Origin of the sequence: Streptomyces sp. NPDC091682 (assembly GCF_044756625.1) — a bacterium.
Classification (GTDB): domain Bacteria; phylum Actinomycetota; class Actinomycetes; order Streptomycetales; family Streptomycetaceae; genus Streptomyces.
The window spans coordinates 115,343-230,685 of record NZ_JBIVTH010000011.1; the positions used below are offsets into that span (position 1 = coordinate 115,343).

The 115,343-nt window shown below is 71.6% G+C and carries 88 protein-coding genes, 2 tRNA genes, 5 pseudogenes and 2 CRISPR repeat arrays (1 of these 97 cut by a window edge); of the genes and pseudogenes, 46 read left to right on the forward strand and 49 right to left on the reverse strand.

What is annotated here, in order from left to right:
• Positions 1-55: 55 nt before the first annotated feature.
• Complete coding sequence (locus ACIQK6_RS25105; RefSeq protein WP_402695501.1) at positions 56-1,195, reverse strand: PucR family transcriptional regulator; 1,140 nt, start codon at positions 1,193-1,195, stop codon at positions 56-58.
• Between the two features lie 778 nt (positions 1,196-1,973).
• On the opposite strand from ACIQK6_RS25105, the gene ACIQK6_RS25110 reads away from it, so the two are divergent.
• The 5 genes from ACIQK6_RS25110 to ACIQK6_RS25130 all read left to right on the forward strand — a co-directional run bounded on the left by ACIQK6_RS25110 (position 1,974) and on the right by ACIQK6_RS25130 (position 7,846).
• On the forward strand, positions 1,974-2,825 hold the full coding sequence (locus ACIQK6_RS25110) for a hypothetical protein (RefSeq protein ID WP_329097154.1): 852 nt from the start codon (positions 1,974-1,976) through the stop codon (positions 2,823-2,825).
• Between the two features lie 29 nt (positions 2,826-2,854).
• Positions 2,855-4,273, forward strand: a complete 1,419-nt coding sequence (locus ACIQK6_RS25115; protein ID WP_329097156.1) for an NADH-ubiquinone oxidoreductase-F iron-sulfur binding region domain-containing protein — start codon at positions 2,855-2,857, stop codon at positions 4,271-4,273.
• A gap of 127 nt (positions 4,274-4,400) precedes the next feature.
• A complete protein-coding gene (locus ACIQK6_RS25120) occupies positions 4,401-5,405 on the forward strand; it encodes an SCO0930 family lipoprotein (RefSeq protein WP_329097158.1) in 1,005 nt (334 codons plus the stop codon).
• A gap of 102 nt (positions 5,406-5,507) precedes the next feature.
• Positions 5,508-6,077: a hypothetical protein gene (locus ACIQK6_RS25125; RefSeq protein ID WP_329097160.1), complete on the forward strand. Its 570-nt coding sequence runs from the start codon at positions 5,508-5,510 to the stop codon at positions 6,075-6,077.
• Positions 6,078-6,271: 194 nt separating this feature from the next.
• Complete coding sequence (locus tag ACIQK6_RS25130; protein WP_329097162.1) at positions 6,272-7,846, forward strand: alpha/beta hydrolase; 1,575 nt, start codon at positions 6,272-6,274, stop codon at positions 7,844-7,846.
• A 121-nt stretch (positions 7,847-7,967) separates the two neighbouring features.
• Here ACIQK6_RS25130 and ACIQK6_RS25135 read toward each other — a convergent pair whose 3' ends face one another.
• The gene (locus ACIQK6_RS25135) at positions 7,968-8,456 is read right to left on the reverse strand and encodes a MarR family transcriptional regulator (protein WP_329097165.1); all 489 of its coding nucleotides are present in this window, start codon (positions 8,454-8,456) and stop codon (positions 7,968-7,970) included.
• Positions 8,457-8,529: 73 nt separating this feature from the next.
• Here ACIQK6_RS25135 and ACIQK6_RS25140 point away from each other — a divergent pair, with 73 nt between their 5' ends.
• The 3 genes from ACIQK6_RS25140 to ACIQK6_RS25150 all read left to right on the forward strand — a co-directional run bounded on the left by ACIQK6_RS25140 (position 8,530) and on the right by ACIQK6_RS25150 (position 11,629).
• Positions 8,530-10,656, forward strand: a complete 2,127-nt coding sequence (locus ACIQK6_RS25140; protein ID WP_329097167.1) for an MMPL family transporter — start codon at positions 8,530-8,532, stop codon at positions 10,654-10,656.
• Between the two features lie 92 nt (positions 10,657-10,748).
• The gene (locus ACIQK6_RS25145; RefSeq protein WP_329107481.1) at positions 10,749-11,027 is read left to right on the forward strand and encodes a UBP-type zinc finger domain-containing protein; all 279 of its coding nucleotides are present in this window, start codon (positions 10,749-10,751) and stop codon (positions 11,025-11,027) included.
• Between the two features lie 122 nt (positions 11,028-11,149).
• Positions 11,150-11,629, forward strand: a complete 480-nt coding sequence (locus ACIQK6_RS25150; RefSeq protein ID WP_329097169.1) for a DUF427 domain-containing protein — start codon at positions 11,150-11,152, stop codon at positions 11,627-11,629.
• A gap of 29 nt (positions 11,630-11,658) precedes the next feature.
• On the opposite strand, the gene ACIQK6_RS25155 is transcribed toward ACIQK6_RS25150, so the two are convergent.
• From ACIQK6_RS25155 to ACIQK6_RS25175, 5 genes are all read right to left on the reverse strand, one after another.
• On the reverse strand, positions 11,659-12,912 hold the full coding sequence (locus ACIQK6_RS25155; RefSeq protein ID WP_329097171.1) for an NAD(P)/FAD-dependent oxidoreductase: 1,254 nt from the start codon (positions 12,910-12,912) through the stop codon (positions 11,659-11,661).
• Positions 12,913-13,131: 219 nt separating this feature from the next.
• Positions 13,132-13,584, reverse strand: coding sequence for an SRPBCC family protein (locus ACIQK6_RS25160; protein ID WP_329097172.1), 453 nt, complete (start codon positions 13,582-13,584; stop codon positions 13,132-13,134).
• Between the two features lie 50 nt (positions 13,585-13,634).
• Positions 13,635-15,065 carry an MFS transporter gene (locus ACIQK6_RS25165; RefSeq protein WP_329097174.1) on the reverse strand — a complete coding sequence of 477 codons (1,431 nt, stop codon included), beginning with the start codon at positions 15,063-15,065 and terminating at the stop codon, positions 13,635-13,637.
• A 34-nt stretch (positions 15,066-15,099) separates the two neighbouring features.
• On the reverse strand, positions 15,100-15,513 hold the full coding sequence (locus tag ACIQK6_RS25170) for a PaaI family thioesterase (protein WP_402695502.1): 414 nt from the start codon (positions 15,511-15,513) through the stop codon (positions 15,100-15,102).
• Positions 15,514-15,559: 46 nt separating this feature from the next.
• Complete coding sequence (locus tag ACIQK6_RS25175; RefSeq protein ID WP_329097177.1) at positions 15,560-17,584, reverse strand: NADPH-dependent 2,4-dienoyl-CoA reductase; 2,025 nt, start codon at positions 17,582-17,584, stop codon at positions 15,560-15,562.
• Between the two features lie 208 nt (positions 17,585-17,792).
• Here ACIQK6_RS25175 and ACIQK6_RS25180 point away from each other — a divergent pair, with 208 nt between their 5' ends.
• Positions 17,793-19,154 (forward strand): alpha/beta hydrolase, encoded by a 1,362-nt coding sequence (locus tag ACIQK6_RS25180; RefSeq protein WP_329097178.1) that lies wholly within the window; start codon positions 17,793-17,795, stop codon positions 19,152-19,154.
• Between the two features lie 30 nt (positions 19,155-19,184).
• Here ACIQK6_RS25180 and ACIQK6_RS25185 read toward each other — a convergent pair whose 3' ends face one another.
• From ACIQK6_RS25185 to ACIQK6_RS25200, 4 genes are all read right to left on the reverse strand, one after another.
• Positions 19,185-22,208, reverse strand: a complete 3,024-nt coding sequence (locus ACIQK6_RS25185; RefSeq protein WP_402695503.1) for an alpha-mannosidase — start codon at positions 22,206-22,208, stop codon at positions 19,185-19,187.
• A 75-nt stretch (positions 22,209-22,283) separates the two neighbouring features.
• Positions 22,284-23,162 carry a carbohydrate ABC transporter permease gene (locus ACIQK6_RS25190; protein WP_329097182.1) on the reverse strand — a complete coding sequence of 293 codons (879 nt, stop codon included), beginning with the start codon at positions 23,160-23,162 and terminating at the stop codon, positions 22,284-22,286.
• A complete protein-coding gene (locus ACIQK6_RS25195; RefSeq protein WP_329097184.1) occupies positions 23,159-24,052 on the reverse strand; it encodes a sugar ABC transporter permease in 894 nt (297 codons plus the stop codon). Before ACIQK6_RS25195 ends, ACIQK6_RS25190 begins: the two co-directional genes overlap by 4 nt.
• Before the next feature lie 89 nt (positions 24,053-24,141).
• On the reverse strand, positions 24,142-25,476 hold the full coding sequence (locus ACIQK6_RS25200; RefSeq protein ID WP_329097186.1) for a sugar ABC transporter substrate-binding protein: 1,335 nt from the start codon (positions 25,474-25,476) through the stop codon (positions 24,142-24,144).
• 373 nt (positions 25,477-25,849) lie between these two features.
• Here ACIQK6_RS25200 and ACIQK6_RS25205 point away from each other — a divergent pair.
• Positions 25,850-25,925 (forward strand) — tRNA-Cys (locus ACIQK6_RS25205).
• On the forward strand, positions 25,925-27,796 hold the full coding sequence (locus tag ACIQK6_RS25210; protein ID WP_402695504.1) for a hypothetical protein: 1,872 nt from the start codon (positions 25,925-25,927) through the stop codon (positions 27,794-27,796). The genes ACIQK6_RS25205 and ACIQK6_RS25210 overlap by 1 nt, the downstream gene beginning before the upstream one ends.
• A gap of 46 nt (positions 27,797-27,842) precedes the next feature.
• On the opposite strand, the gene ACIQK6_RS25215 is transcribed toward ACIQK6_RS25210, so the two are convergent.
• Complete coding sequence (locus tag ACIQK6_RS25215) at positions 27,843-28,631, reverse strand: VOC family protein (RefSeq protein WP_402695505.1); 789 nt, start codon at positions 28,629-28,631, stop codon at positions 27,843-27,845.
• 220 nt (positions 28,632-28,851) lie between these two features.
• Here ACIQK6_RS25215 and ACIQK6_RS25220 point away from each other — a divergent pair, with 220 nt between their 5' ends.
• Positions 28,852-29,142, forward strand: a complete 291-nt coding sequence (locus ACIQK6_RS25220) for a hypothetical protein (protein ID WP_329097191.1) — start codon at positions 28,852-28,854, stop codon at positions 29,140-29,142.
• Between the two features lie 72 nt (positions 29,143-29,214).
• Here the strand turns inward: ACIQK6_RS25220 and ACIQK6_RS25225 are convergent, their stop codons facing one another.
• Positions 29,215-30,600: a serine hydrolase domain-containing protein gene (locus ACIQK6_RS25225; RefSeq protein ID WP_329097192.1), complete on the reverse strand. Its 1,386-nt coding sequence runs from the start codon at positions 30,598-30,600 to the stop codon at positions 29,215-29,217.
• Positions 30,601-30,856: 256 nt separating this feature from the next.
• Between ACIQK6_RS25225 and ACIQK6_RS25230 the strand changes: the two genes are divergently transcribed.
• Positions 30,857-31,921, forward strand: coding sequence for an AraC family transcriptional regulator ligand-binding domain-containing protein (locus ACIQK6_RS25230; protein WP_329097193.1), 1,065 nt, complete (start codon positions 30,857-30,859; stop codon positions 31,919-31,921).
• Positions 31,922-32,181: 260 nt separating this feature from the next.
• On the forward strand, positions 32,182-32,838 hold the full coding sequence (locus ACIQK6_RS25235; protein ID WP_329097194.1) for a peptidoglycan recognition family protein: 657 nt from the start codon (positions 32,182-32,184) through the stop codon (positions 32,836-32,838).
• 102 nt (positions 32,839-32,940) lie between these two features.
• Here ACIQK6_RS25235 and ACIQK6_RS25240 read toward each other — a convergent pair whose 3' ends face one another.
• Positions 32,941-33,306, reverse strand: a complete 366-nt coding sequence (locus ACIQK6_RS25240; protein ID WP_329097195.1) for a hypothetical protein — start codon at positions 33,304-33,306, stop codon at positions 32,941-32,943.
• A gap of 190 nt (positions 33,307-33,496) precedes the next feature.
• On the opposite strand from ACIQK6_RS25240, the gene ACIQK6_RS25245 reads away from it, so the two are divergent.
• Positions 33,497-33,967, forward strand: coding sequence for a universal stress protein (locus ACIQK6_RS25245; protein ID WP_329097196.1), 471 nt, complete (start codon positions 33,497-33,499; stop codon positions 33,965-33,967).
• 49 nt (positions 33,968-34,016) lie between these two features.
• Here ACIQK6_RS25245 and ACIQK6_RS25250 read toward each other — a convergent pair whose 3' ends face one another.
• Both ACIQK6_RS25250 and ACIQK6_RS25255 read right to left on the reverse strand, forming a co-directional pair.
• Entirely contained in the window at positions 34,017-34,967 is a 951-nt protein-coding gene (locus tag ACIQK6_RS25250) for a serine/threonine dehydratase (RefSeq protein WP_329097198.1), read from the reverse strand.
• A gap of 14 nt (positions 34,968-34,981) precedes the next feature.
• Complete coding sequence (locus tag ACIQK6_RS25255) at positions 34,982-35,647, reverse strand: TetR/AcrR family transcriptional regulator C-terminal domain-containing protein (protein WP_329097200.1); 666 nt, start codon at positions 35,645-35,647, stop codon at positions 34,982-34,984.
• Between the two features lie 168 nt (positions 35,648-35,815).
• Here ACIQK6_RS25255 and ACIQK6_RS25260 point away from each other — a divergent pair, with 168 nt between their 5' ends.
• Positions 35,816-37,498 (forward strand): ricin-type beta-trefoil lectin domain protein, encoded by a 1,683-nt coding sequence (locus ACIQK6_RS25260; protein ID WP_329097202.1) that lies wholly within the window; start codon positions 35,816-35,818, stop codon positions 37,496-37,498.
• A 15-nt stretch (positions 37,499-37,513) separates the two neighbouring features.
• Positions 37,514-39,835: an alpha-N-acetylglucosaminidase gene (locus ACIQK6_RS25265; RefSeq protein WP_329097204.1), complete on the forward strand. Its 2,322-nt coding sequence runs from the start codon at positions 37,514-37,516 to the stop codon at positions 39,833-39,835.
• Positions 39,836-39,881: 46 nt separating this feature from the next.
• Here ACIQK6_RS25265 and ACIQK6_RS25270 read toward each other — a convergent pair whose 3' ends face one another.
• The gene (locus tag ACIQK6_RS25270) at positions 39,882-41,120 is read right to left on the reverse strand and encodes an MFS transporter (RefSeq protein ID WP_329097206.1); all 1,239 of its coding nucleotides are present in this window, start codon (positions 41,118-41,120) and stop codon (positions 39,882-39,884) included.
• A gap of 273 nt (positions 41,121-41,393) precedes the next feature.
• Between ACIQK6_RS25270 and ACIQK6_RS25275 the strand changes: the two genes are divergently transcribed.
• Complete coding sequence (locus tag ACIQK6_RS25275; RefSeq protein WP_402695506.1) at positions 41,394-42,980, forward strand: molybdopterin-dependent oxidoreductase; 1,587 nt, start codon at positions 41,394-41,396, stop codon at positions 42,978-42,980.
• Here the strand turns inward: ACIQK6_RS25275 and ACIQK6_RS25280 are convergent.
• Positions 42,936-44,219, reverse strand: coding sequence for a cytochrome P450 (locus ACIQK6_RS25280; RefSeq protein ID WP_402695507.1), 1,284 nt, complete (start codon positions 44,217-44,219; stop codon positions 42,936-42,938). The two genes, ACIQK6_RS25275 and ACIQK6_RS25280, sit on opposite strands and share 45 nt — an antisense overlap.
• A 205-nt stretch (positions 44,220-44,424) precedes the next feature.
• Here ACIQK6_RS25280 and ACIQK6_RS25285 point away from each other — a divergent pair, with 205 nt between their 5' ends.
• On the forward strand, positions 44,425-45,348 hold the full coding sequence (locus ACIQK6_RS25285) for an SDR family oxidoreductase (RefSeq protein ID WP_329097212.1): 924 nt from the start codon (positions 44,425-44,427) through the stop codon (positions 45,346-45,348).
• Positions 45,349-45,408: 60 nt separating this feature from the next.
• Here the strand turns inward: ACIQK6_RS25285 and ACIQK6_RS25290 are convergent, their stop codons facing one another.
• Positions 45,409-46,173, reverse strand: a complete 765-nt coding sequence (locus tag ACIQK6_RS25290) for a TetR/AcrR family transcriptional regulator (protein WP_329097214.1) — start codon at positions 46,171-46,173, stop codon at positions 45,409-45,411.
• Positions 46,174-46,269: 96 nt separating this feature from the next.
• On the opposite strand from ACIQK6_RS25290, the gene ACIQK6_RS25295 reads away from it, so the two are divergent.
• Complete coding sequence (locus tag ACIQK6_RS25295) at positions 46,270-48,531, forward strand: ATP-binding cassette domain-containing protein (RefSeq protein WP_402695508.1); 2,262 nt, start codon at positions 46,270-46,272, stop codon at positions 48,529-48,531.
• 175 nt (positions 48,532-48,706) lie between these two features.
• Here the strand turns inward: ACIQK6_RS25295 and ACIQK6_RS25300 are convergent, their stop codons facing one another.
• Entirely contained in the window at positions 48,707-49,897 is a 1,191-nt protein-coding gene (locus ACIQK6_RS25300) for an enoyl-CoA hydratase/isomerase family protein (protein ID WP_402695509.1), read from the reverse strand.
• Here ACIQK6_RS25300 and ACIQK6_RS25305 point away from each other — a divergent pair.
• On the forward strand, positions 49,896-50,459 hold the full coding sequence (locus tag ACIQK6_RS25305) for a dihydrofolate reductase family protein (RefSeq protein WP_329097220.1): 564 nt from the start codon (positions 49,896-49,898) through the stop codon (positions 50,457-50,459). The two genes, ACIQK6_RS25300 and ACIQK6_RS25305, sit on opposite strands and share 2 nt — an antisense overlap.
• Positions 50,460-50,616: 157 nt before the next feature.
• On the opposite strand, the gene ACIQK6_RS25310 is transcribed toward ACIQK6_RS25305, so the two are convergent.
• Positions 50,617-51,192: a DUF6434 domain-containing protein gene (locus tag ACIQK6_RS25310; protein WP_329097222.1), complete on the reverse strand. Its 576-nt coding sequence runs from the start codon at positions 51,190-51,192 to the stop codon at positions 50,617-50,619.
• Positions 51,193-51,312: 120 nt separating this feature from the next.
• Between ACIQK6_RS25310 and ACIQK6_RS25315 the strand changes: the two genes are divergently transcribed.
• Together ACIQK6_RS25315 and ACIQK6_RS25320 are read left to right on the forward strand one after the other, a co-directional pair.
• Positions 51,313-51,894, forward strand: a complete 582-nt coding sequence (locus tag ACIQK6_RS25315) for a hydrolase (protein ID WP_329097225.1) — start codon at positions 51,313-51,315, stop codon at positions 51,892-51,894.
• 108 nt (positions 51,895-52,002) lie between these two features.
• Entirely contained in the window at positions 52,003-54,012 is a 2,010-nt protein-coding gene (locus ACIQK6_RS25320) for an NAD-binding lipoprotein (protein WP_402695510.1), read from the forward strand.
• A gap of 118 nt (positions 54,013-54,130) precedes the next feature.
• On the opposite strand, the gene ACIQK6_RS25325 is transcribed toward ACIQK6_RS25320, so the two are convergent.
• From ACIQK6_RS25325 to ACIQK6_RS25340, 4 genes are all read right to left on the reverse strand, one after another.
• Complete coding sequence (locus ACIQK6_RS25325; protein ID WP_329097228.1) at positions 54,131-56,089, reverse strand: FAD-dependent oxidoreductase; 1,959 nt, start codon at positions 56,087-56,089, stop codon at positions 54,131-54,133.
• A 224-nt stretch (positions 56,090-56,313) separates the two neighbouring features.
• Positions 56,314-57,051 (reverse strand): carbonic anhydrase, encoded by a 738-nt coding sequence (locus ACIQK6_RS25330; RefSeq protein ID WP_329097230.1) that lies wholly within the window; start codon positions 57,049-57,051, stop codon positions 56,314-56,316.
• A 61-nt stretch (positions 57,052-57,112) separates the two neighbouring features.
• Positions 57,113-57,649, reverse strand: a complete 537-nt coding sequence (locus tag ACIQK6_RS25335; protein ID WP_329097233.1) for an NADPH-dependent FMN reductase — start codon at positions 57,647-57,649, stop codon at positions 57,113-57,115.
• Between the two features lie 4 nt (positions 57,650-57,653).
• Entirely contained in the window at positions 57,654-58,442 is a 789-nt protein-coding gene (locus tag ACIQK6_RS25340; RefSeq protein ID WP_402695511.1) for a helix-turn-helix transcriptional regulator, read from the reverse strand.
• Between the two features lie 196 nt (positions 58,443-58,638).
• Between ACIQK6_RS25340 and ACIQK6_RS25345 the strand changes: the two genes are divergently transcribed.
• Positions 58,639-59,502 (forward strand): alpha/beta fold hydrolase, encoded by an 864-nt coding sequence (locus tag ACIQK6_RS25345; RefSeq protein ID WP_402695512.1) that lies wholly within the window; start codon positions 58,639-58,641, stop codon positions 59,500-59,502.
• 65 nt (positions 59,503-59,567) lie between these two features.
• Here ACIQK6_RS25345 and ACIQK6_RS25350 read toward each other — a convergent pair whose 3' ends face one another.
• Both ACIQK6_RS25350 and ACIQK6_RS25355 read right to left on the reverse strand, forming a co-directional pair.
• Positions 59,568-61,385, reverse strand: a complete 1,818-nt coding sequence (locus tag ACIQK6_RS25350) for an ABC transporter ATP-binding protein (protein ID WP_402695513.1) — start codon at positions 61,383-61,385, stop codon at positions 59,568-59,570.
• A gap of 280 nt (positions 61,386-61,665) precedes the next feature.
• A CRISPR array of direct repeats spans positions 61,666-62,304; the repeat unit is 28 nt; unit sequence GGTTCATCCCCGCAGGCGCGGGGAGCAG.
• 266 nt (positions 62,305-62,570) lie between these two features.
• A complete protein-coding gene (locus tag ACIQK6_RS25355) occupies positions 62,571-62,738 on the reverse strand; it encodes a hypothetical protein (RefSeq protein ID WP_329108302.1) in 168 nt (55 codons plus the stop codon).
• Positions 62,739-63,995: 1,257 nt separating this feature from the next.
• Between ACIQK6_RS25355 and casA the strand changes: the two genes are divergently transcribed.
• Genes casA through cas2e form a run of 7 tightly spaced genes read left to right on the forward strand, consistent with a single transcriptional unit; the run spans position 63,996 to position 73,296 of the window.
• Positions 63,996-68,564 (forward strand): type I-E CRISPR-associated protein Cse1/CasA, encoded by a 4,569-nt coding sequence (gene casA, locus ACIQK6_RS25360; RefSeq protein ID WP_329097239.1) that lies wholly within the window; start codon positions 63,996-63,998, stop codon positions 68,562-68,564.
• Positions 68,561-69,334, forward strand: coding sequence for a type I-E CRISPR-associated protein Cse2/CasB (gene casB, locus ACIQK6_RS25365; RefSeq protein WP_402695514.1), 774 nt, complete (start codon positions 68,561-68,563; stop codon positions 69,332-69,334). Before casA ends, casB begins: the two co-directional genes overlap by 4 nt.
• Positions 69,331-70,533, forward strand: coding sequence for a type I-E CRISPR-associated protein Cas7/Cse4/CasC (gene cas7e, locus ACIQK6_RS25370; protein ID WP_402695515.1), 1,203 nt, complete (start codon positions 69,331-69,333; stop codon positions 70,531-70,533). The genes casB and cas7e overlap by 4 nt, the downstream gene beginning before the upstream one ends.
• Positions 70,530-71,288 (forward strand): type I-E CRISPR-associated protein Cas5/CasD, encoded by a 759-nt coding sequence (gene cas5e / locus ACIQK6_RS25375; RefSeq protein ID WP_402695516.1) that lies wholly within the window; start codon positions 70,530-70,532, stop codon positions 71,286-71,288. The genes cas7e and cas5e overlap by 4 nt, the downstream gene beginning before the upstream one ends.
• On the forward strand, positions 71,279-71,983 hold the full coding sequence (cas6e, locus tag ACIQK6_RS25380; RefSeq protein ID WP_402695517.1) for a type I-E CRISPR-associated protein Cas6/Cse3/CasE: 705 nt from the start codon (positions 71,279-71,281) through the stop codon (positions 71,981-71,983). The genes cas5e and cas6e overlap by 10 nt, the downstream gene beginning before the upstream one ends.
• Before the next feature lie 3 nt (positions 71,984-71,986).
• A complete protein-coding gene (gene cas1e / locus ACIQK6_RS25385; RefSeq protein ID WP_329097249.1) occupies positions 71,987-72,952 on the forward strand; it encodes a type I-E CRISPR-associated endonuclease Cas1e in 966 nt (321 codons plus the stop codon).
• Positions 72,949-73,296 (forward strand): type I-E CRISPR-associated endoribonuclease Cas2e, encoded by a 348-nt coding sequence (gene cas2e / locus ACIQK6_RS25390; RefSeq protein ID WP_329097251.1) that lies wholly within the window; start codon positions 72,949-72,951, stop codon positions 73,294-73,296. The genes cas1e and cas2e overlap by 4 nt, the downstream gene beginning before the upstream one ends.
• Positions 73,297-73,379: 83 nt before the next feature.
• Positions 73,380-73,883: a CRISPR direct-repeat array (repeat unit 28 nt; unit sequence CTGCTCCCCGCGCCTGCGGGGATGTTCC).
• A 257-nt stretch (positions 73,884-74,140) separates the two neighbouring features.
• Here cas2e and ACIQK6_RS25395 read toward each other — a convergent pair.
• From ACIQK6_RS25395 to ACIQK6_RS25420, 6 genes and pseudogenes are all read right to left on the reverse strand, one after another.
• Positions 74,141-76,780: pseudogene (locus ACIQK6_RS25395) on the reverse strand (agmatine deiminase family protein).
• Between the two features lie 87 nt (positions 76,781-76,867).
• Entirely contained in the window at positions 76,868-77,881 is a 1,014-nt protein-coding gene (locus ACIQK6_RS25400) for an agmatine deiminase family protein (RefSeq protein ID WP_329097253.1), read from the reverse strand.
• A gap of 538 nt (positions 77,882-78,419) precedes the next feature.
• Positions 78,420-78,884 (reverse strand): urease subunit beta, encoded by a 465-nt coding sequence (locus ACIQK6_RS25405; protein ID WP_402695518.1) that lies wholly within the window; start codon positions 78,882-78,884, stop codon positions 78,420-78,422.
• 509 nt (positions 78,885-79,393) lie between these two features.
• A complete protein-coding gene (locus ACIQK6_RS25410; protein ID WP_329097255.1) occupies positions 79,394-79,975 on the reverse strand; it encodes a TetR/AcrR family transcriptional regulator in 582 nt (193 codons plus the stop codon).
• Positions 79,976-80,097: 122 nt separating this feature from the next.
• Complete coding sequence (locus tag ACIQK6_RS25415) at positions 80,098-81,267, reverse strand: agmatine deiminase family protein (RefSeq protein ID WP_402695519.1); 1,170 nt, start codon at positions 81,265-81,267, stop codon at positions 80,098-80,100.
• A gap of 116 nt (positions 81,268-81,383) precedes the next feature.
• Entirely contained in the window at positions 81,384-83,135 is a 1,752-nt protein-coding gene (locus tag ACIQK6_RS25420) for a serine/threonine-protein kinase (RefSeq protein ID WP_402695520.1), read from the reverse strand.
• A gap of 115 nt (positions 83,136-83,250) precedes the next feature.
• On the opposite strand from ACIQK6_RS25420, the gene ACIQK6_RS25425 reads away from it, so the two are divergent.
• From ACIQK6_RS25425 to ACIQK6_RS25435, 3 genes are all read left to right on the forward strand, one after another.
• Complete coding sequence (locus ACIQK6_RS25425) at positions 83,251-83,856, forward strand: TetR/AcrR family transcriptional regulator (protein ID WP_402695521.1); 606 nt, start codon at positions 83,251-83,253, stop codon at positions 83,854-83,856.
• A 183-nt stretch (positions 83,857-84,039) separates the two neighbouring features.
• Positions 84,040-85,197 carry an agmatine deiminase family protein gene (locus ACIQK6_RS25430; RefSeq protein WP_329097260.1) on the forward strand — a complete coding sequence of 386 codons (1,158 nt, stop codon included), beginning with the start codon at positions 84,040-84,042 and terminating at the stop codon, positions 85,195-85,197.
• 81 nt (positions 85,198-85,278) lie between these two features.
• Entirely contained in the window at positions 85,279-86,169 is an 891-nt protein-coding gene (locus ACIQK6_RS25435) for a DUF4436 family protein (RefSeq protein ID WP_329097263.1), read from the forward strand.
• 99 nt (positions 86,170-86,268) lie between these two features.
• Here ACIQK6_RS25435 and ACIQK6_RS25440 read toward each other — a convergent pair whose 3' ends face one another.
• The 6 genes and pseudogenes from ACIQK6_RS25440 to ACIQK6_RS25465 form a co-directional block, all read right to left on the reverse strand.
• Entirely contained in the window at positions 86,269-86,928 is a 660-nt protein-coding gene (locus ACIQK6_RS25440; protein ID WP_329097264.1) for a GNAT family protein, read from the reverse strand.
• 123 nt (positions 86,929-87,051) lie between these two features.
• Positions 87,052-88,344 (reverse strand): DUF5933 domain-containing protein, encoded by a 1,293-nt coding sequence (locus ACIQK6_RS25445; RefSeq protein ID WP_329097266.1) that lies wholly within the window; start codon positions 88,342-88,344, stop codon positions 87,052-87,054.
• 222 nt (positions 88,345-88,566) lie between these two features.
• Positions 88,567-88,848, reverse strand: a pseudogene (locus tag ACIQK6_RS25450) (flotillin domain-containing protein); the annotation flags it as partial.
• A gap of 24 nt (positions 88,849-88,872) precedes the next feature.
• The gene (locus tag ACIQK6_RS25455) at positions 88,873-89,382 is read right to left on the reverse strand and encodes a hypothetical protein (RefSeq protein WP_329097270.1); all 510 of its coding nucleotides are present in this window, start codon (positions 89,380-89,382) and stop codon (positions 88,873-88,875) included.
• Between the two features lie 133 nt (positions 89,383-89,515).
• A pseudogene (locus tag ACIQK6_RS25460) lies at positions 89,516-90,567 on the reverse strand (PucR family transcriptional regulator).
• Positions 90,568-90,690: 123 nt separating this feature from the next.
• Positions 90,691-91,371: a TetR/AcrR family transcriptional regulator gene (locus ACIQK6_RS25465; protein ID WP_329097272.1), complete on the reverse strand. Its 681-nt coding sequence runs from the start codon at positions 91,369-91,371 to the stop codon at positions 90,691-90,693.
• Positions 91,372-91,523: 152 nt separating this feature from the next.
• Here ACIQK6_RS25465 and ACIQK6_RS25470 point away from each other — a divergent pair, with 152 nt between their 5' ends.
• From ACIQK6_RS25470 to ACIQK6_RS25495, 6 genes are all read left to right on the forward strand, one after another.
• Entirely contained in the window at positions 91,524-94,721 is a 3,198-nt protein-coding gene (locus ACIQK6_RS25470; RefSeq protein ID WP_402695522.1) for an MFS transporter, read from the forward strand.
• Entirely contained in the window at positions 94,718-96,433 is a 1,716-nt protein-coding gene (locus ACIQK6_RS25475; protein ID WP_402695523.1) for an ABC transporter ATP-binding protein, read from the forward strand. Before ACIQK6_RS25470 ends, ACIQK6_RS25475 begins: the two co-directional genes overlap by 4 nt.
• A gap of 263 nt (positions 96,434-96,696) precedes the next feature.
• Positions 96,697-97,473, forward strand: a complete 777-nt coding sequence (locus tag ACIQK6_RS25480) for a hypothetical protein (RefSeq protein ID WP_402695524.1) — start codon at positions 96,697-96,699, stop codon at positions 97,471-97,473.
• Between the two features lie 194 nt (positions 97,474-97,667).
• On the forward strand, positions 97,668-98,504 hold the full coding sequence (locus ACIQK6_RS25485) for a hypothetical protein (protein ID WP_329097276.1): 837 nt from the start codon (positions 97,668-97,670) through the stop codon (positions 98,502-98,504).
• 373 nt (positions 98,505-98,877) lie between these two features.
• Entirely contained in the window at positions 98,878-99,177 is a 300-nt protein-coding gene (locus ACIQK6_RS25490; RefSeq protein ID WP_329097277.1) for a hypothetical protein, read from the forward strand.
• A gap of 1,223 nt (positions 99,178-100,400) precedes the next feature.
• Positions 100,401-101,804, forward strand: a complete 1,404-nt coding sequence (locus ACIQK6_RS25495) for a lipase/acyltransferase domain-containing protein (RefSeq protein ID WP_329097278.1) — start codon at positions 100,401-100,403, stop codon at positions 101,802-101,804.
• Positions 101,805-102,046: 242 nt separating this feature from the next.
• Here the strand turns inward: ACIQK6_RS25495 and ACIQK6_RS25500 are convergent, their stop codons facing one another.
• Genes ACIQK6_RS25500 through ACIQK6_RS25510 form a run of 3 tightly spaced genes read right to left on the reverse strand, consistent with a single transcriptional unit; the run spans position 102,047 to position 105,040 of the window.
• Positions 102,047-103,486 (reverse strand): amino acid permease, encoded by a 1,440-nt coding sequence (locus ACIQK6_RS25500; protein ID WP_402695525.1) that lies wholly within the window; start codon positions 103,484-103,486, stop codon positions 102,047-102,049.
• On the reverse strand, positions 103,483-104,214 hold the full coding sequence (locus tag ACIQK6_RS25505; RefSeq protein ID WP_078613352.1) for a FadR/GntR family transcriptional regulator: 732 nt from the start codon (positions 104,212-104,214) through the stop codon (positions 103,483-103,485). The genes ACIQK6_RS25500 and ACIQK6_RS25505 overlap by 4 nt, the downstream gene beginning before the upstream one ends.
• 31 nt (positions 104,215-104,245) lie before the next feature.
• Positions 104,246-105,040: a gamma-glutamyl-gamma-aminobutyrate hydrolase family protein gene (locus ACIQK6_RS25510; protein WP_402695526.1), complete on the reverse strand. Its 795-nt coding sequence runs from the start codon at positions 105,038-105,040 to the stop codon at positions 104,246-104,248.
• Between the two features lie 263 nt (positions 105,041-105,303).
• Between ACIQK6_RS25510 and ACIQK6_RS25515 the strand changes: the two genes are divergently transcribed.
• Positions 105,304-106,212, forward strand: coding sequence for a LysR family transcriptional regulator (locus ACIQK6_RS25515; RefSeq protein ID WP_402695527.1), 909 nt, complete (start codon positions 105,304-105,306; stop codon positions 106,210-106,212).
• A 210-nt stretch (positions 106,213-106,422) separates the two neighbouring features.
• Positions 106,423-107,736 (forward strand): hypothetical protein, encoded by a 1,314-nt coding sequence (locus tag ACIQK6_RS25520; RefSeq protein WP_402695528.1) that lies wholly within the window; start codon positions 106,423-106,425, stop codon positions 107,734-107,736.
• Between the two features lie 306 nt (positions 107,737-108,042).
• Here the strand turns inward: ACIQK6_RS25520 and ACIQK6_RS25525 are convergent.
• Positions 108,043-108,509: pseudogene (locus ACIQK6_RS25525) on the reverse strand (cation transporter); the annotation flags it as partial.
• Between the two features lie 31 nt (positions 108,510-108,540).
• Complete coding sequence (locus ACIQK6_RS25530) at positions 108,541-108,846, reverse strand: ArsR/SmtB family transcription factor (RefSeq protein ID WP_402695529.1); 306 nt, start codon at positions 108,844-108,846, stop codon at positions 108,541-108,543.
• Between the two features lie 430 nt (positions 108,847-109,276).
• Between ACIQK6_RS25530 and xerC the strand changes: the two are divergent.
• A pseudogene (gene xerC, locus ACIQK6_RS25535) lies at positions 109,277-110,359 on the forward strand (tyrosine recombinase XerC); the annotation flags it as partial.
• A gap of 357 nt (positions 110,360-110,716) precedes the next feature.
• On the opposite strand, the gene ACIQK6_RS25540 reads toward xerC, so the two are convergent.
• A tRNA-Pro gene (locus ACIQK6_RS25540) sits at positions 110,717-110,790 on the reverse strand.
• A gap of 109 nt (positions 110,791-110,899) precedes the next feature.
• On the opposite strand from ACIQK6_RS25540, the gene ACIQK6_RS25545 reads away from it, so the two are divergent.
• The 3 genes from ACIQK6_RS25545 (at position 110,900) to ACIQK6_RS25555 (ending at position 112,635) form a co-directional block, all read left to right on the forward strand.
• Positions 110,900-111,376 carry a DUF309 domain-containing protein gene (locus ACIQK6_RS25545; RefSeq protein WP_329097359.1) on the forward strand — a complete coding sequence of 159 codons (477 nt, stop codon included), beginning with the start codon at positions 110,900-110,902 and terminating at the stop codon, positions 111,374-111,376.
• 165 nt (positions 111,377-111,541) lie between these two features.
• Positions 111,542-111,793, forward strand: a complete 252-nt coding sequence (locus ACIQK6_RS25550) for a hypothetical protein (RefSeq protein ID WP_402695530.1) — start codon at positions 111,542-111,544, stop codon at positions 111,791-111,793.
• Between the two features lie 101 nt (positions 111,794-111,894).
• Positions 111,895-112,635, forward strand: a complete 741-nt coding sequence (locus ACIQK6_RS25555; protein ID WP_402695531.1) for a hypothetical protein — start codon at positions 111,895-111,897, stop codon at positions 112,633-112,635.
• On the opposite strand, the gene ACIQK6_RS25560 is transcribed toward ACIQK6_RS25555, so the two are convergent.
• The 4 genes in view from ACIQK6_RS25560 to ACIQK6_RS25575 are tightly spaced (at most 4 nt apart) and all read right to left on the reverse strand, a layout consistent with a single transcriptional unit that may run on beyond the window.
• Positions 112,632-113,024, reverse strand: a complete 393-nt coding sequence (locus tag ACIQK6_RS25560; protein WP_329097364.1) for a VOC family protein — start codon at positions 113,022-113,024, stop codon at positions 112,632-112,634. The two genes, ACIQK6_RS25555 and ACIQK6_RS25560, sit on opposite strands and share 4 nt — an antisense overlap.
• Before the next feature lie 4 nt (positions 113,025-113,028).
• Positions 113,029-113,661 carry a lactate utilization protein C gene (locus tag ACIQK6_RS25565; protein ID WP_402695532.1) on the reverse strand — a complete coding sequence of 211 codons (633 nt, stop codon included), beginning with the start codon at positions 113,659-113,661 and terminating at the stop codon, positions 113,029-113,031.
• Complete coding sequence (locus ACIQK6_RS25570; RefSeq protein ID WP_402695533.1) at positions 113,658-115,160, reverse strand: lactate utilization protein B; 1,503 nt, start codon at positions 115,158-115,160, stop codon at positions 113,658-113,660. Before ACIQK6_RS25570 ends, ACIQK6_RS25565 begins: the two co-directional genes overlap by 4 nt.
• Positions 115,157-115,343: the end of a (Fe-S)-binding protein gene (locus ACIQK6_RS25575; RefSeq protein WP_329097367.1), read on the reverse strand. 569 nt of this gene lie beyond the right edge of the window; the window shows 187 of its 756 coding nt (coding positions 570-756); the start codon falls outside the window, past its right edge — the gene reads right to left on this strand; it ends in the stop codon at positions 115,157-115,159. The genes ACIQK6_RS25570 and ACIQK6_RS25575 overlap by 4 nt, the downstream gene beginning before the upstream one ends.

Here is a 115,343-nt window from a genome sequence, read left to right on the forward strand (position 1 = left end):
GGCCCGGCCCCGTATTACGGGGCCGGGCCGGGCTGTGTCGGGATCTACTTCGGGATCAGAGGCCGTTTACGCGGGCCATCCGTCCGACGACCATGGGGGTGAAGTCTGCTTGGATCACGCGGGCCGCCCTGCGGCCGACCCGCGAGTGCTGACGCCGGACCTGGGCCATCAGCCGGCGGCTACGCAGGGCCATCTCCAGCTCGAACCGGGTACGGGGGTCCCGCAGGCCGGTGCCGAAGAGCTTCTCCAGCTGACGCATGCGGTACCGCACGGTCTGCGGGTGGACACTCAGGGCCTTGGCGGCCTCGGGGGCCCCGCCGCCCTCCAGCCAGGCGAGCAGCGTCACCTCCAGCCGCTCGCTCTGGCGGGGGGTCAGGTCGGCGAGCGGGCGCAGCCAACGGGCTGCCAGCGCGTGGGCCAGGGGCTCGTCCTGAAGGAGCAGCAGGGTCGAGAGGTGGTCGTCGACGAAGACGGGCCGGACCTCCAGGCCGGGGCGGGCGGGGGTCAGCGCGGCCAGGCGCAGTGCCCAGCGCAGTGAGGAGGCCGTGTCACGGAGCGGGACGGCGTGGCCCACGGCCGCGAACCGGCCGCGCAGCAGGTTCTCCAGCGGGGCGCGGTTGTCCGGGTCGGCACTGGGGACGAGCAGGCACGGACGGCCCGCGAACATGCCGACGAGAGCGTGGTCCAGTACCGCCGCGAGCTGCTGGGTCTCGCCGGGCGTGGCGGGCACGATGGCCCGTACGGCGAGCGGGAGGGGCCAGCCGGCCGCCTCCGCGAGCTCGCTGAGGGACATGTCGGATGCGTCCCTGTCATCAGTGAGGGTCCTGAACAGGTCGTGCCGCGCCCGGTCCATCTCGCGGACGCTGTCGTGCCGCGACTCGTGCCGGCTCGTGTGCCGGGCCTCGCGCAGCCCTTCGTTGCGGACTTCGCGGAGGGCTTCGCGACGGCCCTCGTTGCGGGCCTCGTTGCGGACCTCGCGGAGGCCTTCGCGACGGCCCTCGTGCGTGACCTCGCACTCGGCCCTGACCGCGGCCCTGGCTGCGGTCCCGACCTCGACCTTGCTGCCGAACCGGCTCTCGACCTCGATCTGATTCTCGATCTCGTCCTCGCTCTCAGCATGTACATCGTGCTCGTCCGGTGCTTGTTCCCGGTGCTGATCCTGGTAGCCGAGGACGGTGAGGAGAGCCTCTTCCACCCTCTGCCGGAACAACTCGTCATCGATGGCATCGTTGTCATCGATAAGTGCGGAAAATTCCGGAATTCCATGCAGAAGCTCCTCCACTATCTCGGCGGCCAGCGAAGGGAGTTCCCTGCGCAAGACGCGCGTCCACTCGCCACGCGGGCGGGACCAGATGCGGTTCAGAAGTTCACACATCGTTTTCCTCGTTCGTGCCGGGGTGAGGCTTGTCCAGGGAAGAGCGACAAGCCCGCCGAGGTTGCTCCCCACGTCAACATCTATGTCTGACGCGAGAGTTGCGGCCCTCGTACTCCCTCCTAGAGAGGTCCGACCACTTACGGTCCTGCGACTTTGCCGTCTTTTTGCCGTCGAGGACGCGTAGGTGGCGGGCGGCGCGGTGGCCTGTCGCAACCCCCGCTGGAGGGGAATCTTCCGGGGTTGTTCGATGCACCGGAGACGCGGTGCGAGAAATTATCACGTTTCGATAAAACCTGTGGAGCTGCTGTGCAGCTCCACGATGCTGCTGCACTCCGGCCCCAAGTTCCCTCGGCCGGCGCGGAGTTTCACAGCGCTGCCGGGTACGACGACAACGACCCCCGGGTACCGAGCGCCAGGTGGAGTGCTCGGATGCCCAGGCGCACAGGAGACCTGGATGCCCCTGCCCCAGCCTCAAATGCCCAGCTCACACAGGGCCCGCCGCAATCGCCGACATGCTTCGGCTGCGGCTGCGGCCGCCGGACGGAGGGCCGTCAGGCGACCCTCCCTCCTCCCCAAGGAAGGCAGGCTGAGTCCCGGCGTGCTCTGCGCCGTCGGCGCGGTCATCACGGCCGTCATCGTGGCCGCCCGCGCGGGCGCCTTCAGCCAGCTATTCGCCTTCCTCGATTTCGGGGCGGGCGTGCTCTCGCTCGTCTCGCTCACCGCCACCGTCCTCTGGGGGCTGGCCGCGACCGACCGGGCCGTCCTCGGTTCGGGGCACCGGCTGCTCGCCCAGGGCGCGCACCGCGGCCTCGCCGTGTCAGGGCTCCTCTTCCTCGCCCTGCACATCTGGATCAAGGTCGCGGGACAGCGGACGACCGCGACTTCCGCGGCCGTGCCGTTCACGGACGCCACCCGGCCCGTACTGGTCGGGCTCGGCAGTCTGGCCGGATACCTCTTCATTGCGGTGGCCATCTCCGGCGCGGTGCGCAGCGTGTTCAACACCAGGAGCGGCTCGGCGTGGTGGCGGGTCCTGCACTTCGGCGCCTATCCGGCCTGGGGCGCCTCACTGGTGCACGGCCTGAAGTCGGGCCGCGCGGCCGCCCCCTGGGTCACGTCCGCGTACGCGCTGGCCCTGCTCGGGATCGTGGGTGTGCTCGTGTTCCGGGTCAGGAGCCGGATGCGCGAAGCGGCCGTCTTCGTGCCGCCCACCCCCCAGCCCGTGGCGGAGGCGCCCGTCCGGGGCGGCGTGCCCCGACAGAGGCGCGGCTCGCGTCCTGCAGCGGCAGCCGTGACCGCGAACCAGGCCCAGCCGCCCCGGCCCGAGCGACCGGCCCTCAATGACCGACCGCCCCTGAGCAACGAACCCCCGCGCACCGCCGTCTACGCTCCGAGCCGGGCCCGGGCAGCTGCGGATGCCGAGACGCTCATCAGCCGGGACCAGTGGCTGTGAGCGGCGAGCCGCGCCCCAGCCTCGGCTGCGTGGGCGCTCCCCGGCTGCTGGCCGGGCTCGACCAGGCCGCGCGGCTCGACCGCGTGGCCCATCTGACGACACACGGCCAAATGCCCCGATACCGGCCGGAAGAACTCGTCGACCTCGCCGAGAACATCGACCTCCGCGGTCGCGGCGGCGCGGGCTTCCCCTTCGCCAAGAAGCTGCGCTCCGTGATGCGGTCGGCCCGCGCCGGGGACGGACAGACCGCCGTCGTCGTCAACGGTAGTGAGGGCGAGCCGAGTTGCCTCAAAGACACCGCGCTGCTGCTGCACACCCCCCATCTGGTGCTCGACGGGGCCCTGCTGGCCGCCGCCGCGCTGAACTCCGAGGACGTCGTGGTGGGCGTCACCCGGAGGGACGTGGAGCAGTCGCTGCGGGAGGCCGTCGCGGAACGCGGCCCGGCAGGACGCCGGGTGCAGGTCACGCTGCTCCCCGAGCGCTTCGTGACCGGCGAGAGCACGGCGCACGTGAACGGCCTCAACGGCGGGCCGACGCTGCCGTCCGGCCAGAAGGTGCGCACCAGCGACCGGGGCCTGAACGGCGTGCCCACCCTGTTCTCCAACACCGAGACCTTCGCCCAGCTGGCCGTCGCCGCCCGGCTCGGCGCGCTGGACTTCCGTGCGACCGGCCTGCCCAGCGAGCCGGGCACCATCATGCTGACGGTCGCGGGCAACACGGTCGTCGAGACGCCGAGCGGAGCCGCGCTCTCCTACATCCTGGAACTGTGCGGCACCGATCCGGGCCAGGGCGTCCTGGTCGGCGGGTTCCACGGCAAATGGCTCACTCCGGCAAACGCGCGAGCGGCCGAGATATCACGCGAGTCCCTCGACCGGCTCGGCGCGCGGCTGGGGGCGGGGGCGGTGATGCCGCTGCCCATGGACACCTGCCCGGCCGGCGAAGTGGCACGCGTGACCCGTTGGTTGGCCAAGGAGTCGGCCGGCCAGTGCGGCCCGTGCGTACGCGGGCTGCCCGCCATCGCCGACGTACTGGACGAGGCCATCCGGGGCGGGGGCAAACCCGCCCTGGAGATGCTGGAGCTCCGGATGAAGGCGGTGCTCAAACGCGGCGCGTGCAGCCATCCGGACGGCACCTCGAACTTCGTCGCCTCGGCGCTCAGGACCTTCCCGGACGAGTTCCGCGACCACGCGCTCGGCAGCGGCTGCGGCAGACGGGTGCTGGGCGCCCTTCCGCTGTTCGAGGACGACGAGAGCCCGGAGCGGCTCCTGGTCGACTGGACCCTCTGCAGGGGCCACGGGCTGTGCGTGGACGTCCTGCCCGATGTGGTCCGCCTGGACCTGGACGGCTTCCCCGCGGAGGCGTCCATGGCCGTACCCCGCGCGCAGCGCCAGAAGGCGCTGCGCGCGGTGCGGCGCTGCCCGGCCCTCGCGCTGCGCATCCAGGACTGAACCAATGCCCCGGGTTCAATGTTGGCGCGATCTGACAAATTCCCCGGGATATTCGCTTCCACCGCTCCCGGCCCCGTATCAATTACCGGGGGCAAGGAAACGCGGAACCGAACCTGAAGGAGAGATCGTGAAGATAAACCGTCGTGAGATATTCGCCGGGTCAGCGGTCGCGGTACTGATGATGACAACCGCCGCATGCGGAAGCTCCGACAATTACGGGGGAAAGGCACCTGCGGTACAGCCGGTGGGCGACAGCAAACAGGTCGGAGCCGGCTCCGGCTACGGTGACCCCTACGGAGGCGGTTCGGGCGCGGCCCCGGCGGGTGCGGCCGGCAAGACCGGCTCGGCCGGACAGCTGAAGGTGAACGAGATCGCGGGCCTGGGCCCCGGGGTCACCGACAGCGAGGGCTTCACGCTCTACCGGTTCGACAAGGACACGCCGAAGCCGCCCAAGTCCAACTGCGAGGGGGACTGCGCGGCGGCCTGGCCCGCGGTGTCCGCCGATGACGCCTCGGTCAGCGCGGGAATCGACGCGGCGCTCCTCGGCTCCGTAGCCCGGGCCGACGGCACCAAGCAGCTCACGCTCGCCGGATGGCCGGTGTACCGGTACTCCAAGGACGCTAAGCCGGGCGACTCCTTCGGCGAGGGGGTCGGCGGCACCTGGCACGTCCTGGGCCCGGGCGGGAAGCCGGCCGGCGCCAGCAAGGGCGAGGGGGCCGGTGCGGAGAAGGAAGAGAAGAAGGAAGAGAAGCCGGACGCCGCGGCGAAGGGCGGCGAACTCACCGCCGTACAGAACCCCCAGCTCGGAACCCTCGTCGAGGACGGGGAGGGCAAGACGCTCTACCGGTTCGACAAGGACAGCGCCTGGCCGATGAAGATCGGCTGCGTGGACGCCTGCACGGACACCTGGAAGCCGGCCAAGCCGGTCGACAAGGACAAGGTAAACGGAATCGCCCCTGAATTGATTGGAAAGGTGAAGCGGCCCGACGGTAGCGAGCAATTGACGATCGACTGCTGGCCTGTTTACACCTTCACCGGTGACAAGGAACCGGGTGACACCACCGGGCACAACAACAAGGGCCTCTGGTTCGCCATCACCGACAAGGGCAAGAAGGCGAAGGTCGTCGGCTAGCCCCTGTCGGCGGCCCGCCGATCCGCCCCTGGAACGCGTGGTGCCCGGGTACCTCCCCGCCCGGGCGCCACGGCCCCTCCCCGATCAGCCAGAGAGGTCACCATGCCGTCCACCGACCGCCGCACCCGCCGGATCCGGCGGATCCGCTCGTCGCTCACGGCCGTCGCGGCGGTATGCGTCACCACGCTGCTGTGCGGGGGCTGTTCCTCGAAGGCGGCGGCCCAGCACACCTCGGCCGAGGCCCCGGCGACCGCGGCGGCGGCACCCGGGACCTCCCTCGAACAGATCGCCACGGCCATCGGCTGTACCGCCGAGGTGAACGTGGAGGTGGAGGAGCTGCGCCAAGGCGGGTGCCAGGCCGGACAGGTCGTCTACCGCATGGCCACGTTCACCGCCGAGCAGGGACTTCGCTCCTGGCTGACCGAGGCCCAGATGTACGGCGGCCTCTACCTGGTCGGCGACCGATGGGTCGTCACCGCGCCGACGGAGGAAGCCCTGACCACACTGCGGGGACGTCTCGGCGGCTCCCTGGAGACCGGCGACACCCACGGTGGCGCACACGGCGGGACAGCCGGTGCTACGCCCGGCGGGACAGCCGGCGCGACACCCGGCGCGACACCCGGCGCGACGCACGAGGGCGAACACGACGGCGGCCAGGGGGGCGGCCACTGAGGCCTCCCCCGAACCGCGCACGCGTCGGCCCCCGGTACACGACCAACCGGGGGCCGACTTCGGCGTGTCGGCCACATGTCCTGTTGTCGGCTCCTTCGTGAGGAGCACGGGGCACAAACCTTCGGGATGATTCGGCCGAGCTCCAGGTGCAACAAGGTGGACGCGTAAGCGACTTCACCGAAAGGATCGGCTCAGTGCGCCTGAAACGCTTCGCACCGCTGCTCGCCGCCGCCGGACTCATCGCGACCACCGTGCCCCTGCTGTCCGCGACCCAGGCCTCCGCCGCCCCGGCCGCGGACCACCTTCGGCAGAAACCCGCCTGGCACCGCTGCAGCCCCGAGCAGCCGGCCTCGTACGAGTGCGCGACGCTCAAGGTCCCGCTCGACTACCGGCGTCCCGACGGTCGCACCATCGACCTCGCCATATCCCGGGTGAAGAGCGAGAACCCGGCCAAGCGCCACGGCGCCATGCTGCTGAACCCCGGCGGACCGGGCGGTTCCGGCCTCGACCTGCCGCTGCTGATCGGCGAGGCGATGCCGAAGGAGGTGCGGGAGCGCTACGACCTCATCGGCTTCGACCCGCGCGGGGTGGGTGCCAGCAGCCCGATCACCTGCGGCCTGACCGACACCGAGCAGAACTTCAACCGCGCCTACCGTCCGGAAACCTTCGGCTCCGACGTGACCTGGGCGCGCACCGTCGCCGACAAGTGCCGCGAGAAGGCCGGTTCGGTGCTTCCGTACATCACCACCCGCAACACGGCCCGGGACATGGACACGATCCGTGCGGTCCTCGGCGAGCGCAAGCTCTCCTACCTGGGCTACTCGTACGGGACCTACCTCGGCGCGGTCTACTCGCAGATGTTCCCGGACCGCACGGACCGTTTCGTGCTCGACAGCGGCGTGGACCCCCAACGGATCTGGCGCGGCATGATCCAGGTCTGGGCCACCGAGGCCGAGCCCGCGTTCGCCCGGTGGACGCAGTGGGCGGCGCAGCGGTCGGCGGAGTACGGGCTGGGCGACACCCCGAAGGCCGTGTCCGACACGTTCTGGGACCTGGTGGCGCGCGCCGACAAGGAGCCGTTCGAGTTCGAGGGCATGAAGGTCGACGGGGACATGATCCGCTCCGTGCGCGGGGTGTTCTTCTACCCGGCGCAGGCCACCCCGCTCGTCGTGGCCCTGAAGGCCGCGGCCGAGGGCAAGCCGCTGCCCGCGGGCACGACCGAGACGGAGGTCAAGCGGCTGCTGGCCGGCGGCGCGGCGGCCGAGCCCGCCTCGGACAACAGCACCGCCGTGTTCTGGGCCGTGGCGTGCGGGGACACTGGTAGCTGGCCGCGCTACACCGAGCAGTACGAGCGGGACGCCGCGAAGGACAAGGCCAGGTACCCGCTGTACGGGGACTTCGCGTCCAACATCATGCCGTGCGCCTTCTGGGACCGGCCGGTCGAGGCGGCCACGCCGATGCACAAGAAGGCGAACGTGCTGACGGTGCAGAACGAGTGGGACTCCCAGACCCCGCTGGTGAGCGGCCAGGGCCTGCACAAGGCCCTCAAGGGCTCGCGGATGGTGCTGGCGGCCGGCGGTGAGGGCCACGGCGTGTACCTCTTCGACCCGACCTCCTGCGCCAATGCCCCGGTGAGCGCGTACCTGGCCACGGGCGAGCTGCCCGCCCGGGACGTGACCTGCCAGAACCCGCCGGCCGCTGCCGAGCGGCGCGGATCGGTGGCGCCCGCGAAGCCGCTGCCGTTCCCGTCCGCCCCCGGGCGGTTCTGACGACCCGGAGCACCACGCGTTGACCTGCGGAACCTGCCCGGGGCCTCGGCCCGGGCAGGTTCCGCAGTCGTTTTCCCCCTCCCCCGCTCAGGAGCCGATGGTCAGGCGGCGCCGGCGCCCGTCATCGGACGAGGGTGAGCTGATGGTTCATCTCGGCGAGGAAGCGCACCACCACGTGGAGTTCGTCGTGGGTGAAGCGGGCGCGGGCGGCGTCGGTGCCGTGGGCGAGGGGGCGGAAGTAGTCGCGGGCGACCTGCTGGGCCGCTTGGGCGTAGTGCAGGTGGACCACCCGGCGGTCGTCGGCCGCCCGGACGCGGCGGATGTGGCCGGCCTTCTCCAGTCGGTCCAGGCACGCCGTCATGGCGCCCGAGGTGAGGTTCATCTGCTTGCGCAGCCGGCCGGGCGTCATGGGGCCGCCGTCGTCGGCGTCCGCGTCCAGTACGGCGATGAGCGCCTGGACGTCGGTGAGGTGGAGGCCCTGGGCGTGGGCGAACTCCTGCGCGATGCGATTGAACTCGGCGTTCATCCGGCGCAACAGAACGGCGAAGGACTGCAACCCGATCGGGTCGTCGGCCGGAAGCAGAGGCGAGGGGCTGTCTGTGTCGCGCATGATCTCAGGATATGATCTCTCGATGATTGACATTCTTTACAACTGACTTAAATGTCACGGCCAGGAGCTCGCATTGAAGAACACACCGCGCTGGGCCCGCTGGGTCGTACCCCTCGCGCTTCTGATCCTGTGGCTCGGCATCGGCGGGACGCTCGGTCCGTACGCGGGCAAGTTGGGCGAGGTCGCCACGAACGACCAGGCGGCGTTCCTGCCGCGGAGCGCCGAGTCGACGCAGGTGCTCGAAGCCCGCAAGGCGTTCGAAACGTCGCCGTCCGTTCCCGCGATCATCGTGTGGACGGCTGACGGCGACCGGGTGGACGTCGGGCAGCAGGAGGCCGCCGCCCGCGCGGTCAGCGGTCTCACCGGCCGGCCCGGCATCGCCGGTCCGCCGTCACCGGCCGTCGTTTCCGATGACGGCCTGGCGATCCAGGCCGTCGTACCGCTCGCGCCCGGCCTGGGCGAGGAGCTGCCGACGGTCCTGGACGAGGTGCGGCAGGCCGCTCAGGCGGTGTCGGGCACCTCGGTCGAGATCGCAGGTCCGGCAGCCACCCAGGCGGACCTCTCCGATGCGTTCGCCGGCATCGACGGGCTGCTGGTGGGCGTGGCGCTCGGAGCGGTGTTGTTGATCCTGCTGCTGGTCTACCGCAGCGTGCTGCTGCCCCTGGTGATCATCCTCAGTGCGGTGTTCGCACTCGGCCTGGCCTGCGCGGTGGTGTACGTGCTGGCCGACCGGGGCGCCGTCCGGGTCGACGGTCAGGTCCAGGGCATCCTCTCGATCCTGGTGATCGGGGCCGCGACCGACTACGCCCTCCTGCTGACCGCGCGTTTCCGGGAAGAGCTCGTGCTACGGGGCGACCGGCTGGAGGCGGTCCTGGCCGCCGTGCGCCGGTCGGCCGGCGCGGTCACCGCGAGCGCGGCGACCGTGGCGCTGGGGCTGCTGGCCCTGCTGGCGAGCGATCTGACGAACAACCGGGCTCTCGGGCCGGTCGGTGCGATCGGCATCGTCTGCGCGGTGTTGAGTTCCCTGACCTTCCTGCCGGCCGTACTGGTCCTGCTGGGCCGGACCGCCTACTGGCCCGCCACGCCCGAGCCGTCCGACGCGCAGGCCGAGGGCCACGGCGTGTGGCGCCGCATCGCAGGTCTGATCGACCGGTCTCCGCGGCGCGTGTGGACGATCACGGCCCTCCTGCTCGTGGTCCTGGCGGGGTTCTCCGCCTCCCTGTCTTCCAAGGGCGTGCCACTGGAGGAGATCTTCGTCAACGACGCCCCCTCGGTCAGTGCCCAGCAGACCCTTGCCCGGCACTTCCCCGGCGGTTCGGGCAACCCGGCCGTCATCATCGCCGACGCCCGGCGGATCGCCGAGGTACGGGCGGCGGCCGAAGGCACGGAAGGAGTTGCGGCGACCGTCCCCGTCACCGCGGGCGGCCGTCCGGGCTCGGGGGCTCCGCTCGTCGTGGACGGCCGGGTGCGCTTGGACGCCACGCTGGAGGCGGCGGCCGACAGCGACGCCGCGAAGGCGACGGTCCAGGAGCTGCGCGAGCGGGTGCACGCGGTGCCGGGTGCCGACGCGTTGGTCGGGGGCTACACGGCCCAGCAGTTCGACACCCAGCAGACCGCGGCCCGCGACCGCGCCGTGATCGTCCCGGTCGTCCTCGGCATCATCCTGCTGATCCTGGCCGCCCTGTTGCGGTCCCTGCTCGTACCCGTCCTCCTCGTGGCGACGGTGGCCCTCAACTTCCTGGCGACCCTGGGCGTGTCCGCCCTCGTCTTCGAGCACCTGCTCGGATTCAGCGGGACGGACGCTTCCGTGCCGCTCTACGGCTTCGTGTTCCTGGTGGCGCTCGGCGTCGACTACAACATCTTCCTCATGTCCCGCGTACGGGAGGAATCCTTCGTCGTGGGCACCCGCGAGGGCGTTCTGCGGGGGCTCATCACCACGGGCGGGGTCATCACGTCCGCCGGCGTGGTCCTCGCCGCGACCTTCGCCGCGCTGATGGTGATCCCCCTGGCCTTCCTCGTCCAGATCGCCTTCATCGTCGCGTTCGGCGTCCTGTTGGACACCCTCGTCGTGCGTTCCCTGCTGGTGCCGGCCCTCATCATCGACATCGGCCCGCGCGTCTGGTGGCCGAGCGCCCTGGCACGGCCGGCCACGGCGGTCGACCCGGACTCCGCACCGGCACGTCAGGAAGGCCGACCATGACCTCCGAAGATCCCGACGGCCTGCGGCCACCGCTCTCCTCGTGGGCGGTATCGCCCGACGGAGGGCTTCCCGAGGGGCGTGTCTGTTCCCACCTGGCGGCACTGCCCGCATCGCCGGGGACGCCGTACGAGGTCTGCGCGCAGTGCCGCTCCCGCGGCTGGACCTGGACCCGGCTCAGGTGGTGTGCCACGTGCGGGCACGTCGGATGCTGCGACAGCTCCCGCGGCCGGCACGCCTACGCCCACCACGCGCAGACGGGACACCCCGTGGCCCTGTCCCTGGCCCCTGACGAGTCCTGGGCCTGGTGTTTCGTCGACGAGGTCTTCCTCGTCCGGGTCCCGGGGGGAGACGGGCCGGGCTCGCCCCACTGAGGCCGCCGGGCTTCGGGCCACCGGGTTCGCCACGTTCGCGACGAGGTCGGCGCACCGCATCCGCCGGCGGGGAATTCGGCGAAGTCCGGGTGGAGGTGCATGCGATGGGTGAGGCTTGGCGCATGGATGGCCGGCGGTCGACCGAATCGGTCGGGGAGTACCCGCGTCCGCCGCGGGTGGAGGCGGACGCGCGGCGCGTGGTGATCGTGCATCGGGGAGTGACGCTCGCCGACTCCCGGGGTTGCCGACGCGTGTTGGAAACGAGACACCCCCCGGTCTTCTACGTGCCGCGCGAGGACGTGCGCAGCGACCTGTTGTCGAGGTCCCGGGCGACGAGCGTCTGCGAGTGGAAGGGGTCGGCCACGTACTGGACCTTGGCCGTGGACGGCTCCACCGTCCCGGACGTGGCATGGAGCTACGAGGCTCCCCGGCCGGAATACGCAAGCATCGCCGGGAGTCTGGCCTTCTACGCGGGCAAGGTCGATCTCTGCACGGTGGACGGAGAGCGCGTGCTGGCCCAGCCCGGCGACTTCTACGGCGGCTGGATCACCGCCGAGATCCTGGGCCCGTTCAAGGGCGGTCCGGGAACGACCGGCTGGTGAGGGCAGGACCCGGCGGCGGGTGACGTCCGTCAGGGCGTTGCCGCGGTCCCGAGGTCGGTGAGCACCTCGCGGGCCGCCCTCGCCCCCGAGGCGAGTGCTCCCTGGAGCGAGCCCGTCGCGCGGTGGTCCCCGCAGACGTAGCGGCCCGGGGCGAAGCGGGTGGTGCGGGTGAGGGGCATCGGCGGGGGCATGGCCGGCAGGGCGTTGCGCACCGTCACGCGGTGCACGGGCTCCCAGGTTCCGGTGTCCACACCGTAGGCCTCGGCGACGGCGGAGAGCACGGCCGCCTCCTCGGCCGGGGCGGGGGCACCGAGCACGGAGGTCGACACCAGGCTCCTGCCGTCACCGCAGTAGCCGGGCTGGACCTCGGTCAGGACGCACGTGTTCAAGAACCTTCGGCGTGCGTCGATCAGCAGGGTGGGTTCCGGGAGGGGAGAGCGTTCGACCGCGTGGTAGAGGGTCGTAACGGTCCGTCCCGCCGGCGGTTCGAGGCCGGGCAGCAGGCGTGCCGCGGCGCCGGCCCCGGTGGCGACGACGACGGCCCGCGCCCGCACTTCCCCGTCGCCGGACGCCACTCCCGTCGGCGTCAGCGCGGAGACCGGCGACGCGAGCCGCAGCACCCCCCGGGGCAGCCCGGCGGCCAGTTGGGCCGGCACGGCGCCGATGCCGTCGCGGGGGAGGCAGAGCGTACCGCGCAGCATGCTGCGCCAGACCAGGTGGAAGAAGCGGGCGGAAGTCTCCAGGGAGTCCTCCAGGAAGACCCCCGACAGGAAGGGCCGGAAGAAGGTTTCGACGAAGTCTTCGGAGAACCCCGCGTCGGCCAGGGCCGTGCGGGTGGTGACGTCGGGTCGGGCCCGCGCCCGGGAGGCGGGTGCGAGCACGGCGTGCGCCGACAGGGCGCCGAAGGCCAGCAGGTCGCGCGGCGTGACCCGCCCGCCGGTGAGGAGACCGATGCCGTCGCGCGGGCGCCGCGTGGGATCGGCGATCCGGAGCCTCCCGGCGTCGCAGTGGACCAGCACACCGGGCGTGAACGGCCGCAGGAAGAGAGCGCGCAGGTCGAGCCGGCGCCTGACCTGTGGGTAGCTGGTGTTGAACACCTGGAAGCCGCGGTCGATGGTGAAGCCCGCGACCCGGTCGGTGCGGATGCGGCCGCCGACAGTGTCTTCGGCCTCCAACAGGCGCACCCGCAGGCCGGCCGCAGCGAGATCCGAGGCGCATGCCAGGCCGGCGGCTCCCGCACCAACGACCACCACGTCGTGCCGCTCGCCCTGCGCCTCGGCCATGAACGCCCTCGCACTTCTCGCCCGACTCTTGCCCGACTCGCACGGCTGCGGCCAGGCTACGCGCGGCTTCTGGACGGCGAGGGCGGACGCGCCGCCCCCGCCCGCCCCGCTCGGGGCGCACGTTGCCCCTTCGTCAGGCGCGGTGCAAAGACCGGGGCCGAGTCGGGCCCGCCGGCGGTTCCGAGGACGGCCGGGGTGAGTCCGGCTGACGAAGCGCCGCTACGGGGTGAGGGACGCCTCCGCGGCCGCCTTGATGCGGCGGCCGAAGTCGGGGGCGTCCTTGCGGGCCGCGCCGGCCGCGAGGCCGACGAGCAGCTTGCCGATGCCGTGGCCTTCGAGGGTGTTGAAGATGCGGACGCGGGTGCGGTCGCCGGGCAGGGATTCGAGGTCGTAACCGCCTTCCGCCGTGATGAGGTTGCGGCTCTGCTCCGTCCAGCGGATCAGGTGCGGCGGTTCCAGACCGACGATGCGGAACTCACGGCCGGTCTTCATCCCGGCGTCCTTGACCGTGCTCCGGAAGACCGTGCCGAGGGCCGTGGGGCCGTCCGGGGTCTTGGTGATCTCCTGGACGCGCGGGCTGAATTCGGGGTCGTGCCGCCCGTCGGCGAGATAGGCGAACACCGCCTCCACCGGTCGGTCGATCTCAACACTCGCCTCGAACTGTCCGGACATGTGGGCTCCTCGGTGCGGCTACCTGTGGTCCACGATCCCAGACGGGCACGTTACGCGCGCGCCGACGGCCCCGCGGCCGGCTCCTGGTCCGGGGCGGCGGGCCCGGCCACGACCGCGCCCGCGCGGCTGCCGCGCAGCGGGGTCAGCAGCGCGCCGCCGAGGATCAGCAGGCACAGCGCCCCGCCCGCGAGGCTGACCGCCGGGACCCCGTGTCGGGCGGCCAACAGCGTGAGCACGGCCGCGCCCACCGGGCCCGCGGCGTTGTGCACGGTCCAGAAGGCCGACGTGACCCGGCCGAGCAGGTGGTCCGGGGTCACCTCCTGGCGCAGGGTCATGCTGCAGATCCCGCCCAGGGTCATCCCGAACATGAAGACGGCGGCCAGTGCGGCGATCACCGGCACGCTGCGGCTGACGCCCGTCACCGTCACCCCGACGGCGATCATCCCGACCGAGGCGAGCCAGCACGTGCCGAAACCGAGGAGCCGGCGCAGTCGCCCCGCGCTCAGGGCCGCGGCGACGGACCCGGCCCCGCTGACGGCGATCACGTAGCCGAGGGTGGCCGCGTCCCGGCCGAGGTCGTGCTGGACCCGGTAGATCAGCAGGTCGGTGGCGCCCATGGTGACGAAGGTCAGCAGGGTGAGCCCTACGGTGAGCGGGCGCAGCAGCGGGTGGCTCCACAGGAAGCGGAAACCGACCACGAACATCTCCCGGAAAACCCCGGACCCGGACCCGGCCCCCGCCCGGTCCCCGGACCCCGCCCCGGTCTTGTCCGCGCCGTCCCCGGCCGGGCGTGCGGTGAACCTGACCCACCCGAGGCTCGTGGCGGACACCAGGAAGGTCGCCCCGTCAAGGGCCAGCGCCCAGTCCGCTCCCACTCCGGCCGTGAGGAAGCCGGCGACCACCGGTCCGAGCAGGCTCCCGAGGGCGAAGGTGCCCATGAGCCGTCCGTTGGCGGCCGTGAGGTCCTGCGTGCGCACCAGATTGGGGATGGCCGTCACGTACGCGACGTCGAACAGCGTCCTCAGTACGGACGCGAGCGCGGTCAGTACGTAGAGCAGCCAGATCTGCGGCCCGGCGACCCACCAGACGAGCGGTACCGCGCCGAGCAGCACGGCCCGCGCCAGATCGCAGACGATCATGAGCCTGCGGCGGTCCACCCGGTCCACCACGTAGCCGGCGAAGATCCCCGTGCCGATGGCGGTGGCGGCGGAGACGACCGTGACCAGGCCCATCTGGACGATGGATCCGGTGGCGTGGAGGACGAGCAGCGGGAGTGCGAGCATCGAGATGGACCCGCCGAGCACGGACAGGGCCTGGCCGAGCCAGAAGACGGCGAAGTCCTTGTTCCGCCGCAGCGGCGGAAGCGAGTCGTACGTTCTGGATTCCGCCGAGATGGTCCCGCTCCCCCGTGCCCGCCGGCCTCCTTCGTGGTCGGCCGATCCGGGCGAGCGTAGGCGAGCCGGTCCGCCGCCCGCCAACACGTTTTCGCCCCGACTCCCCCGGTCCCGGAGGGGGCTAGCCGAGCAGGGCGTACACCGTGGAGGCCGTGGCCGCGGGGTCCTCGGCGCCCTCCGGGGTCAGGGTGATGTCGGCGAAGGCCATCCGCTTGCCGAGCTTGGTCACCCGTACGTGGATCAGTACGTCGGCCCCGACCACCGGCCGCTGGAAGCTCGTGGACTGCTGAACGGTGGTCATCGGCCCGTAGGCGCCGCGGGCGGCGGAGATCGCGATGACGGTGGCCGTGTCGGCGGCCGCCATCATGGCCTGGCCGGAAAGGCCGCCGCCGTCCCGGGCCAACTCGTCCGACCAGGGCAGGCGCAGCACGGCGTGCCGCTCGCCGGTCTCCTGGACGCTCAGCCCCAGGGCGAGCACCCAAGGGGCGAAGTTGTCGGTAAGGATCTTGTCTGCGTCTGCCGGTGAGATCGTCACCGGGAGATTGTGGCGGTCCGGCCGGACCGCCACAATCCCCTTTCGGTCAGAGACTTGCAGCGAGCTCCGTGCCCTGTCGGATGGCCCGCTTAGCGTCGAGCTCGGCCGCGACGTCGGCGCCGCCGATCAGGTGGGCCTCCACACCCGCCGCGCGCAGGGCCTCGTACAGGTCGCGGCGCGGCTCCTGGCCCGTGCACAGGACCACCGTGTCGGCGGGCACGAGGCGCTGTTCGCCGCCGACGGTGATGTGCAGGCCCTGGTCGTCGATGCGGTCGTACGCGGCTCCCGCGACCGAGACGACGCCCCGGTGCTTGAGCTCCGCGCGGTGGATCCACCCGGTGGTCGTGCCGAGGCCCGCGCCGACCTTGGTGGCCTTGCGCTGGAGGAGGTGGACCTGGCGCGGCGTCGCGGGGCGCTCGGGGGCGGTCAGCCCGCCGGGGCCGGCGTACGTGGTGTCCACGCCCCAGTGGCGGAAGTAGACGTCGGGGTCCTGGGCTGCGCCCTCGCCGCTGTCGGTGAGGAACTCGGCCACGTCGAAGCCGATGCCGCCGGCGCCGACGACGGCGACGCGCTCGCCGACGGGTGCTCCGTCGCGCAGCACGTCGAGGTAGCTGACGACGTTGGCGTGGTCGACGCCCTCGATGTCGGGGGTGCGCGGGGTGACGCCGGTGGCGACGACGACCTCGTCGTAGCCCTGGAGGGTCTCCACGTCGGCGCGGGTGTTCAGGCGGACCTCGACGCCGGACTCCACCAGCTGGGTGCCGAAGTAGCGGATGGTCTCCTCGAACTCCTCCTTTCCGGGGATGCGGCGGGCGACGTCGAGCTGGCCGCCGATGTGGCCGGAGGCCTCGAAGAGGGTGACGGCGTGGCCGCGGCCGGCCGCGGCGACCGAGCAGGCGAGGCCGGCGGGACCGGCGCCGACGACGGCGACGCGCTTCTTGGTCCGCGTCGGGGACAGCACGAGTTCGGTCTCGTGGCAGGCGCGCGGGTTGACCAGGCAGCTGGTGATCTTGCCGCTGAAGGTGTGGTCGAGGCACGCCTGGTTGCAGCCGATGCAGGTGTTGATGGTCTCGGAGCGACCGGCCGCGGCCTTGGCGACGAAGTCGGCGTCGGCCAGGAAGGGACGGGCCAGGGAGACCAGGTCGGCGCGGCCGTCGGCGAGCAGCTCCTCGGCGATCTCCGGGGTGTTGATGCGGTTGCTGGTGACGAGGGGGACGCTGACCGCGCCCATCAGCCGCTTGGTGACCCAGGTGTAGGCGCCGCGCGGGACGGAGGTGGCGATGGTGGGGATGCGGGCCTCGTGCCAGCCGATGCCGGTGTTGATGATGGTGGCGCCGGCCGCCTCGATCTCCTTGGCGAGGTGGACGACCTCGTCGAGGGTGGAGCCGCCGGGGATCAGGTCGAGCATGGAGAGGCGGTAGATGAGGATGAAGTCCTCGCCGACGGCCGCGCGGGTGCGTCGGACGATCTCCAGCGGGAAGCGGACGCGGTTCTCGTACGCGCCGCCCCAGCGGTCGGTGCGCTTGTTGGTGGCGGCGGCGATGAACTCGTTGACCAGGTAGCCCTCGGAGCCCATGATTTCGACGCCGTCGTAGCCCGCGAGCTTGGCGAGGCGGGCGGCGCGGACGAAGTCCTCGACGGTGCGCTCGACCTCGGCATCGGTGAGCTCGTTCGGGACGAAGGGGCTGATGGGGGCCTGGATGGCGCTGGGCGCGACCAGGTCCTTGTGGTAGGCGTAGCGACCGAAGTGGAGGATCTGCATCGCGATCTTCCCGCCCTCGGCGTGCACGGCCTCGGTGATCACCCGGTGCTCGGCGGCCTCGTCCTCGGTGGTCAGGCGCGAGCCCCCCTCGAAGGGGCGGCCGGCGTCGTTCGGCGAGATGCCCCCGGTGACGATCAGGCCGGCGCCGCCGCGTGCGCGCTCGGCGTAGAAGGCGGCGAGCCGCTCGAAGCCGCCCTGGTGCTCTTCGAGGCCGGTGTGCATCGACCCCATGATCACGCGGTTCGGCAGGGTGGTGAAACCGAGGTCCAGGGGGCTCAGCAGGTGCGGGTACCGGCTCTGGGAACTCATGAGGGGCGCCTCCTCGCGCGGGGGTGATGAACCTGTTCTAGCGAGGGGAGGCAGGTTTTGCAACTAAGTGCATAACCAGGTGACCGCATCTCGCCCCGTCTCCCCCGGGCCCACTGGGTCCGCCGTCCCGAAGCTGTGGCACAGTTCACGCCGGCGGCGCGGGCGGGGGCGCGCCCGGCGGGCGGCCGGGGTCGGTAGCGTCGGCCGGATGATCGAACACCACTCCCTGACCGTGAACGGCCTCCCGCTGGAGTACGAGGTGTCGGGCCCGGCGAACGGCGACCCGCTGGTGCTGCTGCCCGATCAGGGCGACTGGGCGGTGCTCCGCGCCGAGCTCGCGCGCACCCGCCGGGTGTACCTCCCGTACGCGTGCCGCAACGCCGAGCCGGCGGGGTCGTACCCGTGGCCGTACTGGGGAGCCGACGTACTCCTGGGCTTCCTGGACGCCCTTGACCTCGACCGGGTGGACCTCGCCGGCCGCGCGGGGGGCGGGGTGGCGGCCTACCAGGCCGCGGCGGCCCGGCCCGGGCGGGTGGCCCGGCTGGTCCTGGAGGAGGTTCCGGCTCCGCGCGAGGACTGGCAGGTGAGACCCGACCACGTCGAAATCGACTGGTCCGAATGGTCTGACCGGGAGCAGTGGGGGAGCTCTCTGCCCGAGCCCGACGAACTGGACGAGTTCGGGCGGATCACCGCACGGACCCTGATACTCGCGGGTGGCCCCACGAGCCCGTACGCACAGGACCGCATCGCGGAAATGTCCCGCCGGATCCCCGACGCGCGGCTGACCACGATCCCCGTGGGACACCTCGTCCACGCGGCCGCCCCGCAGGAATTCGTCCGGGCGGTCGTGGACTTCCTCGACGAACTGCCCGACGGCGAGTCGGCCCGGCTCTGGCTGGCCGAGCGGGGCGTGGTCCGGACCGGCGAGCACACCTGGACGGACGGCGGGACCGGGGAGGGCCGGCTCACCTCGAACGAGGTCGCCCACTGGTGGTCCGCGGCTGCCCTCGGGGACGACTCCCTCGACGTCGAGCACCGGCTGCGGCTCGGCTTCGGTCTGGTGGACCTCCTCGACGAGCACCGGGTGACGGTCGAGATCGCCTCCGCCGCCCGGGGCATCGCGGATCCGGACACGGCCCGCGTGCTCTGGAACGGCTACCGCAGCCGACTGGGCGCCCCGGCTGCCTGCGCGGCGATCACCCGCTCCCTGCGCGCCGACTGGTTCGAGGACCGCGACACCGTGGAGACGGCCTTCACCGAGGTCCTCGGCAAGGACGTCACACAGTTGCAGAAGGACGCCCCGGAAGCCGTGCTGCGCCGTGCCCGGCGGGTGCTGGAATCCTCCGGACGCGTGCCCTGGCAGGTCAAGGAACTGGCCTACCGGGCCGCGGCCCGGGTCACGGCCCTGCACGAGGCCGTCTTCCGGGGCATCCTGCACAGCCACCGCGACGGGCACGGCGGCCTCGACCGCGCCCGGGCGCGCACCGTCCTCGACAAGCTGGAACTCCCGGCTGACACGGCGCACCTGGCCGAGCTGCGGACCGCGCTGGGGAGCGGGCCCCGGCCCTGACGGCCGGGCCGGGGCCCGCCCGGGCGGTGATCAGGGGCGGTGCAGGCGGACCGTGACGATCTGGAACGGGCGCAGGGTGAGCGGGATCCGGCGCTCGGGGGTGGGGACGCCCACCGCCGCGCCCGCGAGCGGGCGTTCGAGCAGGTCGCTCTCCACCGCGTCCGTGATCGGGAAGCCCGCCGTGAGGGTGGCCCGGGCGCGGCCGCCGCGGGACTCGTAGAGGCGGACGATCACGTCACCGCTGCGGTCCTCGGCCAGCTTGACCGCCTCGACCACCACCGCGTCCTCGTCGACGGTGAGCAGCGGGGCGACCGGGCCCGCGCCGCGGACCACCCGCTCGGGCAGGTTCAGCGCGTGGCCCTCGCGGACCGCGTCCCCGATCCCGGCGCCGGGCGCGATCGAGAAGCGCAGGGTGTGGGAGCCCTGGTCGGTCTCCGGGTCCGGGTAGCGCGGGGCGCGCAGCAGGGAGAGCCGGACCGTGGTGGTCTGGCCCCCGTCGGCCCGTACCTCCCGGGTCACGTCGTGCCCGTACGTGGAGTCGTTGAGCAGCGCCACCCCCCAGCCGGGCTCCTCCGCGTGGATCCAGCGGTGGGCGCAGATCTCGAACTTGGCCGCCTCCCACGAGGTGTTGGTGTGGGTGGCCCGGTACACGTGTCCGAACTGGGTCTCGGAAGCGGTCCGGTCGGCCTTCACGTCCAGCGGGAAGGCGGCCTTGAGGAACTTCTCCGTCTCGTGCCAGTCCACCTCCGTGACGATGTCGACCGCCTTGGCCCCGGCCCGCAGGGTGATCTGCTGGACCGCCCCCGACCGGCCGAAGGAGCGGGTCACGCGCACGGTCGCCGACCGCGGGCCGCTTCCGGTGACCTCCAGCCGGTCCAGCTCCACGAGATCGGTGACCCGGTTGCGGTAGAACGCGTCGATGTCCCAGGCGTCCCACATGTTCGGGAAGTCGGGGTGGATCTGGAGCAGGTTCGCCGCGGCACCCGGGGCGACCGTCTCCCGGCGCGCCTCCAGGTCGTAGACGGAGACGATCAGGCCGCGGCCGTCGATCTCCACCAGCAGCCGGCCGTTGGCCAGGATGTGCCCGCCGCCGTGCCGCTCCTCCACCGTGACCGGCTCCCCCGCCCCGGCCGGACGGCCGGCCCCGCCGGCCGGAACGCCGCGGCGGGCGTGCGGGGCGCAGTTGAAGACGAGCTCCTCGGTGCCCTGACCCGCCAGCGCCTGCTGCGCGGCGAGGGTGATCGCCCGGAGCTCCTCGCGCACCGCCGCGTACGTCTCGCGCGCCTCGCGGTGCACCCAGGCGATGGACGAGCCCGGCAGGATGTCGTGGAACTGGTGGAGCAACACCGTCTTCCAGATCCGCTCCAGGTCCTCGTACGGGTACGCGTACCCCGCGACCCGCACCGCGGCCGTAGCCGCCCACAGCTCGGCCTCGCGCAACAGGGACTCGCTGCGCCGGTTGCCCTGCTTGGTCTTGGCCTGGGAGGTGTAGGTGCCGCGGTGCAGCTCCAGGTAGAGCTCACCGGCCCAGACGGGCGCGTCCGCGTACTCGGCACGGGCCTTCTCGAAGAAGGCGTCCGGGCGCTCGATCCGGACCTTCGGGGAGCCTTCGAGGTCCCGCTGGCGGCGGGCTCGGGCGAGGTGTTCGCGGGTGGGGCCGCCTCCGCCGTCGCCCCAGCCGAAGGGGACGAGCGAGCGCGAACCGTGCCCCATCTCCCGGTAGTTGCGGGCGGCGTGGGCCAGTTGGGCGCCGCCGAGGTCGCTGTTGTAGGTGTCGACGGGCGGGAAGTGGGTGAAGACGCGGGTGCCGTCGATGCCCTCCCACCAGAAGGTGTGGTGCGGGAACCGGTTGACCTGTGACCAGGAGATCTTCTGGGTCAGGAACCAGGTGGAGCCGGAGAGCTTGACGATCTGCGGCATCGCGGCGGTGTAGCCGAAGGAGTCGGGGAGCCAGACGTTGTGCGTCTCGATGCCGAACTCGTCGAGGAAGAACTTCTTGCCGTAGAGGAACTGGCGGGCCATGGCCTCGCCGCCGACCATGTTGGTGTCGGACTCCACCCACATGCCGCCGACCGGTACGAACTGCCCGTCCGCGATCTTCTTCTTGACCCGTTCGAAGAGCTCGGGCCGGTAGGTCTTGATCCAGTCGAGCTGCTGCGCCTGCGACATCGCGAACACGAACTCGGGGTGCTGGTCCATCAGGTTGACCATGTTGGAGGCCGTGCGCGCGACCTTGCGGACCGTCTCGCGCAGCGGCCACAGCCATGCGGAGTCGATGTGGGCGTGGCCGACCGCGCTGATCCGGTGCGCGGAGCCGTTGGCGGGGGCGGCCAGCACCCTGGCCAGACACCCGCGGGCGGCGGCCGCCGTACCGGGTACGTCGTCGAGGTCGAGGGCGTCCAGGGCCGCGCCGAGGGCCCTCAGGATCTCGTGCCGGCGGGCGTCCGCGGTGTCGAGCTGGATCATCAGGTCGTAGAGCACCTCCAGGTCCTGGACCAGTTCCCAGACCTCCGTCTCGAAGACGGTGAGCGCCATCCGGGCGAGCCGGTACAGGGGCTGGTCGCCGCTGGTCGGCAGGTCGCCCTCGTACGTGGCCGCGTGGTCGACCAGGACCGGGTTGGAGGCGGCCTCGACGTACCACTCGACCTGTTCGCCGCCCTCGGCCCGCTCGGCCACGCGCACCCAGTCGTTGTACGGATTGAGGGCCTTGACCTCGCCGCCGTCGGCCCGGTGGACCAGGCCCTCGCACTGGAACCCGGGCATCATCCGGTCGAAACCGAGGTCGAGGACGGCTTCCACGGTGCGGCCGGCCCAGTCGGCGGGGACCGTACCGGTGACCCTGAACCAGGTGGTGCCCCAGGCCGGACCCCACGGGTCGCCGATCGCGCAGGGCTCGTAGTGCGCCGCGAGTCCTGCGGCGACGGGGACGGGCTCGCCGGGGGCCTCCCACCGCTCGACGGTCAGCGGGACCGCGCGGGAGCGGACGGCGGGCTTGACGCGCTCCTCGAGGACCCGGCGGAGGCGGTGTTCGGTGATGCTGCGGTCGTCATGCATGACTGCTGCTCCAGGGAGGGTGGTCGGTACGGACGGCGGGCGGGCTCGGGTCGTGACGGATCGGGTCGTGAAGGCTCAGGTCTTGACGGCTCCCTCGCCCACGCCCTTGAAGAAGAAACGCTGGAGGGCGAAGAAGAGCAGCATCATCGGGACCAGCGCGGCCATCGCACCGGCGGCGACGAGCCGCTGGTCGTTGACGGTGGTGGCACCCGCCAGGGTCTTCAGGCCGAGCTGGAGGGTGTAGTGGTCGCTGTTCGTGAGGACCAGCAGGGGCCACAGGAAGTCGTCCCAGGCGCCCATGAAGCTGGTGATGCAGACGACGGCGAGGGCGCCCTTGGCTGCGGGCAGGAAGACCCGGGTGAAACGGGTCCATTCACCCGCCCCGTCCAGGACCGCGGCCTCCTCGACCTCCCGGGGCACGGCGAGGAAGGCCGCCCGCATGATCATGACGTTGAGCACGGAGACCGCCCCGGGCAGCCAGACGCCCACGAGGGTGTCGACCAGGCCCATCTCGCGGACGGTGAGGAACATCGAGATCATCACGGACTCGAAGGGGAACATCAGGGTCGCCACCAGCACGGTGAAGACCACCTGCCGGCCCTTCCAACCGGCCCGGGAGAGGGCGTAGCCGCCCATCGCCGCGAAGAGCATGTTCGAGGTGATCGCGAGGGCGGCGACCGTGAGGGTGTTGCCGACGTACTGGAGCAGCGGGAAGGACTCGGCGACCCGGACGTAGTTGTCGAGGGTGGGGCGCGCGGGCAGCACGCCGTCGTACACGTTCTCGGTGCGGCCGCGGATCGAGGTCAGGAACTGCCAGACGATCGGGCCCAGCATCACCACGAGCACCATCAGCAGCGTGGCGTACCTCCCGGCCAGGCCGATCCGGCGGCGCCTGCGGGCGGCGGCCGTGCGCCGGGACGGCTGCCCGCTCCCGGAGGAGGGCGGTCTGCTCATCGCTCGTCCCCCTTCGACAGGCGACGGCCCAGCAGGCTGAAGCCCAGGGTCAGGAGGAACAGCAGGATGGAGATGGCGCAGGCGTAGCCGGTCTCGCCGGAGAAGCCGAGGCCGACCTGCCGGATCAGGAAAGGCAGGGTGCGGGCGCCGCCGCCGGGGCCGCCGCTCTCGCCGCCGAGTATGTAGATCTCGGTGAACACGCGCAGCGCCGAGATGGCGGAGAGGGTGCCGACCAACAGCATCATCGGCTTCACCTGGGGCACGGTAATGCTGAAGAAGCGGCGGACGGGGCCGGCGCCGTCGATCGCGGCGGCCTCGTGGAGGGTGGCGGAGACGTTCCCGAGGGCCGCCAGGTAGAAGACCATGTAGTAGCCGAGGCCCTTCCACACGGTCACGATCATCGCGGAGACCAGCAGCATCGAGGAGTCCGTCAGGAACGGGACCGGCTCGGAGACGAGGTGCAACCGCTGGAAGACGGTGTTGACGAGACCGTCGCTGCGCAGCACCCACTGCCAGATCAGCCCGACGACCACGGCGGAGGCGATCACCGGGGTGTAGAAGGCGGAGCGGAAGAAGCCGATGCCGGGGACCTTCGCCCGGACGAGGACCGCGAGGGCCAACGGCAGGAGGACCAGGCAGGGGACGACGACCACGAGGTACAGCACGCTGTTGCCGGTCGCGACCCAGAAGTCGGGGTCGGCCAGGGCGCGCCGGTAGTTGTCGAGGCCGACGAAGCTGCCGCCGCGCAGGATCTGGGCGTCGGTGAGGGAGAGGACGACGGTGTTGGCGAACGGCCAGAGGCTGAACAGCGCCACCATCGCAAGGCCCGGTGCGAGGAACAGGTAGGGGGTCCACCCACTGCGGTGGGGCAGTCCGGTCTCGGTCTCCATGGCCCGCAGGGCCTTCCTGCGGTTCGCCGCCGCGCGACGCCCTTCGAGTGCCGTACCGCCGCCGCGCGGCTGGCCCGCGGCGCCGCCGGTCACTTCGCGGCCGCAGCGGCGAGGAGCTCGTTCGCCGCTTCCTGCGCCTTCTGCACGGCGGTCCGGGGGGCCTGTTCGCCCTTGATCGCCTTCTGCACCTCGCGCACGACGGCGTCGCCGACCTGATTGGTCCACTGGACGGGGGTGTTGGCGTCGAGCGCGGCGCTCTTCAGCTGCTCGGCGCCGACCGCGCGGGCGAGGGTCTCCGCGTCCTTGCCGTCGCCCTTGTCGGAGAAGAACGGGTCGGCGAGTCCCCGGGCGTTGGACGGGTAGATGGTGGCCTTCCTGGAGAACTCCACCTGGTTGGGGCCGTTGGTGACCCACTTGGCGAACTCGGCCGCCGCGTCCACGTGCTTGGTGTCCTTCCTGATGCCGAGCGACTGGGCGTAGATGCCGATGTGACCGAGCGTGCCGGTGACGGCCCCGGCGACCTGGGTCTTGGCGTAGATCTGCGGGGCGTTCTGCTTGATGTCCTTGACGAAGCCCGGGGATCCCGGGCCGAAGACGAGCTTGCCGCCGCCGTAGAGCTGGTTGATGTCGGCCGACGTGAGGAGGGACTCCTTGGGCATGGCACCCTTGGCGTAGAGGTCCTTCATCCGCTCCACCCACCGGACGGCCTGGTCCGTGTCGAAGGTGAAGCGGTCCCGCTTCTCGCTGAGGATCGGGACGCCCATCTTCTGCCAGTCCCCGGGCAGTCGGCCCTTCGGGTCGGCCATGAAGGCCGAGTACCGGCCGCCGGACGAGGCCGCGATCCGCTCGGCGTAGTCGAAGAACTGCTCCACACCGGTCGGAGGCGCGGCCGGATCCAGACCGGCCTTCTCGAAGAGCTCTCTGTTGTAAGTGAGGATCTCCGGGGTGACGTACCAGGGGTAGGCGTACACGCTGTCGCCCCTGCCGGGCAGCTTGAACTGCTCCCAGGCTCCCGGCACGTACTCCTTCGCCGACGCGCCGTCGAGGGCTGCCACGTCGGCGAGCATGCCCCGGTCACCGAGGAGCTGGAAGGAGTCGGTGGAGAGGTTGACCACGTCGGGGAGGGCTCCGGCCTGGGCGTCGGCGACGAGCTTCTCGTTGTAGCCGTCGCCGGGGACGTCCTCCCACGTGACCTTGACGTCGGGGTAGCGCTTTTCGAAGGCGTCGATGACCCCCTGGACGTAGGACGTGAAGGTGGGCTTCAGCTGGAGGGTCCGGAAGGTGATCTCACCGGCCACCCGGCCCGTCCGCTGCGCCTCCTTCGCGTCGGCGGCCCCGCCGTTCAGGCCGCACGCGGCGGTGGAGAGGAGGGTCCCCGTCGCTAACAGGGCGACAGCGATACGGGTCGGGTTCGAACGGGTCATCGTCGCCGCCTTCGTAGAAGTCCGGCCTCATCGCCGGAGGCGGTGCCCACGGTCGTCCGAAAGCAAGACCTCGTCAATGAGGCAGGAGGACGGCTGGCCGGTGACGCATTGGTGCCGAATGGCGCGGCCGGTCCCGACTGGTCCACAGGGCCTCGATCACCACCCTTTCGAACTGGACTGATGCGCTTTAGTTCGAAGGCGGCCCAGGATGGAATCGGTTCAACGACGAAGCTGCTCGCGCGTCACAACTTGACCTCTTATCGATGGTTCCTGGAAGGCTTTCACTAATGCGCTTTACCCGTATGCCGCGAAACCGCTTTAGCCGACCCGGGGTTGTGCGAGCGTCGGGCCCGCGCCTAGATTTCACCTCGAACGGCGTGTAGCTCAGTAGCCAGAGCACCGACCTGCAAAGTCGGAGGGCGCAGGGGCAGGACCTGCCACGCCGGCCATGGACAGGAACACGGGAAATCGGCCGCCGACCCCAGGACTCCCCGCCCCGGGGCTCTCCACCGCCGGGCTCTTCGACCACTACCTCACCGACGGGGGCCTCGCCCGCCTGTGGTCGCTGCTCGACAGCGGGCGCTACGACCTGCGCGCGCCGGAAGAGGCCGCGCTGCTCTGCGTCGCGTGGCTGGTGCGTGCCGGGGAGACCGGTGCGGCGGCCGCCCTCGTCGAGGAGGTACGACCCTTCGCCGGCGAGGTGCGGTTCGCGCCGCACCCCGCGGACCGGCCCCAACCCGGCGCGGACGCCGTGCACGTGCGTACCGTCGGTGAGGTCTCCGGCGCCCTCGCGCGCCGCGCGCCCCGTCCCGGCATCGAGGCGCAGCACGAGGCGCTGACCGTCTGGCGACCGTTCGAGGACGCGCTGCTCGACCACTGGCTGCGCGCCGGCGCGGACGCCGAGGAGGGCGCCGGGCAGAGCAGCGGGCGGGGCACCGGGAGCGACGCCGGGGAGGGCGCGGCCCTGCTGGCGCGGTACCGGCGGCTCGCGGCCGCGCACACCCGGTGCACCGAGCACCTCGACCCCAAGTCCAATCCGGCCGTCCTGCGCCGCGCGCTGCAGGAGCGGGTCGCCGGGCGCGAGTTGTCGCCCCGCCTCGCCGGACTGCTGCGCCGTGCCGTCGCCTCGATGGTCGCCAAGCGCGGCCGGCCCGGTTCCGCCGAACACGCACGGTTGCGCCGGACCCAGGCTCTGCAGGCGGAGCAGCCCGCGCACCACGACCTGGCCGCCCTCGTCCTGCGCCGCCTCGCCCCGCTCGACGCGAGCCGGGGGCTGGAGGACGTCGGACCGCTGATCGGCCCGGTGACCGCCGAGGAGGCCGCGGAGTGCGGGCTGCCCGCCGGGACGGTCGTCCCGGCGTCGGTGCGGGCCGCGGTCACCGCGGCGCGCAGCGCACCCCTGGACACGCTGCTGGAGCACGGGCTGGTCCCCTCCGCGGAGGTTCTGGGCGAGGTGGCGGAACAGCTGATCGCCACGCACACCGCCCGCGGGTACGCCGACGCGTCGCTGCGCACGCTGATCGCGGCGACCTACCGGGCCCGCCGCGACCGCCGGTACCCGTTGTGGTGGAACCCGGAGCACCACGCCCGGATCAGCGACCTGCCCTGGGTCCGCGCGGTCGCCCCCTGGGCCGCCGACCCGGTGGAGGAGGCCCGTTCGACCCTGCGGATGCTCGGCGAGGCCTGCGTGCGGGCCTTCCCGGGCGCCGGGCTGCCCAACCTGCACGTAAAGGCGTTGTCCGGGCTCGCGCGCCTCGCCGAGCTGCCCGTGCCGTTCGCCGCGGAGCCGCTGGCCGACGCGCGCAGCGCGATGGCCGCTCCCGCCGTCCTCACCGCCGCGCAGACCGCCGCCGGGCTGCTGCGCGGCACGGTCTACGAGCGCTACCACGGCATCGACTACGCAGTGGTGCAGGAGTTGGTGGACACCGGGGACCGGTACGGTTTCGCCCGGTTGTGCGCCGAACGGGCCGGGCGCCCGGGGCATCCGCTGGCCGGCGACGCGGCGGTCATGGAGCAGGCCCGGATCCTCACCACTTCCAACCTCGCCACCCTGGTCGTACACGCGGGCCTCACCCCGCGGGGCGGCTGGGAGGGCCCGGCCCGGGGCGCGTTCGCCGCGGCGACCGGCCCGGCCGCCACCGCGAAGAGCGCCGCGCGCGCCTGGCGGCAGCTGCTGTTCCACCTCGCGCTGTGCGACGCGGACGAGCAGGCCCGCGTACTCGGCTGGATCGACGAGCGGGCCGCCCGGCTGCCGGCGCGCGCCGCCGCGCGGATCGCACTGCCCCTCGCCGACCTCCGCCTCGCCGCCGCCGTCCCGTAGGGGCTACCTCGTCGGGGGGTGTCTCGTCGGTCAAGACACCCCCCGATCACTTGGGCTTGTTGCGGTAGATGCGACGGCCGGCCAGGTGCGTGGCGACCGTCTCGCCCCGCCACAGCTTCCGGTCGCCGTCCATCTCGTCCGGAGCGGGCCACCGGCCGCGGCTGATGTCCGAACGGATGCTGTCGGGCTGCAGGCCGGACGCCTCGGCGATCTCGACGACGGTGTAGTGGCGCGACGGTTCGAGCGCCGTGGCTTCCCGGGTGTGGTGCTCGCCGAAGAACCGGGCGATGGCCTGCGGGTCGAACTCGATGGTCCTGCCGCGCTTGCCGATGGCGGGCGGCCACCCGGGGTGCCGTCCCCACCGAGGGTTCTCCGACAGGTAGCGGGCGCTCATGCCGTAGTGCTCGGCTATCTCGGTGTACGTGACGCCCGTGCGGCCCTCGGGAGGGACGGGGCCGCCGTTCGACGCGCGGGAGGGGGCCCGGGCCGGTCGGGCCCGCTCACCGGTGCGCGGCGCCGACGGGACCCGGCCCGAGCCGGTCTCTCCGACGGTGAGGACGACCGTACGGCCGTCCGGGTCGGTCAGGGTGTGCCGGCCCGGCGGCAGGAACCCGGCGCCGTTCGGCGGGGCGGCGAGGCCGAGGCGCAGGTACCCGGTCTCCGGGCGTCCCGTGGCCGGGTAGAGCTCCAGGACGCCACCGTCGGCGAGCGTCGCCGCGTAGTGCTCCGGCCCGCTGCCGTGCCGCTCGCGCACGAGGCCGAGCCCGATGCCCCGGTAGAAGTCGCGGCAGGCGTCGAGCCGGGTCGTGTAGATCACGGCGAGTTCGAGGATCATGCTGGCGCTCCTGGTGTGTGATGGCTGCGGGCGGACGGTCACCCGCCGCCCCGCTCCTCGCAACGGAAGCCCCGCCTGGGGTACTTGACCGCCACGCCGGTACGCGACGCCCCGAACCACCGGCCCCGGGCGCCCACTTGACGCATCTCCCACCCGGTGCGACACGCGCTGACAGGGAAGGTCATCTTAAATTCCTACCACGTCTGCGTACGCTGTCCCCATGACCGACACCACCCCATCCGACCAGCAAGTACCCGATGACCTGCGCATCTTGACCGTCGAGTATCTGAGCGCGGTCCGGGCGCGCCTCGCAGACGTCGAGACCCCCGTCGCGCGGGAACGGGCCGCACGGCTGTTCACCGATCAACTGCTGCCCGCCGTGGCGAAGACGGTCAAGGGCATACGCACCGCCGCCGTGGGCGAGTTGCGTCAGGGGCGCACTCTCAGGGAAGTGTCGGAGCTGATCGGGCTGTCCGTCCCCCGGGTCGACCAACTCCTCAAGGGGAAGTGAGGAGTTGCCGCATCTTCGGACTGGGCTGCCCGACCTCGGTCTGACGTCGGCGCTCCGCGGGGCGGCGCGCCATCAGCCGGCGACCACCTTGGGCGCGCAGCGCATGCCGATGTAGCAGCAGGGGGTGCCGTCCACGAGGGTGGCGAAGACGACGGGCGTCCAGTCCCCGCTGAAGGAGGGGCCGGCGCCGGAGGCGGCGAAGACCGTGGCGCTGAGCGGGGTCAGGTCCATCTCCAGCGGTGGCGAGAAGTCCCGCATCCCGTCGACGAACTCGTACGACAAGTGGGCGGTCCCCCCGGGCCGCACGCTGACGGAGATGACCACCCCTTCCCGACGGTAGGTGCCGACCAGCGGGACCAGGTCGACGACGGGGGGACGCGCGGGCGGCGCGAAGGCGGGCGGCATGTGGACCCCGGCGAGCTCGCGGAGCAGTTCGCGCATCAGGTCGGCGTAGAGGAAGCGGGAGGCGCCCCCGTTGGTGAGCAGGACGGCGATGAGATCGGCACCGGGAACCACGCGCACATAGCCGTACTGGCCGATCGAGGCGCCGTCGTGGCCGTATCCCGGGATCCCGTTCCAGTCGTACAGCGACCATCCCAGCCCCCATCCGTCCGCGCTCACCGTCCACCTGTCGGGTACGTCGACCGCCCACCGCTGCATCTCCGCGACGGCCCGGGCGCCGAGGACCTGCGTGCCGTCAGGGGCGGAGCCGCCGTCGAGGTGCAGCTTGGCCAGCCGGAGCACGTCCGCGGCGGTGGCCAGGACGCGTCCGTACGGCCCTGCCGAACGGGGCATCATGTCCCAGGCCGGCGCGGGCTCCGGGTCCGGCCCCTCGCCCGGAAGGTGCCCCATCGCGGTGCGGAAGGCCAGCGCCTCCTCGGGCAGGGTCATGGTGTGGGTCAGGCTCAAGGGGGCGAGGAGCCGCTCCTTGAGGGCCTGGTCCCAGCTGCGTCCGGTGAGCACCTCGACGATGCGGCCGAGGACGTTGTACCCGATGCTGCTGTAGGAGACCGCGGTGCCGGGCGGACAGTCCAGCACCACGTTCCGGGCCGCCGCCACGTACTTGGCCACGCAGTCGTCCCCGCGGCCGCTGTCGTAGGTAAAGTCGCAGGTCAAACCACTTGTGTGACTGAGGAGTTGGCGGGCGGTGATGGTCTTGGTGGCTTCGGGGTCGGCCACGGAGAACTCCGGGAGCACCTCGATCACGGGCGCGTCGAGGTCCAGTTCGCCCGCGGCGGCGAGCTGCATGACCAGGGTCGCCGTGTAGAGCTTCGCTATCGATCCGAGCTGGAACACCGAGTCGGTGGTCGCCTCCACCCCGGTGCCACGGTGCAGGACGCCGCTCGCCAGCTCGTGGAGCTTTCCCTCGGCGAAGACCGCGAGGGTGGCACCGGGCACGTGATGGGCGGCGCGCAGCGCGTCGAGGCGGCTCTGCCAGTGGGCCGGGGAGAACGTCACATCGGTTCCTTCGACTCGGTGGTCCCGTACGGATCGCCGCACGCTTCTTGATCCACATACCGGGATCCACGCCACCGTAGGTCGGTCCCCGATGCGCCGATAAGGACCCTCGGGCGCCAACGAGGGGACCCCCGGCGCCACCGGGGAACACCGCGCGCCCGCAGGAGAAACGTTCGCGCCACCAGGGGATCCTGCGCGCCAAAGGGGCAACTGGACGGGCCTGTTCGAGCGATCGGCTGGTAGCGTCGTCCGTCCTATGCGCTCTCCCGGCACCGACGGCACCGTCTCCGTCCACCTCGCGCGGTTCGTCGTAGACGCCTTGCACCGCTCGGGCGTGCGCCCGGGCAGGGTCGCCCGATTACCCGACCTCGGACCCGAGGTGCTGGACAACGATCTGGCCCGGGTCTCGACCGCGTCGGCGCTGGCCGTGTGGGAGCAGCTGACGCTCGCGGAGCCGGGTACGGCCATCGGCGCGCTGATCACCGCCGAGGCCCCGATCGGTACGTTCGGCCTGTGGGACTACCTGGTGACCACCGGGCCCACCCTTCGGGAAACCCTGAAGCAGGCGGTGGAGTACAACGCCGTCATCGGTGACGCGGCCCAGGAGAAGCTGCTCGTCGAGGAGGACGGTCGGTCCTTCACCATCCGTCATGCGACCGGTAGTTGGGGCCCCGATGTGGTGGAGGCGATCGACTTCTTCGCCCTGGGCGTGTTCCTGACCCGGGCCCGGGCCGCCACCGGTCGGCCCGTCGTCCCGCTGCGCGTCTCCGTGACGCACGGCGCGTCCGGCCGCTTCCGGCGGCTGACGGAGTTCTTCGGGACCACCCGCATCGACTTCGGCGCCGCGTACAACTCGATCACCTTCCACGACAACGACGTGCGCGCGCCGCTGCCCAAGGCGCAGCCGGGGCTGGACCGCATCCTGGCCCAGCATGCGGCACTGACGATCGCGTCCGCACAGCCGGCCCTGCTCTGGCAGGACCGCTTCCGGATGGTCCTCGACTCCGCCTTCCGGGAGGACTCGGTGAGTCTGGAGCAGGTGGCGCAGCGGCTGGCGATGAGCCCGCGCACCCTCCAGCGGCGCCTGGGCGAGCACGGCACGACCTGGCGCGAGGAGGTCGAGGCCGTGCGCCAGGAGCACACCATGGAACTCCTGCGCGCCACCGATCTACCGCTCCGCTCGGTCGCGGCCCGGGTCGGTTACAGCGACATGCGCGCGCTGCGCCGGGCGGTGCGCCGCTGGGAGGGGCGGGCTCCTCGCGACATCCGCAACGAAGCGGGCGTCGCGGCGGCGCCGATGGGCGCCGACGCGGGCAAGTGACCTGCGCCCGGCACCCCGAGAACTCCTCACGGAATGCGGTTCGGCCGAGGACCCTGCTGTCGGCGGTAGGTGGGGGCGGGCCCGCGCCCGTTCGGCCGTCACGAAACGGTCATCATCCGGTCCCATTCCGACACTAATGGTCGGGAAGCATTCCGCTGGAGAACGTCAGTCCAGCAAGGGACCCCTCCTGTGCTCCTTTCCCGACGAGCCGTACCCAGGGCACCGCTCGCGTGACCCACCGCAAACCCAAGCCACGACTCATGTCGCGCCGCACCGCAATGGTCTGCACCAGCAGCGGACTTATCGCCACCGCTTTCGGCGTCGTCGACCGCGGCGGGGACCCCGGGCCCGTCCGCATCGAGGCGCAGGACGCGGGCGGGGCAGCGCCGCCCGCCGAACCGGCTCCCGAACCCGGGAGGCAGGCATGGATGCCGGACGCCACCCGCAAGCCCCTGTCCGTGAACTTCACTCCGGGCGGGCTCAGGGAGATGCGGGGGCTGGTCCTGCACGTGCAGGAGGGCGAGAACTCGCTCCACGACCACTTCAGTGACCCTGCGGCCCGGGCCTCCGCGCACTTCTGGGTCTCGCAGTCCGGCGAGATCGAACAGTACGTCTCCGCGCACGACCGGGCCTGGGCGCAGGGCACCGGCAACCCGTCGTGGCTCTCGGTGGAGACCTCGGGGTTCGCGAGCCGGCCGCTCACCGCGCAGCAGGTCGACTCCGTCGCCCGCATCTACGCCTGGGGCATGGCCCAGCACGGCTGGCCCCTCGAACCCGCCTCCACACCACAGGGCCGGGGGTTGGGCATCCACCGCATGGGCGGCCGGGACTGGGGCGGCCACTCCTGCCCGGGCCCGCTGCGCTCCGCCCAGGCGGGAGAGATACTCAGCGCGGTCCGCCACAAGTCCCCCCGTTAGGCCCGGCCCTGATCAGTCGGCGGCTCGGCGGCGACCCCGGCGGCGGGGGTACGGGAAGAAGCGCGGCGGACGTTCGGCGGCCCGCGCGGGCGGCCGGTCCGGTCACTTCATGGCGTACTGGGTCTTCTCCGCGAGCTTGCCGTCCTTGAAGCAGAAGCGAAGCACGGTCTCTTCGCCGTTCTTGGACGCGCCGCTGGACATGTACCAGGAGCAGGTGCTGCCCTCGGGCTCGGCCGGTCCGCCCTCCTTGAGGGCGCTCTTGACGAAGCTCTCGCCGGACGGGAGCTTGCCGCGCACCTCGCTCTCCGCGTCCCCGGTCTTCACCGCTTCGTAGACCGCGGGGTCGAGCAGGGTCTTGTCGGCCATGTCGAGGACCTTCCCCAGGCCGAAGACCACCGCCACGAGGAGGCCCACGCCGAGGACCAGCGCCACCGCGCACCCGATCAGACAACCCTTGCGCTGAGCCACGCCCGTTCCTCCATGTCGTTCGTGTCCGGCGGCGTTCGCCTGGACGTTCACACCTTCCCAAGGGGCGGGGGCCGCGGGCTGTCCTCGAAAGTCGTCGGCCGTCGCAACGATCGTCGTTCGAGGTCAGACCGATCGACCCGTGTATACAGGGAGGAGATCGACCATCCGGGCGAAGCGAGAGGAAACCACCGTGAGTGAGCACACCATCGAGCCGCTGATCGTCGTCGGCGTGGACGGGTCGGACCATTCCAAGGAGGCGCTGCGCTGGGCGGTCGCGCAGGCCGCGGCGACGGGCGCCCGGGTGCACGCCGTCATGGCCTGGGAGTGGAACCGCAATCCGTTCGCCATCGGCCCGATGGCCGCCGAGACGGCCGATGCGGAGGCGGTGACGGCCGAGGAGGCCGCCCGCCGGAAGCTGGCGGACACGGTCGCCGCGACCGTCGGCACCTCGCCCGGTGTCCCGGTGTTCCGGCGCGTCGAGCAGGGCTCCCCGGCGCAGGTCCTGGTCGACGCCTCGAAGGAGGCGGACCTGACGGTGGTCGGCACCCGCGGGTACGGGGGTTTCAAGGGCGCACTCCTGGGGTCGGTGAGCCAGCAGGTCGTCCAGTACTCCGCCAGCACGGTCGTGATCGTCCGCGAGGGCGCGGACGAGAACGACTGACGGCCCGCCGGCCGCCGCACTCGGACCTACTCGTCGTTGCCCGAGTGGCTCAGGCCCCGGGGATCACCAGGTCCCGGGGGTCCGTGTTGGCGCCGCAGAGGATGACGGCGACCCGCTCGCCCAGGGGCTGCGGCGCGCCGCGCAGCGCCGCCGCGGCGGTGGCCGCGCCCGTCTCGACCACGATCCGGTGCTCCTCCCAGAGCGCGCGCCGGGCGGCCGTGATCTCCGTGTCGGACACGAGGACCGACGTCACGTTCCCCTGCTGCGCGGCGGCCAGCGCGTCCGCCGAGACCCGGGTGGCCCCCAGCGAATCGGCGGCGACGGATTCCACGGCCACGTCCACGACCCGGCCCGCCGCCAGGGCCGCGTTCAGCGCCCGGCAGTTCTCCGGCTCGACCGCGACGACCCGTACGCCGTGTTCGCGCGCGGCCGTGGCCACCCCGGCGAACAGTCCGCCGCCACCGACCGCGACCACCACCGCGTCCAGCCCGGGCAGGGCGGCCCGGATCTCCTCCAGCAGCGTGCCGGCGCCCGCCGCGATGAGCGGGTGGTCGTAGGCGTGGCTGCTCAGCGCCCCGCTCTCGGTGGCGAACTCCTCGCAGGCGGCCAGCGCGTCGGCGTAGCGGTCGCCGACGAGCCGCACCTCGGCCCCGTACCCGCGCAGCCGTTCCACCTTCACCCGCGGGGCGTTGGCGGGCAGGAACACGGTCGCGGGCACGGACAGCGCGCGGGCGGCCCAGGCGCAGGCGAGCCCGGCGTTGCCGCCGGAGGCGATGGTGACTCCGGCGGCCGGGAGGGCGCCGGCCTCGTGGTGGGCGGCGAGGAAGTTGCGCGCACCGCGCGCCTTGAAGGAGCCGGTGTGCTGGAGGTACTCCAGCGCGTACCAGACCCCCGCTCCGGCCGCGGGCGCCACCGTAACGGGGCGTATGCCGCCCGCGATGCGGTCGGCGGCGGCGCGGACGGCGGCGTGGTCGAGCTGCTGGGCCGTTGCTGCGTGCACGGGTGGTCTCCCCATCAGGTGCGGGTGGCGGGCCGGGCGGGCCGAATCGGCCGGGCGGCTTCGATCAACTGGCGCAGGGCCCCGTAGTAGACCTCGTGGTCCGTCAGGGCGGGCAGTACGTCGGGCAGTCCACCGGCGAGCACGGGGAACTCCTCGGGATCCAGTGCGGCCAGGGCCGCCCGCGAGGCGGCGGTGGCCGCGGCCGGATCCCGGTGGTCGACGAAGGCCGCGCTGCCCAGGGTGAGCAGGTACATGCGGCGGTAGACGGTCATCGCCTCGGCGGCGGTCATCCCGGCGGCCACGCTGTCGGCGAGGGCGGGCTCGACGAGCCGGGCCAGCAGCTGCCGCCCCAGCCAGGGCCGGCTGCCGCGCAGCGCCAGCAGTCCGGGGTGGGCGACGAGCAGCAGGTACAGGGCGCGGAACCGCTCTTCGGTGGCCCGCGCCCAGTCCGTGCCGGCGGGGATCTCGGGGAGCTGCCCGGCGAGGTGCTCGGTGCACAGGTCGAGCAGGCCGGCGAGGTCGGTGCAGCGGCGCTGCACGGTGGCGTGGGAGACCTCCAGCCGGTCGGCGAGGCTGCGGAAGCTCAGGTGGTCGGGCCCTTGCTCGTCGAGGATCCGCAGGGCGGCGACGGCGATGACCTCCGGGGTCGCGCGGTCCAGGGCGGCTGATCTTCGCGGCATGAGATACATCGTAACATACGACGTAACACACAACGCAGCTGCACTTTCGTGTGACAGCGATTGCAGCCATATTGCTGGTCATCGGTCGACAATCAGCGACTTCTGTTGACACTGGGTAATCGTCTCGCTGCACTGGGCCCACGACTGCCCCCACGTCAAGGAGACTCCGTGCCGCCTCGCCTGCGTGCAACGCTCCCCTGCCTGACCGCGGCCGCCCTGTTCGCCCTCGCGCTCTCCCCCGCCCCGGCGGCGGCCGAGCCCCGGGCGACCTCGGACACCCCGCTCGCGCTCACCCCTCCCATGGGCTGGAACAACTGGGCGCACTACATGTGCGACATCGACGAAGCCAAGGTGGTGGCCAACGCCGACGCGCTCGTGTCCACCGGGCTCGCCGCCAAGGGCTACGACACGGTGACCGTCGACGACTGCTGGATGACCAAGAGCCGCGACGCGCAGGGCAGTCTGGTCGTCGACACGAAGAAGTTCCCGCACGGCATGGCCTGGCTCGGCGAACATCTGCACGCCAAGGGCCTGAAGTTCGGCATCTACCAGGACGCGGGCTCCCTCACCTGCGAGAAGTACCCGGGCAGCGGTGCCCCCCAGGGCGGCGGCGCGGACCACTACGCGCAGGACGCCCGCCAGTTCGCCTCCTGGAAGGTGGACTACGTCAAGATGGACGGCTGCAACCTCTGGGTCCCGGAGGGCGCGACCAAGGAGGAGGCCTACCGCGACGCCTACAGCGCCGTCGCGAAGGCCCTGCGGGACAGCGGTCGGGACATGGTCCTGTCGGCCTCGGCGCCCGCCTACTTCCAGCAGGGCGAGTGGGGCGGCTCCGACTGGCACAAGGTCCTCGGCTGGGTCGGCGAGACCGGCCAGCTGTGGCGCGAGGGCAAGGACATCAAGGTCTACAACCCGGCCGCACCCGCCACCTCGCGGTGGAGCGCGGTGCTGGGCAACTACGGCTACAACCGCTGGCTCGGCCGGTACGCGGGCCCCGGCAACTGGAACGACCCCGACTTCCTGATCGCCGGCGCCCCCGGGCTCACGGCCGCCGAGAGCCGCAGCCAGGTCGCCCTGTGGGCCATGATGGCCTCCCCCTTCATCCTCTCCTCCGACGTCTCGAAGCTGACCCCGGCGGGCCTGGCGGCCCTCGGCAACACCCGGATGATCCAGCTGGACCAGGACCCGATGGGCCGTCAGGGCTCCGTGGTCTCCTCCAACGCCACCTTCGAGATCCTGGTGCGACCGCTCGCCAACGGCGACCGCGCGGTCGCCGTGCTCAACCGCTCCGCCGCCACCCGGGACATCAACGTGCCGCTCGACGAGATCGGCCTGACCGCCTGCACCGTCGGCGCCGACGCCCAGGACCTGTGGACCGGTACGCGCCGCACGGTCTCCGCAGCGCTGACCGGGAAGGTGGCGGGACACGACACCGGCGTCTGGCGGCTCACCCCGCGCGGCTGCGCCGAGGCCGTGCCGACCGGGCAGGTCGTCGGTGACGGCGCCCGGTGTGCCGACGGCGCCAACACCACCGGCGTCGGCGCCGTGGTGATGGCCGCCTGCACCGGAGCCCCCGACCAGCGCTGGACCGTGGGCAAGGACGCGACCCTGCGGCTGGCCGGCGAGTGCCTGTCGGCGGGTGAGGACCGCATCGTGGAACTGGCCGACTGTGCGAACCGTCCGCAGGAGCAGCCCGGACAGAGCTGGTCGCAGCGCCGCGACGGAGCCCTCGTGGAGGAGGTCAGCGGGATGTGCCTGACGGCTCCCGCGGCCGCCGCCCCGGCCGAGCGGCTGCGGCTGACCGACTGCGGCGACCACCGGGTCGACCAGGCCTGGGCCCTGCCGGTCTGACGGCCGGGCGAACGGATGAGGAACCCGACGCATCACGGCGGGCGCAGGTCCAGGACCCCGCGCCCGCTCGCCCTCGCCGCGCTTCCCGCGGCGCTGCTGGCACTGATCTGCGCGGGACCCGCGCCCGGGGCCACCGCCCCGGGCACGGGGTCGCCCGCACGGGCTGCCGTACCGACGGACGCGCACCCGGACGCGCACCCGGGTGCCGCCCGGAGTCCCGGCCGGGCCCGCACCTTCGACGTCGCGCCCGCGCGGGCCGCCCTCCAGCGGCTGCTCCCGCGCCACTGGGGGCAGTTCACCCTGGTACCCGACACGACCACTGCCTCCGACACCTTCACCGTGTCCGGAACCGCCGGCGCGGTCACCGTGCGCGGCAGCACCGGGGCCACCCTGCTCACCGGTGTCGGCTGGTACCTCCAACACGTCGCCGGGGTCGACATCGGCTGGCCGGGTGACAGCATCGGCATGCTGCCCGGCCGGCTGCCGGCGGTCCCCGCACCGGTCACCCACAGCGCGCAGGTCCCGCACCGGTACGCGCTGAACGACACCGACGACGGGTACTCCGGCCCGTACCGCTCCTTCGAGGAGCACCAGCGGCAGATCGACCTGCTCGCCCTGCACGGCATCAACGAGGTGTTCGTGCAGGTCGGCGCCGAGTACCCGTACTACCGGGCGCTCCAGGGGTTCGGCTACTCCGCCGAGGAACTGCGGCAGTGGATCCCCGGCCCCGGCCACCAGAGCTGGTGGCTGCTGCAGAACCTGAGCGGATTCGGCGGTCCGGTCACCGAGCGGCTGATGCGCGAGCGCGCCGAGGTGGGCGGGCGGATCGCCGAGCAGCTGCGCGGGCTCGGCATGACCCCGGTCCTGCCCGGGTACTTCGGCACCGTGCCGCCCGGCTTCGCCGCCCGCAACACCGGCGCGGCCACGGTCCCGCAGGGCGACTGGGCGGGCTTCGACCGCCCGGACTGGCTCGACCCCGCCTCGCCCGTCTTCGGGAGGCTGGCCGCCGCGTACTACGCCGAGCAGCGCGAGGTGTTCGGGGACAGCACGATGTACCGGATGAGCCCGCTGCACGAGGGCGGGCAGACCGGTTCCGTCGACGTCGGCGCGGCCGCGGGCGCCATCCAGGACGCCCTGCACGCCGCCCACCCGGGTGCGCTGTGGGCGGTGCTGGGCTGGCAGGACGACCCCACCGCGGAGCTGCTGGCCGGGGTGGACACCTCGAAACTGCTGATCCTGGACGGGCTGTCCGACCGGTACAACCGGCTCGACCGCGAGGCGCGTTGGGGCGGGGCCCCGTACGCGATGGGCACCATCTACAACTTCGGCGGGCACACCACGGTCGGTGCGAACAGCTCCGTGTGGATCGAGCGGTTCGGCCCCTGGCGGTCCAAGGCGAACAGCGCGCTCGCCGGAATCGCCTACCTGCCGGAGGCCACCGGAACCAATCCGGCGGCCTTCGACCTCTTCACCGATCTGGCCTGGGAGCGCGGGCCGATCGACCAGCGCCGGTGGTTCGCCGACTTCGCGGCCCGCCGGTACGGCCGCCCGGACGCCGCGGCGGCCGCGGCCTGGGAGGAGCTCCGCAAGGGCCCGTACAGCACCTCATCGGGTCTGTGGTCGGAGTCGCAGGACAGCCTGTTCACCGCCCGGCCGAGCCTGACGGCGACCGGGGCGGCGTACTGGAGCCCGAAGTCCATGCGCTATCAAGCCGGTTCGGTGCGCGGGGCCCTGGAACACCTGCTGAAGGTGGATCCTGCGCTGCGCGGCTCCAGCGCCTACCGCTTCGACCTGGTGGACACCGCCCGACAGGCACTCGCCAACCACTCGCGGGTGCTGCTGCCCAAGATCAAGGCGGCCTACGACGCCAAGGACCTGACCCGTTTCCGGGCCCTGACGGCCGAATGGCAGGACGGGATGCGGATGTTGGAAGCGGTCACCGGATCCGATCCGGCCTTCCTCCTCGGCACCTGGCTCTCCGCGGCCCGCTCCTGGGGTGCGGACGGGGCCGAGCGGGACCGGTACGAGTACGACGCCCGCTCGCTGCTCAGCGTGTGGGGCCGCCGCAGCACCAGCGAGGGCGGTTTCCTGCACGACTACGCGAACCGCGAATGGAACGGCTTGATCTCGGAGTTGTACGCACCCCGGTGGGCCCGCTACTTCGCGTCGCTGGACGAGGCGCTGGTGAAGGGGGCCGCGCCGCGGGCGATCGACTGGCACGCCTTCGAGGAGGAGTGGGCGGGGCGCACCACCCGCCATCCGAACCGACCGAACGGTGATCCGTACCGGCTGGCCGCTCGGATCGCCGCGGCCCTGCCGGCGGCTGCCGCCCACTGACCCGCGCCGGGGCCCGTCCGGACTCCGGGCGGGCCCCGGCGCCGATTCACTGGCTGCGTTTGCGCCCTGCCCGTGCGGCCCCGGCAGCCGCCAGACCGAGGACGGCGATCGAGGCGGCCGAGGCGAGCAGGGTCTCCCGGGCTCCGAACCCGGCCACCAGCGGGCCGCCCAGCGCGGTACCGAGCGGCACCGCGAGCACCCGGACCGCAGAGCTCGCGGCCAGGGTCTGGGGAAGCAGCTCCGGCGGGGCCGCGCGCTGGAAGAGGGCGGTGGACAGCGAGGCGTACGGGGGCCAGAGCAGCCCGGCCACGGCGAACCCGGCGACGGCGAACGCCGTCGGCGCCCCCAGCCCCGTCGGCAGCAGGAACACCCCGAAGGCGGCGACGATGCCGGTCGTGACCGGCCACACCGGCAGGCGGTTCAGGTATCCCGTCAGGACGGAGCCGAGGACGGCGCCGACACCGAACGCGGTGTAGAAGGCCGCGAGCAGGCCCGCAGCAGCGCCCAGACCGTCCGACACGTACAGCGGCAGGGCGACGTACACGGGACCGAAGAGGCAGAAGAAGGCGAAGCTCAGGGCGAGCAGGCCCAGCAGGGCCGGGGTGCGGCGGATGACGGCGAAGCCCGCGGCCTTGGAAGCGCCCTCCTCGGGTGCGGGCGGGTCGTCGTGCGGCACGCCGAAGAAGAAGGTGGCGGCCAGGACGAGGAAGGTCGCCGCGTCGACGGCGATCACGGTCGCCGCGCCACCCCACAGGATCAGGGCGCCGGCGAGCGGCGGGCCGAAGACGGTGGAGAGCGAGCCGATGCCGGACAGGACGGCGTTGCCGGCCAGGTGGTCGCGCTCCGGCAGCAGCCGGGCCAGCAGGGTGTAGACGCCGGCCTGGCCCCACGAATGGAGGACGCAGGACAGGGCGAGCAGGGCGACGTACAGCTCGGTGCTCAGTGTTCCGAGGGCGTGACACACGGGGATCGCGCCCAGGGCGGTGGCGCGCAGCAGGGCGTCGCAGGCGACCAGTCGGGCCGGGGGGCGGTGGCGCAGGAGCCGCCCGAGGAGGAGGGCCCCCACGGCGCCCGAGAGCGTGTAGGCGGCGGCTGCCAGGGCCACCCACATGCCGCGCTCCGCCGCCGGTGCGATCTCGATCGCCAGCCAGCTCACGGCGACCACCGCCATGCCGTCGCCGAGGGACGAGACGGTGAACCCCGGTAACAGGCGGCGCAGCGTCGGGTGGGTGAGGACGGGCCGGTAGGGGGAGGTGCGGATGGTCCGGTCGGATTTCAGGGGCACGGTGTCCACGCTTTCGGAGAACGACGGGGGACCTGTCGTCATCGTTGCCGCGCGCCCGGCCGTCGCCACGGCCCGTTCGCTCGGGGCATGATCCTTTCGCCCTGGGCGCACGACGCCGGCGCTGCCCGGCACTGCCCGGCCCGGCCCGGCCCGGCACGGCACGGCACGGCAAGGTCGGGCCCGGCGGCACGCCGGCGGCGCGGAGCCGCCCGGGCGCGGGACACTGGCCGTGTGGAGTCAGTCCCGAGCCGTTCTGTGCGGCCGAGGCGCACGATGGGCGCCGTCAGCGGGATCGTCGCGGCCGTGGCCGGGCTGGCGTCGGCGCAGCTGGCCGCGGCCGCGGCCGGCCGGCCCGAAGCCTCGCCGGTCACGGCCGTCGGCGGGGCCGTGGTGGACCTGACGCCCGTGGCCGTCCGGGAATGGGCGATCCGGTTGTTCGGCACCTCCGACAAGCTGGTGCTGGGCCTCGGCATCCTGCTCGTCCTGGCCGCGGTCGCCGTCGGCACCGGGCTGCTCGCCGTACGCCACCTCCCGGCCGCGATCGCCGTCACGGGCGGATTCGGGCTGGTGGGGGCCCTGGCCGCGCTCAGCCGGCCGGAGGCCTCCTGGCGGGACGCGCTGCCCTCCCTGGTGGGCGCACTGGTCTCGGCCGGGGTGCTGTACCTGCTGGTCACAGCCGGCAAGCGGGCCCGCCCGGCCGAAGCTGCGCCGGGCGGCGCCGGGTCGATGGACCGGCGCGGCTTCGGCCGGCTGGTGGTCGCCGTCCTGGCGGCGTCGGCCGGGGTCGGACTCGGGGCACGACAGCTCGGTGCGCACGGCAGCGCCGACGCCACCGCCTCCCGGGCCCGCTTCGTCCTCCCCCGGCCCACCGTGCCCGCGCCGCCGGTGCCCGCCGGCGCGGACCTGCGGGTGCCCGGGCTAGGCCCCTTCCTCACCCCGGACCAGGACTTCTACCGGGTGGACACCGCGCTGGTCGTCCCGCGCGTGGACGCGGACAGCTGGCGACTGCGCATCCACGGGGAGGGGGTGGCCCGGCCCCTGACCCTGGATCTGCGAGGGCTCCTCGCCCGCCCGGTGGTCGAGCACGACATCACCCTCACCTGCGTGTCCAACGAGGTCGGCGGCCCGTACGCGGGCAACGCCCGCTGGCTCGGCGTACGCCTCGCGGACGTGCTCCGCGAAGCGGGGGTGCGGCCGCCGTCCGAGGGCGGGCCCGCCGACCAGCTGGTGGCGCGTTCGGTGGACGGCATGACCATCGGCACACCGGTCGAGACGGTCATGGACGGGCGGGCGGCGCTGTTGGCCGTCGGCATGAACGGCCGACCGCTGCCCTTCGCCCACGGGTTCCCGGTCCGGATGGTCGTACCGGGCCTGTACGGGTACGTCTCCGCCTGCAAATGGGTCACCGAGCTGCGGCTGACCACCTTCGCCGCCTACGACGCCTACTGGGTGCGCCGCTCCTGGGCCCAGCAGGCCGTGGTCAAGACGCAGTCGCGGATCGACACCCCGCGCCCGTACGCCGACCTGCCGCCGGGCCGGGTGCCCGTCGCCGGGGTGGCGTGGGCCCAGCACCGCGGGATCGAGCGGGTCCAGGTACGGGTGGACGACGGCCCCTGGCAGGAGGCGCGGCTCGGGACGGCGGACGGCGTCGACACCTGGCGCCAGTGGGTGTGGCCGTGGCAGGCGACCCCCGGGCCGCACATCCTGGAGGTCCGCGCGACGGACGGCACGGGCACGGTGCAAACGGGCGTCCGCACCGGGACCGTGCCGGACGGGGCGACGGGGTGGCACGCGGTGGACGTGCGCGTCCGGGCGCTAGGAAGCGGCGGTGGCCGGCCGGCCGGGGCGGACCGGCAGTGAGCGGACGTTGTTGCTGATGAAGCTGTTCTGGTACGGGAGTTCGGCGTCCGGGACCGCGAGGTCGAGGTCGGGGAAGCGGGTGAAGAGCCGCTCCAGTGCGATCGTCGCCTCCAGCCGGGCGAGCGGAGCGCCGGTGCAGTAATGGGCGCCGTGGCCGAAGGCGAGGCTGCGGGCGGCGGTGGGGCGGGTGATGTCGAAGCGGTCGGCGTCCGGCCCGTGGAAGGACGCGTCGCGGCCCGCCGCGCTGTATCCGGCGAGCACCGGCGTGCCCTGCGGGATCACGGTGCCGTCGACGGTCAGGTCGCGGGTGGGGTAGCGGAACGGGAACCAGCTGACCGGGGTGTCCCAGCGCAGGGTCTCGTCCACCACGTCCGACCAGGTCGCCTTGGCGTCCAGGACCAGCGCGAGCTGGTCGCGGTGGGCGCACAGGGCGCGGACCGCGTTGACGATGAGGTTGAGGGTGGTCTCGTGGCCCGCGACGAGCATCAGCCGCATGGTGCCGATGAGTTCGATCTCGGTGAGCCGGTCCCCGTCGTCCTCGCGGGCGGCGATCAGCGCACTGGTGAGGTCCTCGCCGGGGTTCGCGGCGCGGGCGGCCGCGATCGTGCTGGTCAGGGCCATGAGTTCCTGGAGGGCGGCCATCTTCTCGGCCGGGGTGAGGTCGGTGGCGATGACCACCTGGTTGGCCAGGTGGTGCAGCCGGCCCCGGTGCTCGGGGTCCACGCCGAGCAGCTCGCAGATGACGTTCATCGGGAGCGGGAGCGCGAAGTGCTCGTACAGGTCGGCGGTCCCGTCGGGGGATCCGGCCGCGGCCCGCCCGAGGTCGTCGAGGAGTTCGGCGGTCAGCTCCTCGACGCGCGGCCGCAGCCGTTCGACCTGGCGGACGGTGAAGGCCTTGCCGACCAGCCCGCGCAGGCGGCGGTGGTCGGCGTCGTCCGCGGTGTGCATGCCCTGGGCGTTGGAGAAGACCCGCAGCGGCCAGTCGGCGGGGATGGTGCCGTCGTGCAGGGCGGGGAAGTGCCGGGCGTTCTTGGCCACGTCGGGGTGGGCGAGGAACTCCTTCAGCGCGTCGTGTCCCAGGACGACCGCTCCCGGGACCCCGCCGGGGAGCACGACCTCCGCCACCGCGCCGTGCTCGGCGCGCAGCCGGGCGTTGAGGGCGTGCGGGCAGCCGCCGGCGGGGTCGATCACGTAGGGGGTGCTCTGGCCCTGCGGGACGGGTGAGATGTGGGACGACAAGCCGGTTCTCCTGATCTGATGGACGAGACTCGGTCAACAGTGCGGCCTCGGGGGCGGGTTGGACAAGTCCGTTGCCGTCCCGTCCCAGAACCGGCCGGAGGCGGCACCCGCGGTGGCGGCGGCCCGGGCGATGGGACCCGGCGGCTCTGGTGGCCGACGGGCCGTTTGCCGTCGGCAGCGGCGGTGTCCGTCATAGGGTCGGGGCATGCCGGAAACACAGCGGACTCTTGAAGGCAGGGTGGCCCTCGTGGCCGGGGCGACGCGCGGCGCGGGCCGGGGCATCGCGGTCCAGTTGGGTGCGCGGGGTGCGACCGTGTACGTGTCGGGGCGCAGCACCCGGGGCAGACGTTCGGAGTACGACCGGCCCGAGACAATCGAGGAGACGGCCGAGCTGGTCACCGCGGCGGGCGGCCGGGGCGTCCCGGTGGTCGCCGACCACCTGGTGCCGGCGGAGGTCGAGGCCCTGGTCGGACGGATCGACGCGGAACAGGGCCGGCTGGACGTCCTGGTCAATGACGTCTGGGGCGGGGAGCTGCTCTTCGAGTGGGAGAGCACGGTCTGGGAGCACGACCTGGACAAGGGGCTGCGACTGATGCGGCTGGCCGTGGAGACCCACGCGATCACCAGCCATTTCGCGGTGCCGTTGCTGCTGCGCGAGCCGGGCGGGCTGGTGGTGGAGATGACGGACGGAACCGCCGAGTACAACGCCAGTCGCTACCGGGTGTCCTTCTTCTACGACATCGCCAAGTCCTCGGTGTTGCGCATGGCGTTCGCGCTGGGGCACGAGCTGGGGCCGCGGGGCGCCACGGCGGTGGCACTGACGCCGGGCTGGCTGCGCTCGGAGATGATGCTCGACACCTTCGGGGTGACGGAGGCGAACTGGCGGGACGCATTGGCGAAGGTCCCGCACTTCGCCATCTCCGAGACCCCGTCGTACGTGGGCCGGGCGGTCGCGGCCCTCGCCACGGACCCGGAGGTGGCCCGCTGGAACGGCCGGTCCCTCTCCAGCGGGCAGCTCGCCCGGGAGTACGGCTTCACGGACCTCGACGGCAGCCGCCCGGACGCCTGGCGCTACATGGTCGAGGTCCAGGACCCGGACCGCCCCGCGGACACCACGGGCTACCGCTGACCGGTCCGTCCCGCCCGTTCCTGCCCGTCCCGGACCGGCGCGGGCGGGCAGGACGCCGGGTCAGCGCGCGGGTCGGGAGTCGACGAGGCGGGCCAGGCCGTCGAGGACGCACTGGAGACCGAAGGTCCAGAGCGTCTGCGGGTGGTATCCGGCGACCGCCGCACCCACCCTTCCGGCGAGCGGGTAGCGCTCGGGGTCCAGCGCCCGGGCCAGCAGCGGCTCGCTGACGGCCCACCAGTCCTCCTGGCTCTGGCGACTGTTGTGCGCCGCGTCGTCGGCGACCCCCAGGGCGTGCGCGTGGACGAAGCCGAGGAGGTGGGCCAGGCCCGCGTCCATCTCGACGTCGGTGAGGCCGATGCCCTCGAAGGCCGCCAGCTCGTACTCGTACTTCCCGATGACTCCGGGCCCCAGCGGCGGGCGGGTGACCGCCAGGTCCGCGATCCAGGGGTGGCGGGCGAGCAGGTCGCGGTTGTCCTCGGCCACGCGGGTGACCTCGATCTGCCACGGGTCCCGCGCGCCGGGCGGCCGGCGCTCCATGCGCTCGTACGCCCCGTCCAGCATCAGGTCGAGGAGTTCGGCCTTGCCGGGGACGTACGTGTAGAGGGTCATGGGCGTCACGGCCAGCCGCTGGGCCAGGGCGCGCATGGTGAGCGCGGCCAGTCCGGCCTCGTCGGCGAGTTCGGTCGCGGCCCGGACCACGGCGTCGACGGTGAGGCCCTGCCGCGGGCCGCGCCGGCCCGGCCGGGCCGACTGTTGCCCCCGCTCCCGCCACAGCAGCTCCAGCGTACGGACGGGGTCGCCCGCCCCACTGCGGTCCTTCGCCATGTGCGGTCCTCCAAGCGCGTGGCCCATAAATCACTGTACGACGTATAGAGTACAGTGTAGAAAGTAAGCTCCAGACACCGCCACGCGAGGAGTTCCGTGCAGATCGCCGCCGACAGCCATCAGGTCATCCAGGTCCGCGGAGCGCGGGAGAACAACCTGACGGACATCTCCCTCGACATCCCCAAGCGCCGACTCACCGTCTTCACCGGTGTCTCCGGCTCCGGCAAGTCCTCCCTCGTCTTCGGCACCATCGCCGCCGAGTCGCAGCGGATGATCAACGAGACGTACACGGCGTTCATCCAGTCCTTCCTTCCGAGTCAGGGCCGGCCCGACGTGGACGGGCTGCACAACCTGAGCGCCGCCATCGTCGTCGACCAGGAGCGGATGGGCGCGAACTCCCGCTCCACGGTCGGTACCGCCACCGACGCCTCCACCATGTTGCGGATCGTCTTCTCCCGCCTCGGCGTCCCGCACATCGGCGCGTCCACCGCCTTCAGCTTCAACTCCCCGGAGGGCATGTGCCCGCGCTGCGAGGGCATCGGGCAGGTCTCCGACATCGACGTCGACCAGCTGGTGGACCGTGAACTCTCCCTCAACGAGGGCGCGATCACCGTCCCCGGCTACGCGGTGGACACCTGGTACTGGCAGAACATGGTCAACTCCGGCTTCTACTCCGCCGACATCAAGCTCAAGGACTTCACGGAGCAGGAGTGGGCCGACCTCCTGCACACGGGCCCGGTGAAGGTGAAGTCCGGCTCCACCAACTACACCTACGAGGGCCTGATCACGAAGATCCAGCGGACGTACCTGTCCAAGGACCGCGATGCGATGCAGGCCCACATCAGGGCCTTCGTCGACCGCGCCGTGGTCTTCACCGACTGCCCCGACTGCGGCGGCGCGCGCCTGTCCGCAGCGGCACGGTCTTCGCGCATCGACGGGCTGAACATCGCCGAGTGCTCGGCGATGCAGATCAGCGACCTGGCCTCGTTCGTCCGCCGGATCGACGACCCCGCCGTGGCCCCGCTGCTCACCGGCCTACGGGGCCTACTCGACTCCCTCGTGGAGATCGGCCTGGGCTACCTCAGCCTGGACCGCCCCTCCGGCACCCTGTCCGGCGGCGAGGCCCAGCGGGTCAAGATGGTGCGCCACCTCGGATCCTCGCTCACGGACGTCACGTACGTCTTCGACGAGCCGACGACCGGCCTGCACCCGCACGACATCCAGCGCATGAACGACCTCCTGCTGCGGCTGCGCGACAAGGGCAACACCGTGCTGGTGGTGGAGCACAAGCCCGAGGTCATCGCGATCGCCGACCACGTCGTCGACCTCGGCCCCGGCGCGGGCACGGCCGGCGGGCACCTGTGCTACAGCGGGGACGTGGCCGGGCTGCGCGCCTCCGGCACCCTCACCGGGCGCCATCTCGGACACCGGGCGCGGCTGCGGGAGTCGGTGCGCACCCCGCGCGGACACCTGTCGATCAAGGACGCCGATCTGCACAACCTGAAGGACGTCAGTGTGGAGGTGCCGCTGGGGGTACTGGCGGTGGTGACCGGGGTCGCCGGTTCGGGCAAGAGCTCGCTCATCCACGGGTACCTGGCCCGGCGGGACGGGGTGGTGGTGGCCGACCAGTCGCCGATCCGCGGCTCGCGCCGGTCCAATCCGGCCACCTACACAGGGCTGCTGGGGCCGATCCGGACGGCCTTTGCCAAGGCCAACGGGGTCAAGGCGGCGCTGTTCAGCGCCAATTCGGAGGGCGCCTGCCCGAAGTGCAACGGCCTCGGGCTGGTCTACACGGACCTGGCGATGATGGCCGCGGTCGCCTCGGTCTGCGAGGAGTGCGAGGGCCGGCGGTTCACGCCCGAGGTGCTCACGTACCGGCTGCGCGGCAAGAACATTAGCGAGGTGCTGAACATGCCGGTCGCGGAGGCGCACGCGTTCTTCCCCACCGGGCAGGCGCGCGCGGTCCTCGGCCGGCTGGCCGACGTCGGACTCTCGTACCTGCGGCTCGGGCAGCCGCTCAACACCCTGTCGGGCGGGGAGCGGCAGCGGCTCAAGCTCGCCATCAGCATGGCCGAGAAGTCCTCGACGTACATCCTGGACGAGCCGACGACCGGCCTGCACATGGCCGATGTGGACAAGCTGTTGGCCCTGCTGGACCGGCTCGTCGACGACGGGAATTCGGTGATCGTCATCGAACACCACCAGGCGGTGATGGTGCACGCCGACTGGCTGATCGACATCGGCCCGGGCGGCGGCCACGCCGGCGGCGAGGTCGTCTTCGAGGGCACTCCGGCGGACCTGGTGGCCGGGGCGGACACCCTGACCGCCCGTCACCTGCGGGAGTACGTGGGCTCGTAGCCCGGCGCCGGACGCCGGACGCCTTGCGTACGCTGCGCACGGCGTCCGCAGCGTCGGTTGGGCCGGCCGCCCGTCAGCAGACGAACGGACGCGCCCACGGCGCACCCGTGGAAGCTGCGCGAGGAGCACTTCGGCCACGGACTCCAGCGGGTCCCGGACGGCCCGGAGGCGCGGCTCAGCCTCGACCGAGGTCCTGCGGCGGCGGCAGACGCAGTTCGCGGTCCTCCCCGAGCGGGGCGAAGAAGCGCTCCACGTCGGCGTCGGTCACCTCGGCCAGGGTGGCCGGCGACCAGTGCGGATCGCGGTCCTTGTCGACGACCTGCGCCCGGATGCCCTCGACCAGGTCGGGCGCGGTCAGCCCGTTGCAGGAGACCCGGAACTCCTGGGCCAGCACCCGCTCCAGCGGGCCGAGCTCCGCGGCCCGGCGCAGTGCGGCGAGGGTGACCTTGAGGGCGGTCGGGGACTTGGCCAAGATCGTCTCGGCGGCTTCCTCGGCGGCGGGCTCCCCCTGGCCGAGCAACCGCTCCACGATCTCCTCGACGGTGGCGGCCGCGTAGCAGTGGTCGATCCAGCCGCGCCGGTCGGCGAGTTCACCGGGCCCGGGGGTGGCGGCGTACCGCGGGAGCACCTCACGGGCGGGTGCCCCGGCCAGGGCGGCGGTCAGCTCCGGGAGCCGGTCGGCCGGTACGAAGTGGTCGGCGAGCCCGCACAGCAGCGCGTCGGCGGCGCCGACCGCCGTGCCGGTGAGGGCGAGGTGGGTGCCGAGTTCGCCGGGCGCACGGCCGAGCAGGTAGGTGCCGCCGACGTCGGGCACGAAGCCGATGCCGGTCTCGGGCATGGCCACGCGGGAGCGTTCGGTGACGATCCGGACCGATCCGTGGGCGGAGACGCCGACGCCGCCGCCCATGGTGATGCCGTCCATGAGGGCCACGTACGGCTTGGGGTAGCGGGCGATGCGGGCGTTGAGCCGGTACTCGTCGCGCCAGAAACCGGCGGATGCGGTGTTCCCGGCCTTGGCGTCGTCGTGGATGGCCCGGATGTCCCCGCCCGCGCACAGGCCGCGCTCACCGGCGCCGCGCATCAGGACCTGATGGACGGCGGGATCGGCCGCCCATGCGGCGAGGGCTTCGTCGATGCGGATCACCATGGGGCGGGTGAGGGCGTTGAGGGCTTTGGGGCGGTTGAGGGTGACCACCCCGGTCCGGCCTTCGATGTGGAGCAGCACGGTGTCCGCGTCGTCGGGCTGCGGGGCTTCGGCCCGCGGGTCTTCGGCCTGCGCGTCTTCGGTCTTCACACCGGCCAGTATCACCGTGGCCCGCGCCGCTCCCGGCATCGGGCGCTCCCGGGGCGTACCGTGGTCGGCCATGCGGAAGATCGTGCTGATGGCCGGGGTGTCGCTCGACGGGTTCATCGAGGGGCCGGACCGGGACATCGGCTGGCACCAGGTCGACGAAGAGCTGCACCAGCACATGAACGACGTGCTCCGCCCGATGGGCGGTTTCCTCAGCGGGCGCGTGACGCACCAGCTGATGGCGGACTACTGGCCGACCGCCGACGCCGATCCGGCGAACGCCGGCACGGTGGCCGAGTTCGCGGAGATCTGGCGGTCCAAGCCCAAGTACGTGTACTCGCGCACCCTGCGGTCGGCCGAGTGGAACACCACGGTCGTGCGGGACGTCGTGCCCGAGGAGGTCGCCGCGCTCAGGGCGGCCCCGGGCGGCGACCTGACGCTGAGCGGGGCCGATCTCGCCGCCTCCTTCCTTCGCCAGGACCTGGTGGACGCCTACCGGATCTACGTGCACCCGGTGCGGATCGGGCGCGGCACGCCGCTCTTCCCCACCCTCGACCACGCTCCGGTGACCCTGCGGCACACGGACACCCACACCTTCGGCAACGGCGTCGTCCTGCTGCGCTACGAGCGCGCCTAGTGCTGTGGCCGGAAAGGTTTGCCGGTTCGCGGCGTTCGGTGCGGTGCATCGCAAGGCGGAAGGCCGCGGCTCGTACTGGACGTACTTGCGCGGTCCGACAACGCGGCGAGGTGCCGTACCGGGCGTCGTGAGCCGGTGAACCTTTCCGGCCACAGCACTAGGCCGTCGCGGCCCGGTCGCGGGGGCGGGCCCGATGGTCCTGCCACGCGGCCAGGGCCTCGGCGCGGGCCCCGTCCGGGTGCTGGGCGTGCCAGGCGCGCAGGAACCGGTTGAACTCGAACTGCACGCCCACCTCCTGGGGTTCGGCAGCCCGGGTGCGGGTCGCGTGCCAGTGCGCGACGGCCTCGGCGAGGGTGTGCCCCGCGTGCTGGGCGATGTAGTCGCGCATGAAGGCGTCGAAGTGGAAGCCGGGTCCGATCTCGCGGACGAAGTACGCGCGCAGCACCTGGCTGCAGCGCTGGCCCGGCGGGATCACGGTCGCGCCGCTGATGGGGGCGGTGAGCTGGCGCCCGGCGCGCCGGGGTGCGGGGGCCGCCGGGGCGGCGGGCGCGGGAAGTCCGTCGAGGGCGGCGGCGAGCCGTGCGGTGACGACTGCTTTGCCACCGCGGGCCGGGAGGCCCATTTCCCGTGCGAGGGCGCCCAGTTCGGCCAGCGTCCAATACCAGCGCAGCAGCTCGGTCCCGCTCAGTGCGGGCGTCAGGGCGGGCCGGGATTCCCTTGTATTCGTACTCACGTTCCCATCTTAGGGGCGGGTGAATCCGGCGAGAGGGACAGGAGGGCCAGGAGGGCCGGGGAAATCGGCGGACCGCCTTGTAAATTGCGCGCCATGCCCCACTTTGCCGGAGGAGACCTCATGACCGCCGAACCCCACCGCCTCACTCTCGGCGGGGACACCGCCCTGGTCCTCATCGACCTCCAGACGGGCATCCTCGAGCGGCCCGCCGCGAAGCCCACCCCCGAGATCCTGGGGAAGGGGATCGCGCTCGCCGAGGCGTTCCGCGCCCACCGGCTGCCCGTGGTCCTGGTCAAGGTGGCGTGGTCCCCGGACGGCGGCGACCTGCCCACTGCGAACGTCGACCGCCCCGGCCCGGCCGCCGCCCCGCCCGCCGCCTTCTCCGAGATCCCGGCCGAGCTGGCCGCCCTCGGGGACGTGGTCGTCACCAAACGCCACTGGGGCGCCTTCACCGGTACCGAGCTCGACCTCCAGCTGCGCCGCCGCGGCATCCACCGGATCGTGCTGGCCGGCATCTCCACCAGCGTCGGCGTCGAGTCCACCGCCCGTACGGCGTGGGAACTCAGCTACGACCTGGTCTTCGCGGAGGACGCCACCGCCGACACCGACCCCGACTCCCACGCCCACACCTTCGGCAAGATCTTCCCGCGCATCGGCAGGGTCAGCACGACGGACGAGATCATCGCGGCCCTGGACTCCTGACCGGCAGATCCCCGGGTGCTTCCCGCAGCGGCCCCGCGGCCGGGGGCGGTTCACCCGTAACCGAGCGGGCGCCCGCGGGTTAGCAGCGAGGAAGGCGAGGGGGTTCTCATGGCGCAGCGGCACACGACGTCCTTGGCACTGCGCCTGCGGTACCGGTTCGACAATCTGATGGCGGGGGGAACCACCGCGCTCATCGGCTGGTTCGCCCTGGCCTGCCTCGCCGTCGTGGTCCCGGCGAGCACGGTGCTCGTCTGGGCCGACCGGGCCGCCCCGGCAACCCTCTCCGGCAGGCTCGCCGCCATATGGGTCAGCGTCGGACAGACGCTCAAGATCGGAGGCGCGGTCGGGTCACCCCTCTACGTGCTGGCCTCCGTGGCGCTCGCCCTGGTGGCCCTGCTGTTCGTTTCCACGCTGGTCGGTCTGATCACCACCGGCATCAACCGGCGCATGATGCTGCTGCGGCGCGGCCACTCCACCGTGCTGGAGTCCGGGCACACCGTCCTGTTGGGCTGGTCGGACCAGATCTTCCCGGTGGTCGGGGAGCTGGTGGCCGCGAACGCCAACCAGCGCCGGTCCGCCATCGCCGTCCTCGCGCCGAAGGACAACGTGGAGATGGAGGAGGAGATCTCAACCTCCATCGCCGAAACCGCTGCCGGTACCGGCAGCGGCAGCGGCAGCGGCAGCGGCAGGAGCAGGAGCAGGGGTACGACGCGGATCATCTGCCGCAACGGCCGCACCACCGACCCCACGGCGCTGTCCCGGGTGAGTCCGCGGACCGCAAAGGCCGTGCTCGTACTGCCCCCAGAGGGGGACACCGGTGACGCCCAGGTGGTGAAGACGCTGCTCGCCCTCGAGGCGGCGGTCCGCGAACCCGGCGGGGCGGTGGTGGTCGCCGCCGTGCGCGACACCCGCAACCACCTCACCGCCCGGCTGGCCGCCGGGCCCGGCGGGCACGTCCTGTGCGTCGACGACATCATCGCCCGGCTCCTCGTCCAGACCGCCCGCGAGCCGGGCCTGTCGCTCGTCTACCAGGAACTGCTCGACTTCGCGGGCGACGAGTTCTACGCCGCCGCCGCCCGGGGCCTCGCCGGCCGCACCTTCGGCGAGGCCCTGCTGGCGTTCAGCACGTCCTCGGTGGTCGGTCTGCTGCACGCCGACGGCGGTGTCGCGCTCAATCCGGACCCCGGTACGACGATCGGCACGGACGACCGCATCATCCTCATCTCCGAGGACGACGACACTGCCGTACCGGCGGACGCTTCCTCGTGCGTCGACGAGGACGCGATCGTCACGGCCCGCCCCGGGGCGCCCGAGCCCGAACGGCTGCTCCTCCTCGGCTGGAACCGGCGCGCGCCGCTCGTCGTGGAGCAGCTCGACCAGTTCGTCGGCCCCGGGAGCACGCTGGACGTCGTTTCGCTGGCCGACGAGCTGCGGACGCGCCCCGCCTCGGGCGTCGCGGGGGCGCGCAGCCACCTCGAAGTGGCCTTCCGCAGTGGGGACATCACCGATCCCGAGCTGCTGGCCAAACTGGACGTGCCCGCGTACGACCGGGTGATCGTCATCGGCGAGACGGGCCACGGGACCGGCCCCCATGCGGCAGCACCGGTGCCCGCCCGCGCGATCGACCTCGGCCTCGCCCCGGAGACCGGGACGGAGACGGACGACCGGACACTGGTCACCCTGCTCCATCTGCGGGCCATCGGGGAGGCGGCGGGGCGGGAGCCGTCGCTCACCACGGAAATGTCCGACGACGGCAACCGGCTGCTGGCGCCCGCCCGGGAGGGCGCGGACTTCATCGTCAGCGGCCGGCTGATCAGTCTGCTCATGACCCAGATCTCGGAGAGCCCCTATCTCGCCGCCGTCTTCCAGGAGTTGTTCGAGGCGGAGGGGAACGAGCTCCACCTGAAGCCGGTCGCGGACTACGTGCACACCGATCGCGAGGTGACGTTCGCGACGCTCGTCGAGTCGGCGCGGCGGCGCCGCGAATGCGCGGTCGGCTACCGGCTGCGCGCCGAGGCCGCCACGGGCCCTGCGTACGGTGTGCGGCTCAATCCGGACAAGGGGCAGCCGGTCCGCTTCGGCGAGCACGACTGGCTGATCGTGCTCGCCGAGAACTGAGGAGGGGCAGGGGCGGAAGCCTGGGCCTCAGGTGGGGGGCCTCAGCCGGGTGCGTCAGGCGGGGGCGTCAGGCGGGGGCGTCAGGCGGGGGCCTCGAGCGAAGGCCCCCGCCGGCCGGTCAGAGCGTCGAGTGGACCTCCAGGGCGGCCCGCACCGCGGACTCCAGTGCCCCCTCGATCCACGCCGGCTTGATGGAGGTGTGGCACCCGGCGAAGTGCAGGTTCCCTTCGACCTTGCGGACGTGGGGGAAGAGTTCCGTGTGCTGGCCGGGCAGCAGCACGGAGGCCTCGCCGTAGGCGTATGGGTCGCGCATCCAGGACTGGGTGCGCCCGACGCCGGTGTAGAAGACCTCGATCCGCTGCCCGAACACCTCCTGCACCCCGGCGAGCGCGCGCGGGTAGCGCTCCTCGTCGTCCAGGGAGTCCCACTTCAGGGCGTCGTCCGACCAGCTGTAGGAGGCGAGCACGACCCCGCCCGCACTGCCCTCGACAGGGTAGGAGGGCTGGAACATGAAGCGGTTGGGGTTGTCGGTGGCCGAGCCGCCGCCGATGACGTGGGCCGCCTCGGGCTGGTCCCGGGTGACCGCCCGACAGGCCGCGTAGTGCGCGCGCTGCCCGCTGGAGATGCCGCGGTCGGAAACGGACGAGTGCGCGCCCAGGAGGCTGCCGTCCGCGGGGGTCCGCCCGAGCTGGTACTTGCGGTACAGGCCGGGCTGTACCGCCTCCAGCTCGCGCTTCCAGTCGGCCTCGTCGAACTCCCACCAGCGGCGGCTGAATTCCAGCAGCACCTTGGTCGCCGCGTCGTAGTGCAGCTCGGTAATCGCGCGCCGCTTGCCGTACGAGAGCGCGGGCGCGACCGGGATGTGGCGCAGCCCGGAGAAGGGCACGGTGATGATCGCGGTGTCGCCGGTGAAGGTCTCGCGCCGCACGGTGCTGCCGCCGCGGCCCTCGGAGACGGTCTCGATGCTGACCCCGCCCTCACCGTGGGTGATCCGGGTGGCGCGGCGGTCGAGCCGGACGAGGTCGTCGACGCGGGCGTAGAGGGCGTCGACCAGGGTGGCGGTGCCGCCGGGCAGTTCGAAGAAGGCGGTGTCCGGGCTGATCAGCGAGGCCCCGATGAAGCTGTGCACGAAGGCGAGGTGCAGGCGGGAGGTGAGGTTCTCGACGGTGCCGATCAGGTCGATCGTGCGCTCGTCGAGCTTCGCCTCCTCGGTCAGATAGCGGTACATCGACATGTGGCCGTAGCGCTGGATCACGCGGGCCCAGCCCTCGACGAGCTGCTTGTCCTTCTTGCCCTCGATCTCCTTGCGTACGGGGGCGAAGGCGTTGCGGACGATCTGCGCGGCGGGCAGGGCCTCGTAGGCCGCCGGAACCCCGAAGGTCTTGTTGAGGGCCTGCGGGCTGCGCGCGTAGTCGGCGCGGCGGACGCGGATGCCGTTGACGAAGATCCAGGTTCGGTAGGCGGGGCGGCCGGACCCGTCGACGTCGACCAGGTGGAAGCGCCGGCGCTTGAGCCCGAGACTGTCGATCAGCCCGGTGACCAGGGGGTGGCTGTCGGGAATGCGCATCGCGCCGGCCTCGGCGTACTGCTTCGGGTCGGCGAAGGGGGCCGCGGACTTCTCGTGGCCGCCGGTGCGGAAGGTCTTGATCCGGCCGCCCACCCGGTTGCCGTTGGCCTCGATGACGGTGACCTGGTGCCCGGCTTCGCGCAGCAGGTGGGCTGCGGTGAGCCCGGCGGGCCCGGCGCCGACGATCAGTACCTTCTTGCGGGTGCGGGACCGGGGCAGACCGTTCTTCAGCAGGATGTCGGAGTAGCGGGGAACGAGGGGTTCGTCGTCCTCGTCGCGCACGAGGACGGCCCGGGCGATGGTGAGGCAGGTCTCCCAATCGGGGCTGGCCGAACCGGACGGGGCCTGCGGGGTTCCGGAGGCGGCGGCGACCGAGAGGGCGCCGACTCCCGCGACGGCGGCTGCGCCGGCGATGACCTTGCGGCGGGAGGGGCGGCGGGAGGACGCCGGGGCGGGCTCGCCGGAGGGGCCGGGCGTGGCGTCGGGCGCGGGCACGGGTTCGATGATCATGTACCAACTCTCCCGGCCCGTCGGGGCCTTCAGCGCCCAAAGGCACCCCTGCGGGGAACAACCACCCGGACGTGCGGTGTGGGCCTCCCGAGGCTGACGAACTGGGATTCGTGCCGAGCCGGACCCGGCCGTGCGGCTGAGCCGGACGCGGCGGGTCAGCCGAGCCGGAGCCGGCGGGTCAGCCGAGCCGGAGCCGGCGGGTCAGCCGAGCCGGAGCCGGCGGGTCAGTCGAGCCGGCGCACCCGCTGGCTGGTCAGCTCGTACCGGGCTCCGACCACGGCCAGGGCCCCGGCCGCGACCTTGGCGGCGAGCTCCGGTTCCGCGGCGAGCCGCGCCCGCACCAGCCGTACGTTCGCGGTGATCGCGGCGTCGATCCGCGCGGCCCCGCGCAGCGCGCGGTCGATCGCCGGGTGGATCTGATCGACGAGGTACTGCATGTGGCCCGGCAGCGAGGCTCCCTCTTCGGCGGCCCGGACGGCCGCGGCGACCGCCCCGCACGACTGGTGGCCCAGGACGACGATCAGCGGAATGCCCAGTTCGAGGACTCCGTAGGCGATGCTGCCGAGCACCGCCTCGTCCAGGACCTCGCCCGCCGACCGTACGGTCAACAGATCGCCCAGGCCCTGGTCGAAGACCAGCTCCGGGGGGACGCGGGAGTCGACGCAGCCGAGGACGACGGCGAAGGGGTGCTGGCCTCCGACCAACGTCTGCCGCACGGTCCGCGTCTCGTCGGGGTGCCGCTCGTGCAGGGTCCGCCAGCGCGCGTTGCCCGTCTCCAGTTCCCGCAGCGCGGACGCGGGCGTGGCGGGCCGGGTCCGTCCGGGGCCCCCGGCGACGGGGGTGTCCGGGGTACGGGGGGAACCGGCCACCAGGCCGGCCCCCAGTGCCACCGTGCCGGTCAGTACCACCCGGAGCAGCCGGCGCCGCCCCGGCCGGCCATGGCTTTCCACATGAATGCTCATATCAGAACAAAATATGCACATCCGCTCCCAAAGGGTGGGCGCCGCTCTCGGGCGGGCCTCCTCAGCGGGGCGTCAGCAACCGGGCGAGCACCGTGCCGAGCTGCTCGCGCACCCCTGCGTCGGTGATGACCCCGTCGGCGCCGATCGCGCCCCGGTCCACCGGGACGCTCACGCACGCCGACTCCACGATGTCCGCGCCGGTGTAGCCCAGTACCGTCCGCAGCGTGGCCTCCGCTCCCCGGCCCCGGCCGGCGGCGGCCGCGTTGACCCAGGCCACGGGCTTGTCGCAGATCTCGGTGCCGCCGACCGTCCAGTCGAGCAGGTTCTTGAACGAGCCCGGCAGGGTGCCCGCGTACTCCGGGGTGCAGATCAGGACCGCCGTCGACGCGGCGATCGCCGCGCGCAGCTCCGCCACCGGGGCCGGCAGCGGGTCGGTGTCGTCGTCGGGGTTGAAGTGCGGCAGGGCGGCCAGGCCCTCGTAGAAGACGGTGCGCACCTGCGCGGGGGCCACGGCCTGTGCGGTGCGCAGCACGGACTCGTTGGAGGAGCCGGTCCGCAGGCTGCCGGACAGCAGGAGGATCAGGGACGGTGTGGACATCCGGTCAACCTACTTCCGAGGGGAACCGTTCGGTGCCGAGCACCCGGAGCAGGGCGAGGCGGTCGGCCGTGTCCGAGCCGGGCGGCGGGGTGAAGAGCACGAGGCGTTGGTCCTCCTCCTGGGCGAGGAGCACCTGACAGTCGAGGTCGACGGGGCCGACGACCGGGTGGATGACCCGCATCCGGCTGCGGCGCCGGACGGCGACCTCGTGCAGGTCCCAGAGGCCGGCGAAGTCCTCGCTGGCCTCGCGCAGACGGTCCACGAGGCGGCCGGCCACCGGATCGGCGGAGCCCCGGCGGGCGACGGCGGCGCGCAGGTCCGCGACGTGCAACCGGCTGTAATGGTCGTGTTCTTCGGTCGGATACGCGTCCCGCGCGGCCGGGTCGGCGAACCAGCGCCAGATCACGTTGCGGCCGTGCTCGGAGACCGTGCACACGCCGCCCAGTAGGGACCGTGCCAGGTCGTTCTGGGCCAGGACGTCGCCCAGGTCGCCGAGTACCTGGGCAGCGGTGCCGGGCAGTTGGTCCAGCAGGTGGAGGTGGTCGCGTTCGTCGTCGCTGAGCCGCAGGGCGCGGGCCAGAGAGGAAAGGATCTGCGGTGACGGCTGCGGGCCGCGGGCCTGCTCCATCCGCATGTAGTAGTCGGCCGACATCCCGGCGAGCTGGGCGACCTCCTCGCGCCGCAGCCCCGCCGTCCGCCGCCTCGGCCCCTCGGCCAGGCCCACGTCCGACGGACGCACGCGGTCACGCGAACGGCGGAGGAAGTCGGCGAGGTTCCAGCGATCGATCGTCATATTGATCATTCTGCCGGACGGAGCCGCGCGCCGGCCGGGTCCACGTGCGGGCCGGGTCCACGTGCCGGCCGGGGCGCGCCTGGGATCCCCGGTCCTAGGTTCGAGCGGGCTCTGCCGCCTGCGGGACGGCGGCGGCAATGTGGGCGGAGCCGGAGCGAAGGGCCCGGCGCCCACCGCCCCAGAAGGAGCAGCCGCCATGACCACCCGTGCCACCGTCACCCCCACCCCCACCGCCACCGCCACCGCCACCGCCGCCACGACCGCCCCCCGTACCGCGACCGTGCAGGTCGTCGACGCCCGGGTCCACTACGACCGCGCCGGCTCGGGCCCCGCGCTCGTACTCGTCCACGGCACCGGATCGGGCGGCTCCGCCGTGAACTGGGGCCGGCTGCTGCCGCATTTCACCGCCGACCGAACCGTCATCACCCCTGACCTCTCGGGCACCGAGCGCACCGTGGACGACGGGGCGCCGCTGACCGTGGAAGGCCTGGCCGCCCAGGTCATCGCCGTCATCGAGGACGCGGACGCCGGCCCGGTGGACCTGCTGGGCTTCTCCATGGGCGCGCCGGTGTCCGCCGCCGTCGCCGCCCTGCGCCCCGATCTCGTACGCCGCCTGGTCCTGGTCGCCGGATGGGCCCACACCGACGGCGACGAGTACCTGCGCAACCTCTTCACCCTGTGGAAGCAGCTCGGCGCCTCCGACCCGGCCGCCTTCGGCCGCGCCGTCGCCATGACCGGCTTCAGCCGCGGATTCCTCAACGCGATCGGCCGCGAGCAGGTGGAGCTGCTGATCCCCAACATGCCGCCCACCCCCGGCACCCTGCGCCACGTCGACCTCGACACCCGCATCGACATCCGCGACCTGCTGCCGCGCATCCAGGCCGAGACGCTGGTGATCGGCTGCACCCAGGACATCACCGTCCCGGTGGAGAACAGCCTCGCCCTGCACGCGGCGATCGGGAACAGCCGTTACGCCGAGATCGACGCCGGGCACGTCGCGTTCTTCGAGAAGGAGGACGAGTTCGTCCGCCTGGTGCACGAGTTCGTACCCGCTGCGTGATCCGCTGCGCAACGAGGACGTCGCGCAGCGGATCACGGGGCGGGCCCGGCGGGCCGGGCCCGCGGTCAGCCGAGGTCCACGCGCGCGGCAGAGGTGTCGTCGAGGAAGCCCCCCGACTGGTGCTGCCACAACTTCGCGTAGGCGCCCTCGGAGGCGAGCAACTCCTCGTGCGTGCCGCGTTCGACGATGCGTCCGCGGTCGAGGACGACGAGCTGGTCCATCGTCGCGACCGTACTCAGCCGGTGCGCCACCACGAGGGCCGTCCGGCCCGCCATGAGCCGCCACAGCGCCTCTTGGACGAGGATCTCGCTCTCCGAGTCCAGGGCGCTGGTCGCCTCGTCGAGCAGCAGGATCGGCGCGTCGCGCAGGATCGCGCGGGCGAGCGCGACGCGCTGGCGCTGTCCGCCGGACAGCTTGACGCCGCGCTCGCCCACCATGGTGTCGAAGCCGTCGGGCAGGGTGTCGGTGAACTCCGTGACGTGCGCCGCCTCGGCCGCGCGGCGGATCTCGGCCTCGGTGGCGTCCGGCCGGGCGAAGGCGATGTTGTCCCGCAGGGTGCGGTGGAACATGGCCGGGTCCTGCGGGACGTAGGCGATCAGGCTGCGCAGGTCGGCCTGGCGCAAGTGGGTGATGTCCTGGCCGCCGATCAGGATCCGGCCGGATTCGATGTCGGTCATCCGCATCAGCAGCCGGGTGAGCGTGGTCTTGCCGCCACCGGACCGGCCGACGAGGCCGATCTTCGTCCCGTCGGGCACGTCCAGGTCGAGGCTGTCGAAGAGCGACTTGCCGCCGCCGTGGGCGAAGCTGACCCGCTCGAAGCGGATGGCGGAGGACCCGGGCCGCAGCGGCTCGGGGAATGCCGGGTCGAGTACGGTCGGCGGCGTGAGCAGCAGTTCGGTGAACTGCGCGGCCTCCGTCATCGAGCTCTCCATCCGGCGGTAGATCTGGTTGAACTCGAACATGATCCGCGTCGCGCTGGCGTAGTAGGTGAAGGCCACGATGACCGCTTCCACGCCGTGTTCTCCCCCGCCGAGCGTGACGGCGAGCAGCAGGCCCAGCGCGTTGGTCAGTACGGACATCGGCGCGACCAGCGTGTCGATGCGGAGGTTGCCGTAGTCCCAGGAGCGCAGGGTGAGCCGGCGCGACTCCGCGACGCGCGATCGGTGCTCGGCCGCCTCGCGTTCCTCGGCGGCGAAGGCCCGGACGGTATCCATGTTCATCAGGCTGTCGGCGACGTGGCCCGACATCCTGGCGATCGCCTCCTCGCGCTGGGCGACGAGTCCTTGGCGGCGCCGGATCAGGGGCGCCACGCCCAGTGCCGTCACGGCGATCAGGATCAGGAGTCCGGCCACGAGCAGCGGGTCGTACTGCCACAGCACCACGGAGGCGAACACCAGCGGTACGAAACTGCCCATCACCGAGAAGGTCAGGGTGTCGACGAGGTCCTCGAAGCGGGAGGCGAAACTGAGCACCCGCTTGGTCAGCGATCCGGCGAAGTTGTCGTGGAAGAACGCGGCGTCCTTGGCGAACAGTTCGTCCATGCCGACCACGTACAGGTGCTCGATGCCGCGGGCGTCGAGGCGGTTGAGGCAGTGGAGGCCGAGGCGCCACAGCGCCTCGGCGAGGAGCAGGACCCCGGCGAAGCCGAGGAGGTACGGCAGCATCGCGTCGACGGCGGTGCTGCCACCCCCGGCGATGCGGCCGACGAGTTTGGCGACGATCAGCGGCGCGATGTAGTTGATTCCGATGTTGCCCAGCGCCGGGAGCAGCATCGCGGGTGCGGTCAGCCATCGAAGGCGGACCAACTCCCTTCCGTAGTAGCGAAGTGCGAGGATGACCGGGCCCTTGCCCGGTGGACTTTCGGGCGGTTCAGGCATTCCCATTGCAACCCTGTGCTGTCGTGTGCGGGCGGTTTGCAGGAACCGGAAGTGTCCCGTGGCGCTGGCCGCGCGGTCCAAGGATTTTCCCCGGATGGCGGTACCTCGTACCCGTTCGCGCCCGGGAGCGGCCCCCTGGAGAGCTCGCGCCGAGTGTGCGGCTGCCGCTTACGGGACGGGCCGCTGCTGCTGCGTGACGGAGTGAATCCCGCCGCCGCCAATGCCGAACCAACCCCTCGGAAACAACCCGCGCCCGCTGATCCCCTATCCCCCGATCAGAAGATCGGGGCGCATCCCCGCAGGCGCGGGGAGCAGATCGCCTCGGCCAGGAGCACCTCGGCGCGGGTGGGTCCATCCCCGCAGGCGCGGGGAGCAGGCCTCCTCGGCCGCCTTCGCCGTGCGCAACGCGGGTTCATCCCCGCAGGCGCGGGGAGCAGCTGATCGCCAACCTCGAAGCCATCGCCGACGAGGGTTCATCCCCGCAGGCGCGGGGAGCAGGACGCCGTTATGGCACTGCGCCGGCGGGACGGCGGTTCATCCCCGCAGGCGCGGGGAGCAGATCCAGCAGGACTACGACGCCCGCCCCGACGGGGGTTCATCCCCGCAGGCGCGGGGAGCAGTCCCGCCGCTTGATGGCCGTGGCCAAAGCGTCGGGTTCATCCCCGCAGGCGCGGGGAGCAGGACCCACGGGCCTACGCGCCGTGGGCGGGCCCGGGTTCATCCCCGCAGGCGCGGGGAGCAGTGGCGCGCGCCGCGCTCGCCTCCGCGAAGATCAGGTTCATCCCCGCAGGCGCGGGGAGCAGGGCGGCGGCGCGGCGGTGGGCGACAACTCCGGGGGTTCATCCCCGCAGGCGCGGGGAGCAGTGGGTCTGCGCGGCGAGCGCCGACGCCTTGTCGGGTTCATCCCCGCAGGCGCGGGGAGCAGACTGGCTGACCTGGCACTTTATGGCGGTCGCGGGCCGCTTTGCAGCACTTCCCGAGAAACCGACACTCCGGGCATTAGGGCAACTGTCACACGTAACGCGCTCATCTCAAACGCTTCAGAGCCGAAGAAGGCCAGCAGGCTCACGACACGCCCCCGACCACTCTGCGCCTTCCGGAACTTGGCTGCATCGGGGTCTGGGCCTTCTACTTGAAGGCGTTCGTACGATGTCGGGCCGTCGAGAGCGCCGCTGGGCAGTGATGGTTGCATCAGTCCTCCCACTCACGGAGTTCGTCGTTCAGGGCGCCAGTATCGTCGACAATGACAGCGGCGAGCATGCAGTGGGACTCCTCTGCGTCGATGCGTCGTAAGCGTTCAACCTTGGCGTTGAAGTGCAAGGAGCCCGGCTGGATGTAGGTGTGGGCGATTCGATGCACTTGTCGAGCATGTACCGGTAGACGACAGGCGGCCGCCCCGTAGGGCTCGACTGGGAGATCTACCGACGCCGCAACGAAGCGAAGAGAACGGCAAACCGACCGAAAGGCTTCGGTGCGGTGGCGACCAACACGACGAGCGGGTCTACGTCGAGACGGACGTCCATCCGCTGGGCCTCCCTAACAGCCTTCAGCTTCTCCACGAACATCGTGGCGACGGCGCCGAGTGCGACCCGCTGGCTTTCAGCCAACCGATGTTCAGACGGGTGCGCACCGGGCGGTACCGGAGAACGCAGGAGCCCGACTCGCTGCCAGTGAACGCATCGTCGTCCTGCTAGCCACACTCACCGGGATGTTCTTAGAACGTGCACACATCATTGCCGCACCACGTCGCTCGCGCCCCAGCGATCCACGACCGGTCGGACACGGCCTGACGGAGAAGGCGATCGTGGCGGCGCGCCGTGGAGCCGGGGCCGGTCTGTGCACGACGGCTGCTGCGGCCGGCACCTACCGCCGGCTTGGTCCCGCATGCTCGTGGCCGACAGCTCGGGCCGGTCATCCTGCTCCCTGCCCTGCAGGGATGACCCCTGTGCGTGCACTGGTCGAGGGGGCCCTCGACCCCTGCCCCCTACCTCTGGGGGGCAGAGGGACACAACCGATCGCAGGGCAGGGTTTCAAGGCGACTTGGAACTCTCCTTGTTCAGGTCGGAGCCGCACAAGGCCTTTCAGTAGAAGCCCACTTGCACGCATCGCCGTTCGTGTAACGTGCCGCTCCTGACGGAGCTTCACGACCTCATGACTCCGTCCAGTCAGACGCAACAGCTCAGGCCGAACCCGTGTCCTCGCGCGACGTGTCGGGTCCGGCCCGAACACTCCTGAAGGGGCGTTCTCGTGTTACCTCCCATGGACCCCCAGGTCAGTAGCGGGCAGCAGCCACAGTCGTGGCTGCTGCCCGTTCTCGTCGCCGTACTGGCAGGAGGGGGAGGGTCTCAGCTGCTCAGCTGCCCGTGGATGTCGGCGTCCGGCTCACTGTGGTGATCGTGATCGTGCTGGCGGTCGTCCGCACTTCACTCCGGCGAGGGATCGCGTAGAAGCCGTGGCCAGCACACAGTAGGGCGCCACCCGTTCATGGGTCCCGGTGTTCGAACAGGGCTCCGGGACCGTCCCTGCGGGGCGCCATGGCACGGTCGGTCGACAGCGAGCAGCACGAAGAGCGCAAAGAGCGCAAAGAGCGCGAACAGCGCTCTGGGGAAGGGTTCGATGCAGGGCAGCACAACGCCGCACTGGAGTGCGCAGCTCACGTCCGAGGCGCGCGTGGTGTGGGCCAAGCACGACCGGAAGACTGAGAAGTGGCTCCCGTTGTGGCGTCACATGGCCGATTCCGCGGCCGTGGCGGGACGGTTGTGGGACGCGTGGGTTCCGCGTCAGGTGCGCGAACTCGTGGCCGGTGACCTGCCCGGCGGCCCCGAGGACGCGAAGACGCTCGCCGTCTGGCTCGCCGCCGTGCACGACATCGGAAAGGCGACACCGGCCTTTGCCTGCCAGGTCGATGTGCTTGCCGGCCGAATGAGCGATCGCGGGCTGAAGATGCCCACCCGCGAGCAGCTCGGGACCACGCGAAGCCGTGCGCCGCACGGTCTGGCGGGGCAGGTACTCCTGGAGGAGTGGCTGGAGCGGCAGGGTTGGCCGCCCCGTAACGTCATGGCGTTCGCGGTACCGGTGGGCGGGCATCACGGGGTCCCTCCGACGCACGAGCAGTTCCATGATCTGCGCCGGCACAGCGAGCTCTTGCGGACGCCGGGTTCCAGTGAGGGGCTTTGGCGTGCGGTACAAACCGAGCTCCTCGATGCCTGTGCGGCTGCGTACGGAATGCGGGAGCGGAGTTCCCTGTGGCAGGGCGTGAAGTTGTCGCAGCCCGTCCAGGCCATCCTGTCCGCCGTGGTGATCGTCGCCGACTGGATCGCCAGCAATCCGAATCTCTTCCTCCTCTTCCCTGAGGACCAACACCGGGACGAGGCCGACCGGATCGATGCCGCGTGGCGCGGTATCGGTCTTCCACGCCCCTGGTCAATGGAGGGTACGGAGACTCCAAAAAGCACGGAGGGTCCGGAGGGTACGAAGGCTCCAGAGGGTACGGAGGGTACGGCGCAGAAGCTCTTCGCCACGCGATTCGGTCTGCCGTCCGTCCGGCCCTTGCAGGAGGAAGCGGTCCGGGTCGCCCAGGAGTCGGATGCGCCCGGCTTGATGATCATCGAAGCGCCGATGGGCGAGGGGAAGACGGAGGCCGCGTTCGCCGTGGCGGAGGTCTTCGCCTCGCGTTCGGGGGCCGGGGGGTGTTTCGTCGCGCTCCCGACCCGTGCCACGTCGAACGCGATGTACGGGCGCGTGCGTCGGTGGTTGGAGCGTCTACCGGGGGACGTGGACCTGACGGTCTTCCTCGCCCACTCCAAGGGTTCGCTCAACGACGACTTCGCGAGGGACATGCGGGCCGGCGCCCGCACCGTTGCCGCGGTCGACCTCGACGCGGTGTCCTGTGTCGCGTCCTCGCGTCGCGAAGACGTGTGCGCCGCCCCGGGTCAGCTCGTCGCCCATCAATGGCTCCGGGGCCGGAAGAAGGGAATGCTCGCGCCCTTCGTCGTCGGCACCATCGACCAGTTGCTGTTCGCCGGGCTGAAGAGCCGGCACCTGGCCCTTCGGCACCTCGCTCTCGCCGGGAAAGTCGTCGTGATCGACGAGGTCCACGCGTACGACGCCTACATGAACGAGTACTTGGAACGCGTGCTGTCCTGGCTCGGGGCGTACAAGGTGCCCGTCGTCATGCTGTCCGCCACCTTGCCCTCGGGGCGCCGCCGGCAGCTGGCCGAGGCCTACGCAGGCACAGCGGATCCCCGTCCTGAACTGGAGGCCGCCGTCTCCTACCCGCTGATCAGCATGATCACCCCCGGCCGGAATTCTGTCGTCAGCGCACCGCCAGCAGCCGCGGACCGCCGTACAGAAGTCGTGGTGGAGCAGCTCGGTGACGACCTGGGCGTTCTCTCGGACCGATTGTGGGAGGAATTGGGCGATGGCGGCTGCGCGTTGGTCGTGCGCAACACCGTCGACCGCGTCCTCCAGGCGGCGGAGGTCCTGCGCGAACGGTTCGGTGAAGGGGCGGTGACGGTCGCCCACTCCCGGTTTCTCGACCTGGACCGGGCGCGCAACGACGACCGGCTCGTGACCGGGTTCGGCCCTACGGGTTCGCGGCCGACGGGGCCGCACGTCGTCGTCGCCAGCCAGGTCGCCGAGGCTTCGCTCGACATCGACTTCGACATCCTGGTCACCGACCTCGCTCCCGTCGATCTCGTCCTACAGCGGTTGGGGCGGCTCCACCGGCACCAGCGCGGCCTGGGCCAGGCCGACCGCCCGCCTCGTCTGCGGGTGCCGCGGTGTCTGGTCACGGGCGTCGACTGGGAGGCGACGCCTCCGGCGCCGGTCAACGGTTCGGTGTCGGTCTACGGTCGACACACCCTGCTGCGCTCCCTCGCCGTACTCCTCCCGTATTGGAAGGCACGGCCGGTCGTACTTCCGGATGACATCAGCACACTCGTGCAGACCGCCTACGCGGACCGCCTCCGTGCACCCCGGGACGACTGGGCCGATGCGATGGCCGCCGCCGCCGAAGAGCACGAAATCGCCGTCGCCAAGCAGCAACGCGCCGCGCAGGTGTTCCGGATCGCCGAGGTCCGCAAGCCGGGGCGGTCCCTGGTGGGCTGGATCGACGCCGACGTGGGCGACGCGGACGACACCCGGGCCGGGCGCGCCCAGGTGCGGGACAGCGACGAGAGCCTGGAAGTCCTCGTCATCCAGCGGCGCGACGACGGCACGTACGCGACATTGCCCTGGCTCGACCGGGGGCGCGGCGGGCTGGACGTGCCGGTCGACTCGGTACCACCCCCTCGCACGGCCCGTGCAGTCGCGGCCAGCGCCCTGCGCCTTCCGTACCACTTCTCGAAGCCTCGAGTGATCGACCGCGCCATCGAGGAGCTCGAGAGATTCGGGCCCCGAGCGTGGCAGACACCGGAGTGCCATTGGCTGGCCGGCGAACTGGTCCTCGTCCTCGACGAGGATTGTCAGACCCGGCTGGCAGGCTTCGAAGTGAACTACAGCGTGGCCGACGGGCTGGAAATCAACCCGGCCGGGGCCAAGGACGTGAGGTTGGTGAAAGGTGTGCCCGGTTTCGACTTGGTCTCCCGCCCTTGGTTACCCGTCCAGTTAGGCGACGGCACCGCAACGGAGCTCTCCTTGAAGGAAGTCTTCGTACGCGCCGGCGAGGTGCGAAGACTGGTGGGGGACGTACCGTCGCAGGATTTCGCCCTGCTGAGGCTCCTGCTGGCGATCCTGCACGATGCCGTGGACGGGCCTGAGGACCTCGATGCCTGGCAGGAGCTGCACGACAGCCCGGAGCCGTTCGCCGGCATCCCGGCCTATCTCGACCGTCACCGCGACAGGTTCGACCTCCTTCACCCCACTCGGCCGTTCTTCCAGGTGGCCGGCCTGAGGACGCAGAAGGACGAGGTCACCTCGCTGAACCGCATCGTCGCCGATGTCCCCAACGGCGACCCCTTCTTCACGATGCGCCAACCCGGCGTCGAGCAGCTCTCGTTCGCGGAGGCGGCACGATGGGTCGTACATGCCCACGCCTTCGACACGTCCGGCATCAAGTCGGGTGCCGTGGGAGACCCCCGGGTCAAGGGCGGCAAGGGCTACCCGCAAGGAGTCGGGTGGGCGGGCAACCTGGGCGGCGTCTTCGTCGAGGGCGACAGCCTCCGACAGACCCTGCTGCTCAACCTGGTGGCGTCCGAAGCGCACGCGGTCACCGTGGACAAGGACGACAGGCCGGCCTGGCGCCGGGAACAGTGCGGGCCGGATGTGCAGCAGGGCCTGGAGTCCCGGCCCACCGGCCCGCGGGACCTGTACACCTGGCAATCGCGACGCATCCGCCTGCACCACGACGGTCGTGCCGTCCTCGGCGTCGTCCTGTCGTACGGCGATCCTCTGTCTGCGCCCGACAAGCACGTGTACGAGCCGATGAGCGGCTGGCGGCGCAGCCGGCCCCAGGAGAAGAAGCTGGGCCGCACACCGGTCTACATGCCCCGCGAGCACGACCCGACTCGCGCCGCGTGGCGCGGCCTCGCGTCGCTGCTCATGTCCGAGGCCGAGCAAGGTCCGGGGCAGCGAGCCGAGCCGGCCGACCAACTGCGGGCGGGGGTGCTCAAATGGGTCGCCGAGCTCACCTACGAACGTCTGCTGCCTCAGGACACGCTCATCAGACCCCGTCTGATCGGTGCGGCGTACGGCACCCAGCAGTCGGTCATCGACGAGATCGTCGACGACGGCCTCACGATGTCGGTCATCCTGCTCCACGAGCAGGACCAGCGGTACGCGACCGAGGCACTGGGGGCTGTCGAGGACAGCAACGCCGGGGTGCGGGCCCTGGGTGACCTGGCGGCCGACCTCGCCAAGGCCGCGGGCCGGGATCCCGAAGCACCACGTGGGACGGCCCGGGACCTGGGCTTCGGCCTACTGGACGGCCCCTACCGACAGTGGTTGGCCGGCCTGGGCACGGCGATCGATCCGGGGGCGGCCCGAAGGGCGTGGCAGATGGCGGCCCACCGGATCCTGCGGGAGACGGCTGACCGGCAACTGGCTGCCTCGGGTGAGAACGGCTGGCTGGACAACGCCGCCTCCGAGCGGGTGTTCCGCGCTCGGCTCAACAGGGCGTTCCCACTGCGCCACGACCCTGTGCCGGCCCCTGAGGGGGCCGGCATCAGCGAAGGAGTGTCCCCATGACCGACAACGCGCCTCCGGTCCCGGCTCCCGACCAGTCGCGAGACGCGCCACCGACGCCGGCATCGGCATCGGCATCGGCATCGGCATCGGCATCGGTCGAAGAGTCCGGCCCCCTCCGTCTGGCCGTCAGCCGGCACATCCGGACTCTGCAGAGCGGGTACATCGATCCCGCTGACCGCGCCCATTCCGTGCAAGCCCTCGCGCGCCTGCGGCGGGGCGTAGGCCGTCAGCCGACGGAGACACCGGACCTATGGGGGATGGTCGGCGTCGAGGCCTTCCACACGGCGTACCTCGCCCGGCGGGGGCGGCCCGCCGGTGAAGCCGAGACCCTCCGGGCCGAGCGCTCCGCGCACGCCGCCGTCACCCTGTGGGCCGTGCACCAACAGTCCAACCGGTCCAGGGGCATGCACGTGGCCGGCGGACCGTCCCTGGGAACGGCCGTACGCCGGCTGATGTCGGGGACCGATGCGGACGATCCCGTCCGCAAGCGACTCGTACGCGCGGGAACCGCCAGCAGCCTCGATGTGCTGGCCCAGAGGCTGCGGGACCTGGTGACCTTGCTGCGCGCGGCGGAGGTCCCCCTCGATTACGGCCTGCTCGCCGAGCAGCTCGACCAATGGCAGCGGCCCGGCGGCCCCGGTCAGGTCCGTCAGGCCTGGGGACGCAGCTTCCACGCGTACCGTGCCCCGAATCCCAGAACGGCGAAGGACGGAGACGTTCCCGTCGTGCAGCTTGAGACCGCAGCGAACGAGATGAGGGAAAACGAGTGAGCCGCACCATCCTCGACGTACACATCCTGCAGACCGTCCCGCCGAGCAACATCAACCGAGACGACACCGGGGCCCCCAAGAGTGCCGTCTACGGTGGTGTACGCCGCTCCAGGGTCTCCAGCCAGGCATGGAAGCGTGCCACTCGCAAGGCCTTCGACGACTTGCTGGATCCGGCCGAGCTGGGAGTCCGGACGAAGAAGGTGGTCGATGCTCTGACGACGCGGATCACGGCCCTCGAACCCTCGCTGACGCCCGAACACGTGTGGCCGATGGCAGCCGAGCTGCTTCAGACGGCTACCGGCGCCAAAAGCGAGACACCCAGCCGGAAATCCGCAGGGAAGGACCCCAAGGACGACGAGCCACTGGCCCCCCAGTCCTCCTACCTGCTCTTCCTGAGCGCACACCAACTCGACGGGCTGGCGAAGCTGGCCGTCGAGGGCATCGGCAGGGGCACCGAGCCCAAGGTGTTCGTGAAGGACAAAGACGTCAAGGCGCGGACCAAGCAGATCGCTTCCACCCGTCACTCGGTCGACATCGCGCTCTTCGGCCGTATGGTGGCAGACGCCTCGGACATCAACGTCGACGCCGCGGCCCAAGTCGCCCATGCCCTCAGCGTGCACGCCGTGGACATGGAGTCGGACTACTTCACGGCCGTGGACGACAGGAACACCAGCGCTGAGCCCGGCGCCGGAATGATCGGCACGGTCGATTTCAACTCGGCCACGCTGTACCGCTACGCCGCCGTGGACGTGGACCTGCTGGCGCGGAACCTCGATGCCGGCCTCGCGGACGGCGAACGCACCGGCGAACCGGTGCGCAGGGCGGTAGAGGCCTTCATCGAGGGTTTCGTGATGTCGATGCCCACCGGCAAGGCCAACACCTTCGGCAATCACACCCTCCCGGACGCCGTGATCGTCAAGCTCCGTTCCTCCCGTCCCGTCAGCTTCGTGGGGGCCTTCGAGAAGCCCGTCGTTCAACAGGACACTGGTGAAGGGCACGTCCGCGCCGCCTGCAAGGCGTTGGCGGACCACGTCCCCGCGGTCGAGAAGGCCTTCGGGGCCACCGCCGACCGCACCTGGATCCTGCGCGTCGGCGAGCACACCGACGACCTGGTCCCGCTCGGAACCCCCGTCGACCTTCGCCCGCTGGTCACCGCGGTGGGCGGGGCCGTCGCGGAACGCCTGGGGAAGGGGGCATGAGCAGCGTCCTGGCCCTGCGTCTGGCAGGCCCCCTGCAGTCGTGGGGGGCCTCGGCACGATTCGCCCGGCGCACCACGGAGAGCGCCCCCACCAAGAGCGGCGTCATCGGCCTGCTCGCCGCCGCCCTCGGACGGGACCGCACCGCAAACCTCACGGACCTCGCCGCACTGCGCTTCGCCGTACGGATCGACCAGCCGGGCACCCGGCTGCGGGACTTCCAGACCGCCCGCCATGCGGACACCGACAAGGCGATGCCGGTGTCGGACCGCTTCTACCTCGCCGACGCAGTGTTCGTCGCCGCAGTCGGGGGCGATCACGCCCTGATCCGCGCGCTGCACGCCGCCGTACGGGCTCCCGTCCACCTCCCCTACCTCGGCCGCCGCTCATGCCCGCCGCAGGGACCCCTCGACCTGGGCACGAGGGACGTCGGCGATCCGGTCGAGGCCCTGAAGGCGGAGGAGTGGCAGGCGTCCGACTGGTACCGCCAACAGCGCCGCCACGACCGCACGGTCAACCTGACCATCCTGGGTGACGACACGACCGACGGCCGCCTCGGCGACACGCTCAGGGACCAGCCGATCAGCTTCGACCCGCGCCACCGCCGCTACGCCCTGCGCAGCGTGGTCTCCACCTCGATCGACGTACCCAACCCCCGTTTCAACCCGCCCGCCCGAAACCGGCGCCCTCCCGTACCCGTGCCTCGTCACGAGCCCGAGGCCCTGCTGTCCCGGATGGACGGTCTCCGATGCACCTGACCCGTTTCCGAATCAACACCGCTCGGCTCGGTGCCCGTAGCCTCCTCGCATCACCCCAACGCCTGCACGCCGCCGTGATGTCCTCCTTCGCCGGCGCGCTGCCCAGCGACACAGACCGTCCACGGCCCTTGTGGCGGCTCGACCGGAACGCCAAGGCGGAGGTCCTGCTGTACATCGTCAGCGAGGAACGCCCTGACCTGACACACCTGGTGGAGCAGGCAGGCTGGCCCACGACCGCCGCCTGGGAGACCTACGAGTACGGAACCTTCCTGGCTGGGCTCCGCACGGGCGACGCCTGGGCGTTCCGCCTCACCGCCAACCCGGTCCACCACATCCGCCGAAAGGAAGGCGAACCCACCAAGCGCACGGCGCACGTGGGTCCCCGGCATCAAATGGGATGGCTGCTCGCACGGCAGGAAGCCGCCGGCTTCCGGATCCTGACCACTCCCCCCGAGCAACGGCGGCTACCGCAGGGCGACGAGTACCAGCTCGCGGTACGCGATGAACACAGGCACCGCTTCGAGAAGGCCGACCCCGTGGGAGGCCGGGCCAACCGCGTCCCTCTCGTCACCGTCACCTTCGATGGCCGCCTGGAGGTGACCGACCCCGACGCCCTCCGACGGACCCTCACCCTGGGCCTCGGCAAGGCCAAGGCGTACGGGTGCGGTCTGATGACCCTGGCCAAGGCCGCGTGAGACGTGGCCACCAGCATCGCTCAGCGCCGCGCCGTGTCCCCGCGCGAGCTCACCCGTGTCGCGGAACGCATCTCCTTCATCTATTTGGAGCGGTGCACGATCCACCGCGAGGACAACGCCATCACCGCCGAGGACGCCGACGGAACCACCCACATCCCGTCGGCGACCATCGGCACGCTGCTACTCGGACCCGGCACCCGCATCACCCACCAAGCGATGAGCGTGCTCGGCGAGAGCGGTGCCGCCGTTGCATGGGTCGGTGAACAGGGCGTCCGCTTCTACGCCGGCGGCCGTTCCCTCAACCGCTCCGCCGCGCTTGTGGAGGCCCAGGCCACCCTGTGGGCGAACCGGCGGACGCGCCTGGAGGTGGCGCGCTCCATGTACCGGCTGCGCTTCCCGGACGAGGATCCGGCAGGGTTGAACCGGCAGGAGCTCCTCGGACACGAGGGCCGCCGCGTCAAGGACTGCTACCGCGTCCAAGCACACCGTACGGGAGTGCCCTGGCGCGGCCGGCAGTACGTCCCCGGGGACTTCACCGCGGGCGACGCCCCCAACCAAGCGGTGACGGCGGCCGCCCAGTGCATGTACGGGATCGCGCACGCCGTCGTCGCGGCGATGGGCTGTTCACCCGGGCTCGGCTTCGTGCACTCGGGCCACGAACTGTCGTTCGTCCTGGACGTGGCCGACCTGTACAAGACGGAGATCGGCATCCCGGTCGCATTCGACGTAGCGGCCGAGAGCGCCGAGGACGTCGGTTCCCGTACCCGGCGCGCACTGCGGGACAAGATCAACAAAGCCCGTCTGCTCGACCGCTGCGTCGACGACATCAAGGGGCTGCTCCTGGTGGGGCGTCCGGAAGCCGAGGCTCCCTCCGACCCCGCGGAAAACCCGGACCGGGTCGGTCTCCGTTCCGACCGTGACGTCGTCGTTCCGGCGGGCCGCAACTACGCAGACGAGGTGACCTGGTGACGGTGATCGTCCTGACCCACTGTCCCGTCGGTCTGCGAGGGTTCCTCACTCGTTGGCTCCTTGAGATTTCCCCAGGCGTCTTCATCGGCGGACCCTCGGCACGAATCCGCGAGACGCTGTGGGCCGAGGTCTGCGAGTACGCGGGCAACGGCCGAGCCCTGCTGGCGTACAGCTCGGACAACGAACAGGGCTTCGCCTTCGACACGCACGACCACAAGTGGAATCCCACCGACCGCGAAGGCGTCACACTGATCCACCGCCCGAACGAGCGCGCATCCACCACCTCACCGACGACCCGAGGCTGGAGCAAGGCCGCGAAGCGACGACGCTTCGGAAACGGATAACAGACCAAGAGCCCCAAATGTCCGATCCAGCGAAAGTAAGCCAAACCCGAGGCCTCCGCCTCCAGAACCCCAGGTCAGCCACCCTGCTCCCCGCGCCTGCGGGGATGTTCCCTGGACCGGCTTGCGGGTGATGTCCTTCAGGCCCTGCTCCCCGCGCCTGCGGGGATGTTCCTAGCGTGCGCGTGGGCTCCGCCGGGCCGCGACGCTGCTCCCCGCGCCTGCGGGGATGTTCCCGCGAGCCTTTCCCGCAGGCATTGCTCACCACCCTGCTCCCCGCGCCTGCGGGGATGTTCCCTCGACCTTCCGGGGCCCGTACTTCGCGGTGGACTGCTCCCCGCGCCTGCGGGGATGTTCCGCGGAAAGCTCTCAACTCGGGTAGGGGCCTCGCCTGCGGGGATGTTCCCATCGTGTTGCCCCGCGCGCAGCCCGAGGTCGACTGCTCCCCGCACCTGCGGGGATGATCCCCACTTGTTGGCCAGGTACAGATCGTGGCCGTTCTGCTCCCAGCGCCTGCAGGGATGTTCCCGACCTCCCGGGTCCCGTGAAGTCGCTCACCGGCTGCTCCCCGCGACTGCGGGGATGTTCCCGGGGCCTGGCGGGCAGCCGGTCCGGTGCGTTAGTTGGTACGGACGTCGACGTGACCGTCGTGTCGATCGGCAAGTTGGCTTCGCACCGGGAGCCCGCGGTGAGTCGGCGCGGCTCCGCGACCTGTGAGCATTGGTCGGCGCGGCGCCGGGCCAGGAGTTCGGCCACGAGCAGCGGTGCCCGGGAGCGGCGGAGGGCCGTTCCGGATCGGTTCGGAACGGCCCCGTGGAGAGCTTGCGCCGTGGTGTGCGGCTGCCGGTTACGGGACGGGCTGCTGCTGGGTGACGCAGTGGATCCCGCCGCCCCCGGTGCCGAGCCGGTCGATGTTGAGCTGCTCGATGGTGCGGCCGGGGTAGAGCCGGGCCAGGGTGGCCTTCGCCGCGGTGTCGGCGCGGGTGTCGCCGAAGTGGGCGCTGATGACGGCGCCGTTGCACAGGTAGTAGTTGGCGTAGGAGGCCAGGAAGTCCGGGTTGGCGGAGCGGATCTTGTTGTAGTCGGGGCCCTGGATCTGGTCGACCGTCATGCGCGTCCCGTCGGCGGCGGTGGACGCGGAGAGGATCTGGTACTGCTGGCGGGCGTCCTTGGCGTACACGTCGTTGTCCTAGGCCAGGGGCATCTGGACGGCGGCGCGGCCGGGGGCGAGGAAGCGCGAGGTCGCATCGACGTGGTCGTCGGTGATGTCCTGGCCCTTGACCCCGTCGAACCAGATGACCTTGGAGGCGCCGTAGGCGGCGAGCATGGCGGCCTCGATCTGCGCCTGCGTCTTGTTGGGGTTGCGGTTCTTGTTCACCAGGCTGCTGCGGGTGGCCATCAGGGTGCCGGCGCCGTCCTGTTCGATCGCGCCGCCCTCGCCCACCAGGGCGGCGGCGGTGAAGGGGACCCCGACGTATGAGGCGATCCGGCCGGCGACCAGGTTGTCCCGGGAGTGGGCCTGCTTCTTGCCCCAGCCGTTGAAGTTGAGGCCGACGGCGTCCAGCCCGCCGGATCCGTTGGTGCGGAAGACGGGTCCCGTGTCGCGCATCCAGCAGTCGTCGACGGGGATGGCGCTGATGACGGTGACGGTGGAGCCGCACATCGAGCGGGCCTTGGCCGCGCTGCCGGAGTTGGCGCAGACGTAGACCGGCTCGTACTTGGCGATGGTCCGTGCGATGCGCGCAATGTCCTGCTGGACGCCGCCGAGCGTGTTGCCCCAGATCGAGGTGGAGTCCGGCCAGGCCATCCAGGTGCGGGTGTGCCGGACGTCCTCGATCGGTACGCGGAAGTACATGTACGAGATGGTGGTGGGGGCGCCGGTGATCCGCTTGTTCATGAACAGTGCGGTGGGCCATTCGGCGACCGGGATCCACAGCAGCTGTTCCGAGGCGTGGTGCTGCAGCTTGGCCTCGATGTCCACCCGCTGCTCGACCGGGTAGACGGCGCTCGCCTCGTCGACGAGCTTGTCGTACTCGGGGTCGCTGTAGCCGGCGAAGTTCATGTACGCGCCGGTCTTGAAGTTCTGCAGCAGGTCGAGCGGGTCGGTGATCGAGTCGTAGTAGGTGAGCGGGAACATGTCGATGCCCTCGCGCGCCTGGGGGTCGGTGAACAGCGCGGTGAAGGCGTTCGGAGCGATCGTCTTCAGCTGGATGTCCAGGCCGATCTGCGTGCCGGCCGCCTGGAGGGCGGTGGCGAGGAGGGAGACGTCCTGGCCGATGGAACTGGTGGCCACGGTCAGCGTCTTGCCGGTGGCGCCGGCCTCCTTGACCAGGGCCTTGGCCTTCTCGATGTCCTGGCCGGTGGGCGGCAGGCTGTCGAAGGCGGTCTTCAGGGTGCGCTCGGGGGCGGCGGCCCAGGCGGCGCGGGTGGTGAGGGAGTTGGTGACGGTGCCCGCCCCGCCGAGGCCGGCCTTGACGAAGCCGGAGCGGTCCAGCGCCAGGGACAGCGCACGGCGAACACGGACGTCGCCGAGGGGGCCATGCATGTTGGTGACGTTGACGTTGACCGTGCTCAGGCCCTCGCCGAAGTAGAGGGTGCCGGTGCCGCTGCTCTTGAGGCGGGCGTAGCTCTCGGTGGGTATCAGGTAGCCGCCGTCGGCCTCCCCGCTCAGCATGGCGTTCGTCCGGGCGGAGGGGTCGGTCAGGACCCGGAAGACGGCCTTCTTCGCCTTGGCCTTCTTGCCCCAGTAGGCGTCGAAGCGCTCCAGCTCGATCGACTGGCCCTTGTTCCACGTACCGAGCTCGAAGGGGCCGCTGCAGCCGAGGCCGCCCGTGGTGCCGTAGTCCTTGCCGGCCGCCTCGACGGCCGCCTTGGAGGCGACCACACCGGCGGCGGTGGCCATGTACTGGGGGAACTGCGAGTCGGGCTTGTTGAGCTTGACGGTGACCTGCAGCGGGCCGCTCTTGGTGATCGAGGCGACGTTCTGGAACACCTGGGCCCAGGCGGCGGCGTTGTCGGGGTCGCGCTGGCGACCGAGGCTGAAGACCACGTCGTCGGCGGTCATCTCCTTGCCGTCGTGGAAGCGGACGCCGGGTCGCAGGTCGTAGACCCAGGTGGTGGGGTCCGGGTTGGACGCCTTCTGGGCGAGACCGGGCTCCGTGGTCAGGCCCGGGGTCCAACGCATCAGGCTCTCGCACACGTTGGACAGGACGGTGTTCTGCGGGTAGTCGAAGGCCACCGTGTAGTCGAGGGTGGGCGGTTCGGCGTAGACGGCCCAGGTGAAGGAGTCGATGTCGCCGCGGGCCTCGGGCGTCGAGGCCGACAGCTTGACGTCGGTGACACCGCCGGCGTTCTCCTTCGGCGGGCCGGAGCAGGCCGCGAGCAGGGAGACGGACGCCAGGGCGGCGGTCGCGGCTGCGGAAACGGGGCTGAGCCGGCCGCGCCGGCTGCGGAAGCGTCTGCCGGTGCGGGGCGGGGTGGTGGTCATCGTCGCGCTCTCTATTCCGTGAGGGATGCGGGGGGAGGAGCGGGCGGACCGCCGGAGCGGTCCGCCGGGAGCGGCCGGTTTCCCGGGTCAGACGGTGGTCCGCACTGCGGGGATCTGCTGGGTGATGCAGTGGACGCCGCCGCCGCCGAACGCGATGGCGAGGGCCCGTACCCCGATGACCTTGCGGCCCGGGTAGGCCGTGGCGATCACGGCGAGGGCTTCCTCGTCCTGGGGCACTCCGGCCACCGGGACGACGACGCCGCCGTTGGCGACGTAGTAGTTGAGGTACGACACCTCGATCTCGCCGTCGGCCAGGTCGGCGAAGGCGGTCTGCGGCACCTCGATGATCTCCAGGCGGCGGCCGCGGGCGTCGGTGGTGGCCTCCAGCACGGCACGGTTGGCGCGCATGCGGGCGTGGTCCGGGTGGTCCGGGTCGGAGGGCAGGGAGATGACGACCGTGCCCGGGGCGGCGAAGGCGCAGACACCGTCGACGTGACCGTCGGTCTCGGTGTCGAGCAGCCCGCCGTACGGGAGCCAGATGACCTTGGTGACGCCGAGCCGGGCCTTGAGCTCGGCCTCGATCTGGTCGCGGGTCATGCCGGGGTTGCGGTTCGGGTGCAGGAGGCACTGCTCGGTGGTGATCAGGGTGCCCTCGCCGTCGACGGTGACGGCCCCGCCCTCGAGGATCATGCCGGAGGGGATGCGGTCGACCCCGAGGTGGTCCAGCAGCAGGCCGCTGATCCGGTCGTCGGCGTCGAACGGGTGGTGCTTGCGGCCCCAGGCGTTGAAGCGGAAGTCCACTCCGGCGCGGTTGCCGTTGCCGTCGAGGACGAAGAGGGGGGCGGAGTCGCGGAACCAGGAGTCGTCGAGCGGCAGCTCGATGACGGTGACGCCGTCGCCGCACCGGGTACGGGCGTCCTCGCCGAAGCCGGGCGGGGCGACCATCGTCACGGGCTCGAACGCGGCGATGGCGCGGGCGACGTTCGCGTACTCCTCCTTCACGTCGGCGAGCACGCTGCCCCACAGGTCCTCGCGGGTGGGCCAGGCCATCAGACAGCCGTCGTGCTGGGACCACTCGGCGGGCATACGGAATTCGGTCATCAGACGTCTCATTTCTTGCGTGGGTGGAGTCTTCCATTCGACTGAAAATTCAGTCAAGAGCGAAGAGGTGGGACAGGGGTGGGAGCACGGGAGGACTGGAGGAAGCGACTAGGGGAAGTGGAGGGGGTCGGGGGCCCTGCCAGGCCGGAGCGGAGCGCAGGGGCTCGCCGTCCAGCGTCACGAGCCCGGTCCGGGCGTCCACGTCGACCTCGCGGAGGCGGGCACTGACGACCGCGCCTTCGGTCGAGTGCCGCGCGGACCGCGTACCGCGTACGGCGGCCCACGGACGGCGTACCGCGCACGGCGGTCCGGCGGCGCCGGGTGGCCGGGATCCCGGAGGGGCCCGATCGGGCGGCAGCGCGACTGACGAAGGCGAGCGAGAGGTCGGGGGCGCCGGGCGGTGCGCACCGACCGGGGGGGGTCGGCCCCGTGAGCCGGGAAGCCGGGCTTCAGCACCATCCGGCCAGGAACGCGTACGCGTGCGGATCGATGTGCCGGCCGCCCGGCGCGCAGTGGTCGCCGTGCGAGGTCTTCTTCCTCACGCTCGACCCCCGCCCTCGTGTCCGACAGTGACGCCGAGGTGGCCGCAGGCGGCCGCCCTCGCCAGGGCGAGCGCCTTGGCTCCGGGTACGACCCGGGACCCGCCGACTGGGCCCGCCAAGCCGATCGCGATCCGGACTCCCCCTACGGGGACCAACCCGACCTCGGCGGTGGCACCGGATTCGAACCGGGTGGAGGAACCGGCGGCCACCGCCGGTCGCGTCCCGTGGGCCGCCGCCCGGTCGAAGTCGAACCGCGGGTTCACCTCGAAGCAGGGGAAGGGGAAGGGGAAGGAGAAGGGGAAGTGCGGGGTGGCGCTCGCCCGCGCCGCGTCCGCGATCGGGGCGGTCGCCTCGGGGTCGAGCCGCGGGCCCCGGGCGTGCCGGACGGGCGCCGGGTCGACGGCGGGGCATGACGTCCCCCGACCGTCCCGCCCGGCGGCAGGGCCGGTCGAAACCATCATGGTCATTCCTTCCTCCGGAAGGCGGGCCAGGGTACGGCCGGGGCCGGGGCATCGCCGTCCGAATGCGTGGTGCGCGGGGCGGCGGCCGATGGCCGGTGGCGCGCCGGGGACGCCTCCAGGGGTGCATCGAGGAGTACGTCGAGGAGTGCGGGCCGTGAGGTTGCACGGGCCGGTCGGCGGTCCGAAGGGCGGGAGATTCGCTCCGCCCTGCTCGGAATCCTCACTCTGGCATTGACTGAAAATTCAGTCAAGAGGCTGAACGGACCCGGATCCGCAAGGAATCCCGGGAGTCGGGCAGGAAACGCGTGGGAGTCGGGCGGGAGTCGGGCCGGAGTCGGGTGCGGGACCGGCGACCGGCGACCGGCGACCGGCGAGGGGTACACGGGGCCACGGGGCCACGGGGCCACGGGGCCACGGGGCCACGGCCAAGGGTGGGGCGGCATCCGGGCAGTACCCGGGCAAGGCCGGGGCGGGCCGGGGGTCGCGGAACGGCCTCCGGCCCGCGGGTGTCAGTTCTGCCCGAGACCCGAAAGCTCGGCGTCGATGGCGCCCCGCATCAGCTCGCGGGCGTGGCCGATCTTGATGCCGCCGCTCAGCCAGCGCATGCTCAACCCCTCCAGCAGGGCGGTGAGCCGCTCGGCGGCCCCGGCCAGCGCGGATGCCGGCACCATCGGCTGGACCTGACCCAGCAGCGCGGCCACCTCCTGGACCCACACCAGGGTCGCCCGCGCCAGGTCCTCGCGCAGGACTTCGTCGAAGACGGCGCTCGCCCGCAGTTCGCCCCAGGCCGAGCTGTTCTCCCGTACCTCCACGGTGTCCTGGAGCTCCAGCAGGAGGGTCTCCTCCAGCTCTTCGCGCGGGGTCAGCGGCGGCTCGTCCGGATCGCGGTCGGTGGTGTACCGCTCGGCGCGGTCGTTGATGAACTCCAGCGTCTGACGCAGTACGCCCGTACGGTCCTTGAAGTGGTAGTAGATCAGGGCGGTGGAGACGCCGGCCTCCGCCGCGAGTTCCTCCACGCGCAGCCCGCGTACACCGCGGCGGGCGATCACCCGGGCGGCGGCTTCGAGGATCTGAGTACTACGAGACGACATGCTCCGCACCTTACCGGGATGATCGGGTGGGTACGTACGCGGCCCGTCACCAGCAGTGCCGGACGGCGCGCGGGCCGCCCCGGCGGGCGGGTCCGTCCGCGCCGGCCGGGGCGGCCCCGCCATCAGAGCGCCGGCGGCGCGGCCGGGTGGGACTGGGTGGCGCAGTGGATTCCGCCGCCACCGGAGGCGATGCCGTCGATCGGGAGCTGCTCGACGCGGTAACCGGGGTAGGCGGCCTGGAGGATGGCGTAGGCGACGCCGTCGGCATGGCCGTCACCGAACCGCGGCGCGATCACCGCGCCGTTGGCCGTGTAGTAGTTGGTGTAGCTGGACAGGAACTCGTCGCCCCGGCCGGTGATCTCGCGCCGGTCCGGACCGGGCAGTTCGGTGATGGACAGGCGGCGGCCCCGGGCATCGGTGGCGCTCAGCAGGGCCCGCTTGGTCTCCTCGTAGACGGCCACCCACTTCTTGTCCGCGACGGGGCCGGGCTTGTCGAGGATGACGCGGCCGGGACCGATGAAGCGGGCCAGGCAGTCGATGTGGCAGTCGGTGATGTCCTCGCCGGCGAGGCCGGGCACCCAGATCACCTTGTCGATGCCGAGCGCCGTCTTCATGGCCTGCTCGACCTGGGCCTGGCTCATGCCCGGGTTCCGGTTGGCGTTCACCATCGAACTGACCGTGGCCAGCAGGGTTCCCTCGCCGTCGGTCTCCAGCGAGCCGCCCTCGCCGACGAAGCCGGCCCGGATCCGGTTCACCTCGTACTCGGCGAGGAGCGTGCGGGCCGCCGCCGCGTCGTTGGCGAAGGGCTGCGCGAACTTCGTACCGGCCTTGCCCCAGCCGTTGAAGTTGGTATCCACACCGGCGACGGCACCCGGGGCGACGACGAAGGTGGGGCCGAAGTCCCTGATCCAGAGGTCGTCATTGGGGATGTCGATGACCTGGATGCCGTAGTAGGCGCCCAGTCCGCACTGGTAGCGGGCCTCGGCGACCTGGCCGGGGCGGGCCAGCACCACGACCGGCTCGTAGCGCGAGATCGTGTGGGCCACCTCGGCGATGTCCCTGCGCACCGCCGAGAGGCCGCTGCCCCACACCGAGGAGAGGGCCGGCCAGGCCATGTACGTCCGGATGTGCCGGTCGGTCTCGGCGGGCATGCGGAGCATGTCGGTGCCGTTCTGGGCGGCCGAGGCCGTCTGCACCAGCGGGGGGAGGGCGGAGCCGAGGGCCGCGAGCGGCACGGCCGCCGCGCCGAACTGGAGCACTCGGCGGCGAGAGGTGCGGGGGTTCATATCCATGGTGACTCCCTGATGAGGAGGGGCGGGATGGACGGCATCCTTGCCTTAACTGAAAATTCAGTCAACCTTCCCTGCGTGTCGGACCTGCCATCTGGACCCGATTCCGCTTCCGGAGATCAGCTCTTGCGGAAGTGGTCGACGGCGATCGTCACGGACCCTGCAGAGGTCGCCTCGACGAGCCGTACGATCGCGACTTCCCGCTGGTCAGGGCTTCGTACGCAGAAGGGGCGCTCCTTCGCGAGCGCCTTGAAGGGCAGGGTCGTCACGGGCCGGGTCTCGATGCCCCGCGCACAGTCGTCCGGGGTCAGCTCTCCGCTTCCGTCGGCTACGAAGGCGTCGGACTCCTCGGGGAGCAGGAAGGCGTCGGAGTCGCGCGCGAGGTACCAGACGGCCGTCTCGACGGGAACCACCTTCCCGGCGCGCAGGTCGAACTCGTAACCGGAATCCGGGGCGGTCAGCTCGGCCTGTGCGTATCCCGGCACGTACGCAGAGGCCGCCGGTCGGGGCGGGGCGGCGGTGGGTTCCACGGCGGGGGCGTCGCCCTCCTCCGGGGGCAGGCCGAACCAGTAGGCACCGCCTCCGCAGGCCAGGAGCGCCGCCGCGGCCAGGGCGACCGCGGGTAGCCGGCTCCGGTCGCGCCGCCGTTCACGGCGCGCCGGGGGCGCAGGGGCCACGGGGGTCACAGGGGCCACCGGGGGCACGGCGGCTACCGGGGCCGGACTCGGGACCGGGACCGGACTCGGGGCGGGGGCCGGGCTCGGGGCGGGGGCCGGACTCGGGGCCGGGGCGTACGGCATGGTTCCGCCCCGCCCGGCGGCCGGGGCGTGATGCGCGGCCGCCGCCCTGGTCGCCTGGAGGTGCTCCGGTACGCGTACGGGTACGGGCACGGGCGGCCCAGGCCTGCCGGACCCCGCGGACGGGCCGGCCGGGGCCGCGGACTCCCCGGCCGGGCCGCCGTCCGCCCGGCCCCCGACCTCCTCCAGCACCGGCCGGGGCAGCCAGCCGTCGGTTAACTCCGGCCGCTGGCCCACGAGGGGGTGCGCGCGGACGGCCGCGATCAGTTCGGCGGTCGTGGGACGGTCCTGCGGGGACTTGGCCAGGCACCACGACAGCAGGTCGTGCAGCTCGGGCGGGATCCGGCCGAGGTCCGGGTGCTCGTGGACCACCCGGTACAGGGCGCCGGACTCCGGCCCGTTCCCGAAGGGCGGGACCCCGGCCGCCACGAACCCGGCGAGCGCCCCGAGCGCGAACACGTCGGTCGCCGGCGTCACCGGGTGGCCCAGCGCCTGCTCCGGCGCCATGAAGGCGGCGGTGCCGATCCGAAGGCCCACGCCGGTCAGCGCGGCGGCGTCGGCGGCGCGCGCGATACCGAAGTCGATCACCCGCGGCCCGTCCCCCGCGATGAGCACGTTCGCCGGCTTGAGGTCCCGGTGGACGACGCCCACCCGGTGGATCTCCTGGAGGGCCTCGGCGATGCCGGCGACGAGCAGCAGCACCGTGCGCACCGGCAGCGGCCCGTGCCGCTGCACGACCTGGTGCAGCGAGGGGCCGGGCACGTACGCCGTGGCCAGCCACGGGGTGTGGTCGTCCTCGCCCGAGTCGACCACCTGCGCCGTGAAGAGGCCGTGGATCCGGCGCGCGCTCGCCACCTCCTGGGCGAAGCGCTCGCGGAACTCCGGGTCCGCCGCGAACTCCCGCCGGACGGCCTTCAGGGCGATGGGGCGGCCGCCCGACGTGTACGCCAGGTAGACCACCCCCATGCCGCCGGAGCCGAGCCGGGCGTGGAGGCGGTAGCCACCGATCTCGTGGGGGTCGTCGGCGGACAGGGCCGTGAGGGCGGACTGTACGCCGGGAAGCTGAGCGAACATGCGGTGGCTCTTTCAACGATGCGGCAATGACCTGGGGCGCATCGTGTCGCTAACTAAAATTTCAGTCAATGTGTGACAATGCGAGACGCACGCCGCCAGAAGGGAGGATCACCCGGTGTCGGATCGAAGAAGGGCCATCCTGGAGGGCGCCGCCCGGGTCATCGCCAGGCGCGGGGTCCGCGGACTGCGAGTGGGCGACCTGGCGGCCGAGGCCGGCGTGTCGACCGCCTTGATCTACTACCACTTCAAGGACCGGACCGGCATCCTGCGGCACGCCCTGGCCTTCATCAGCGACCGGGCCGACCGCTACACGGGTGCCGCCGACGAGGTGGGCGCCGCACTCCCCGCGACGGACCCGCGCCGGCTCCTGGAGCGGATCCTGCTGCTCGAATTCCAGGACCTGCCCGAGGTGCGCGAGAACAGTACGGCCTGGGGGGAGCTGCGGGCCCACACGATCTTCGACCCGGAACTGCGCGAGGAACTCGCCGCAGCCGGTACGGCCTGGGTGGAGGAGGTCGCCGGCCTGCTGGCCGCCGCGTGCCCGGCCGCGCCGGGCGCCGCCGTCAGCGCCGCCGCCGAGCGACTGACCGCCCTCCTGGAGGGACTGAGCGGCCGCTGGCTGAGCGGCCTGCTGCCCGTGGCGCACGCCCGCGACCTGATGCGCGCGGCGATCGGAGTCGAGGTCGACCGGCTCGGTTCCCTCGCCACGCAAATTGACTGAAATTCCAGTCAGTGCACCAGTGGACGACATCCGGCCCGCACCACTTTCCCGTGCGTACCGGATGTTATCGGTGCAAAGCGTGCAGCCTTTGGATAGGGCCCGGCCCGCCGGCCTGTGCCACGCCTCCCGTGCCCGCCCTGGCCGGACGCCCCTCGCTCCGCCAGCACACGATCGGAGTCCCCCGTGTCGTTCACTCCCCCCACCCGCCGGTCCGTCCTCCGTACCTTCGCCGGGATCGGCGCCGCCGTCTTCGGTGCCGCGGCCTGCGGGCCCGCCGAATCCGGTACGCGGCCCGGCGCCGCCGGCTCCTCCCAGCCCGCCGCGGACGGAAAGCGCCGGTTCGGCGCCGAGTGGGAGATCCACACCCGCACCTTCATGTCCTGGCCGGCCCTCGCCTCGGTCTGGGAGCAGGACCTGCCCTACGTGCGCGAGGACATCGCGCGGATCGCCCGGGCCGTCGGCGACTACGAAGAAGTGATCATGATGGCCCGGCCCGACCAGGTGGCCGCGGCCCAGAAGGCCGTCGGCTCCCAGGTCGAGGTGATCCCCCTGGCCGTCGACGACCTGTGGGCCCGCGACACCGTCCCCGTGTTCGTCGAGGAGGGCGCCAAGGTCGTCGGCGTCGACTTCAACTTCAACGGCTGGGGCAACAAGCAGGAGCACACCAACGACGCCCAGGTCGGGCGCCTGCTGCTGCAGAAGTACCAGATCCCCAGGGTGCAGGCCCCGCTCGTCGCCGAGGGCGGTTCCTTCGAGACCGACGGCGAGGGCACCCTGATGGTCACCGAGAGCTCGATCGTCAACGACAACCGCAACAAGGGGAAGTCCCGGGACACCATCGAGGCCGAGCTCAAGCAGACCCTGGGCGTCCAGAAGGTCATCTGGCTGGCCGGCGTGCGCGGCGAGGACATCACCGACGCGCACGTGGACAGCCTCGTACGCTTCACCGCCCCCGGTGTGGTGCTGCTGGACCGCGCCCACCCCAGCACCCCGCCGGACTCCTGGTCCCGCTCCGCCGACCAGGCGAAGTCCGTCCTGTCGAAGGCGACGGACGCCCGCGGCCGCCGTTTCGAGGTCATCGACCTCCCGCAGCCCGACCTGAACCGGATCACGGGCGAGGGGGACGACTTCGTCTCCACCTACGCCAACTTCTACGTCGCCAACGACTCGGTGTTCGTGCCCCAGTTCGGCGACCGCAAGGCGGACGACCGCGCCCGCGGCATCCTGCGGGAGCACTTCCCCAAGCGGGACGTCGTCATGGTGAAGATCGACACCATCGCCTCGGGCGGCGGCGGCATCCACTGCTCGACCCACGACCAGCCCGGCAAGCCCGCCGCCTGATCCGTCCCGCACGCGCCCCGCGCCCGTGCCCGTGCCCCCGCCCGCACCCCGCACCCCGCACCCCGCACCACCGGAGCCACCGTGTCGAACTCCCACCGCCCCGCACGCCCCGCGCGCCCCGCGCGCCGCGTCCCGCTGGTGCCGGGCCTGATCCTGATCGCCATCGTCGCGGCGGTCATCGTGGGGGCGTGGCTCCAGTTCGGGGAACGCCAGGCCCTGGACACGGTGTACACGGCGGGGCGCGCCGACCGGGACCGCATCGACGTCAACGCCACGATCCAGCGCGTCGACGCCGCGGGCCGCGAGATGACGCTGCGCGTCCGGGTCACCCCCAGGGGCGCCCTGGCCGAGGCCGACGGTGTCTCCCCCGCCGATGACCTCACCGTCCAGACCTCGACGGCCACCCGGGGCGACCTCACCTTCAAGGCGCACCAGCGCATCTCCACGATGGACGTGCCCGTGGCCCTGACGGGCGGCTCGATCACGGACTACCCGTTCGACTCCTACGGGGCGGACGTCGGGTTCAGCGCGGTGCTCGGCGGCGAAAGGGTCCCGGTCCGGGTCACGCTCTCCAACAACGACGTCCTGTTCTCGGCGACGGTCGACGCCTCCACCGAGCAGGGCATCGCGGTCCTCGACATCGGGCTGGACCGGTCCAACAGCGTGTTCGTCTTCGCGATCTTCATGATGCTCGCCATGTGGGCGCTCGCCGTCTCGGTCCTGATCGGCGGCTGGTACCTGGTCACCCGCCGCAAGGGCCTCACCTGGCCCGCCCTCGGCTGGATGGCCGCGACACTCTTCGCGCTGGCCGCCTTCCGGAACACGGCCCCGGGCTCCCCGCCCATCGGCTGCCTGCTCGACTACATCGCCTTCCTCTGGGCGGAGACCGTCATCGCGTTCTGCCTCATCACGGTGGTCATCACGGGCATCCGTGCCGAACCCCCGGCGACGCCCCCCACGAACGCACCCTGAGGGCCGGCCCGGGACGGACGCCGCGGCGCTCGCTCCCGCCGTTCACTTCCCGGCGTTCACTTCCCGGCCGGTCGCTCCCCGGCGGCCACTCGGGGGCGGTCACTCCGCGGCGCGTGCTGCGGGGCGGCCCGCACCGCGCGCTTCCAGTACGAGCTTCGCTGCCGGCCATTCCGGCCGGGTGAGGCTGTACACCGCGGTGTCGCGGATCCAGCCGTCCCGCATGACCATGTGGTGCCGCAGTACGCCCTCGTGCGTCGCACCCAGCCCGGCGATCGCCGCCCGTGACTTCGCGTTCCGTACGTCTGTCAGCAGCTCGACCCGGTTCATCCCCAACGCCTCGAAGGCATGCGTCAGCATCAGCAACTTCGCCTCGGTGTTCACGCCGGTCCGCTGACGGGACTCCGCGAGGAAGGTCCAGCCGATCTCCAGCCGCCGCTGCGCGGTGTTGATCATCATCAGTCGGGTGGAGCCGAGGACCTGCCCCGTCGCCGCGTCCACCGTCGCGTACGGGATCTGCGTGCCCTCGGCACGCGCCGCCATTGCCTCTTCGATGAAGCCGCGGACGTCGTCCGGGTGCGGGACGGACGTCACGGCGAGCTCCCACAGGCTGCCGTCGCGCACCGCCGCGCACAGCCCGTCGTGGTGCCTCAGCTCGAGCGGCTCCAGCCGGACCCGCCCGCCCACGAGTTCCACCAGCTCCACCGGCGCCAGCCCGTTCGACGTCGCCTTCGCCTTGGCCTTTGCCTTCGCCTGCTCCATGTCTGACCTGCCCGTCCCCCGCGTCCAACACGACGGACCGACCTTACTCGGCGCCGATCACCGGCCCCAGCGGAATTCGCCCGGGGCGGCGGCCGAGCCAGCCGGCCGCCGCGCCCCGCGCGCTCAGACCAGTTCGGGCTGCGGTTCGCGTCGCGGTTCCGGCAGGCGCACCGCCGTCTCCGCGGCGGCCTCCCGTTCCCACTTCTTGGTGATCCGTACGTAGCCGTAGATCACCGAGGCCATGGCGAGGAGGAGCAGCGGCCCGAACACCCACGGATACGCGGCCAGCTGCACCGACAGATAGCGGTACGAGATCAGGTACGCGACGAACACCGCGGTGCCGTAGGTGGTCAGCAGGATGCCGGACCGGTCCCAGCCGCGCGCGAGCGAGCGCAGCGCCGTCTCGATGGTGACCGTGAACACCACGCCGGCGATGATGTCCGCGCCGTAGTGGTAGCCGAAGCCCAGGGTGGCGCCGAGCGTGGCGATCAGCCAGAACGTGCCCGCGTAGCGCAGCGCCCGAGGGGCCCTGCGGGAATGGATGAAGATCGCGGTGGCCCACGCCGTGTGCAGGCTGGGCATGCAGTTGCGCGGGGTGAACTCGTCGAAGGGCATCGGTCCGGGAGTACCGAGCGGCGGTGGCGTGTTCGGCCACAGGTCGGCCACCGCCCACTGCGCGCCGTCGGCGCCGTAGGCGAAGATCGGTCCGACCACGGGGAAGATCATGTAGATGCCCGGCCCGAGCAGCCCGATGACCAGGAAGGTGCGCACCAGGTGGTGGCTCGGGAAGCGGCGCAGGGCCGCCACGTGGCGCAGCTGGTACAGGGCGACGGCGACCGCGGCGACCGCGAGCTGGATGTAGACGAATTCGAGGACCCGGAAGCCGACCGTGCCGGTGGCCTCGACGATCTTGCCGGCCACCCACGACGGATTGCCCAGGGCGTGGTCGGCGGTCGCCACGTACTGGTCGAGCACCATCGGGCGGGACTTCGAGGTGATCAGCAGCCAGGTGTAGCCGGTCTTGCGGCCGGTCACCAGCAGCAGGGCCAGCCCCACGCCCTTGAGCAGGAGGAGACGCTCCCGTCCGGTGCGACGCGTGACGGCGATGACGGCCCAGGCCAAGGTCACCAGCAACGCGCCGTTGCCGAACATCATCTGGGCGCCGACCACCCACCGCACGAGCCAGAAGACGAGGTCGATGCCGATCGCGGCGGCGAGCCCGATGAAGCGCTGCCGCCAGGTGAGCACGACCATCATCAGCGCCATGCTGGCGTACAACACCGTGCCCGATTGGGGGGCGAAGATCACTTCTCGGGTCTGGACGGTGATCGGACCCGGCACGCCGTACTGGCGCGCGGCCAGCTCCAGTGCAACGAGGAATCCTAGGCCGATCACACCCACCGCGGTCCACAGCACGACCCGGGGTCGGGGACGCGCGGCGGACCTGGTGCCGTCGCCTATTCGAGAAAGAACCCGCGATATCGAAGATGTCAATTTCCGGCCGCTTATCGTGGTCCAACGTGAACATTGTCAGACCGGACATGTTAACGGAGTGGGTAGGTTTGATTGATCGAGGGTGCCTTATCTGACCGGAAAATGTGACCGGTTGCCGCCCCCGGCGGGGACGGCAACCGGACGTCAGTCGGTGATCGCGATCTTGCCGTTGGCCGGGACGGGCCCCGCCGGTTCGGTCGCGGTCGAGGTCGTGGTCGTGGTGAGCCCCTTGAGGAGCCGGGCGAGGTCGACGCCTGTGGTGGAGGAGAGAAGTTCCATGCCCTGGGCGACGTTGTCGGTGACGGTGCGGGAGAGTTTGCTCGCGCCGTCGGTGGAGATGACGGTCATCTTGTCGATGGCGCTGAGCGGTTCGGCCGCCTTGGCGACCACCTGCGGGAGCACCTCGACCAGCATCTGGACCATCGCGGGCGCGCGGGGCAGCGGCTGGGGTCAGCGCTCGACGGCGCGCACGCCGACCGAGGTGGACGACGGCGTCGCCGTCACCCACACCTCGGCGCCGAGGGCCACCGGCCCGTCGGCGGTCGCGGCGTACTTGACCGGCTGGCCGCCCAGCCTCAGCAGGACCTCGCCGTACCCGCCCGCCGGAATGGCGGTGACCACGGTGCCGGCCGACCCGACGAGCTCTCCGTGGCGCGGGGCGGCCCCGCTGCCGTTCCGGGCGAGGGCAAGGCTCAGCCGGTACGTCGACCAGCCGGCCCCCGCACCGGCCGCAGCCCCGGCGGCGGCTGCCGCTCCCGGCCCGAGACCCGTGGTCCCGAGCACGATCGCCCCCGTGAAACCGAGCATCGAAACGAAGCCCGCGACCACCGGGAGCGACAGCCATCCGTCGAACAGTCCGTCGAGGGCACCGTCGAAGACGCCTTCGAGGACCCCGTCGAACACCAGCGAGCCGGCCAGCAGGACGACTCCCCCGATGCCGAGACCCAGAAACAAGTCCATGAGCACCTCCCCCGCTCGGCCGGCATTTCCGCCGGACAACCGCATCGTGCCAGCGCGCGGAGGTGCCACACATTGCCTGCCTTCGGCAATCTTTACGACTCTTTGACGCCGCGGTCCGGCAGGGTGCCCCCGGTCACGCCGTGGCGTCGGGCCAGCCCAGCAGCCGCGATCCGATCACCGCGGTCTGGAGCGTGTACCGGTCCGCAGGGTCCGCCGGGTCCGCACCGGTGAGGGCGTGGAGGCGCCCCAGCCGGTACGTCAGGGCGCGCACGCTCAGCGAGAGGCGGCGGGCGGTCTCCGTGGCCACGCAGCCGCTGTCGAAGTAGGCGGTGAGGGTGTCCAGCAGGGGCTGGGGGCCGCCGCGCGCCTGGCGGAGCGGACCCAGGACGCTCTCCACGAGGTCGACCATGGCTTGCCGGTCGCGGCTGAGCACCGGGTAGACCAACAGGTCGGACGCGTGCAGCAGCGGCCCCTCCAGCCCCATCCGCTCAGCGATGTCAAGGGCGTTGAGGGCCTCTTCGTAGGAGTGGACGACCCCGCCCGGGCCCGGGTGGGAGCGGCCGACGGCGACCCGCCCGCCGTCCGTCGCCGCGTGCGCCTGCTTGGCGAAGTAGGCCAGGACATCGGGCTGATCGCCGGGGGCCACACAGATGAGGCTGCCGTCCTTGGTGGCCAGCAGGATCTGCCGGTTCCCGAACCGGCCGAGGACCGCCTCCTCGATGCGGCGCGCCACGGGGTAGCCGTCGCCGTACGGCTCGGGTCCGGCGGCCACGGCCACCGCGTGGGCTTGCGACAGGCGCAGCCCGAACCGTTCGGCCCGCTCGGCCAACATGCCCAGTCCGCTGCGCCCGTACAGCAGGTCGTCGATGAACTCGCGGCGGGCCGCCTCCTCCTGACGGACCGCCTAGCGTTGGGAGCGCTCGTACCCCTCGACGAACGCGCGTCCACCGCCTGCTCGACCGCGGCGAGCAGGAGCGCCGGTGACCGGGTCGGGACGTTCTGGGCGGCGGCCAGATGGTCCCGTATGAGCCCGCGCAGCGGCAGACCGTCCTCCGCCGCCCGCTGTCCTTCGCCGCGGCGGGAGTCGAGCTCGGCGCGGGTGAGGCGACGCCCCGTGGCACTTGCGTCCCGCAGCATGTCGGCATAGCCGCCGAGGCGGTCCTGCGGTGCTTCCCGATCCGCCACCCTGCTCCCCCGATCCCGGCACGCGCCTTCGCCCGCCCTCGACTCGGAACCAGGGTGACACGCGTACGGGGGCGCGCCCGCACCAGGACCTGGAGACATGTCGGTGCGGCAGCCGGTCCGCGCTCAGTCGGCGGCACGGGGGACGGCTCGTGCGAGCAACCCGTCGACGAACGTGCGCAGCACCTCGGGGTAGATGTCCCGCGCGGCCAGCTCGGCCCACCGGACGCCGATGGCGGCCAGGTGGGGCAGCCGGGTCGGGTCCAGGTCGTCGCGGTAGGCGAAGGGTTGCCCTTCGTCCCGTCGACGGCCGGAGTGCGCGCGGACGAGGACCTCGCCGACGGTGTAGTACCAGATGCCGCGGAAGACGTCGACGCTCTGCTCGGGCGTGCATCCGTGGTCGGCGGCGCCGGCCACGATGGCTTCGACCATCCACATCGCGGATTCGTCGAGGAGGCCGACGAAGCCGTCGGCCGAGAGGACCTCCGCGGCCCACGGCCAGGCCGCGAGGGCGTCGTGCATCGCTGTGGTGGCCGTGACGATGCGCTCCCTCGGGTCATCGGGCAGCGGGGGGCGTCCCATCTGCTCGATGTGTTGGTTGAGCAGGAGGAGCAGCAGGTCTTCCTTGTTCCGGATGTGGTGGTACAAGGTCGTCGGCCCGATGCCGAGCTCGGCGGCGAGACGGCGGACCGTCAGCTTCTCCCAGCCGCCCTGGTCGATGAGCCGTCGGGCGGCCACCAGGATCTGCGCACGGGAGGTCAGGGGCGGCCGGCCGGTGCGGCCGTGCGGCGCGGGCGCTCGGGACATCTTCCCATCATGCCGCCCCGCCGTCCTCCGCGGTGAAACGGGTGCAGGTGCAGCCCTTCGCGTTTCACCACGGCCTGCCCGATGATACTTTCGGAACATGTTCCGAAACTCATTAGGCAGCGCAACAGACGGCGTCGGGATGGGAGTTCGTGATGACGAATAGTTCGGGTGTCCGGCCGGGGCTCGCGCTCGCCGCGGTAGCGCTCGTGCAGTTCATGGTGTCGCTGGACCTGTCGGTGGTGAACGTCGGACTCCCCCAGATCGCTGCCGGCCTCGGCTTCAGTGCGGTGGGCCTGACCTGGGTGATCCATGCCTACGCCCTCACCTTCGGCGGGTTGCTGCTGCTGGGCGGCAAGGCCGCCGACCGGTACGGCCGCAAGCGGATCCTGCTGCTCGGGCTCGGACTGTTCGGGCTCTCCTCCCTCCTCGGCGGCCTCGCCCAGGAGCCCGGCCACCTCGTCGCCGCCCGAGCGGCACAGGGCGTGGGGGCCGCCGCGCTCGCTCCGGCCGCACTGGCACTGCTGACCGCGACGTTCCCCACGGGCAGGGCCCGTATCAAGGCCTTCGGGGTGTGGAGTGCGGCGAACGCGGCCGGCGGCGCCCTCGGCGTCATGATCGGCGGCGTGCTCGTCGAGTACGCCACCTGGCGATGGGTCATGTTCGTGAACGTGCCGATGGCGGTGTGCGCGCTGGCCCTGGCCTGGCGCGGCGTCGCCGGGGGGCCGCCGACCGCTCGTGGTGGCCGCCCGGACGTGCTCGGTGCCGCCCTGGTCACGGCGGGCATGACCCTGCTCGTGTTCGGCGTCGTCCGCACCGATCGGTACGCCTGGACCTCGCCGGTCACCCTGACGACCCTGGCGGTGGCCGCCGCACTGCTGGCCGCGTTCATCCGTGTCGAGCTGACCACCACCCGTGAACCGCTGATCCGACTCGGGCTGTTCGCCAACCGCTCGGTCGCGGGCGCGAACGCCTACACGCTCCTGATCGGCGCGGCCATGACATCCGGCTTCTACTTCGTGTCCCTCTACCTCCAACAAGTCCTCGGAACCGGGCCGGCGCGGACCGGGATGATGTTCCTTCCGTTCGCCCTCTCACTGGTCGCCGGCTCCGTGCTCGCGGTCAAGCTCGGCTACCGCCTCGCACCCCGCACGCTCCTGGTCACCGGCGGTCTCCTGGCAGCCGCCGGGCTCGCCCGGTTCGGCCTGATCAGCCCCGACGGCGGCTTCACCACCGACGTCCTCGGGCCCTCGCTCCTCGCCGGCGCCGGCTTCGGGCTCTGCCTCGGTCCGGTCGTCTCCCTCGCCACCGCCGGCGTCGCGCCCCACGAGAGCGGCGCCGCCGCTGGCCTGCTCAACAGCTCGCGCCAGATCGGCGCCTCGCTCGGCCTCGCCGCCCTCGGCGCCGCGGCGCATCACCGCACCGGCGGGACGGCCACGCCCGGGACGCTCAACGACGGATACGCCCTCGGGCTGACCCTCGGCGCCGCGCTCGTGATCGCCGCGGTCCTCGTGGCCCTCGCCGTCCTGCGCAGAACCGGTCCACCGTCACGGGCCCGGCGGACCGGGGTGGACGGCGCGGCGGGAGCGGACGTGGCAGGACTGCTGCGCCCCTTCTACACGAGCTTCGCCGCCGTGGTGGCCCTGCAGGTCGTCGGAGCATTGGCGGGTCTGATGCCGCTGCTGGCGGTCGCCGAACTGGGGCGCACCCTGCTGGCGCCCGGCCCGATCGATCACGGTCATGTCCGGATCGTCGTGATCGCGGGTGCGGTCGGCCTGTTCCTCCGACTGCTGTTCACGGCCGCCTCCTCGGGAATCGGGCACGTCGTCGACGGCCGGGTGCAACTGGCGTTCCGTCGGCAACTGGCCGCGCAGCTGGGGCGCGTACCGATCGGATGGTTCTCCCGGCGCCGGACCGGCGAGTTGGCGAAGGTGGTGGGGGAGGACGTCAGCGCCGTGCACCCTTTCATCGCGCACACCCCCGGCGAACTCGTCGCCGCCTTCGTGGTGCCGCTGGCGTCGCTGGTCTACTTGTTCACCGTCGACTGGCGGCTCACCCTCATCACGCTGATCCCGGTCGCGCTGGCAGTGGTGCTGGTCCCCCTGATGATGACGCCGACCCGGCTGCGCGAACAGGAGGACTTCGACGCGGCCATGGGACGGATTTCGTGTTCCGTCGTCGAGTTCGTCCAGGGCATCTCGGTGGTCAAGGCGTTCGGCGGATCCGGGCGCGCCCACCGCAGGTTCCGCACGGCGGTGGACGATTTCGTCGGCAGCTTCCTGCGGATGGTGCGCTCTCTCGCCGGGATCGCCGCCGGGATGCAAGTGGCCCTGTCGCCGCCGTTCGTGCTGTTGGCCGTCCTGATCGGCGGTACGGCCCTGATCACCACCAGTGGCATGGCTCCGGCCGACCTGCTGCCCTTCCTGCTGCTCGGACTGGGCCTGACCGCTCCCGTGGCGGCCCTCAGCCACGGGTTCGACGACGTGCAGGCCGCCCGGCGCGCGGTCGGCCGGATCCGGGAGGTGCTCACGGTGCGGTCGCTGCCGGAGCCCGCGCACCCGGTCGCACCGCAGGGTCACCGGCTGGAACTGCGTGGCGTCCGATTCGGCTACGAAGCCGATCACGAGGTCCTGCGCGGGGTCGACCTGGTGCTCGAACCGGGGACGACCACCGCACTGGTCGGGCCGTCGGGCAGCGGGAAGTCGACGCTGGTCCAGCTGTTGCCGCGGTTCTTCGACCCGACCCACGGTTCGATCACCCTGGGCGGTGTCGACCTGCGTCAGCTCGACAGCGGGGAGCTCTACCGGAAGGTCTCCTTCGTCTTCCAGGACGTCCGGCTGCTGCGCTCGTCGGTCGCGGACAACATCGCACTGGCGGTACCGCACGCCGACCTCGACGACGTGGTGCGCGCCGCCCGGCTGGCGAACGTGCACGATCGGATCCTGGAACTGTCCCGCGGATACGCATCGGTGATCGGCGAAGACGCAGGGCTGTCGGGTGGTGAGGCACAGCGGATCGCGCTCGCGCGCGCCCTGCTCGCCGACACGCCGGTTCTCGTGCTCGACGAGGCGACCGCCTTCGCGGACCCGCAGACCGAACGGGCGGTGCGCCGGGCCCTCGCAGCGCGGGATGGCGACCGGACGATCCTGGTCGTCGCCCATCGCCCGGAGACGATCGCCGACGCCGACGCCGTCGTGATGCTGGACGACGGGGCAGTCGTCGAACGCGGTGCGCCGGCCGAACTGCTGTCACTTGACGGCAGGTTCGCCGCGTTCTGGCAAGCCCGACGGTCGGCGATCGCCGACCGGACCGAAGCCCACAGTGGCGTACCGCAAGGAGGCGATCCCCGATGATCCGCACGCTGCTGCGCGTGCTGGGGCAGGAGTACGCCCGGCCGGTGCGTCGCACCGTGGCCCTGATGACGGTGACCGCCGTGGTCGAGGGTGTGTCCTACGCACTGCTGGTTCCCGTGCTGCGGGCGCTGTTCGGGGGCACGCCCGAAGACGCCTGGCCCTGGCTGATCGCGTTCGGGGCCGCGGTCGCGGTCTACGCGGGCTTGCGCTACGTCAGCGACCGGTCCGGCTTCCTTGCCGGGAGCACGCTGTTGCGCGGCACGTACCACCGTCTCGGCGACCATCTGGCCCGGCTGCCGATCGGCTGGTACGACGCGGGCCGCATCGGGGAGGTGTCCGTCCTGGCCGGCCGCGGCGTCCTGCAGGCGATGAGCGTGATCGCGCATCTACTGGCACCGTTCATCTCCGCCTGTGTGACCCCGCTGGTCATTCTGGTGGTGATGCTGGCCTTCAACTGGCAGCTGGGACTCGCGGCGTTGGCCGCCGTACCGATCGTAGCGGCGATCCAGGTCCGGACCGGACGCTCGATGGCCGCCACGGACGCCGAGCGCCACGCGCGCGACCACGAAGCCACCGGGCGGGTCGTCGAGTACCTCCAGGCCCAGCCGGTGTTGCGCGCGGGCGGCCGGACCGCGGAACGCTTCCGGTTGCTCGACGACTCGTTGCGGGAGGTCCAACGCGCCTCCCGACGAACGGTGCTGGCGGCGCTGCCCGGCGTGGTCGGTCTGGCACTCGCGGTGCAGACGGTTTTCACCGTCGTGCTGGCGCTGGGCGCCCACCTCGCGCTCGGTGGGAGCACCGGTGCGGCGGAGGTCTTGGCGATCCTGGTCCTGGCCGCCCGCTGCGCTGACCCGCTGCTGTCACTGTCGGACATCGGCGGTCGGCTCCGCGGCGCACGGTACGAACTGGCGCGGCTCGAGGAGGTATTGCACACCGAGCCGCTACCGGAACCGGCCGAACCGCTCCAGCCGGAGCGCCACGACCTGGAGTTCGAATCCGTCACCTTCCGGCACGGCGACCGCACCGTGATCGCCGACACCTCGTTGTCCGTGCCGGAGGGACAGCGGCTCGCCGTCGTCGGACCGTCGGGCGCGGGCAAGAGCACGTTGCTGCACCTGCTTGCGCGGTTCTACGACGTGGACGCCGGCGCAGTGCGCGTGGGAGGTGTGGACGTGCGCGCGATCGACACGGAGGTGCTGATGGCGCAGTTCGCCATCGTCTTCCAGGACGTCCACCTCTTCGACGGCACGATCGAGGAGAACGTACGCCTCGGCCGCCCGGACGCCGACGAAGCCGAGGTGCGGGCGGCAGCCGGCGCGGCACGGCTGGACGAGGTGATCGAGCGGCTGCCCGGCGGCTGGGCGACGCATGTCGGCGAGGGCGGCACAAGGCTGTCGGGCGGCGAACGCCAGCGCGTCTCGATCGCGCGGGCGCTGCTGAAGGACGCGCCCGTCGTGCTGCTGGACGAGGTGACCTCGGCGCTCGACCCGGTGAACGAGGCAGCCGTCCACGAGGGCATCGAACGCCTCATGGCCGGCCGAACGGTGGTGATGGTCGCGCACCGGATGCGGACCGTCCGACGCGCCGACCGCGTCATCTTCGTGGCCGGCGGCCGGATCGTGGAGGAGGGCAGCCATGACGCGCTGCTGCGCCGTGGCGGCCGCTACGCCGCCTTCTGGAAAGCCTCCCTCGCACCGGCGGCGAGCGAATGACCCGTCATGAGGTCCGGCCCGTCGGCCTGTAGCGACATCTCCCGGCCCCGAGCTGCGCCTGCGCTTGCCCCCCGCCGAAGGGCTGAACCTCTCGCCGAACTCCCCTGGTACTCCTTCACCGGCGGGGGTGATCCCGGACCGTGCCCGGACGGACCGTGCCCGGACCCTCCTGGCGCCAGGAGCTCAACGCCTGCGGGTGGCGCGGCGCCCCGCTCACGGGGTGAGGGCCCGTTCGGGTTCGGGAGGTGGCAGTATGCCCGTTCATGGCAACGAGGGATGACAGCGATGAGGCGTACGTCGTTGGGTTGTGCGAGCGGATCCTCGGGGAGAACGCCCTGACGCAGCACAGGTTCGACTGGCTGCTCGGAGATCCCGGATCGGGCGGCCGACGCGTCCAACTACCAGTCGACGCCTACTGGCCGGGGCATCGGCTGGTGGTCGAGTACCGCGAACTGCAGCACGACCGGCCGATGCCCCACTTCGACAAACCGGACCGCCTCACCGTCAGCGGTGTCCACCGCGGCGAACAGCGCGCCCTGTACGACGCCCGGCGCGAGGAGCAGATCCCCGCGCACGGGCTGCGCCTGGTCCTCGTCCGCCCCGCCGACCTGGATGCGGACGGCCGCGGACGACTGCGCCGCAACGAAGCGGCCGACCTGGCGGCGCTGAAGGAGATCCTGGCCCGTGCCAGTGACGAGGACCGGGTCACCGGTACCTTCCGCGCCTGGCTACTGGCCGAGGGCTGGACACCCGTCGATCCCACCGACCGGTGGACCGACTTGGAAGCCGTACGCGGCCGGGATCGGCTGATCTGCGAAGCGAAGGGCCGCACCAGCGAGAAGGGCACCGACGCCGACACCGCCTACGGCCAACTGCTGCGCCGCATGACGAGCCCGGACCCGCACACGCGCTACGCCCTCGTCGTGCCGTCCTCCTCCCTCAAAGCCGCCGCACGCGTCCCGACCCACGTCCGACAGCTCCTGCGCATCGACGTGTACGAGGTGACGGACGACGACCGGGTGCTCCGGCTGACCGACTGATCGATGCCGGGCATCGCGTCGACTTCGGATTCACTGCTTGCGGCGGGGAGTTGCCGTCCGCGCCGCGGAAGTCGAGATCCGCCGGGGTACTTGCGATCGCACCCCGCCCGCCCTGCCCCGATGCGAGAATGCGGCTCTTGGCCGGAGAGTGCGTCGGCTCACAGCGGGGCACGAGCACCGACGGAGGGATTGCCATGGCGTTGCCCATGTGTCCACTGTGCAGCGACGACGAAGACGTCGTAGTGATCGGCACGTTCGGCGGCGGACGTCGACTCGTGAAGCACCGGTGCGGTTATGAATGGGAGCACAGGGAGCCCACCGTCCCGCGCAGGGACCCGCCCCGCTCCTTCCACGACCTCAAGGCCCGTTTTCCGAACGCAGAGGACGTCGATCGCGAGCAGTTGGAGCGCGCGGCCCTGCTGAAGGAGCAGTACCTCGCCGTCAAACCGGACCTCGACCCCGACGTGGCGGCCTACTGGTCGAAGTACCAGCAGGTCTTCTCCCCCGACGGGCTGTGGACCTGCGACCCCAGGACCCTCAAGGACTTCGCCAACTCCGAGGTAGGAGCCCACCCCGGCAACCAGGCCACCTTCAACTCCGCGTGGAACGACATGGGCGACACCGCGGCCGGGGACGCGACCCGCCAGACGATCGAGTACCTCCTACGCGGACCTTCCGACGTACCGCTCGAAGACCGGCTCGAGCACCTGCTGTCCGGCTCGAAGCCGTTCGCCATGACCGGCTTCAAGGAAGCCCTCCTCACGAGGGTCCTCTGCGTGACGAACCCCGACCGCTTCCTGACGATCCTGAAGTACACGACCCGGGCCGGCGGCAAGCGCGAGATCGCGCGGATGGTCTACGGCCTGGAACTGCCGTCCCCCGAATCGGTGAACCGGACCCGCGGCCGGCTCATCCTGTGGAGCAACGACCTGCTGCTCGACCTGGCCGGCGAGGGCTTCGCGAACCGACAGCACGCCGCCGCGTTCCTGTGGTGGGCGAAAGACCAGCCCGGAGGGCGACGGGCAGCCTGACCCGGGCCCCGCAGGTTCGCGGTTCCCGGTTCGCGGCCCGGCGGATCCGGCCTGCCGGAGGCCAGGTCCGCCGAGCGTCCGACGGATTGGCCGACCACTCGGCCGGGAGCCGGCACTCGGCCGGTTCCGGGTCGGCATACCCACACCCGTACCGACCGGACCAAATCCCACTGGAGCCTATCGCGCACGGCCCGATAGCAGACTTGGTGCCTCTTCAAACAATTCAAGGCGTACTTACCACTCATGATCGACCCGCCCTGCGCCGAGATGTGAGCAGTCTTCTTTCGTGTCAGCCTGGAAGTGACACGTTGCACCTTCACGGGGGTCTCTAAGCCGAGCAGATAAGCACTAGTTGCGACGCTGGAGGATCACGATGATGGACAGCAGGGATCAGAAAGAGCTTCAAACCACGCGGGCCTGGGCCGGCGTCCTAGTAGTTCTTATCGGCGATCTCGGTATAGCCCTATCCGCAATTCTGATTGCATTGCATCTCAAGATGGGCACCGAGTCGGTCGCCATCCTCACCAGCGCATTTACCGCAATAGCTTCGATAACCACTGCGTATTTTGGCATTCGGGCCGCCGCCAACACCGCGCAGAGCGCCGTGGCCGTAGCCTCCCGCGACGGCCAGGGCAGCAACAAGACACCAGGCAATCCGCCACTCACGAAGTGAATACATAGCCTTGCACCTGCGAGCCGCCAGAAAGGTAAGACCGGGGCACGACGCGGGTTCCAGGCGGACACACGTCTGCACGCCCTGGGGGCGAGGTTGAATGGCAGCCTCGTCGGCGTCACATACTTTCTCGTCCATCCCAACACGACGGGCCCAGACGTCTGCTTCCTGCAAGACGTTCACCGCACCAGAACTGCCCGGCCAAGGCGTTGCTCGTGCGCTGATCGTTGCGGTGTCTGAGTGGCCCCAGGCGCGCGCCTGCTGTCGTGCGTACGGGAAAACCCGGGAATCCAACAGTACGGCCCGGCATCCACACGACCAGCCAGCCGAGAATCCTCAACGTCGAGCACCTCCACGGGCCGGTAGCTGTCACGCCCGCAGGTACGAGTGCACCGCCTTCACCCCGTACAGGCCGATGGTCCGAGTCAGCCGCAGGGCGAGCGCGGTGAAGTACTTCTGGAACGCGTCGCATTTCCTGTACTAGGAGGTAGTGGTACCTCCCCCACGGCCCGTCGCCGACATGCTGCGAGGCGCAGGGTAACGCCACGCCCCTTGAGCACGTGGCCTTTCGCCTGCTCCCGCGTTTCGAACCGCCAGACCAGGCCGGCTTGCGTACCGTCTGCCCTCAGTACGCCCCACCTGCCGCGGGAGCGGGCGACAGTGGCTCCGCAGGAGTGGAAGTCGTCCGCCCAGTCAAAAGGGCCGGCAATCGCGGCAGCGCCGTCCCGGCCCGGGAAGGACAGACTGTGGCCGCTGCTGCGGACGGGTCCGCCCACGCCTCACGGCGCGATCCACCGGTGGCACGACTCCAGGATCCACGCGCGCACGTGTCGATCAGGCACCGGCCGTGAACGGGCCGAGGACCCCGCACCGATGCGGTGTGCTCCGCAGCGGCGGCGACGGACTGGCGCCGTTCCGCACGGCCGACGGGGAACCGTCCACCTCGACACCAACGGCGGGGAAGTCTGCCAGGCGCAGGTCGCGGCCGAGGACGGGGGGCATCAGCTCTGCTCCATAGCCGATTGCGTGAGCTCGCCGTCACTGGCTGGACCACGGCGCAACTGGCCGATTGCACCGTCCCTCCTCAGCTCCCGCGAAGTGCGACACGTCATCGGGATGTTGGCCGAATCCCGGCCGTTCGCAATGGATCGCCAGGATAATGAGCGAACCGACAGTTGAGCTCTGGGAGACCTTCAGTGGCAGTGGCAGGACAGAAGCGGCTGTTGCACGACGCGGTGGTGGTCGTCCCTGGCATCATGGGCAGTGAGCTGGTCGACACGGTGACCGGCAAGGTGCTCTGGGGTGCGCCCCACCTCTTCCGGTACACGGCTCGGATGCAGCTCGACCGGTTCAGGTCGTTGGCCCTGACCGACGACGAACGGGCTGGGCGTATCGGGCGGATCAGGCCGGGGGGACTACTCTCCGCCCATGAGTGGTTCCCCAACCTTGGCGGGATCGAGCCGTACAGCAAGATCGTCCGTGACCTCCGAGCCCATGCTGTCCATCCCCATGCGGTGGCGACCTTCGCCTACGACTGGCGACTTTCGGTTCGTCACAATGGCCTCAAACTCGCCGAGTTCGCCAACCGTCACCTCACGGCATGGCGTGCTCATCCCAAGCACGACCAGCACATGATGAGTTCAGGAGAAGAGCGGCCCGGTCAACTCCTCTTCGTCGCACACTCGATGGGCGGGCTGCTGGTCCGCGAGGTGTTCGCGACGCCGGGGGCGGCAGACGAGGTGGCCGGTGTACTCACTGCGGGCACTCCCTTCGCGGGCTCCGTGAAGGCGGCCGTCGTCCTCAGCACCGGCCGGAACGGCGCTCCGTGGCTTCCCCGCGAGGAACTGCGCGGGATCGGGCGGACCATGCCGGGGCTGTACGACCTCTTGCCCGGCTACCGGTGCCTGTGGGAGGGCGGCGATACCAGGCGTCTGACGGCCGCAGACATAGTGGCGATCGGCGGCGACCCGGACTTGGCGGCCGACACGCTGTCCTGGCAGCAGCAACTGGCAGGCGTTCAGCTTCGTGAACACAGTCTGGTGGTCGGCGTCCGACAGCCCACGCCCGCCAGCATGCACATCGATTCCGGAGAAGCGGTCGCTTCCGAGGAACTGCCGAGACGGAAGGAAGGAATGCCCTTGCAGCATCCGGACGGCAGCCCAATGCACCAGGTCCTGGGCGGCGACGGCACCGTTTGCACCGCCGCCGCACAGCACGGCGGGGCCCGCGAGATCCCCGTTGCACGCAAGCACGGAACGCTGATGTCCGGCAATCTGGTGCGCACCATGGCCGTGTCCGCGCTCAGTCGCATCCGCGGGATGGAGGAGCTCGGCGACATCCTCGGCGACGGCAAGTTCGGCCTCGATGCGCCCGAGGCCATCGGGGTCGGCGAGGAGTTCGCCATCCGGCTCGCAGGCACTTCGAACCCCGCCGCCGTGAACTGCACGGTGGAAGAGGTGACGGGATCGCGCGCCACTGTCCCCGCCGAGCTCCGCCGCGACCGCGAGAACGCGGACACCCTCTCCGCCACATGCATCCTGACCCAGCCCGGCCTCTACCGTATCGAAGTCTCTGGAGGCACCGAACCCGTCTCGCACTTCGTCATGGCCGCGGTGGCGGACGCCTGACCGATGCCCGGTACACAACCTGGCGTCGACAGCGGCGACGCGTACACCGCCGCAGTCGGCACGACGCTCAGCAGCGGCTACGGTGAGGATCACGTGGCGGAGATGCCGATCTTCGCCATCCGCGGGCGCGTCCGCGAGGAGACTGCTGCGCATCACTGCCTCGTTTGGTGGTGGGTTGCTGCTGACCGGGGTGGCCGGCGGCAGGCCCGGCCCGGGGGGACGGGCCGCGCCCGCCGCCCGGCTCAGCCCTCGCTCTTCGCGGCGGCGCGCGCCACGCGGCCGCGGACGGCGTACCAGCCGGCGACCAGCGCCGCGGCGATCAGTGGCACGCACAGCACGGTGGTGCGCGCCGCTCCTCCGTCGGCGTACATGAGGACCAGGACGGAGGCGAGGAAGGCCAGTGTCACGAGTTCGGTCCACGGGGACCCGGGCAGGCGGTAGGAGGGACGGGTCAGTTCGCCGTCACGGGTCTTCCGCCAGAAGAGGAGGTGGCAGAGCATGATCATGCCCCAGGTGGCGAGGATGCCGATGGCGGCCAGGTTGAGCACGATCTCGAACGCGTCCGCCGGAACGACGAAGTTGAGCCCGACGCCGAGGACGCACATGCCGCTGGTGAGCAGGATGCCGCCGTAGGGCACCTGGGTGCGGCTCAGCCGGGCGGTGAACCGCGGGGCGGAACCGTTGACGGCCATCGAGCGCAGGATGCGGCCGGTGGAGTAGAGGCCGGAGTTGAGCGAGGACATGGCCGCGGTGAGAACGACCAGATTCATCACGTCGCCGGCCGCCGGGATGCCGATGTGGGAGAGCACGGTCACGAACGGGCTCTGGCCGGCGCTGTAGCTGTTCCACGGCATCAGCATCGACAGCAGGACGACCGAGCCGACGTAGAAGAGGCCGACGCGCCACATGATCGAGTTGATCGCCTTCGGCATGATCTCCTCGGGATTCTCGGTCTCACCGGCCGCGACTCCGACCAGCTCGACGGAGGCGTAGGCGAAGACGACGCCCTGGATGATCAGCAACATGGGCAGCAGGCCGTTGGGGAAGATCCCGCCGTTGTCGGTGATCAGGGACGGACCGGGCACGGCGTCGTCGATGGGGTGCCGGGTCACGAGGAAGAAGATCCCGATGGCCATGAAGACGACCAGCGCGCCGACCTTGACGATGGCGAACCAGAACTCCAGTTCGCCGAAAATCCGCACCGAGATGAGGTTCACGGTGAGGACCACGGCCAGGGCTATGAGCGCGATCACCCACTGCGGGACGTCGGAGAACAGGCGCCAGTAATGGGTGTAGGTGGCGACGGCGGTGATGTCGGCGATGCCGGTGGTCGCCCAGTTGAGGAAGTACATCCAGCCCGCGGTGTACGCGCCCTTCTCCCCGAGGAACTCCCGGGCGTACGAGACGAAGGCGCCGGAGGACGGCCGGTACATGACGAGCTCGCCGAGCGCGCGTACGACGAGGAACGCGAAGATCCCGCAGACGGCGTAGGCGACGAACAGTGAGGGGCCGGCGTCGGCGAGGCGTCCGCCCGCGCCGAGGAAGAGCCCGGTGCCGATCGCACCCCCGATGGCGATCATGTTGACGTGCCGGGGTGTCAAGGACTTGCTGTAGCCGGTGTCCCCGGCGTCCACGTGACGGGTCGTGGGGCGCTTCTCGTCTTTGAGGAACTGCTCGCTCACGCCTCGGGTCTGCCTTCCGTGGAGGTGGCCGCGCGCTGGGGGCGCACGATTTCTGTGAGGGTCGTCTCGACCCTCAGGAGGTGGTGGGACATGGCCTCCACCGCGTCGTGCTCGGAACCGTCGGCCAGCGCCTCGAGGATCGCCCGGTGCTCGCAGTTGGACTGCTCGCGCCGGCCGCCCAGTTCGTTGAGGAAGGTCGACTGACGCGCCAGTGCGTCGCGGATCTCCTCGATGACGCGGCGGAAGACGGGGTTGCGGGATGCCTCGGCCACCGCCAGGTGGAAGACGGTGTCCATCGCCACCCACGCGGTGGTGTCGGTCTCCTGCTCCATCCGGTCGAGCAGATGGCCCAGATGGTCCAGGTCCTCCGGGGTGCGGCGCAGCGCGGCGTACCCGGCGACCGGGATCTCGACGTGCCGGCGCACCTCCAGCAGGTCGCTGGCGACGTAGTCGCCGAAGGTGGGGTCCTCGACCGTGTTCGCCAGGACGAACGTGCCCTTTCCGCTCTTGGAGGCGGTCAGGCCGATGGCTTGGAGGGCTCGGAGCGCCTCCCGCAGCACGGGCCGGCTGACCTCCAGGGTCCGGCACAACTCGGCTTCGGAGGGGAGCTTGTCGCCCACGACGTACTCACCGCGCTCGATGGCGCTGCGCAGGTGGCCGAAGACCGCTTCCATCGCGCTGACGCGCCGCGGGGCCTGACCACCTGTCTGGCTGTCTGACAGGTTCACGGTGTGATCCTGGTGGGTGCGCCGGAGGGTGTCAAGACACCTGTGTCGGGAAAGTCCGGCCCGGCGAGTTTCGTACCGTGCGCACTTTCCGTCCTGCCACCGAAGCCGCCCGATCGGTGTCTGCGGCGGAAGCGGCGGCATCCACCAGGGCGTGCACCACCGGCGTGTCGACACCCATCTCCGGATGCCACTGGACGCCCACGGCGAAGCGGTGCCGGGTGCTCTCGATCGCCTCGACGGTGCCGTCCGCCGCACGGGCTGCCACGATGAACCCGGAACCGAGGCGATCCACGGCCTGATGATGGTGCGTGGCGACCTCGCGGGTCCCCGGCAGGAGGGCGCCGATCCGGGTCCCCGGCGCGGTGGTGACGGTGTGGGCACAGAAGTGGCCCCGGTAGGGGTTGTGGCCGTGATGGCCCACCCTGTCGGGCAGGTGCTGGATGAGGGTGCCTCCGGCGTGTACGTTCATCAGCTGCATACCCCGGCACACTCCGAGCACGGGTATGTCGCGGGCGAGACCGGCGGCCAGTACAGCCTGCTCCCACCGGTCGCGCTCGCGGACCGGCGGCCCCGTGCGCGGGTGGGGCCGGGCGCCGTACAGGGCGGGATCCACGTCCTCGCCTCCCGTCAGGACGATCGCGTCCAGACGTGCGACCACATCGGCCGCTGCCGACGGGGCGTCCGGCGGCAGCAGGACGGCCCGGCCGCCCGCGGCCTGGAGACAGCCGGCGTAGGCCGCAGGCAGCACTGCGGCGGGCAGGTCCCACTCGCCCCACCGGGCGTCGGCCAGGTAGGTGGTGAGTCCGATGAGTGGTGGCTGGGGCATACCACTTCCTTTCAGGGCGTGAGGGGTGATCGTCTACGGCCGGGTGCACACCCGCCCCGCCGGACGTCCCCGGCCACGGCGGGCTGCGGCAGAAAAGGCGGACGGGGCACTGGCGGAGGGCGCCCCGGCGACAAGGTGGAGGGGCGGTCACGATCCGGGAGCGCGGGCTTGCGTTTTTCTTGCCGCGAGCAAGAATCCTGCTGGCGTTCATCCGCAATCACAAGAAAACACATCTTCGCGACAGATAAGTGAGCCTTAACTCCGTGCACGGACTCGACCCCCGCCTGCTCGCCACCCTCGAAGCCGTCGTGCGGCACGGCTCCTTCAACGCCGCCGCACGCGAGCTCGGCTACAGCGCGCCCGCGGTCTCCCAGCAGATCGCCGAACTCGAACGCCGCGCGGGCCTGAGAGTGCTGGAGCGCCGGCCCGTGCGCGCCACACCGGCCGGCGAAGTCCTTCTCGACGCCGAGCAGGGCGTCCGCAATGCGTTGGCGACGGCATCGGTGGAACTCGACGCCATGCGCGCGGGTACGGCCGGACGGATCCGCCTCGGCGCCTTCGCCTCGACCGCCACCAGCATCGTTCCGCAAGCGCTGGCCCAACTCCACGCGGCCTACCCCCACCTGCAGGTCAGCCTCAGCCAACTGGAACCCGAGGCCTGCTACAACCGGCTCAAGCGGGGGGACATGGACCTGGCCCTCAGCTACGACTACGACTTCATCCCCGTCCCGCCACCCCGCATGCTGCGCCGGACGCTGGTCGCACGGGATCCGGTGGTGGCCGTGGTCCCGGCACACCACCGCCTGGCCGAAAGGGAGGTCATCGACCTGGCCAGCCTCGCGTCCGAGACCTGGATCGCGGCTCCGGAGGCCGCACTGCGCCTGGAACTGCTTTCCCAGATGGCCAAGACGCCTGGCTTCCAGGCCCGCCTGCAATACGAGGGGGACGACTTCAACACCGTGCTCGGCTTCGTGGCCGCAGGCCTGTGCGTGGCCGTCATGCCGCAACTCGCCCTGCCCCGCGCCAACACCCAGGTCGTGGCCCGCCCCCTGGCCGAGCCGCAGTTGACGCGCTTCATCTACGCCGTCCGCATCGACACCCGGCACGCCCCGCGCGCCGTCCTGGACCTGGAGCAGATGCTCGCCGCGCAAGCGCTGGCCGCGCTCGCATGAGGCTGCGGCGGGCGGCTACCGGAGGCGAACGGAGCGTGAACCCACGTGAAATGCGCCAAGTTGACGGCGGCCGCACGCGCGTAGACCGGGTGGTGACGCCAGGTCTCCCGGCTTGTCCGACTACCGGACGCGGTGGCTGAAAGTTAAACTATTGTGTGACAGGCGCCCTACGTTTGCGGTGGTTGACGTTCCAGCGAGAGGAAACCCCTCATGACCGCCGCCGACAGTGCGCCGCGAACGGCCCGCGTCCTCACCGGCTACCGCCCCGAGGACGGCTTTATGGCCGTGGAGCTGGACCCGCCTCCGGGCGAGTACGTATGGCACGACGAGCATGCCGAGCAGCAGGAGCAGCGCTACGGCCCGGGGGCGGGCTACCACCAGTGGCTGGCAGTGGACGCACGCGACGGCGCCGTATGGTTCGGCGACATCGACTGGCGGGCCCCGTCCGAAGACCTCGGCAGCCAGCTCCCCGGCCTCCCCCGCAGGGCACTCGGCGACGGGGCCGTCCCGGCCTCCGGAAGCATGGTGCAGCTGCTCGGCCACCTGACCCATGACGAACAGCGCGGCTGCTCCTGGCGCTTCTTCACCGCTGAGGAACTGCACGCGCTCGCCCTGCGCATACTCCCCGCCGTGCAGCGACTCGTGGACTCCATCCACCGCATCGGACCGGACGACGAACTGGAGTGGTCGGCCGAGGCCGCCACCGCCTGGGACGACATCGAGCAGGCCGCGACCCACACCTTCGATCCCTCCGGCGATCTCCGCTGGCCCAGGCTGCGCACGACACCGATCCCTGCCTGGCGTGTCGAGGTCGGCGCGTTCCTCGCCATGAACCCCGGTCTGTGCGATCCCTCCTGGGGCCTGGCCACGGACGCGGAACTCGATGCCTACGCCGACTACAGTCCCGAGAGCGGCTATGGCGGTGTACCGGGGCGGATGTGCCGCGCCGCCGACCGGCAGATCGAGGACGGTTTCACTTTCTACGGCCACCGTGCCGCCCTGTACGCCTATCGCGCGCAGGCGTGCGGCGACCGTGTTCCGACAGACGCCCGCGTCTGGCTGGAGACGACAGAGGCGGGTCGGGGCACCTGGGAGGCGGCCAAGCCCCCCGGGGCCACCCTCGCCGACGTCCCCGACTGCGTGCTGGCGGCCTTGGCCGAAGGGTTCCAGAACTCCGCGCACGAGGAGGGTCTGGTCCTGACGGGCCTGGACGCCCATCTGCGCCGGTTGCGCGCCGAGGAACGCTCCGCCGTCGACCAGCAGCTCGTCCGCGAAGCCGAGGAAGTCGAACGCCTCGAGAACATGCTCAAGGACTTCCGCGCGGCACGGAACCGCACCGTGACACGGATCCTGGCCTGGTCCGATGGGCGCAGCGACGGGGAAATCGCCCGCCTGGCGTCCATGCCCGACGACTACGTCAGCGACTGGCGGGCCCGCCTGACCGACGAACAGACGGCGGCCACACCCGCAACCCGTCGAGCGCCACGGCCGTCCGTAGACCGAGGCGACGGCCCGGGGCCTTGAGCTGGTGACGCCGGCCCGCTGCGAGTACCGCTGCGCGGGGTAGGCGGAGCCGGACCTGGCCGCTGTACCGGCGAGACGACCGGAGACGGTGATCGTCGACGGCCTCGGGACCAAACGCACCTGGCCTGCTGCGCCCCGAGCTCCGGACTCCGGCCGCTGCGATCCGAAGCCGCCATCCTTAGCCGGTGCCTACGACCGGACATCGTGAACCCTTGCGCAGGGCAGCGAGCGCTAACAAGGGAAAGGCACTGGTCGCGGCGGCCTCGGGAGCTCGGTGGTCGCCTGTGGTCGCACCCTGGAAGCGTCCGAGTCGGCAACCGCCGAGGCGGAGCCGAGTTCGTGCCCGGCCTCGCGCTGGGCGGCCGACAGAAACGGCATCACGGCCAGGGACAGAGCGGCGAGCACGATGCCGGGGATGGACCGCTCGGTCTCTCCGGTGCCGAGAGCGGCAGGACGGCGTCGACGACGACGTACGTGGCGAGCGCGAAGAACGAGAAGGCGATGATCCGTAGGATGGTCTTCTCCCGTGCCTCGCGGACAGCATGGTCGCGGCCGGAGAACTGCCAGGCGACCGCGGCGGCCGAGGAGACCTCGATGACCGAGTCCAGGCCGAAACCGATCATCGCAGTGGAGGGGGCGATAGCCCCAGCGGTGATGGCGACGATCGCCTCGACAACGTTGTAGGTGATGGTGGCCGCGACCAGCAGCCGTATCCGCTTCGCGAGGGCGTCACGGCGGGCCGGGGCCGGGCCGATGGATATCTCCGCAGCCATCTCAACAGCAACCCTTCTCCTCGGCGTCCACTCACGCACGGTCGGCCTCGACGGCGACCACGGCGGTGCGCAAGTCGTCCAGGGCGTGGCCAAGGCGCTCTTCGGCGAGTTCGTAGCGGGTGCGGCGGCCGACCGGGACCGTGACGACAAGACCGCAGTCGCGCAGGCAGGCCAGGTGGTTCGACAGCCGGGTCCGGGAGATGCCCAGCGCGTCGGCCAGCTCGGCGGGATGGGCCGGAGCCTGACACAGGGCGAGCAGGATGCGGCAGCGGATCGGGTCGGCGAGGGCGCGGCCGAACCGCGCCAGCACCTCGATGTCGGAGGCGATTGTCAGCACCTACGGGACGGTCCGCTTCGAGATCCCGATTCCCGTCGTGCCCGCCGCCGGCCGATTCGGCAGCTAGCCACTTCTCCTGCGGGGCCGCCCGAGTACGTCGTCACCCATGCGCGGCACGTGCCCGTACGGCGTGCTGCTGACCACGCTGGCGCTGCTCGTATCGCCCCCCCCAAGATCCGGACCATTCGCGGGCCAGGAGGCGGGAACTTGGCCCAGCGTCCGCCATTATGGCTGGTCAGCCTGGTGCGGCGTCTGTACCGCCAGCAGACGAAGAATCTCCTGGGCGTCTGCGAAGGTAAGTCAAGGCGCTGCCCTTGGCGCACCGACAAGGGAAACTCGCTGGTCGCGGCCTCTCTGACGGGCGTGGTGGTCGCGTGTGGTCGCACGCTGAGGGTGTCAGGCCTTCCCTCGCCTCCTGGAGGCGATCTCCATGCGTACCAGCGTTGGCCGCGGCCGGATCTACCGCCGCTGCGGCTGCAGAGACCCCCAGCACCACCAGCTCGGCACCCACTGCCCCCACCTGCGCACCGACAGCCACCACGGCACCTGGAACTTCGCCGTCGACGTCCCCACCCCCGACCACCACCGCACCACCGTCCGACGCGGAGGATTCCTCACCCAGGACGCCGCCGAGCAGGCCCTGGGCCGGTTCCTCGAGGGCGAGGCCGGCGGATACAACGCCGACCCCAGCCAGACCGTCGCCGCCTACCTGAACGCCTGGCTGGAGGCGAAGGCCCTGGTGCTGAAGCCGACCACGATGGCCCGCTACCGCGACTACGTCCGCAACGACCTCATCCCGGCCTTCGGCACGCTGAAACTCGACCAGCTGGCCCACCGGCACATCTCCGCCTTCGTCACCTGCCAGCTCGCCGCCGGACGCGGCCGCACCACCCTCTACCGTTGCCTGGCCACCCTCTCCAGCGCCCTCGGCGACGCCGTCCGCCAACACCGCCTCCCCCACAACCCCGCTTCTCCCCCGGTCCTGCGCCGACCGCCGGCACCGGAGCGGAAGATCTGGACGGCGGAGGAAGCCGCACGGTTCCTCACCTACTGCCACCAGGCCGACGCCGAGATGGCCGACCTGTTCGAGTTCCTGATCGGCACCGGCATGCGCAAGGGCGAAGCCCTCGGGCTCCACTGGGACGACGTCCACTTGGGCGAGGGCGTCCTCTACGTGCGCTGCACCCTCTCCGCCATCGACAACAACCACCTCGTGATCACGGCACCGAAGACCCGGTCGAGCCGCGGCTGGGTCGCGATTTCACCGCGCGTCGCCACCGCTCTCCGGCACCACGCACGAACAACCCCACGGACACGAGGCGACCCTGACGATCCGTTCGCGGGGCTCGTCTTCTGCCGATCCGACGGGCGACCGCTCGGACCGCACCAGGTCCTCGACCGGCTCCACCAGCTGTCCGAAGAAGCGGGCGTCCCGCGCATCACGGTCCACGACCTGCGCCACCTGGCGGCCACGATCACGATCTCCGCCGGCGTACCGCTGACCGTGGTGTCCAAGACGCTGCGCCACTCCACCCTGTCGACCACGGCGAACATCTACAGCCACCTCACCCGGCAGGCAGCCCGAGAAGCCGTCGAGACCATCGACCGCACCCTCACCGGAGCCCAGGACACCGGCACCGAAACCCGCCGCCCGGCGTGGCTGCGACCACCACGCGACCACCTGCAGCAGCTCCGCGAAACCCTCCGTGGACTCCGCTCCCCCGCTCCCCCGCGCCGCCGGCCTTCAGCGCCACGGCCAACCGGCCACAGGCTGGACGTGCGACCACATTGCGACCACCATGGCGCCGGACGCACGAAAGGCCGTCCTCCCATGGATGAGAGAACGGCCTCCGACCTGCGTAAAGCACAGTCGGGACGACAGGATTTGAACCTGCGACCCCTTGACCCCCAGTCAAGTGCGCTACCAAGCTGCGCCACGTCCCGTTGTGCCTGCGACCTGGGGTTTCCCCTTGCTCGGCGGCACATGCAGAACATTACCCCACGGCGAGGGGTGTGCATGCACGGGTAATCGGTGAGGGGGGAGGATGGGGTGATGAACGCACGGGATCGGGACGTCGACGGGCGGGCGCGCAGTGCGCGGCCCAGGGATGGGCTGGGGCGGCCGCTCGCCTACGGGGTGCCCGGGGTGGAACGGCAACCCGAAGGGGTGGTGCGCTCCGCCGAGCAGACCGTGCGGGAGGCGCAGCGGCTGTTGGACGCCGGGATGCCGTTCCATGCGCACGAGGTGTTCGAGGACGCCTGGAAGTCGGGTCCCGAGGCCGCGGCCCCGCTGTGGCGGGGGCTCGCGCAGCTCGCCGTCGGGTTGACGCACGCCGCGCGCGGCAACGCGGTGGGCGGGGCCCGGCTGCTGCGGCGCGGGGCCGCCGCGGTCGAGGGGCTCGACGGGGGGCCGTACGGGGTCGACGTGCCGGGCCTGGTCCGGTGGGCCGGGGAGCTGGCCGGCCGGGTGGCGGACGGTGGCCCGGCCGTCGATGCCGCGCGCGAGGCACCGAGGCTCGCCCCGAGCTAGTGCTGTGGCCGGATCGCCTCACCGACCTGATGAAGCGGGCGGCGAAGCGGATCGCGGTGGTCAGCGCGCCGCGGGACCGTCCGAGCGGCGCGGAGCGACTTTGGTCTCGGCGTGCGATGCCTACGGACGATGGCCCGGGACCCGCCCTCCGCAGAGGCTGGGCGCATGACCTCACCACCGATCGGCCGCCGGACCCTGCTGGCCGGTGTCGCGGCCGCAGCCACCCTCTGCGCCACCGCCGCCGGCACCGGCACCGCACGTGCCCGGACACCCGCATCGCTCACCCACAAGGGAGTCAACTTCGACACCGACCGTGACGTCTGGCGGACGGAGTACGTGCGCCGGGAGATCGCGGCCGTCAAGGAGCAGTTGCACGGCACGCCGTTCTGCTGCTCGGCCACCGGCTCGACCGGCTGACCGAGGCCGCGTCGATCGCCGCCGCGCACGGCCTGTTCGTCTGGTTCGAGCCGCGGCAGTTCGACCAGGACGCCGAGCAGACCCTCGCCTTCCTCGGCTCGGTGGCACGCGCCGCAGAGTCGCTGCGCACCCGGTATCCCTGCGTGGGCCTCTCGGTCGGCACGGAACTGACCATCTTCATGTCCGGCCTGGTGCCGGGAAAGGACTACGCGGAGCGCGGCCGGGCGCTGGGGCGCCCGGAGTCGGCCGGCTACCAGCAGCGGCTGAACGCCTTCCTGGGCCGGGCGGTCGGGACCGTCCGGCCGCTGTTCCACGGGCCGGTCACCTACAGTTCCGGCGACTGGGAACAGGTCGACTGGCACGGCTTCGACGTCGTCGGCGCCAACCTGTACCGCAACGGCGACAACAGGACCAGCTATACCCGGGCCCTGCCCGCGCTGCACCGGCACGGCAAACCGGTCGTCATCACCGAGTTCGGCTGCTGCACCTTCACGGGGGCCGGGGAACTGGGCGGTTCGGGCTTCACCGCGGTGGACTGGGAGCGGGAACCCCCCGTCGTCAAGGACGGCTACGTGCGCGACGAGCGCGAGCAGGCCGCCGAGGTCGGGGCGCTGCTGGACCTCTACGCGGCCGAGCGCGTGTACGGGGCGTTCGTCTACAACTTCATCGCGCCCGATTCCCCGTACTCGCCGCAGCGCTGCCACGACCTGGACATCGCCAGCTTCGCGCTCGTCAGGACGTATCCGTCCGGAACCCGGCGCGGCTACGCGGAAACCGGGCAGTGGGCACCCAAGCAGTCCTTCCGCGCGGTGGCCGACCGGTTCCGCTGCCGCACCCCCTAGGCGGCGGGCTGGAGGAGGTCCCAGCGGTTGCCGTACAGGTCTTCGAAGACGGCGACGGAGCCGTACGGCTCGTGGCGCGGCTCCTCCAGGAAGCGGACGCCTTCGGCGCTCATCCGGGCGTGGTCGCGGGCGAAGTCGTCGGTGTACAGGAAGTGGCCGACGCGACCGCCCGTCTGGTCCCCGACGCGCGAGCGCTGGGCCTCGTCCTTGGCGCGGGCCAGGAGGAGCGCGGATTCGGTGGCGCCGGGCGGGCGGACCACGACCCAGCGGGAGCCGTCCGAGCGGGCGGTGTCCTCGGCGAGGTCGAAGCCGAGGGCGCGGGTGTAGAAGTCGATGGCCTCGTCGTAGTCGTTGACGAGGAGGGCCGTGAGGGCGATGTGCGAGGGCATGCCCTCATTGTGTGCCCACGAGGACCACTTCCAGGGTGCGGGGTCCGTGGACGCCCTCCACCCGGTCGAGTTCGATGTCGCTGGTGGCGGAGGGGCCGGAGATCCACGTCAGCGGGCGGGCCGGGTCGAGGAGCGGCAGCGCCTGCGGGACGGAGTCCACCACCTGGTCCGGTACCCGGATCACGCAGATGTGGTGGTCCGGGATCAGGGTGATGCGGCGCCGTCCCTGGCCGGGGCCGCCGTCGAGGACGATCGTGCCGGTCTCGGCGACGGCCAGGGCGCAGCCGGTGACCACGCTGTCGACCCGGTCCAGTTCGTACGGGGTGGAGGCCGCCCGGTCGGGTACGCGGGTGGGGCCCCCGGACGGGAGCCAGTGCGGGGGCAGGCCGGGCGGGACGAGCACCGACTGCGCGCCCCGCGCGTCCAGGAGCCGCGTCAGCAGCGCGGGCAGCGCCTCCTCGTCCGTGCGGTGGACCACGGCCCGGTACTCGGTGAGGTGGGCGGCGAGCAGGTCCACCCGCTCCGCCGGGGTCCGGGTGCCGTGGACGGGGAGGTAGTCGCGGGGGATCGCCACTTCGGGCGCGTCGTCGCGCAGCGCCCGGCGGATCCGGCCGAGGATGCGGTCCTTGCTGCTCATCGCGGGTCGCTCCGTTCCCGGTCCCACCAGTCGCGGAAGGATTGCGCCGCTATGGTCGGCAGTTCGCGGCTGTCGGTCCAGGCCCGCCCGGCTCCGGGGAGCCGGCGGGGGGCCAGCCGTCGGGCCCTGGCCAGCAGGCGCTCCCCCGCGCGCAGGGCCCCCGGGCGGTCCAGGAGCAGCCGGGCGGCACGCATGGCAGCCCGTTCGGCGGTGTGGCCGTCGGCGGGGCGGAGCGTGACGCGGACGCCGGAGCGGGTCGCCGGGCCGCCCTGGGCGACCCGTTCGCGGAGGTGGAGCAGGACCTCGGGGATGTCGATGGCGACCGGACAGACCTCGTAGCAGGCTCCGCACAGGGTGGACGCGTAGGGCAGCGAGGCATCGATCGTGCTGCCGGTGCCACGGAGTTGGGGGCTGAGGATCGCGCCGATGGGGCCCGGGTAGACGGAGCCGTAGGCGTGGCCGCCGGCTCGCTCGTAGACCGGGCAGACGTTGAGGCAGGCGGAGCAGCGGATGCAGCGCAGGGCCTGGCGGCCGATCTCGTCGGCGAGAGTGTCGGTGCGGCCGTTGTCGAGGAGGACGAGGTGGAAGGCGGTGGGCCCGTCGCCTTCCGCCCCTCTTGAAGGGCCCAGACCGGTCCACATCGTCGTGTACGGGTTCATCCGCTCGGCGGTCGAGGAGCGCGGCAGCGTCTGGAGGAAGATCTCCAGGTCGCGGAAGGTCGGGACGACCTTCTCGATGCCGACGACGGAGATCAGGGTCTCGGGCAGGGTCAGGCACATCCGGCCGTTCCCCTCGGACTCCAGGACGACCATCGTGCCGGTCTCGGCGACCATGAAGTTGGCCCCGGACACGGCGACCTTGGCGCGCAGGAACTTCTCGCGCAGGTGCAGTCGGGCGGCCTCGGCGAGTTCCCGCGGGTCGTCGCCGAGCGGTTCGGGCGCCGGCCGGCCCCAGTGGGCCATCTCGGTGCGGAAGACGTCGCGGATCTCGGCCCGGTTGCGGTGGATGGCCGGGACCAGGATGTGGGAGGGGCGGTCGTGGCCGAGCTGGACGATGAGTTCGGCGAGGTCGGTCTCGTACGCGGCGATCCCGGCGGCCTCCAGGGCCTCGTTCAGCCCGATCTCCTGGGTGGCCATCGACTTGACCTTGACGACCTCGCGCTCGCCGGTCGCGCGGACCAGTTCCGTGACGATCCGGTTGGCCTCGTCCGCGTCGGCGGCCCAGTGGACGGTGCCGCCGGCCGCCGTGACCGCTTCCTCGAGCTGCAGCAGGTAGCGGTCGAGATGGCGGAGGGTGTGGTCCTTGACGGCCTTGCCCGCGGCGCGCAGCCGGTCCCAGTCGGCGAGTTCGGCGACGGCCCCCGCCCGTTTGTCGCGGATGGTGTGCGTGGCGTGCCGGAGGTTGGCGCGCAGCACCTCGTCCCGTACGGCCTCCCGCGCGGCGGCGGGGAAGGCAGGGAAGTCGGGGAAGGCGGGCATGCCCAGGTAGGTGCCGGTCACGACAGCGGTTCCTCCTCGGTCGAGGCCAGGATCTCGGCGAGGTGCAGGGTCCGTAGCGGGCTGTCCGCGCGGCGCAGCAGGCCGCCCAGGTGGGCGAGGCAGGAGTTGTCGGCGCCGCACAGCACCTGGGCGCCGGTGCCGGCCGCTGCCGTGATCTTGTCGGTGCCCATGGCGGTCGAGACG

Bases quoted from the DNA above. Each gene is read 5' to 3' on its own strand.
- ACIQK6_RS25125 (WP_329097160.1), top strand. From the start codon at position 5,508: ATGCCGTCCACCGACCGCCGCACCCGCCGGATCCGGCGGATCCGCTCG.
- ACIQK6_RS25135 (WP_329097165.1), bottom strand. From the start codon at position 8,456: ATGCGCGACACAGACAGCCCCTCGCCTCTGCTTCCGGCCGACGACCCG.
- ACIQK6_RS25150 (WP_329097169.1), top strand. From the start codon at position 11,150: ATGGATGGCCGGCGGTCGACCGAATCGGTCGGGGAGTACCCGCGTCCG.
- ACIQK6_RS25155 (WP_329097171.1), bottom strand. From the start codon at position 12,912: ATGGCCGAGGCGCAGGGCGAGCGGCACGACGTGGTGGTCGTTGGTGCG.
- ACIQK6_RS25160 (WP_329097172.1), bottom strand. From the start codon at position 13,584: ATGTCCGGACAGTTCGAGGCGAGTGTTGAGATCGACCGACCGGTGGAG.
- ACIQK6_RS25175 (WP_329097177.1), bottom strand. From the start codon at position 17,584: ATGAGTTCCCAGAGCCGGTACCCGCACCTGCTGAGCCCCCTGGACCTC.
- ACIQK6_RS25180 (WP_329097178.1), top strand. From the start codon at position 17,793: ATGATCGAACACCACTCCCTGACCGTGAACGGCCTCCCGCTGGAGTAC.
- ACIQK6_RS25185 (WP_402695503.1), bottom strand. From the start codon at position 22,208: ATGCATGACGACCGCAGCATCACCGAACACCGCCTCCGCCGGGTCCTC.
- ACIQK6_RS25190 (WP_329097182.1), bottom strand. From the start codon at position 23,162: ATGAGCAGACCGCCCTCCTCCGGGAGCGGGCAGCCGTCCCGGCGCACG.
- ACIQK6_RS25195 (WP_329097184.1), bottom strand. From the start codon at position 24,052: ATGGAGACCGAGACCGGACTGCCCCACCGCAGTGGGTGGACCCCCTAC.
- ACIQK6_RS25200 (WP_329097186.1), bottom strand. From the start codon at position 25,476: ATGACCCGTTCGAACCCGACCCGTATCGCTGTCGCCCTGTTAGCGACG.
- ACIQK6_RS25210 (WP_402695504.1), top strand. From the start codon at position 25,925: ATGGACAGGAACACGGGAAATCGGCCGCCGACCCCAGGACTCCCCGCC.
- ACIQK6_RS25215 (WP_402695505.1), bottom strand. From the start codon at position 28,631: ATGATCCTCGAACTCGCCGTGATCTACACGACCCGGCTCGACGCCTGC.
- ACIQK6_RS25220 (WP_329097191.1), top strand. From the start codon at position 28,852: ATGACCGACACCACCCCATCCGACCAGCAAGTACCCGATGACCTGCGC.
- ACIQK6_RS25230 (WP_329097193.1), top strand. From the start codon at position 30,857: ATGCGCTCTCCCGGCACCGACGGCACCGTCTCCGTCCACCTCGCGCGG.
- ACIQK6_RS25235 (WP_329097194.1), top strand. From the start codon at position 32,182: ATGTCGCGCCGCACCGCAATGGTCTGCACCAGCAGCGGACTTATCGCC.
- ACIQK6_RS25255 (WP_329097200.1), bottom strand. From the start codon at position 35,647: ATGCCGCGAAGATCAGCCGCCCTGGACCGCGCGACCCCGGAGGTCATC.
- ACIQK6_RS25265 (WP_329097204.1), top strand. From the start codon at position 37,514: ATGAGGAACCCGACGCATCACGGCGGGCGCAGGTCCAGGACCCCGCGC.
- ACIQK6_RS25275 (WP_402695506.1), top strand. From the start codon at position 41,394: ATGGGCGCCGTCAGCGGGATCGTCGCGGCCGTGGCCGGGCTGGCGTCG.
- ACIQK6_RS25285 (WP_329097212.1), top strand. From the start codon at position 44,425: ATGCCGGAAACACAGCGGACTCTTGAAGGCAGGGTGGCCCTCGTGGCC.
- ACIQK6_RS25290 (WP_329097214.1), bottom strand. From the start codon at position 46,173: ATGGCGAAGGACCGCAGTGGGGCGGGCGACCCCGTCCGTACGCTGGAG.
- ACIQK6_RS25305 (WP_329097220.1), top strand. From the start codon at position 49,896: ATGCGGAAGATCGTGCTGATGGCCGGGGTGTCGCTCGACGGGTTCATC.
- ACIQK6_RS25300 (WP_402695509.1), bottom strand. From the start codon at position 49,897: ATGGCCGACCACGGTACGCCCCGGGAGCGCCCGATGCCGGGAGCGGCG.
- ACIQK6_RS25315 (WP_329097225.1), top strand. From the start codon at position 51,313: ATGACCGCCGAACCCCACCGCCTCACTCTCGGCGGGGACACCGCCCTG.
- ACIQK6_RS25320 (WP_402695510.1), top strand. From the start codon at position 52,003: ATGGCGCAGCGGCACACGACGTCCTTGGCACTGCGCCTGCGGTACCGG.
- ACIQK6_RS25325 (WP_329097228.1), bottom strand. From the start codon at position 56,089: ATGATCATCGAACCCGTGCCCGCGCCCGACGCCACGCCCGGCCCCTCC.
- ACIQK6_RS25330 (WP_329097230.1), bottom strand. From the start codon at position 57,051: ATGAGCATTCATGTGGAAAGCCATGGCCGGCCGGGGCGGCGCCGGCTG.
- ACIQK6_RS25335 (WP_329097233.1), bottom strand. From the start codon at position 57,649: ATGTCCACACCGTCCCTGATCCTCCTGCTGTCCGGCAGCCTGCGGACC.
- ACIQK6_RS25340 (WP_402695511.1), bottom strand. From the start codon at position 58,442: ATGACGATCGATCGCTGGAACCTCGCCGACTTCCTCCGCCGTTCGCGT.
- ACIQK6_RS25345 (WP_402695512.1), top strand. From the start codon at position 58,639: ATGACCACCCGTGCCACCGTCACCCCCACCCCCACCGCCACCGCCACC.
- ACIQK6_RS25350 (WP_402695513.1), bottom strand. From the start codon at position 61,385: ATGGGAATGCCTGAACCGCCCGAAAGTCCACCGGGCAAGGGCCCGGTC.
- casA (WP_329097239.1), top strand. From the start codon at position 63,996: ATGCAGGGCAGCACAACGCCGCACTGGAGTGCGCAGCTCACGTCCGAG.
- casB (WP_402695514.1), top strand. From the start codon at position 68,561: ATGACCGACAACGCGCCTCCGGTCCCGGCTCCCGACCAGTCGCGAGAC.
- cas5e (WP_402695516.1), top strand. From the start codon at position 70,530: ATGAGCAGCGTCCTGGCCCTGCGTCTGGCAGGCCCCCTGCAGTCGTGG.
- cas6e (WP_402695517.1), top strand. From the start codon at position 71,279: ATGCACCTGACCCGTTTCCGAATCAACACCGCTCGGCTCGGTGCCCGT.
- ACIQK6_RS25400 (WP_329097253.1), bottom strand. From the start codon at position 77,881: ATGACCGAATTCCGTATGCCCGCCGAGTGGTCCCAGCACGACGGCTGT.
- ACIQK6_RS25405 (WP_402695518.1), bottom strand. From the start codon at position 78,884: ATGATGGTTTCGACCGGCCCTGCCGCCGGGCGGGACGGTCGGGGGACG.
- ACIQK6_RS25410 (WP_329097255.1), bottom strand. From the start codon at position 79,975: ATGTCGTCTCGTAGTACTCAGATCCTCGAAGCCGCCGCCCGGGTGATC.
- ACIQK6_RS25415 (WP_402695519.1), bottom strand. From the start codon at position 81,267: ATGGATATGAACCCCCGCACCTCTCGCCGCCGAGTGCTCCAGTTCGGC.
- ACIQK6_RS25420 (WP_402695520.1), bottom strand. From the start codon at position 83,135: ATGTTCGCTCAGCTTCCCGGCGTACAGTCCGCCCTCACGGCCCTGTCC.
- ACIQK6_RS25440 (WP_329097264.1), bottom strand. From the start codon at position 86,928: ATGGAGCAGGCGAAGGCAAAGGCCAAGGCGAAGGCGACGTCGAACGGG.
- ACIQK6_RS25455 (WP_329097270.1), bottom strand. From the start codon at position 89,382: ATGGACTTGTTTCTGGGTCTCGGCATCGGGGGAGTCGTCCTGCTGGCC.
- ACIQK6_RS25465 (WP_329097272.1), bottom strand. From the start codon at position 91,371: ATGTCCCGAGCGCCCGCGCCGCACGGCCGCACCGGCCGGCCGCCCCTG.
- ACIQK6_RS25470 (WP_402695522.1), top strand. From the start codon at position 91,524: ATGACGAATAGTTCGGGTGTCCGGCCGGGGCTCGCGCTCGCCGCGGTA.
- ACIQK6_RS25475 (WP_402695523.1), top strand. From the start codon at position 94,718: ATGATCCGCACGCTGCTGCGCGTGCTGGGGCAGGAGTACGCCCGGCCG.
- ACIQK6_RS25480 (WP_402695524.1), top strand. From the start codon at position 96,697: ATGGCAACGAGGGATGACAGCGATGAGGCGTACGTCGTTGGGTTGTGC.
- ACIQK6_RS25485 (WP_329097276.1), top strand. From the start codon at position 97,668: ATGGCGTTGCCCATGTGTCCACTGTGCAGCGACGACGAAGACGTCGTA.
- ACIQK6_RS25490 (WP_329097277.1), top strand. From the start codon at position 98,878: ATGATGGACAGCAGGGATCAGAAAGAGCTTCAAACCACGCGGGCCTGG.
- ACIQK6_RS25510 (WP_402695526.1), bottom strand. From the start codon at position 105,040: ATGCCCCAGCCACCACTCATCGGACTCACCACCTACCTGGCCGACGCC.
- ACIQK6_RS25520 (WP_402695528.1), top strand. From the start codon at position 106,423: ATGACCGCCGCCGACAGTGCGCCGCGAACGGCCCGCGTCCTCACCGGC.
- ACIQK6_RS25545 (WP_329097359.1), top strand. From the start codon at position 110,900: ATGAACGCACGGGATCGGGACGTCGACGGGCGGGCGCGCAGTGCGCGG.
- ACIQK6_RS25550 (WP_402695530.1), top strand. From the start codon at position 111,542: ATGACCTCACCACCGATCGGCCGCCGGACCCTGCTGGCCGGTGTCGCG.
- ACIQK6_RS25560 (WP_329097364.1), bottom strand. From the start codon at position 113,024: ATGCCCTCGCACATCGCCCTCACGGCCCTCCTCGTCAACGACTACGAC.
- ACIQK6_RS25565 (WP_402695532.1), bottom strand. From the start codon at position 113,661: ATGAGCAGCAAGGACCGCATCCTCGGCCGGATCCGCCGGGCGCTGCGC.